The sequence below is a fragment of the Pantoea hericii genome (genome assembly GCF_014155795.1).
Lineage (GTDB): Bacteria > Pseudomonadota > Gammaproteobacteria > Enterobacterales > Enterobacteriaceae > Pantoea > Pantoea eucalypti.
Window position 1 is genome coordinate 172,648 of sequence record NZ_SCKV01000004.1, and the last position, 84,923, is coordinate 257,570.

Consider the following 84,923-nt stretch of genomic DNA (forward strand, 5'->3'; position numbering starts at 1 on the left):
CCAATCGCAAACAGGACTGACATGTGCTCAATGATGGCAGAACCTGATTTGATCAGTAAGGCAGCCAGCGCATTGCCTGCACCCCAGCTGTCTGGATCAATCCAGTAGCCAACCCCCATTAGTATTGCTGCTGCTGGCAGGGTAGCGACCGGCACCATCAGTGCACGCCCCACCTTTTGTAAGTAACCTAACATAACCCTTCCCCCTATGAGCCTGACTTGTCGCTTTGCGCTGCTTAATGTTGTTGTGTCAGCTACAAAGATCGTTAATACACTTCATTTCACGCAACGAAGTGTAATAATAAATTAATTCGCTTCGCAAATTAAAACCCTGCCAGATGTGATTTTTATCACTAAAAAACATCGTGTCATACGGCAACATCTGGCAATGACTGCAAACTTATTTTATGATCCGAAATATTGAATTGCGCTCCGCCCGTGGCGAGAATAGAAAATCTGCTCAGGCTGATGAGTAACGCAACGGTTTAGCGATCCCCTTTCCATTTTCTAATGAGGTGAAACATGAGACTGATTCCTTTAGCGACGCCAACCCAGGTAGGCAAATGGGCCGCCCGACATATTGTTAACCGCATCAATGCATTTAATCCGACGGCGGATAAACCTTTTGTTCTGGGTCTGCCGACCGGCGGTACACCCCTGGAGGCGTACAAGCACCTGATTGATATGCACAAAGCGGGCCAGGTCAGTTTTAAGCATGTCGTCACCTTCAATATGGACGAATATGTTGGCCTGCCGAAAGAGCATCCGGAAAGCTATCACAGTTTCATGTATCGCAATTTCTTTGATCACGTTGATATTCAACCGGAAAATATCAACCTGCTGAATGGTAATGCGCCGGATATTGACGCAGAATGTCGTCAGTACGAAGAGAAAATTCGCACGCTGGGTAAAATTCACCTGTTTATGGGCGGTGTCGGTAACGACGGTCATATCGCCTTTAACGAGCCGGCTTCTTCACTGGCCTCCCGTACCCGCATTAAAACCCTGACGCATGACACCCGCGTGGCAAACTCTCGCTTCTTTAACGGCGATGTTGATCAGGTGCCTAAATATGCCCTTACCGTGGGCGTCGGCACGCTGCTGGATGCAGAAGAAGTGATGATTCTGGTTACCGGCCACGTTAAAGCGCAGGCACTGCAGGCGGCAGTGGAAGGCAACGTGAATCATATGTGGACAATCAGCTGTCTGCAGCTGCATGCCAAATCGGTGGTGGTCTGTGATGAACCCGCCACCATGGAACTGAAAGTGAAAACCGTGAAATATTTCCGCGAAATGGAAGCGGAAAATATGAAAGGCGTGTAACAGAACATTGTCGTGCCCTGCTGTTACGCTGAGTGACAGCAGGCCAGGACGGGAGAAAAGAGATGTACGCATTAGTAAACGGTCGAATTTACAGTGGCCATGAGGTTCTGGACAATCATGCCGTCGTGGTGGCTGACGGGCTTATTGCGCGCGTCTGCCCGCGTGAATCGCTCCCGGCCAATATTGAGCAGCGGGATATGGCGGGCGCGATGATTGCGCCAGGTTTTATCGATCTTCAGCTCAACGGCTGCGGCGGTGTGCAGTTCAATGACAGCCTGGATGCACTGAGTATCGAAACCCTGGAAACGATGCAGCGCGCCAATGAGAAGTCTGGCTGCACCAGCTTTTTACCGACGCTGATTACCAGCAGCGATGCCCTGATGACGCGTGCGATTGAAACCATGCGCGCCTATCTGCAGAAACATCAGCATCAGGCCCTGGGTCTGCATCTGGAAGGGCCCTGGCTGAGTAAGGCGAAAAAAGGCACCCACGATCCGGCGCTGATTCGCCTGCCGGATGCTGCGATGGTGCAGTATCTTTGTGACAACGCAGACGTCATCACCAAAGTCACGCTGGCACCGGAAAACGCCGGCAGCGAGGTGATTCGTCAGCTGACAGACGCCGGAATCATCGTTTCAGCGGGTCACTCGAATGCGACTTATGAAGAGGCGAAAGCGGGTTTTTCTGCTGGCGTGCGTTTCGCAACGCACCTCTACAACGCCATGCCGACATTTGCCGGTCGTGAACCCGGGCTTATCGGTGCGCTGTTTGATTCACCTGATGTATACTGCGGCATTATTGCGGATGGTTTACATGTACATTACGCTAACGTACGGAATGCAAAGCGCATTAAAGGCGACAAACTGGTGCTGGTAACGGATGCCACTGCCCCCGCTGGTGCTGACATCAGCGAGTTTATTTTTGCAGGCAAAACAATCTATTATCGTGATGGGCTTTGTGTCGACGAAAACGGCACATTAAGTGGTTCTGCCCTGACGATGATCGAAGCGGTACAAAACAGCGTCGAGCATGTGGGTATCGCACTGGATGAAGCGTTGCGCATGGCATCACTTTATCCGGCACGGGCGATGGGCGTGGAAAGGCAGTTGGGCTCGATCGAAGCAGGAAAAATCGCGAACCTGACTGTGTTTACGCGCGACTTTAAAATCATTAAGACGTTTGTCAACGGAGACGACGTCCTGAGCGAGTAAGCACTGAATGACCACTGGCGGCCAGTCACAAATAGGAAATGTCGATCTTGTTAAGCAACTCAATAGCGCAGCGGTTTACCGGCTGATTGATCAACAGGGGCCGATATCGCGCATTCAGATTGCTGAACTCAGTCAGCTTGCCCCCGCCAGTGTCACCAAAATTACCCGCCAGTTGATTGAGCGCGGCCTGATCAAAGAGGTAGACCAGCAGGCCTCTACCGGTGGTCGCCGCGCCATTTCGATTATTACTGAAACTCGCCATTTCCATACCATCGGCGTCCGTCTCGGACGCAATGATGCCACCCTGACCCTGTTCGACCTCAGTGGTAAATCACTGGCACAGGAAGATTACGCCCTGCCGGAACGCACTCAGGAGACGCTGGAACATGCGCTGTTTAACGCCATCAGCAGCTTCATTGAGCAGCACCAGCGCAAAATACGCGAGCTGATCGCGATTTCCGTTATCCTGCCAGGGCTGGTCGATCCGATTAACGGCGTCATCCGCTATATGCCGCATATTTCCGTCAGCCACTGGCCGCTGGTCGCCAGTCTGAAAAAACGTTTCAACGTCACGAGCTTTGTCGGTCACGACATCCGCAGTCTGGCCCTGGCCGAGCACTACTTCGGTGCAAGCCGTGACTGTGCAGACTCAATTCTGGTGCGCTTACACCGTGGCACCGGTGCCGGCATTATTGCTAACGGCCATATCTTTCTTGGCAGCAACGGCAACGTCGGCGAGATCGGCCATATTCAGGTCGATCCCCTTGGTGAACGCTGCCACTGCGGCAACTTTGGCTGCCTTGAAACCATTGCCGCCAACGGCGCCATTGAAAATCGCGTACGACATCTGTTGAGTCAGGGCCATCCCAGCACACTGACGCTGGAGGCGAGCCAGATGTCCCATATCTGCAAAGCGGCCAATCAGGGGGATGCGCTGGCGTGTGAAGTGATCGAGCATGTTGGCCGTTATCTTGGCAAAGCTATCGCAATCGCAATCAACCTGTTTAATCCACAAAAAGTGGTGCTGGCGGGTGAGATCACAGAGGCCGAAAAAGTGCTGCTGCCCGCTATCGAAGGCTGCATCAATACCCAGGCCTTAGCCGCCTTTCGCAAAAATCTGCCGGTTGTGCGCTCCACCCTGGATCATCGTTCTGCCATTGGCGCGTTTGCGCTCGCCAAACGTGCCATGCTTAACGGCATTCTGCTGCAACATCTTCTGGAAGACTAAGCTAACCCGCTGCTGTGGCGGGCCACATCGGATCTGACTATGACCATTAAAAGCGTAATTTGTGATATCGATGGCGTGCTGATGCACGACAACACGGCCGTTCCCGGCGCGCAGGAATTTTTACAGCGCATTCTGGCCAAAGAGATGCCGCTGGTGGTGCTGACAAACTATCCCTCGCAAACCGAGCAGGATCTGGCTAACCGTTTTGCCTCGGCCGGTGTTGAGGTTCCTGAATCCGTTTTCTATACCTCGGCAATGGCCACAGCCGATTTCCTGCGCCGTCAGGAAGGCAAAAAGGCCTATGTCATTGGTGAGGGCGCGCTGATTCACGAACTCTACAAAGCGGGCTTTACGATTACTGATGTGAATCCCGACTTCGTGATTGTCGGTGAGACACGCTCGTTTAACTGGGACATGATGCATAAAGCGGCTTTTTTCGTGGCTAACGGCGCTCGCTTCATTGCCACTAACCCGGATACGCATGCGCGCGGTTTTATTCCTGCCTGTGGCGCGCTTTGTGCGGGTATCGAGAAAATCTCTGGTCGTCGCCCGTTTGTTGTTGGCAAACCCAGCCCCTACATCATGCGCGCCGCGCTGAACAAAATGCAGGCTCACTCTGAAGAGACGGTCATTGTTGGCGACAATCTGCGAACCGATATTCTGGCCGGTTTTCAGGCGGGTCTGGAGACGGTGCTGGTTCTCTCTGGCGTCTCCACGCTGACGGATATTGATGCTATGCCGTTCCGCCCGGACTGGATCTACCCTTCTGTTGCCGATATTGACCTGTTCTGATTCATTTCTCTTATGACGCATCCGGCTAATCTGTGATGCGTCCCCCTTTTTTTCCCTGTTCCCGCGGGTTTCACTGCCTGTTTTTTGTTCACAAAAGCCATTCCATTGCTGACCCATCAACAAAACAACGTTTAAATTATCGTTTATTCAAAATTATTGCCATGTGAACAATATTTTTATCAGTAAATCACGATTCCTCTTGCATTGAATGCACTAAATAGCGCATTTTCTTATGTATCACGCAGCGACAGGCTGCCGGACAAACGTAAAAGATAACATCGCCGTAAGGTGAGCTCAGGAGTCAGTTATGTGTTCAATTTTTGGTGTGCTGGATCTGAAAACCGATCCTGTTGAGCTGCGCAAAAAAGCGCTGGAATGTTCACGCTTAATGCGTCATCGCGGCCCGGACTGGTCAGGCGTCTTCGCCGATGATCATGCTATTTTGGCGCATGAACGCCTCTCAATTGTTGACGTTAACAATGGCGCACAGCCGCTGTACAACGCCGATCACACCCACGTACTGGCGGTTAACGGCGAAATTTACAACCATCAGGCACTGCGCGCTGAACTCAGCGATCGCTACGAATTTCAGACCGGCTCTGACTGTGAAGTCATTCTGGCGCTCTATCAGGAGAAAGGTGTCGATTTCCTCGACGAGCTGGAAGGCATGTTCGCCTTTATCCTCTATGACACCGTTAAAAAAACCTGGCTGATTGGTCGCGACCACATTGGCATCATCCCGCTCTATATGGGTAACGATGAGCACGGCAACCTGTTTGTTGCTTCAGAAATGAAAGCGCTGGTGCCAGCCTGCCGTTCCATCAAAGAATTCCCGCCGGGAAGCTATCTCTCCAGCACCGATGGTGAAATCCGTCGTTACTGGCAGCGTGACTGGATGGAATACAAAAACGTTGAGCACAACACCACCGACGCCGCTGGACTGAAGCATGCGCTGGAAGAGTCCGTGAAAAGCCACCTGATGTCAGATGTACCTTACGGTGTGCTGCTGTCAGGCGGTCTGGACTCCTCCATCATTTCAGCTGTGACCAAGCGTTTTGCAGCAAAGCGGGTTGAGGATCAGGACAAAAGTGATGCCTGGTGGCCGCAACTGCACTCCTTCGCAGTCGGACTGGAAGGTTCACCCGATTTAAAAGCGGCGAAAACCGTAGCGGAACATCTGGGCACCGTGCACCACGAAATTCATTTCACCGTTCAGGAAGGACTGGATGCGATTCGCGATGTGATTTATCACATTGAAACTTATGACGTCACCACTATTCGCGCCTCTACGCCGATGTACTTAATGTCGCGTAAAATCAAAGCGATGGGCATTAAGATGGTGCTGTCTGGCGAAGGCGCAGATGAAGTCTTCGGCGGCTATCTCTATTTCCATAAGGCGCCAAACGCCAAAGAGTTCCACGAAGAAAACGTGCGTAAACTGCAGGCGCTGCATATGTTCGACTGCGCCCGTGCTAACAAAGCGATGTCAGCCTGGGGCGTTGAGGCACGTGTACCCTTCCTGGATAAAAAATTCCTGGATGTGGCGATGCGGATTAACCCGGCCGACAAAATGTGTGGCAGCAACGGTAAAATGGAGAAGCACATTCTGCGTGAATGTTTCTCCTCTTACCTGCCAGAGAGCGTGGCGTGGCGTCAGAAAGAGCAGTTCTCGGATGGCGTGGGGTACAGCTGGATCGACTCACTGAAAGAAGTCGCGGCGAAGCAAATCAGCGATCAGCAGCTGGCAACCGCCCACTTCCGTTTCCCGTTCAACACGCCAGGTTCTAAAGAAGCGTATCTTTATCGTGAGATCTTCGAAAAGCTGTTCCCATTAGCGAGCGCGGCAGAATGTGTGCCTGGTGGTCCATCGGTCGCCTGCTCTTCTGCCAAAGCAATTGAGTGGGATGAAGCGTTTAAAAACATGGACGATCCATCCGGACGTGCCGTCGGTGTGCATCAGTCAGCTTACAAATAAGCAGGCAGAGAGCCGTCAGAATGGGCCCGCTGCGGCCCATTTTTTTTACGATTAGCGTTGTATTCACTGAAAAATTGCCGAATAAACCGCCAGGCTGGTTATAAGCCAGTCAAACAGCAATTATCTGGCAAAAAACGGTAAAAAACTTGTTGACGCTGTCTGGTCAACTCCGCATAATGCGCCCCGCAACGCCGATGAAGGTAACGCGAAAAAAAGATGGCTACGTAGCTCAGCTGGTTAGAGCACAGCACTCATAATGCTGGGGTCACAGGTTCGATTCCCGTCGTAGCCACCATCTTTTTTTGCGGGAGTGGCGAAATTGGTAGACGCACCAGATTTAGGTTCTGGCGCCGCAAGGTGTGCGAGTTCAAGTCTCGCCTCCCGCACCATTTCATTATTCGGCAGCGTGGATGGGATATCGCCAAGCGGTAAGGCACCGGTTTTTGATACCGGCATTCCCTGGTTCGAATCCAGGTATCCCAGCCAATTTCGATGATTCTTGTATGCTGAGAACGGACGAATGGGATATCGCCAAGCGGTAAGGCACCGGTTTTTGATACCGGCATTCCCTGGTTCGAATCCAGGTATCCCAGCCATCATTGAAAAATGCAGTACAATTAGGCTACGTAGCTCAGCTGGTTAGAGCACAGCACTCATAATGCTGGGGTCACAGGTTCGATTCCCGTCGTAGCCACCATATAATTGGGGTGTCGCCAAGCGGTAAGGCACTGGTTTCTGATACCAGCATTCCGGGGTTCGAATCCCTGCACCCCAGCCATACAAAGACAATTTGAAAAACACCATTATTGGGGTGTCGCCAAGCGGTAAGGCACTGGTTTCTGATACCAGCATTCCGGGGTTCGAATCCCTGCACCCCAGCCATACAAAGACAATTTGAAAAACACCATTATTGGGGTGTCGCCAAGCGGTAAGGCACTGGTTTCTGATACCAGCATTCCGGGGTTCGAATCCCTGCACCCCAGCCAAATTGCACAACCAGGCCCGCTTTTGCGGGCTTTGTTGTTTTTGTCCCTTCTGAAACGTTCCACGCTTCCTGATTGCCGGCCCGCCCTGCAGCGAGCCTCAATGCGCAATGGTCTATAAACCCAGTGCGTATCGTAATACCTGTCGCTTCAGGACACCGGAATGCTCGGCAGCAATCAGTCCGAGATTACGCGCGAAGCGCAGTGGTGCCAGCTGATTGCTGAAAGCAAAGTAAAAGAGATCCATTCCGCCCTGCATCAGCATATTGTCTTTACGACGCTGCCGGTGATAGCGCTGCAATATCCGCTCTGACGCCCAGTCTTCCGCCGCACCGCGTGCGCTGACCAGCACCTCAATCAACGCATCAATATCGCGATAGCCAAGATTCACGCCCTGCCCGGCCAGCGGGTTAATGGTATGCGCGGCATCGCCAACCAGCGCCAGTCCTGGCAGGACATAGCGTGAAGCATGGCGACGCACCAGCGGAAAACCCCCTGCCGCATGGGCTTTGAAACGTCCCAGCCGCGCCGGGAAGTGGCTGGCAATCTCTTTTTCCAGCCGGGCCATCGGCATCGCCTGCAGCTGACGCACTCTTGCAGGCGCGTCGTACCAGACCAGTGAGGCGCGATTGCCATACAGCGGCAGGAAGGCGCGCGGCCCCTGCGGCGTAAAGTGCTGCCAGGTCGCATCTCCTGCCGGATGTTCGCAGGTCACGCTGATCAGTAAACAGGACTGCGCATAGCTCCAGCCATGAATCCCGATGCCGGCCATCTGCCGCACCTGTGAGTTCGCACCATCTGCGCCAACCACCAGCCGGGTGTGTAAGGCCACGCCGTCGTTAAGATCAACGCGCCAGCCGCCATTTTCTGGCTGCAGATTTTCCAGCGTGGCCGGACAATAGCAGGTCACGCCCAGCGACTGCATCTCCTCCCACAACGCCCGCTGAAGCACGCTGTTCTCAACCATAAAACCCAGTTCAGGTAAGCCCAGCGAGGCAGCATCAAAACTTACCTGCGCCGCTTGCCACTCCCAGGTTTCCAGCCGGCGATAGGGCGCGCTGCGCATCGCGTCTACCCGCGGCCAGACGTTAAGTTGCTTCAGTAACGCCACCGAGGAGGATCCGATCGCTGAAATTCGCAAATCGGGATCGCTGTCGGCCTCAAATGGAGCGGGTTCGGCGCGCTCAATGACCGCCACGCGAAAATGTTGCTGTGTCAGTCCACAGGCCAGCGCAGCACCGACCATGCCACCGCCGACAATCACGACATCAAACTGATTATCCTGCATTGCTTATATCCCTCTCTTATTCCCGCCAGCCTGCGCAACACGGGTCTGAATAGAGCAAAGTGTACCGGAAAACCCGAAGGCTGGCAGAAAAGCCCTCAGGCTGGTCACAACAGCATCAAAGCATTACAATACGCGCCCCTCACTTCACTGCACTGAATCAATGGCTAGCGCGATGACAAAAAAACTGCATATCAAAACCTGGGGATGTCAGATGAATGAGTATGATTCATCCAAGATGTCTGATCTGCTGAACACGACGCACGGCTACACGCTGACCGAGGTCCCTGAAGAGGCGGATATCCTGCTGCTTAACACCTGTTCTATTCGTGAAAAAGCGCAGGAGAAAGTGTTCCACCTGCTGGGACGCTGGAGAAAACTCAAAGAGCGCAATCCGGATGTCATTATCGGCGTTGGCGGCTGCGTCGCGTCGCAGGAAGGGGACCATATTCGCCAGCGTGCTCCCTGCGTCGATATCGTTTTTGGTCCGCAGACACTCCATCGTCTGCCGGAAATGATTAACACCGTGCGCGGCACCAAAAGTCCGGTGGTCGACATCAGTTTCCCGGAAATTGAGAAATTCGATCGCCTGCCGGATCCGCGCGCAGAAGGTCCCACAGCCTTTGTTTCTATCATGGAAGGCTGCAACAAATATTGTACTTTCTGCGTGGTTCCTTACACACGCGGCGAGGAAGTGAGCCGTCCCAGCGATGACATTTTGCTGGAAATCGCGCAGCTGGCGGCGCAGGGTGTGCGTGAAGTTAACCTGCTTGGCCAGAACGTCAACGCGTATCGTGGCGCCACCTTTGACGGTGAGATCTGTACCTTCGCCGAGCTGCTGCGCCTGGTCGCTGCTATCGACGGTATCGACCGTATTCGTTTCACCACCAGCCACCCGATTGAGTTTACTGACGACATTATCGAGGTCTACCGCGATACCCCGGAGCTGGTGAGTTTCCTGCATCTGCCCGTTCAGAGTGGATCGGACCGTATTCTGACGCTGATGAAGCGTGCGCACACCGCGCTGGAATATAAGGCGATTATCCGCAAGCTGCGCGCAGCGCGGCCCGATATTGAGATCAGTTCTGACTTCATCATCGGCTTCCCGGGTGAAACGCAGCAGGATTTCGAGCAGACCATGAAGCTTATCGCCGAGATCAATTTCGATGTCAGCTTCAGCTTTGTCTACTCTGCCCGTCCTGGCACGCCAGCCGCTGACCTGCCGGATGATGTCAGCGAAGAGGAGAAAAAGCAGCGTCTGTGGATCCTCCAGGACCGCATTAACCAGCAGGCGCAGGCGATCAGTCGCCGCATGGTGGGCACCGTGCAGCGTATTCTGGTGGAAGGCATCTCCCGCAAGAACGTCATGGAAGTTTCCGGCCGCACCGAAAATAACCGTGTGGTTAATTTCGAAGGCTCACCTGAGATGATTGGCCGTTTTGTGGATGTTGAAATTGTCGATGTCTACACCAACTCGCTGCGCGGCAAACTGGTGCGTACCGAAGAAGAGATGGGCCTGCGTATGGCGGAAAGCCCGGCCTCTGTGATTGCCCGTACCCGCAAAGAAAACGAAATCGGCGTGAGCCTGTTCCAGCCGTGATCCCTGCACTACCGGGCGGCAGCGCGCAGCGCGTTGCCGCCAATTTCACGCCGCGACACTTGGTTTCTGAAAGTGTCGCCCAAATATCTCTCCTTAAGCTTGCGCCCAGGCGTTACGGCATAAATAATTTCGTTATGGTGCACACGGTTAAGCCCAACGGTGCGTCAGACACATCCCATAACTGGCCCTGAGTGACCCAAAGGATTCGTTTGAATATCGAAACTCGTGAAATCGCCCTTGAACCGGCTGATAACCGTCGACTGATGAGCCTGTGCGGGCCGTTCGACGATAATGTGAAACAGCTTGAGCGTCGTCTGGGCATTGAGATCAATCGTCGCGACAATGTCTTTAAGCTGGTGGGACGTCCACTGTGCGTCAATGCCGCCGCAGATATTCTGAAAACCCTGTATGTCGACACCGCGCCGATGCGTGGTGAGATCCCGGATATTGAGCCTGACCAGATTCACCTGGCCATCAAAGAGAGCCGGGTATTGGAACAAACCGCCGAAAGCGTGCCGGAGTACGGCAAAGCGGTCAATATCAAGACCAAGCGTGGTGTGATTAAGCCACGCACGCCAAACCAGGCGCAGTACATCGCTAACGTGCTCGACCACGACATCACCTTTGGCGTCGGCCCGGCGGGTACCGGTAAAACCTATCTGGCGGTGGCAGCCGCAGTGGATGCCCTGGAGCGTCAGGAGATTCGCCGCATCATGCTGACGCGCCCTGCCGTCGAAGCGGGTGAAAAACTCGGCTTCCTGCCTGGCGATCTGAGCCAGAAAGTCGACCCATATCTGCGTCCGCTCTACGATGCCCTATTTGAAATGCTCGGTTTTGAGCGGGTAGAAAAGCTGATGGAGCGCAACGTCATTGAGGTGGCTCCGCTGGCTTACATGCGTGGTCGTACCCTGAACGATGCGTTTATCATTCTTGATGAGAGCCAGAACACCACCATCGAGCAGATGAAGATGTTCCTGACGCGTATCGGCTTTAACTCCAAAGCAGTAATTACCGGCGACGTCACCCAGATTGACCTGCCACGTCACGTTAAGTCGGGCCTGCGGCATGCCATTGAAGTGCTGGCAGACGTTGAAGAGATTAGCTTTAACTTCTTCCACAGTGAAGATGTGGTGCGCCATCCGGTGGTTGCCCGCATTGTTACCGCCTATGAAGCCTGGGAAGCGGCCGATCAGACCCGTCGCGATCAGCAGGCTGAAGAGCGTAAACGTGAAGCACTGGCTGCACAGAGCGCCACGCAGGAGAGCAAATGAGTGAGGTCATTCTCGACCTGCAGGTCGCCTGTGAGAACACGGCGGACCTGCCGGATGAAAGCCTGTTTCATCGCTGGCTTTCCGCGGCTGTTACCCCTTTTCAGCCCGAAAGTGAAGTCACCGTCCGTCTGGTCGATGAAGCGGAGAGTCATGAGTTAAATCTGACTTATCGCGGCAAAGACAAGCCGACAAATGTGCTCTCCTTCCCGTTTGAAGCGCCACCGGGCATCGAGTTACCTCTGCTGGGCGATCTGATCATCTGCCGCCAGGTGGTTGAGCAGGAAGCCGCAGAACAGGGCAAAAGCGTTGAAGCCCACTGGGCGCATATGGTGGTACACGGCACGCTGCATCTGCTGGGTTACGACCATATTGAAGACGACGAAGCGGACGAGATGGAAGGACTGGAGACCGAGATAATGCTTGCTCTTGGGTATCCTGATCCGTACATTTCGGAGAAAGAAGACGCCTGAATCCCGAATTCTGGCTATCCGGCTGTCAGCACGGTTTGCTGACAGCACCTATTCCTCACCAGAGAGATCTATAAAAACCGCCATGAGCGACGACCATTCTCAAAACAGCGATGCACCCAGTAGTAAAAAGGGATTTTTCTCCCTGTTGATCAACCAACTTTTTCACGGTGAACCGAAAAGCCGTGATGAGCTACTGGAGCTGATCCGCGACTCGAATAACAAAGAGCTGATTGACCAGGACACCCGCGACATGCTCGAAGGGGTTCTGGATATTGCGGAGCAGCGCGTGCGTGACATCATGATCCCGCGCTCGCAAATGATCACCCTGAAACGTAATCAGAGCCTCGAAGAGTGTCTGGATGTCATTATCGAATCCGCCCATTCCCGCTTCCCGGTGATCAGCGAAGATAAAGATCATGTGGAAGGGATTCTGATGGCGAAAGATCTGCTGCCGTTTATGAGCAGCGAATCTGAGCCTTTCAGCATTGAGAAAGTTCTGCGTCCTGCGGTGGTTGTGCCTGAAAGTAAGCGCGTTGACCGGATGCTGAAAGAGTTCCGCTCCCAGCGCTACCACATGGCGATCGTTATCGATGAGTTTGGTGGTGTCTCTGGTCTGGTGACCATTGAAGATATTCTGGAGCTGATTGTCGGTGAGATTGAAGATGAGTATGACGATGAAGAAGATCGTGATATCCGTCAGCTCAACCGTCACACCTTTACGGTGCGCGCTCTGACCGCCATTGAAGATTTCAATGAGGTGTTTGGCACGCAGTTCAGTGACGATGAAGTCGATACCATTGGTGGTCTGGTGATGCAGGGCTTCGGCCATCTGCCCGCGCGCGGTGAAAGCATTGAGATTGAGGGTTACCAGTTCAAGGTAGCAATGGCTGACAGCCGCCGCATTATCCAGGTTCACGTGACCATTCCGGAAAACTCGCCACAACCTCAACTGGAAGACGAATAAGTCTATGGCTTTAGCCTCACTCTACCCGCGCCAGCGGGTTCGCCTGCTGCTGGCTTTAATTACGGGTGCGTTGGGCACCCTCGCCTTCTCTCCTTACGATTTCTGGCCCGCCGCACTGCTGTCGCTGTGCGGCTTGCAGCTCCTGACCCTGAACCGCTCAAGTCCGCAGGCTGCGGCAATCGGTTTTGTCTGGGGAGTTGGCTTATTCGGCAGCGGCATCAACTGGGTTTACGTCAGTGTCGCCACCTTTGGTGGCATGCCTGGCCCGGTGAATGTCTTTATCGTGGCATTGCTGGCGGCGTATCTGGCGATCTACCCGGCGCTGTTTGCCGGTGTACTGAATCGCATCTGGCCGCGCACAACGCTGTGGCGACTGGCGCTGGCCGCACCGGCTTTGTGGCAGATCACGGAATTCCTGCGCGGCTGGGTGCTGACCGGCTTTCCATGGCTGCAGTTTGGCTACAGCCAGATTGACGGCCCGTTAAAAGGTCTGGCCCCGCTGGCGGGGGTCGAGACCCTGACCTTCCTGCTGATGGTGGTGGCTGGCCTGCTGGCATATGCCCTGCAGCAGCGCAACGTCAGAAGTCTGGTCGCAGCATTGCTGCTGCTGGCCCTGCCGTGGCCGTTGCGCTATATCCAGTGGGTTCAGCCGATGCCCGAGCGTGCCGTCGAAGTGGCGCTGGTGCAGGGAAACATCCCGCAGTCGATGAAGTGGGATCCGCAGCAACTGCTCAACACCCTGCGCATTTATCACGGTCTGAGCCAGCCGCTCATGGGCAAAGCGCCGATTATTATCTGGCCTGAATCGGCGATTACCGATCTGGAAAGTAATCAGCAGCCGTTCCTGCATTCACTGGATGATGAACTGCGTGAACGCGGCAGTTCGCTGGTCACGGGTATCGTAGACTCCCGACTGGAGCAGAACCGCTATCACGATTACAACACCGTGATCGTGCTGGGTGGCAAGACGCCGTACAACTACTTCAGCGGCAATCGTTACCAGAAAAATCACCTGGTGCCATTTGGCGAATTTGTGCCGCTGGCCGATCTGCTGCGTCCGCTGGCTCCGTTCTTTGATCTGCCGATGTCGGCGTTCAGCCGTGGCAACTATCTCCAGCCGCAACTCCGCGTGGCGGGCTATAACCTGACCAGCGCCATTTGTTATGAGATCGTGCTGGGTGAACAGGTACGAGCCAACTTCCATCCCGACACCAGCTTCCTGCTGACCGTTTCGAACGATGCCTGGTTTGGCCACTCTATCGGCCCGTGGCAGCACTTCCAGATGGCGAGGATGCGGGCGCTGGAACTGGGTCGTCCGCTGTTGCGCAGTACCAACAATGGTGTAACTGCAGTGGTGAATGCCAGTGGTGATGTGGAAGCCATGCTGCCGCAATTTACGCGCGATGTCCTGACCAGCAAAGTTACGCCTACGCAGGGAGAAACCCCGTACGCGCGGGCTGGCATCTGGCCTGTCTGGTCACTGACGCTGCTGGCGGCGTTGATTGCCCTGCTGCGCCGACGCCGATAACAGCGCAGAGGCGTCATGGCGAAGCGAATGCTTCGCCTGAGGTTGTTGAAAACGCGCGGTGCTCAGGGAGTAAACGCCTTACGCAGAGACGCAAACACCGCCATCCCTGCCTTGCGCATCGCGGGCCATCTATGGCCCGCGATGCGCTGCTACAGGCGAAAGCTCCCCTCGCTTGACGTTTATCTGCCGTCGGTGCGAGGTGCAAGTTTCGCCTTTTCGCCTTGTTATTCTCTGATACTCCCACTCCCTGACCGCATACTCTGCTGCCTTTCTCACCCTGCACCGCTTTCTGGCACGATGATTGCAAAATGTTTCACTGTTTTTCGCTAACGGCCTGATTGCAGACGCTGCCGCGAGGCGGATTGCACCAAAACTGTCGCACCTCCTGCACCGCAAACGCGCAGTGTGAGAAATTTGCCTTTTTTTGGTGCGGATCACCTCGCAAAAAAGAAACTTTTTTGTTTCATTGCGTTAACAATCCGCTATGTTAGTGACTCTTCTGCGCCCATTTAATCCGCAGAATGAGCAGAAACGCAGCACAAAACAGACACAACATCATAATCAGCGCAGGTTATATCCTGTGCCTTTTTCATACGAAGGAGTTGGAACATGCAACTACGCAAAGTGGCATTATCTCTTCTGCTGATCGGTGCAGCGGCGGGAGCGGCCCAGGCGGAAGATCTCAGCGGCACCCTGAAGAAAATCAATGACAATGGCGTCATTGTGGTCGGGCATCGCGAATCATCAGTTCCCTTTTCTTATTATGACAACCAGCAAAAAGTCGTCGGCTATTCACAGGATTACTCAAACGCCATTGTGGAAGCCATCAAAGCGAAGCTGAACAAGCCTGACCTGCAGGTCAAAATGATTCCAATCACCTCACAAAACCGTATTCCACTGCTGCAAAACGGCACCTACGATTATGAGTGTGGCTCCACCACCAATAACCTTGAGCGCCAGAAACAGGCGGCTTTCTCTGACACCATTTTTGTTATTGGCACCCGTCTGCTGGTTAAGAAAGATGGCCCGATCAAAGATTTCGCCGACCTGAAAGGCAAAACCGTGGTGGTAACCTCAGGGACCACGTCTGAAGTGCTGCTGCACAAACTCAACGACGAACAAAAACTGGATATGCGCATCATCAGCGCAAAAGATCATGGCGACTCGTTCCGTACACTGGAAACCGGCCGTGCCGTGGCCTTTATGATGGATGATGCCCTGCTGGCTGGCGAACGCGCTAAAGCCAAAAAGCCGGACAACTGGGAAATTTTAGGCACGCCACAGTCTAAAGAGGCCTATGGCTGCATGCTGCGTAAAGATGATCCGCAGTTCAAAGCGCTGGTAGATGAAACCATCGCCAAAGCCCAGACGTCGGGTCAGGCAGAAAAATGGTTCGATACCTGGTTCAAAAAGCCTATTCCGCCTAAGAACCTGAACATGAACTTTGAGCTGTCTGATGACATGAAAGCGCTGTTCAAAACGCCAAACGACAAAGCACTCAATTAACAAAAAAATACCCAATGGATTTCAGGTCACATTGAGTCGGCAGGAGAGCATGCATCCCGGGGAACCTACTCAGGTAGATGATTCGGATGCGTGGACATACATAGCCAACAAAATGCAGCCTGAAAGACGGCGGGTATAACAAGGGCGGCCTGGCTGCCCTCTCGATTGCTGAAACCGCGGCATGGACAGACAGACTGACACGGGTCGTTCCCCTGCGTCAGGACATAAAACGCCGTTCATCAATCTTCAGGGTAGCTTAGCTACCCTTTTTTTCCGGAGCTCGTTATGGGTATCGATTGGAACTGGGGCATATTTCTCGAACAGGCCCCGTTCGGTAACACGACCTACCTCGGCTGGCTGTGGTCCGGTTTTCAGGTGACGATAGCCGTCTCCTGCTGCGCCTGGATTATCGCTTTCTGCGTGGGTTCATTTTTTGGCATTCTGCGCACCGTGCCGAATCGCCTGCTGTCGACCATTGGCACCTGCTATGTCGAACTGTTTCGTAACATCCCGCTGATCGTCCAGTTCTTCTTCTGGTATCTGGTGGCGCCCGAGCTGGTGGGCGAGAATCTCGGCATGTGGTTTAAGTCTGAGCTGGACCCCAACATTCAGTTCTTCCTCTCTTCCATGATCTGTCTCGGCCTGTTTACCGCCGCCCGCGTTTGCGAGCAGGTGCGCGCGGCGATTCAGTCACTGCCGAGTGGACAGAAGAATGCTGGCCTGGCGATGGGATTAACCCTGCCGCAGACTTACCGCTATGTATTGCTGCCGAATGCGTATCGCGTGATTGTTCCGCCGATGACCTCGGAAATGCTGAACCTGGTCAAGAACTCCGCTATCGCCTCCACCATTGGTCTGGTGGATATGGCAGCACAGGCGGGCAAACTGCTCGACTATTCTGCTCACGCCTATGAATCCTTTACCGCCATTACGCTGGCCTACGTCGCGATTAACCTGGTGATTATGTTGTTGATGAGTCTGGTCGAGCGCAAAGTCCGGCTGCCAGGCAATGCGGGAGGCAAGTAATGTACGACTTTGACTGGAGTTCGATTGCGCCCAGCCTGCCCTATCTGCTTAACGGCTTAGTGATTACCTTTAAGATCACGATTACCGCCGTGGTTTTCGGCATTCTTTGGGGCACCCTGCTGGCGGTAATGCGTCTGTCGACCTTTAAGCCCATCAGCTGGTTCGCCAAAATTTATGTCAACCTGTTCCGCTCAGTACCGCTGGTGATGGTGCTGCTGTGGTTCTATCTGGTGGTGCCGAGTTTCCTGCAACAGGTGCTGGGCCTGTCGCCTAAAACCGATATCCGCCTGATTTCAGCCATGGTCGCCTTTTCACTGTTCGAAGCGGCGTACTACTCAGAGATCATTCGTGCCGGCATCATCAGTATCTCACGCGGCCAGGGTAATGCCGCGCTGGCGCTGGGTATGACGCAGTGGCAGGCCATGAAACTGATTATTCTGCCGCAGGCATTCCGGGCCATGGTTCCGCTGTTACTGACGCAGGGTATCGTGCTGTTCCAGGATACCTCTCTGGTTTATGTGTTAAGCCTGGCGGACTTCTTCCGTACCGCGTCGACTATCGGTGAGCGCGACGGCACCCAGGTTGAAATGGTTCTGTTTGCAGGTCTGGTCTACTTCGTTATCAGCCTGAGCGCATCGCTGTTGGTCAGCTATCTAAAAAGAAAAAGGACGGTTTAAATGATTAGCCTGAAAAATGTTTCTAAGTGGTATGGTCACTTTCAGGTGCTGACCGACTGCTCAACCGAAGTCAAAACCGGTGAAGTGGTGGTAGTGTGCGGCCCGTCCGGCTCCGGTAAATCGACGCTCATCAAAACCGTGAACGGACTTGAGCCCGTTCAGCAGGGTGTGATTTCCGTCAACGGCACCGAAGTGAACAACAAAAAAACCAATCTGGCGCAGCTTCGCAGTCAGGTCGGAATGGTATTCCAGCACTTCGAGCTGTTCCCGCATTTGAGCATTATTAACAATCTGGTGCTGGCGCAGGTAAAAGTGCTGAAGCGAGACAAAGCGGCGGCCCGCGATAAAGGGCTGAAGCTGCTGAAGCGTGTGGGACTGTCAGCCCATGCGGAGAAGTTTCCTGGCCAGCTCTCCGGCGGTCAGCAGCAGCGCGTGGCAATTGCGCGTGCGCTCTGCATGGATCCTATTGCGATGCTGTTTGATGAACCGACCTCCGCGCTGGATCCGGAAATGATCAATGAAGTGCTGGATGTGATGGTTGAACTGGCGCAGGAAGGGATGACGATGATGGTGGTGACACACGAGATGGGCTTTGCCCGTAAAGTCGCCAATCGCGTGATCTTTATGGATGAAGGGAAAATTATCGAAGACACCAACAAAGATGACTTCTTTAATAATCCGCAGTCTGACCGCGCTAAAGATTTCCTCGCTAAAATTCTGCACTAAACAACGTATGCGGGTCACTCAATGTGGCCCGCATAATGTTTGTTATCAGGGTTCAAAAGGCTGACGCTGGAACTGATCGTGGCCGCACTCCGGACAACGGGATAAGGTCTCAGGCGTATAGATTGCCCGGGTAAACTGGCACTTTTCACACACCAGATTGCCAAGACCGACCACTTCACCGCTCTGATAGACACCATGGTGATGCAGATCCTGAAAGACCTCACGCCACTCCAGCTGACTTTTATCCGTAATATCCGCCAGCTCTTTCCAGACGCTCTCGCGGATAATGCGCATAAACAGTGAGTCCGCCAGCGGTTCTTCAGCATCGCTGTAACTTCGGGCAAACTCGCCTAAATCACGGCGCACCGAACGCAGCGCCTGGTCAATCTCACTTTCTGACATATCATCGCGCACCAGCAACTGACTTCGCCGCCCGGCAATCAGCTCATCAAGGTTACGATCGCCCTGACGAAGACGTTCAGTCAATACGGCTAACGACTCGCGATACTCCTGAGCCACTTTATTCATTTTGTTCTCCTTTATGCAGACCCTCGCTGACTTAAGTTTAGTCGTAATGTTGCTTTTGCCGTGTCGTCTGTACAGTGAATTACAAAAGGGTGAAGAGGCTGACGCTTTCGGCAGAAATCGTGCCAGCAAAAGTGGGAAGTGTTGTTGATACGCGGCCTTATGGGTATGCTATGCGGATCTTAGAGCCAGAAAAATGTTTTTCATAAAGGACCACAGGCAGCCATGCAAGAGCAATACCGCCCGGAAGAAATTGAATCCCGTGTGCAGCAGCACTGGGATGAAAACGAAACGTTTAAAGTGACTGAGCAGGAAGGTAAAGAGAAATACTATTGCCTCTCCATGTTGCCCTATCCTTCTGGCCGCCTGCACATGGGTCACGTTCGTAACTACACCATCGGCGACGTAATCGCGCGCTATCAGCGTATGCTCGGCAAAAACGTGCTACAGCCGATTGGCTGGGATGCTTTCGGCCTGCCTGCAGAAGGCGCTGCGGTTAAAAACAATACTGCACCTGCCCCGTGGACTTACGACAACATCGCCTACATGAAAAACCAGCTCAAACTGCTGGGCTTTGGCTATGACTGGAGTCGTGAACTGGCCACCTGCCAGCCTGAGTACTACCGCTGGGAACAGTGGTTCTTTACCAAACTGTATGAAAAAGGCCTGGTCTATAAAAAAACCTCCGCAGTGAACTGGTGCCCGAACGATCAGACGGTGCTGGCGAACGAGCAGGTGATCGATGGCTGTTGCTGGCGCTGCGACACCAAGGTTGAGCGTAAAGAGATCCCGCAGTGGTTTATCAAAATCACCGATTATGCGGAAGAGTTGCTGAACGATCTGGATACGCTGGAAGAGTGGCCTGAACAGGTCAAAACCATGCAGCGTAACTGGATTGGTCGTTCTGAAGGCGTCGAAATCACTTTCGACGTGGCAGAGAGCGAAGAGAAAGTTACAGTCTACACCACCCGCCCGGATACCTTTATCGGCGCAACCTATGTGGCTGTCGCAGCAGGTCATCCTTTGGCCACTCAGGCATCCGTCAATAATCCGGCACTGGCTGACTTTATTGCGGAATGCCGTAATACCAAAGTGGCCGAAGCCGATATGGCGACCATGGAGAAGAAAGGCATGGCGACCGGCCTGTCTGTTATTCATCCGCTGACCGGTGAGCTGCTTCCGGTCTGGGTCGCCAACTTCGTCCTGATGGAATACGGCACCGGTGCCGTGATGGCGGTTCCGGCACACGACCAGCGTGACTGGGAGTTTGCCACTAAATACGATCTGTCGATCAAGCCGGTCATCCTCAACCTGGATGGCTCCATTCCTGACGTCAGCGCTGCGGCGATGACGGATAAAGGCGCCCTGTTCAACTCGGGTGAGTTCAACGGCATGGATCACGCAACTGGCTTTAACGCTATCGCGGATTCACTGGCGGCAAAAGGCGTGGGCGTACGTAAAGTGAACTACCGTCTGCGCGACTGGGGTGTTTCCCGTCAGCGCTACTGGGGTGCACCTATCCCGATGGTGACGCTGGAAGATGGCACTGTGATGCCGACACCTGAAGACCAGCTGCCGGTTATCCTGCCGGAAGATGTGGTGATGGATGGCATTACCAGCCCGATCAAAGCGGATCCGGAGTGGGCGAAAACCACAGTAAACGGTCAGCCAGCGCTGCGTGAAACGGACACCTTTGACACCTTTATGGAGTCCTCCTGGTACTATGCGCGTTATACCTGCGCCAGCTACAAGGAAGGCATGCTGGACCCGGCCGCAGCAAACTACTGGCTGCCGGTCGATCAGTATGTGGGTGGTATCGAACACGCCATCATGCACCTGATGTATTTCCGCTTCTTCCACAAGCTGCTGCGTGACGCGGGCCTGGTGAACTCTAATGAGCCAGCAAAACGTCTGCTGTGCCAGGGCATGGTACTTGCTGATGCCTTCTACTACCTGGGCAACAACGGCGAACGTAACTGGGTTTCCCCGGTTGACGTTGAAGTTGAGCGTGACGAGAAAGGCCGCATTATTAAAGCGACCGACACGCAGGGCCGCGACGTGATCTACGCGGGCATGAGCAAAATGTCGAAGTCGAAAAACAACGGCATCGATCCACAGCTGATGGTTGAGCGTTACGGCGCCGATACCGTACGTCTGTTTATGATGTTTGCTTCGCCAGCAGATATGACGCTGGAGTGGCAGGAATCGGGCGTTGAAGGGGCTAACCGCTTCCTGAAACGTGTCTGGAAGCTGGTCTACGAGCACACCTCACAGGGTGCGACCGTGGCACTGGATGTGGACAGCCTGAATGACGAGCAGAAATCGCTGCGTCGTGACCTGCACAAAACCATCGCCAAAGTGGCGGATGATATTGGCCGTCGTCAGACCTTCAACACCGCTATTGCGGCCATCATGGAGCTGATGAACAAGCTGGCCCGCGCTCCGCAGGAGAGCGAGCAGGATCGCGCCCTGATGCAGGAAGCGCTGCTGGCCATCGTCCGTCTGCTCTATCCGTTTACCCCGCACGCCTGCTATGTTCTGTGGCAGACGCTGGGCGGCGAAGGCACCATTGATGAAGCGAGCTGGCCGGTTGCTGATGAAGCCGCTATGGTTGAAGATTCACTGCTGGTGGTGGTACAGGTTAACGGTAAAGTGCGCGGCAAAATCACCGTACCCGCCGATGCAACACAGGAACAGGTTCAGGCACGCGCTGCGCAGGAGCATCTGGTGGCGAAGTATCTGGACGGCGTGACTATCCGTAAAGTCATTTATGTACCGGGCAAACTGCTTAACCTGGTCGTAGGTTAAGTTCAGGAGGAACTGTGCGACATCCGATTATCAGGCTGTTTGTCATGCTGGCGGTGGTGATCACCGCTGGCTGTGGTTTTCATCCGCGCGGCACCACGCAGGTGCCCAGCGAACTGAAAACCCTGATTGTTTCAACCGGCGATCCTTATGGTCCGCTGGCGCGTACTGTACGTCAGCAACTGCGTATCAACGATGTCACCATTGTTGAAGACAGCAAGCAGACCCGTACCGATATTCCGACACTGCGTCTGGGTCCTGAAATGTCAGGTCGTAATACAGCCTCGGTCTTTATCAGCGGCACCACTGCCGAGTATCAGCTGGTGATGACCCTCACTGCGCAGGTGCTGTTGCCGGGCAAAGGTATCTATCCCATCAGCACCACGGTTTATCGTTCGTTCTTCGATAACCCGAATGCGGCGCTGGCAAAAGATGCCGAGCAGGACCTGATTACGCAGGAGATGCGTCAGCGTGCAGCTGAACAGCTGGTTCGTAAGCTGCTGTCGGTGCATGCCGCGCAGATGAACAGCAAAGATACTCTGCCAGCGTCAGTGATTTCGGTGCCGGGTCAGGGTTCACAGGAAGCGCCCTCTTCCTCTGCTACCAGCCTGCAATGATCAGGATTTATCCTGAGCAACTCAGCGCGCAGCTCCGTGAGGGGCTGCGCGCCTGTTATTTGTTAGCCGGTAACGAACCGCTGCTGTTGCAGGAAAGCGCGGATGCCATCCGTGCCGCCGCAACCACACAGGGATTCGACGAACATTTTAGTTTTACGCTGGATGCCCAGACCGACTGGGAGAGCCTGTTCGTCAGCTGCCAGTCACTGAGTCTGTTTGCCCAGCGTCAGACGATGACACTGCAATTCCCCGAGAATGGCCCCAACGCCGCCATGGCCGAGCAGCTGGTTAAGCTCTCTCAGCTGCTGCACGCCGATATTCTGCTGATCTGCCGGATGCCAAAGCTGACCAAAGCGCAGGAAAACAGCGCCTGGTTTAAGGCACTGGCTGCCTCTGCGGTTGTCGTGCCCTGCCAGACGCCAGAGCAGGCACAATTGCCACGCTGGGTGGTAAATCGCGCGAAAGCGCTGAAATTATCCGTGGATGACGCGGCAGTACAGCTGCTGTGTTACTGCTATGAGGGTAATCTGCTGGCGCTGGCGCAGGCGCTGGAGCGGCTCTCACTGCAGTGGCCGGACGGCAAGCTGACACTGCCACGGGTCGAAGAGGCGGTCAGTGATGCCGCGCACTTCACGCCCTTCCACTGGGTGGATGCCCTGCTGGCGGGTAAAAGTCGTCGCGCGCTGCATATCCTGCACCAACTGGAGAAAGAAGAGAGCGAAGTCGTGATTCTGCTGCGTACGCTGCAGCGCGATTTGCTGACGCTGTTGCATCTGCAACGCCATCAGGCCCAGCAACCACTGCGCACGCTGATGGATCAGCAGCGTATCTGGCAAAACCGCCGCGCGCTGTTCACCGACGCACTCCAGCGACTGGATGCCACCCGTCTGCAACGCGCCATCCATCTGCTGAGTCAGATTGAGATCACCCTGAAGCAGGATTATGGTCAGTCAGTGTGGCCGCAGTTGCAAACCCTGACGCTGCTGCTCAGCAGTCGCGCTTTTCCGACGAGCTTTGCCCATGTCTGAGTTACACGCACTGTTTGGTGGCACCTTCGATCCGATCCATTTTGGCCATCTGCGCCCGGTGGAAGCGCTGGCTCAGCAGACCGGCTTACAGCGTGTGACGCTGCTGCCCAATAATGTGCCCCCGCATCGTCCACAACCGGAAGCCAGCGCGTCTCAGCGGGTTGCTATGCTGCGCTGCGCTATCCGTGGCTTACCGCTGTTTGAAATTGATACCCGGGAGCTGGAACGTGACACACCCTCCTGGACCGTGACCACCCTGGAAGCCTGGCGCGCAGAACGCAGTGCAGAGCAGCCGCTGGCCTTTATCATTGGTCAGGATTCCCTGCTGAGCCTGTCCAAATGGCATCGCTGGCAGGATCTGCTGTCACTCTGCCATCTGCTGGTCTGCCAGCGTCCCGGCTATCCGACCCGGTTCGACTCGCCAGAGATGCAGGCGTGGCTTGAGCAACACGTCGCTCAGGATATCCGGCAGCTGCATCAGCAGCCCGCGGGGCATATCTGGCTGGCGGAAACCCCACTCTATGATATTTCGGCGACCGAAATTCGCCGCCGTCGCCATCAAAATCAGCCCTGCGATGACCTGTTACCCGCTGCGGTTATCGACTATATCGACCGCGAAGGCTTATATCGCGACTGATCCGGGCATGCTATACTGCGCCGCTTAATTTTTTGGCTGCACTCTCCGGGCTTACAGCCGGCTCGTTACTACCAGATTCCAAGGGGAACCTTTTGCAAGGTAAAGCACTCCAAGAGTTCGTTATTGATAAGATTGATGATCTTAAAGGCCAGGACATTATTACCATCGACGTTCAGGGCAAATCCAGCATCACCGATTACATGATCATCTGCACCGGTACCTCCACGCGTCATGTGACTTCGATCGCAGAACACGTTGAGCAGGAATCCCGTTTAGCTGGCCTGATGCCATTAGGCATTGAAGGTAAAAGCGCGGCAGACTGGGTCGTGGTTGATCTGGGCGATGTCATCGTGCATGTGATGCAGGAAGAGAGTCGCCAGCTGTATGAGCTGGAAAAACTCTGGAGCTAATCGGTGAAACTGCAACTCGTTGCCGTCGGCACCAAAATGCCTGACTGGGTGCAGACCGGTTTTATGGAATACCTGCGCCGCTTCCCGAAAGATATGCCGTTTGAGCTGATCGAAGTTACCGCAGGTAAGCGCGGTAAAAATGCTGATATCAAACGCATTCTTGAAAAAGAGGGTGAAGCGATGCTGGCGGCGGTCGGCAAAGGTAATCGCATCGTCACGCTGGATATTCCGGGCCAACCGTGGGAAACCCCGCAGCTGGCACAGCAGCTTGAACGCTGGAAGCTTGATGGTCGCGATGTCAGCCTGCTGATTGGCGGGCCCGAAGGCCTGGCCCCCGCCTGTAAAGCGGCGGCAGAACAGAGCTGGTCACTGTCAGCATTGACGTTGCCCCATCCGCTGGTGCGCGTGCTGGTAGCCGAAAGTCTGTATCGTGCCTGGAGTATAACGACAAATCATCCTTATCATCGTGAATGACCGATCAGCCCACATCAGACATGACAAGTAGCGGATGAAATTACAAAGCAACGCCTTTCGCGATTACAGCGCCGAACAGAAACTCTTTGTCCGTCGGGCGTTTATCGCCTTCGTCGGTATCTTACTGCTCTCGTCAATTCTGGTGGTTAACCTCTACCACCTGCAGATTCTTCGCTTTGATGATTACAGCACCCGCTCTAACCAGAACCGCATCAAACTGGTGCCTGTCGCGCCCAGTCGCGGCATAATTTACGATCGTACCGGCACCCCGCTGGCACTGAACCGCACCATCTATCAGGCTGAACTTGTCCCGGAAAAAGTCGATAACCTGCAACAGACGCTGGAAAACTTACGTCCGGTTCTTGAGCTGACGGATGAAGACCTCGAGAATTTCCAGAAAGAGCGTAAACGCTCACGTCGTTTCACCTCTATCCCGGTTAAAACCGGTCTGAATGAAGTGCAGGTGGCGCGCTTTGCGGTTAATCAGTACCGTTTCCCCGGCGTGGAAGTGAAAGGTTATCAGCGCCGCTACTATCCTTACGGTGCCACGCTGACGCATGTCGTCGGCTACGTGTCAAAAATCAACGACCGTGACGTTGCCCGCCTCGATAAAGAGGGCATATGGCCGAACTATGCCGCAACACACGATATCGGTAAGCTGGGGATTGAAGCGTATTACGAGAGTTTGCTGCACGGCAAAACCGGCTTTGAAGAGGTAGAGGTTAACAATCGTGGCCGCGTTATTCGCCAGTTGCATGAGGAGTCACCTCAGGCTGGACGTGATATCTATCTGACGATCGATCTCAAACTGCAGCAATATGTCGAGACTCTGCTGGCGGGAAGTCGCGCAGCAGTGGTGGTCAGCGACCCGCGCACCGGCGAAATTCTCGCCATGGTCTCTACGCCGAGCTACGATGCCAACTTATTTGTCGACGGTATTTCCAGTAAGGATTACCGTGGACTGCTGGAAGATGAAAACCGCCCGCTCTACAACCGCGCCATTCAGGCGGCTTACCCACCGGCTTCCACAGTCAAACCTTATGTCGCGGTTTCTGCCATGAGTGCGGGCGTGATCAACCGTAACACCAGTCTGTTTGATCCCGGCTGGTGGCAGCTTCCGGGTTCAGAAAAGCGTTTTCGTGACTGGAAAAAGTGGGGCCACGGCCGTCTGAACGTCACCAAAGCACTGGAAGAGTCTGCTGATACCTTCTTCTATCAGGTCGCCTACGACATGGGTATTGACCGCCTGTCGGAGTGGATGAACAAATTTGGTTATGGCAGCCGTACCGGCATCGATTTGCCGCAGGAGAGCGCCGGTAATATGCCTACCCGCGACTGGAAAATGAAACGGTTTAAAAAGCCGTGGTATCAGGGTGATACCATTCCGGTGGGGATCGGTCAGGGTTACTGGACGGCAACCCCGCTGCAGATGAACAAAGCGATGATGATTTTAATCAATGACGGTGTCGTCAAGGTGCCGCATATGCTGCGTGCTACCCGCGAAGGTCGTACCCTGGTGCCCTATCGTCAGCCGCCTGAGGCCCCGATTGGTGATATCCATTCCGGCTTCTGGGAAATCGCCAAAGATGGCATGTACGGCGTGGCGAATCGCCCTAATGGTACCGCGCACAAGAGTTTTGCTGATGCGCCCTATAAAATCGCCGCCAAGTCCGGTACAGCACAGGTCTTCGGCCTGAAAGAGAACGAAACGTATAACGCCCATAAAATTGCTGAACGATTACGCGACCATAAATTAATGACCGCGTTTGCCCCTTATGACAAACCTCGGGTCGCTGTGACCATTATCCTGGAAAACGGTGGCGCCGGTCCGGCTGTCGGCACCGTCATGCGCCAGATTCTGGATCACATTATGTTGGGTGATAACAATACAGTTCTGCCGGACGCCGCCCCTGTGCCGCCCGGTTATGAAGGTGAATAAACATGTCGATGCAAGATAGTCCGCAGAAACGATCGATCTGGATGCGCATCCACATCGATCCGATGTTTATGCTGATCATTCTCGCGCTGCTGACCTACAGCGCCGTGGTGATCTGGAGTGCCAGCGGACAGGATCCTGGCATGATGGAGCGTAAACTCGGGCAGATCGCGATGGGTCTGGTGATCATGATTGTGCTGGCGCAGGTGCCGCCGCGCGTTTATGAAGGCTGGGCGCCCTATCTCTATATTGTCTGCGTCATCCTGCTGGTGGCAGTGGATGCTTTTGGACAGATCAGTAAAGGGGCCCAGCGCTGGCTCGATCTCGGCTTTGTGCGTTTCCAGCCTTCGGAGATTGCCAAGATCGCGGTGCCGCTGATGGTGGCGCGCTTTATCAACCGCGATGTCTGTCCGCCGACGCTGAAAAATACCGGTATCGCGCTGATTCTGATCTTCCTGCCTACTCTGCTGGTGGCCGCACAGCCCGATCTCGGCACCTCGATTCTGATTGCCGCCTCAGGCCTGTTTGTGCTTTTCCTCTCAGGAATGAGCTGGAAACTGATTAGCGTGGCGGTACTGCTGGTCGCCGCCTTTATCCCGATTCTGTGGTTCTTCCTGATGCACGACTATCAGCGCGACCGCGTCATGATGCTGCTCGATCCGGAAACGGACCCGCTGGGCGCCGGTTATCACATCATCCAGTCGAAAATCGCGATTGGCTCGGGCGGACTGCGCGGCAAAGGCTGGCTGCAGGGCACCCAGTCTCAGCTGGAGTTTTTGCCGGAACGTCATACTGACTTTATCTTCGCGGTCCTGGCCGAAGAGTTAGGGCTGGTCGGCGTGCTGCTGCTGCTGGCCCTCTATCTGCTGCTGATCATGCGGGGACTGGTGGTAGCAGCCCGGGCGCAGACCACCTTTGGCCGTGTTATGGCGGGCGGTTTAATGCTGATTTTATTCGTTTATGTTTTCGTTAACATTGGCATGGTTAGTGGTATCTTACCGGTAGTTGGCGTGCCGCTGCCGCTGGTCAGTTATGGCGGCTCCGCGCTTATCGTGCTTATGGCGGGATTTGGCATTGTGATGTCGATCCACACTCACCGAAAAATGTTATCTAAAAGTGTCTAAGAGGCTGCAGATGCGTAAGGAATGGCTTGGCGTTGCACTGGCATCACTGGTTCTGGCGGCCTGTACCACGCCCGAACCCCAAAATACGGCGCCGCCGCAACCGGCTTACAATGGACCGGTGGTAGAGATTCCAGGCGTTGAGCCACGTTATGAGCCGATCAATCCGGGCACCAGTCAGGATTACAGCGTTAACGGTAAAAATTATCGCATCATCAAAGATCCGTCGAACTACAGCGAAGTCGGCCTGGCAACCTGGTACGGTGAAGAGGCGCAGGGAAACCGCACCGCCACCGGTGAAGCTTACGATCCCGATGCGCTGACTGCGGCTCACCCTACTCTGCCGCTGCCGAGCTATGTGCGCGTGACCAATATCGCGAATGGCCGTCAGATTGTGGTGCGCGTTAACGATCGCGGTCCCTACACGCCGGGACGCATTATCGACCTGTCGCGGGCTGCCGGTGACCGCCTGAATATCTCTAATAATTCGCGGGTACGCGTCGACTTTATTAAGGTCGCACCCGACGGCACGCTCTCAGGTCCCGGCACCATCGGAACCGTGGTAGCCAAACAGAGCTACTCTCTGCCTGCCCGCCCGGATCTGAGTGGCGGCGCGGTGATGAACGGCGGCAGTGCAGCCCCTTCTGAACCGCCTGCACAGAATGTTGAAGCCATCAGCAACAGCACGCTGCAGAGCAGTGACAACATGGGCGCGCCAGTACAGAGCAGCGGCTTTCTTGGCGCACCCCAGCCATTAGCGAACGGTGTACTGGAAGGTAACGAGCCGCCAGCCGCCGCACCTGCCAGTTCCGCACCCGCAGCCAGCAGTGCTGCTCCCGCAGCAGCCAGTGCCTCGCCTGCAGCCAGCAGTGGTTCCGCCGATGGCTATGTGGTGCAGGTTGGTGCGCTGAACGATCCGGCGCGTGCGCAGCAGATGATGAAAAGCCTGAGCCAGCGTTATGGTGTGCCCGGCAAGGTTGAAAACGCGGGCAACAATGTCTATCGCGTACAGCTTGGTGGTTATGCCTCCCGCGCCGAAGCGGCTGCGCTGCAACAGCGCCTGAGCAGTGAAGGCCAGGCCGCGTCATTTATTACGAACACACGTCGCTGAACCGTGGTTCAGAGCACTGCAGGTTACGTCTGCTAACAACCCAATCATCATGCCCGGTGCCAGAAAATCTGGCATTGGTTATGATGAGTGACATTTTTAACCTCAAACTCACGGATGTTGTAGTCCTACACATGAACACGCTGAAATCATCTCGTTTACTGAAACGCCTGACAGTGGGATCACTGATCGCTATCTCTCTCAGCCATGCTGCTATTGCTGATGACGTCAATCTCAAGACCATGATTCCGGGCGTGCCGGACATTGATGCCGAAGCGTATGTCCTCATCGACTACAACTCAGGCAAAGTGCTGGCAGAGAAAAACGCCGATGCACGCCGCGATCCTGCCAGTCTGACCAAGATGATGACCAGCTATGTCATTGGTCAGGCCGTGAAAGCGGGCAAAATTCATCAGGATGATCTGGTGACCGTCGGCCCGGATGCCTGGGCGACCGGCAACCCGGTGTTTAAAGGTTCTTCGCTGATGTTCCTGAAACCAGGCGATCGCGTGCCGGTTTCACAGCTGACCCGTGGCATTGTCCTGCAGTCCGGTAACGACGCCTGCGTTGCGATGGCTGACTATGTCGCTGGCAGTCAGGATGCCTTTGTTAACCTGATGAACAACTACGTCAAAGCGCTTGGCCTGCAGAATACCCACTTCGGGACCGTTCATGGCCTGGACGCGGAAGGTCAGTACAGCTCCGCGCGCGACATGGCGTTGATCGGCCAGGCGCTGATCCGCGACGTACCGGAAGAGTATGCTGTTTATAAAGAGAAAGAGTTCACCTTCAATAATATCCGTCAGATGAACCGTAATGGTCTGCTGTGGGATACCAACCTGAACGTGGATGGGATCAAAACCGGTCATACTAACTCAGCCGGTTACAACCTGGTGGCGTCAGCGACCGAAGGCCAGATGCGCCTGATCTCCGCTGTGATGGGCGGTCATACCTATAAAGGCCGTGAAACTGAGAGCAAGAAACTGCTTACCTGGGGCTTCCGTTTCTTTGAAACTGTTGCGCCACTGAAAGCAGGCAAAGAGTTCGCTTCTGAGCCAGTCTGGTTCGGTGATAATGACCGTGTACAACTGGGCGTGGAAAAAGATGCTTACCTGACCATTCCACGTGGCCGTATGAAAGATCTGAAAGCCAGCTATGTGCTGACCAATACAGAACTGCACGCGCCACTGAAGAAAAACCAGGTTGTCGGCAGCATCAACTTCCAGCTGGATGGCAAAACTATCGAACAGCGTCCGCTGGTGGTGCTGAACGAAGTCTCTGAGGGTGGTTTCTTCGGCCGTATCGTTGATTACATCAAACTGATGTTCCATCACTGGTTCGGTTAAGCGTAAGGGGTGATTGAAAAATCACCCTTCTGCCCCCATTACAGGATATTATGATGCTCCCGCTCAGGCGGGAGCCTGTTTTTTATGCACCGGAGTTAATATGAAAACCAAACTGAATGAGCTGCTCGAATTTCCTACCCCGTTTACCTACAAAGTAATGGGTCTGGCGCAACCGGAGCTGGTTGATCAAGTGGTTGAAGTGGTGCAACGTCATGCGCCCGGCGACTACAGCCCTGAAGTTAAGCCGAGCAGCAAAGGCAACTATCACTCCGTAAACATCACTATCACCGCCACCCACATCGAGCAGGTTGAACGCCTGTACGAAGAGCTGGGCAACATCGAAATCGTGCGGATGGTCCTGTAATTTACGGGTCGGCAAGGCGCCTCTGCCTGACGGTTTGCCGACGCTATTCTTAACGTTATTTCCTTTAGCGGGCTATCGTTTTGTCAGTTGAAACCCTCTTTGTCCGTCAGTCCGGTCTGTGCGACTGGCAATCTGTCTCCGACGCCATGCATCACTTCACCGACCAGCGCGATGACCAGAGTCGTGACGAAATCTGGCTGGTCGAGCATCCTCCGGTCTTTACGCAGGGTCAGGCGGGAAAAGCGGAGCATCTGCTGATGCCAGGCGATATTCCGGTGGTGCAGAGCGATCGTGGCGGTCAGGTGACCTATCACGGGCCGGGACAGCAGGTGATGTACGTCCTGATCGATGTGAAACGCCGTAAACTCGGCGTGCGCCAGCTGGTGACCATTCTGGAAGAGACGGTAATCGCGACGCTGGCAGAGTTCGGCGTCAGCGCCCGCGCCCGCGCGGATGCCCCTGGCGTTTATGTCGGGGAAGAGAAAATCTGTTCACTGGGATTACGCATCCGCAAAGGCTGTTCATTTCACGGCCTGGCGCTGAATGTGGCCATGGATTTATCTCCTTTCCTGCGCATCAATCCCTGTGGTTACGCCGGGATGAGAATGACCCAGTTGAAAAATTTTGAGCCAGAGGTGACAACGGAGCAGGTACGTTCTCCGCTGGTCAGCGCCTTTGCGCGGCTGTCAGGTTATGAAAATGTTGAATGGATATCAGGCGATCTCCCTGTTAAGCCTTAACGCAGAATGCGAATTTACAAATATGTAACGTATCCGTGCTGACTGTGGCTGCTTCGCAGGCGATGTGATGATATAATTTTTGCACTTTTTTCAAATAAAGTTGAAAGCCCCCTTCCCGGTTTGAGTGGGAACGCTTTCAAATCGCAATCCGACCGGAACCTGCTGATTTATGAGTAAACCAATTCAGATGGAACGCGGCGTCAAATATCGTGACGCAGACAAAATGGCGCTGATCCCGGTGAAAACCGTGGCTGTTGAACGGCAGGAGATGTTGCGTAAGCCGGAATGGATGAAAATCAAGCTGCCAGCTGACTCCAGTCGTATTCAGGGCATTAAAGCCGCGATGCGTAAAAACGGGCTGCACTCAGTCTGCGAAGAGGCCTCCTGCCCTAACCTTGCTGAATGCTTCAACCACGGTACTGCCACCTTTATGATTCTAGGTGCTATCTGTACCCGTCGTTGTCCGTTCTGCGATGTGGCACATGGCCGTCCTAATGCGCCTGATGCTAACGAACCGGCAAAACTGGCGCAGACGATTGCCGATATGGGCCTGCGCTACGTCGTGATCACCTCTGTTGACCGCGATGATTTACGTGATGGCGGTGCACAACATTTTGCAGACTGTATCCGCGCGATTCGCGAAAAAAATCCCACGATTAAAATTGAAACACTGGTTCCGGACTTCCGTGGCCGCATGGACCGTGCGCTGGAAATTCTCACCGCAACGCCACCGGATGTGTTTAACCACAATCTGGAAAACGTACCACGCGTCTACCGCCAGGTGCGGCCGGGCGCTAACTACGAATGGTCACTGAAATTGCTGGAGCGGTTCAAAGAAGCGCATCCGGATATCCCGACCAAATCGGGTCTGATGGTTGGGCTGGGTGAGACCAACGCCGAAATCGTGGAAGTGATGCGCGATCTGCGTCGCCACGGTGTCACCATGCTGACTCTGGGCCAGTATCTGCAGCCGAGCCGTCACCACCTGCCGGTTCAGCGCTACGTCAGCCCGGCTGAATTTGATGAGATGAAAGAAGAAGCGATGGCGATGGGCTTCACCCATGCCGCATGCGGTCCGTTTGTCCGCTCTTCCTATCATGCGGATATGCAGGCCAAAGGCGAAGAAGTGAAATAAGCCGGCCTCCGCTATCAGAAGCCTGAAAAACAAAAAACCAGACTGGAAACAGCCTGGTTTTTTTATGCGTGCCTGACGTTGCCTGAAATAAAAAGTAACAGTTATTTTCAGCAAATAACCGATTAATCTTTATGAACGACGCGTTCTGCCGGTACGTCTTCAGCGGTTGTTCGGGTTGCGCTGGTATCTTCGTCTTTCATGGCTTTTTTGAAGCCCTTAATCGCGGAGCCCAGATCGCCGCCCAGTGAGCGCAACTTGTTGGTACCAAAAAGCAGTACGATAAGCGCACCGATAATCAGCAGCTTGGCAATACTGATACCTTCCATATTTAACCTTTCAACTTATTCAAATCACGGTGACTGTTATTTACGCGCAGTTTGCCTGCGGCGACAACTGGAATCTGTAACAGAGTGAGATCTCTGAGAGGCCGATTAAGTATGCACAAGTGCCAGCACTCAGCGTTTTGCTCGCTTTGTCGTCATGGATTTTTATCCTTAGATCACTTGAGTTCAGGACGCGCAAAGCGCCGGTTCTCCAGTACCGGCAGCATCCGTCGGGCATAGACGACGCGTTCCGGGTCGAGTTTAGCAAACAGTAGTGTCGGGGACTCCGCGGCATTCGCCACCGCTACCCCCAGCGGGTCGACCACCAGACTGTTGCCAATATTGCGTGGGCCACACTCGCCCACCGCCACCATATAGCAGGTGTTCTCCAGCGCGTGGGCACGGGTCAGTAAATCCCAGTGCATCTCTTTCAGCGGGCCTTTCACCCATGCGGCAGGCAACACAAGCACTTCTGCACCGTCCAGCGCCAGTCGTCGTGCCAGTTCCGGGAAACGCACATCATAGCAGGTCATTAATCCGACTTTCATACCCGCAACCTCAATCAGCGGTGGAATGACATGGCCTGGATTGACCCGTTGCGATTCCTGCACGGCAAATGCATCGTACAGATGCAGCTTTTCATAGGTGGCAATAATTTCGCCGTTGCGGATAGCCACCAGTACATTGAGCGCTTTATGCTGGTCACTGGGGACATGGACGCTCATTATAGTGGTCAGCGCATTATGCTCACTGGCAGCCAGCAACTGTGTGATAAAAGGGCCATCCAGCGGCTGTGCGGCTTTCACCACTAAATCGGGATCGGTATTATCGCGCGCCAGAACAGCTTCTGGCAGGACCAGCAGATGCGCTTCTCCTTCTGCTGCCCGCTTCATCAGAGCCAGACAGCTATCAGCGTTCTCCTGCCATTCACGGCTGACCGCAAATTGTCCCAGTGCAACTTTCATCATCTCTTTCCTCCCCCAGCGACCAGAAGTGTCACTTCCCGCGTCACTCATCAGTGATTAAGCCCTTGCAGAGAATGCTCGCATCCAGAGCCGGCGATCGTTGTCTGTTCTCTTTAAAACGAACCTGATCGCCGCTTATTCCTGCGCTATGCTTCGGCATTGTACAGCCAGTGCAGTGTCATCCTGTTTTCTTTTATACCGCCATAGCCTCTAAGCGCTATCGCTCGCCGCCCTTAATACCGCTAACAGCTTCAGTGCGTGTTCTGCGTGGACGCCGTCCCGATGGGTATGCAGAGAGTGTCTGCATCACGTGAGGTAACGGCGCTAATCAGCAGTCGGACAACTGTTTATGCTGTCCTGAAACCAGATAGGAAGCAGAAAGTGCTGGCAAAGAACAAATGCTGTGGTAGCAGGTTAGCAATAATCCCTGTCGCCAGCCTCAGGGATGAACAGCGGGAGATGATTGCCGAGGCACTGGTCATCGCCTCAGGACGGGAATTTAACCCGCTTGCAGATTTTTAATGAGATAACAGGGTGATTCAGCATAACCCTCGCGCGCGTAAAACTGATTCGCCTTGAGCCGTGACTGATGGCAATGGACTTCCATACGATCGCAGCCACGGCGGGCTGCCAGCGTTTCGGCATATTGGAGCAGTTGCTGGCCGACGCCTTTGCTGCGCTCACCTTCCGCAATACAGAAGTAACTGATGCGGGCGAAATCACCGGCCAGGGCCAGCTGAGGAATAAAATGAAGTGAAAGGAAACCCAGAACCTGACTGCCCAGTTCAGCCACTAACAGCGCTTCACTGGGATCGCTGCATAACTGCGCCAGACGCTGCTCAATGAAACTTTCAGTGCCGCCGTAGCCTAACTCACTCAGCAAGGCACTCAACGCAAAACTGTCTCTCAACTCCGCATGCCGTATGTTCATCCTGTCTCCTCACTCATCGGGTTCTGTAGCACTGTTATATAGCGTCGCAGGCTAAAAAGCTGCACAGCTGGTTGTTATAAATATGTTACGAGGATTTATTGTGAACCGCCGCGCAGTTTGTGCGCCCCTGGGGACAATTCAGAAGGTTACGATGTGAGGGATGAAGCGCAGATTACAGCCATAAAAAAACCCGCCATAAGGCGGGTTTTTAGAATTCTGACTGTTAACTTACAGACTGATAACGTTAGCAGCAGATGGGCCTTTAGCGCCGTCGGTGATTTCAAACTCTACGCGCTGACCTTCAGCCAGAGTTTTGAAGCCGTTGCTCTGGATTGCAGAGAAATGTACGAATACATCTTTGCTGCCATCTTCAGGAGTAATGAAACCGAATCCTTTAGATTCATTAAACCACTTAACGTTACCTTTGATCTTAGACATCTATATTACCTTTACATGAAAAATGGACACTAAACTGTGTCGGGGTCTAGTACAGCAATTGCTGAGGGATTTGTCCAGCATGATTTGATGAAAAAGTGATAAATATCGACTTTCCGTACATGCATCACACTTTCCTGCTTTTCGACTTGCGAAACACTCATCAGCAGGGATCAGACGTATGGCCTGTGTCTTCCACTAACCTGCTGGAAAGGAAAACCTTTTTGATCTTTAGCACCGTGACGTTTTGAGGTTAAAAAGGAAAATCTTATTAAGACGTATTCCTGTTATTACTGATAACGATCGTCTCAAAAGCGTTATTTTTTATCGTCCTGCGGGTAGTAAACCTCAGCATAAAAATCCGATTTCCCTGCTTCCGGAGGCCGCCGTAACGCGTCTGGTTATTTAATGTGCAGTTGATCGCAAATTCCTATCCGCCGAAACGACTTTTTCTCAGACAATATTGAGACTGCTGTGCCATTGCCCCCAGTGAGAGCAGGCCATCTGCTGATATTTTCACCAAAAGCAGGCAAACCTTGATAAAGATCAATGAAGTGCTTTTTAGTGTCCGGATTCGCATCTGGCAACAAACAATTAACGTTATGAGCAACTACTTTTCTTATGGCGAGCCGGAATAATATTACCCGGCAATAGATTACGTCCGCTTAACCGGTGAGGGGATAGCTTCCTTCCGGGCAAATGAAAAGGAGAGTGAGGCACAGGATGGTGATGAAGATACGCTGCAGTCAGTGCGGAAGCACCCGATTCGTTTTTACGGAATATCACGAGGAAGAGCACAACGTTCATGGTGCCCGCTGTGCGAACTGTAAAAAATGCTTGGATTCCCAGGATCTGCTGCCCACGACGCCGATGGATCCCATTACACAGTGTCTGCTGGCCAGCCAGAAAACAGTTCGGGCACCTGATTAGGTGCCCGTTGTCGCTGAAGCTTTTACAAAAATCAGAAAATCAGTTTGAACACCCCTGTCAGGGTCAGCAGGCCGACGATAAAGATAATCGCGATAATCCACAGAATAATTTTCATTTCCTTTTCCCTCACTGATTAGACATGTTTCCTGTAGGCAGTATAGACAGGAATATTTATCGCGCCGCTTCACTCAGGCTTCAATTGGTCAAAAGTTCACCAATCCTGCTCTTTATTTGCTTTATGGGATAGCGATCGCAACACCAGTTTTTACCGGCACTCTTTTTTCGTTTTAAAGAATACTCCTGGCTAAAATTTATGCGGCAAGGCAGGCCTCAATAGTGATGAGACTGAAATGAGTCGCGAGGAGATCTTATGAGCACGATTAATACCAGCATGGGCCGCTACAGCCTTAAGGCCAAAAACAGCGGTAACCACATCAGAGGTTCTTTCGCCATCAACGATGAAGGCGGCACGCAGCTCTCTATGCAGGAGTTTGACGAGCACTATCTTGATGATGTGGTGAATAACGTGATCTACCCGGTCACTGGCGGCAACCGTGAAATTGCACGTGCGCTGCGGGAAGAGATGGTGAAAGCCGGTTTTGAACCGCCTCACTAAGGCGTCAGAATTAAGTGACAGCCTGGGCCGCACTTGCGGCCCTTTTTAGTTTTAACGTCGTGCACCCGGTCAGAACAGAGCGCCGCTGACAGATGTGCCAGCGACGACAGGTTAAATCACCCAGGAGAGCAACAGGCAACCCACCAGGCCACAAACCGAAATAATGGTTTCCAGCGCAGACCAGGAGCGAATGGTTTCGCCAATCGTCAGGTTGAAATACTCTTTGAACAGCCAGAATCCAGGGTCGTTAACGTGAGAGAAGATCACGCTGCCGGACCCCACGGCGATCACCATCAGTTCCGGGCTGGCGCCACTGGTAACAATCAGCGGTGCAACAATACCGCCGGCAGTAATCGCTGCTACCGTGGCAGAGCCCAGCGCAATACGCAGCACTGCGGCAATCGACCACGCCATAAAGATGGGTGACAGCTGCGTTGAGTGCATCATGCTGGCGATATATTTATCTACGCCACTGTCCACCAGCACCTGTTTAAAGGCACCGCCACCACCGATGATCAACAACATCATGGCAATGATTTTGATCGAGTCGGTCAGGGTATCCATCACCTGTTCCATCGTGCGGCCACGATTCAGTCCAAAGGTGAAGATGGCAATCAGCACCGCAATCAGGGTCGCCATGACCGGGTCGCCAAAGAACTCCGCATAGGGCAGCAGCACGTGGCCTTTTGGCAGCAGCATCTCCGCCACGGCACGCAGCGCCATCAGCACCACTGGTACCAGTGCCGTCCAGACACTCACGCCAAAGCTGGGCATTTCCGCTTCGGTAAACGTTTTCGGGTTATAGAGCCCCTGTGGAATCGGTTTATCGATATTTTTCAGGAAACGTGCGTAGACCGGACCTGCCAGAATCACCGTAGGGATACCCAGCAGCGTGCCAAACAGCAGCGTTTTACCCATGTCTGCGTTAAACAGCGTGGCAATGGCGGTTGGACCCGGATGGGGCGGAAGGAAACCGTGCGTCACGGACAGAGCAGCGGCCATCGGCACCCCGACATAGAGCAGCGGCACACGCGCCGACGCCGCCACGCTGAATACCAGCGGCAGCATCAGTACAAAGCCGACTTCATAGAACAGCGCAAATCCGACAATAAAACCGGTCAGCACCAGCGCCCACTGAATGTGCTTTGTGCCGAATTTCTCAATCAGGGTGGTCGCGATACGTTGCGCCCCGCCGCAATCGGCCAGCAGTTTACCGAGCATGGCACCAAAGCCCATGATCAACGCCAGGCTGCCCAGCGTGCCACCTACACCCGCTTTGATTGAGGTAATAACTTTATTCACCGGCATGCCCTGCATCACGCCGACGGCCAGCGCCACCAGGATCAGCGCGATAAATCCATTGAGCTTAAAGCGAATCATCAGCAGCAACAGTAGCGCGACGCCGATCGCCACATAGAGTAATGGCATAGCTTTTCTCCACCTTGTGCACCGAACGGAATACGGTGTCGATTTATTATCATGATCCCCGTAGGGCGACAAAACAGTGCCTTTGTAAGATGTTTACACATCCCGACAAACGCTGTTACCGATAACATGTTAAGGGTAACATCCGCAGGAAAGCATCACCCCGCCGACGGTGAATTTCTGTTTTGCGAAGGTGATCAACTTTTTGCCGATGCGTTATCAGAAAGTTTGCCAGTGTCGACGCCGCGCTTTTCGTTACACTCAGATTTTAGTGAAATGTAAAAAGGATGCACTGGTGAGTGAGAACCTGAGTGAGCTGTACAGTAATCAACGAACCCTCTTTGGCCGCGGCAGTCTGGATAAGCTGGTGCCGCTGCTGGCCGCCCGTTCACAGCCTACCCTGCTGTTTTGCGGACAATCTTTCCTGCAGGGCCCGGCCTACGCCCGGCTGAAAGCTGGCCTCAACGATCACATTATTGGCTACGAAATTGTCAGCCATGAAGCCTCGCCCGCTGAAATTGATGGCTGGGTTGCGCGCTGGCGCGGGCATGTTGATCGGGTAGTCGCGATTGGCGGAGGGAGTGTGCTGGATGCGGCGAAAGCGTTCAGTGCGATGGTACAGCATCCGTTACCTGTCGCCCGTTATCTGGAAAAAGTAGGTGACACCGCCGTTCAGCCCATCACGTTGCCGCTGATTGCTGTTCCGACTACTGCCGGGACCGGCAGTGAAGTGACGCAAAATGCGGTGGTAACCGATCAGCAGGACATTCAAATCAAAGCGTCATTGCGTCACCCGGTCTTTGTGCCAGAGGTGGCGATTCTTGACCCGGATCTGCTGAAAGGTGCACCTGACTCTGTGCTGGCGACCTGCGGAATTGATGCCTTTACCCACCTGTTTGAAGCGTATCTCTCCAGCAAAGGCAATCTCTTCACCCGACAGCTGGCGCTGACCGGTCTGCGTCAGTTTATTCAGGCCTGGCCTGCACTCAATCGCGAGGATGCGGTTGGTGATGAGGCACGAGAAGCGATGATGATGGCGTCGTGGCTGGGAGGTGTCAGTCTCAGCAGTGCGGGTCTCGGCGTGATCCATGGTATTGCGGGAGAACTGGGGGCGATAAAACCGTTCCATCACGGAGAAGTATGCGGACGGCTTCTGTTTCCGTTCCTGGATCTGTTGTCTGATAGCGAGCAGCCGCTGCAGCGAAAGCTGATGGCCGAGCTACACCCACAACTTTTCAGCGAAACCACGGATTCACCGGCACAGTTTCTGAAGCAGTGGCTGCAGGCGCAGTCGATCACCCCGTTCTGGCAGGATGGCCCCACACTGAGCCGCACCGAGGTCGAGTGGATTCTGGCGCGTGCCAACAGCAAAAACTCGCTGGTAAATTACAGCCACGAACAGATGCAGACGATGATTACGCAGGCCTGGCAAATCACGGCGTGATCAACGCGAATCTCGCTTCCCGGTTCCGGCAATTCTGACCTGCCAGCCCTGGCAGGTCAGGCATCCGCTCAGCGCAATTCTGTTGCATCCGCGCTCTGAGACGCGAGGCTAAGCCTCTCTGGCGCTAAAAGGCCCCTCACCTGCCAGCATCTGCTCAATCACCTGCAGCACGCCCTGCTCGTTGTTAGAGGGCGCTTCAAAGCGCGCCGCCTGCTTCACCCGCTCAGGCGCGTTACCCATGGCAAAACTAAAGCCGGACTGTTTAAGCATCTCCAGATCGTTACCGCCATCGCCGAAGGCCAGCACCTGGTCGTGCGTAATCCCCCAGCGTTGAGCCAGCAGATCCAGACCGTGCGCTTTATGATTTCCCGGCACGATCAAATCTACCGAACCGTGACCGCTGGAGGTCGCCGCCACGCGGCCCTGATGCAAACGCTCAATATCCGCCATCAGTGCTTCGATGTGATCGTCAGACAGATTCAGTGCGAACTTAAACAGCCTGTCATCCTGCACCTCATTCAGATGATGAATCGGCTTCAGCCGGTGACAGTAGTGGCGCATCTTCTTAAGCCAGGTCTCTTCCATGCCCTCGAAGTAATACGCGCTGTCACGTCCACACAGCAGGTAACGCAGGCCGGGATAGTTGCCGTTTTGCAGAGTGTCGATGACCGCTTCCACATCACGTCGTTCAAAGGCACCGCAAAACAGCTCCTCATCACGATCAATAATCCATGCGCCGTTCTCTGCCACAAAAGCGATATCGCTGGCGATCTCCGGGAAGAAGGATTTGAGCTGGTAATACTGATTGCCGCTGGCTACCACAAATTTGATGTCACGGGCGGTGAGTTGCTGATAGCCGTCGAGAAAACGGGATCGATTATACTGCTTGTTATCGTCCAGAAACGTGCCATCCATATCTACCGCAACCATCTTAACCGTCGTCATCATGACTCCTTACACAGGAAATTTCAGAGTGGAGTCTCAGGATAGCCGCTGGCGCAGCAAAACGGAAAGAAAGAGGGATGGCCTGAGCCATCCCCCGGGAATCAGTTCAGGGCGCTATTCAGCACCAGCGCGGTAATCACCCCGGTCGCGGCAGCAATCAGCACATAGTTGCCATCAATGTTTGCCCAGTGGTAACCACGTGGCGGTTCACGCAGACCGCGTTCATGCCAGTCGGCTACACGATAATGGTCACCGCGATATTCTGGCGGAACAGGATGGCCGCGACGGAAGTCGTGTCCCTGCCAGGCGAAATGGTCCCGGTCATTGCGGCCTTCTCTGCCATGGCGTTTGTTATCCTGATCCGGGCGATGATTGCCCATATCATGATCGCGATTGTCGCGACCGCGATTCTGGTCAGGACCGCGATTGTCAGGACGATGATCATCATTCTGATGTGGCACCGGCATACGCGGTGCGTCTCCGTGATCGTCTGCCCGTGAGGCCTGAGAAAAGAGTGTGCTGCATGTCAAAAGTGAAGCGATAAGCGTAAATGTTGTTTTTTTCATGATACTGCCTCCGAAAATAACGGCTGTTCAGGCACCGTTGATTGGCATGATGGCAATAATTGTGGCGGGAGACATCTTCAAAAGTCTTAAAATCCGGTAACTTACACACTATTACGCTTGCTTAGCGCTTTCTTAACACACGTCATATCCGGACAGCTTTCCTGACGTAATCCAGATATCAAAGAGTCAGCCTGATAATCACGCATCAGGCTGACTGTTTAAGCGTTGAGATGCGTCAGGATGCTGAATCGCTCTCTGACGCGTTATCCGGTTATGGCGTACTGAGGATCACTGGCGCGTCCGGTAACCCGGTAAAGTGCGTCACAATGTGGTGATAATCAGCCGTCGGATCCAGATCCCTGAACAACTCCGGATAGAGATCTTTTGCCAGAATTTCCATCCCGATAATGTTGTAAGGGTGATTATAGAAATGGTGATAAACGCCATACACCCGCTTCTGTTTTACCGGTTCGATCTGCTCCAGACCGGTACGGCTCTGCAGGCGGTTAAAGGTGGCGGTCACGTCAGCCTGGCTGGCACCGTAGCCAAACGGCAGCACATTGCTGTTCGGGCGTTTAGAGCCGGTCATGATGTAGACGTCCGGCTTCATGGCGATAATCTTCTCCAGCGACACAAACCCTGAACTGCCGGGCAGTAACGCTGAGCCAATGTTTTTTCCACCGACCGCTTCTACCAGCGCGCCCCAGCCGTTATGACCGTGGGTAAAGCAGCAGTTATCGCTGTTGCCGGCAATTGGCTCAATAAACACTGTCGGCTTGTGCTGCACCTGGGCAATCTTCTGCTGAAGCATCTCCCAGCGCTGCTGGTAAAAATCGGCATAGGCTTTTGCTTCGGCTTCGCGGTTCAGAACGGCGCCCAGCACTTTCACACTCTTCAGGGTATTCTCTTTTGGATGGAGTTCATCATCCAGGAACAGCACCGGGATATGCAGATTTTTCAGGGTCGCCAGCACGCCTGACTGCACCAGGGCCGGTTTGGCACGCAGCTGGGCAATCATCATATCGGGCTGCTTAGCCAGCACGCTCTCCAGATTGACCTGTCCCTGATCGTTAAAGCCCATGTCCACAATGGATGCGGCCTGCGGCCAGCGCTGCTTCAGCAGGTCCCAGGTCTGAGTGTCCTGCTTTTTCGGCAGGTTGTTCCAGGCGACAACCCGCTGAAACGGATTCTGTCGATCCAGTAGTGCCAGCGACATCACGTCGCGCCCATCCTGCAAAATTACATGTTGCGGCTCTTTTTGCAGCGTAATTTTCTGGCCATCCATGTCGGTCACGGTGACCGGATAGGTGGTAGCCGCACAGGCCGTTGACAGTAAAAGTGTGGTAGCTGCAGCAATCCCGATTTTCATTTTTCTCCTGTCCCATAAAGGAATAATAATTATTCGCGTTTACTTTACCATGCGAATACGTAACAAATGTAAAAATTGCTGACCGGATGCTACTGGCAGAGAAGATCAGGAACGCGACTGCTGGCTGAAATCACGAAGCGATGGCGCAGAATTGCGGAGGAGGAGAGTAAGAACGGCGAGTAGCGGGCAGGAAAGCAGGCGCGTCTCAGCGTGACTGAGATGCGCCTGTTGCGTGTTACTTCACCAGCGAATAGAAGATTGCAGAGATAGCAATTAGTCCGATCAACACAACAAACAGGTTGCTGATGTGACCACTGTGTTTACGCATCGCGGGCACCTTCTGGATGGCATACATCGGCATCAGGAACAGGATCATGGCAATAATCGGTCCGCCCAGTGTCTCAATCATGCCGAGAATATTCGGGTCCAGCGTCGCCACCAGCCATGTGGTCAGCAGCATAAAGAGTGCCGTCAGGCGATTCAGTCTGGCTGGCGCGATGGTCTTACCGCGACTGCGCAACGCCTTATTGACCATACCGTTAAATCCTTCGCGCGCACCCAGATAGTGACCCAGGAATGATTTGGTGATCGCCACAATGGCAATCAGCGGCCCCATCCACGCAATCATCGGCACCTGAAAATGGTTAGCCAGATAAGAAAGGATGGTGATGTTCTGCGCCTTGGCAGCGTGTAAATCTTCGGGCGACAGGCTCAGCACGCAGCTGAACACAAAGAACATCACCGTCACTACCATCATCAGGTGCGAACAGGCCAGAATGCGCGAACACTTTTTCTCAGCGGCATCGCCATACTCTTCGCGCTTCGCCAGCGCAAAGGAAGAGATGATAGGTGAATGGTTAAACGAGAAGACCATCACCGGAATCGCCAGCCACAGCGTCATCCACAGGCTGCTGCCCGCAGGCTGAACGTTAAGGGTCGACAGCGCCGCGCCGTGCCAGTGTGGAATCAGGTAGCAGGCCATCAGCATCAGTACCGCCACAAACGGGTAAACCAGCACGCTCATCGCTTTCACGATCATCTTCTCGCCGAAACGCACAATGGTCATCAGTCCGACAATCAGCAGCAGCGACAGCAGCACACGCGGCGGTGGCACCAGGCCAAGCTGATTCACCATCAGGCTCTCTACCGTATTGGTAATCGCCACGCTGTACATCAGCAGTATCGGGTAGATAGCGAAGAAATAGAGCAGCGTAATCAGCTTGCCCGCGCCGACGCCAAAATGCTCCTCGACCACTTCAGTGATATCACCGGCCGGATTTTTACCGGAGAGCACAAAGCGCGTCAGAGCGCGGTGCGCAAAGAAGGTCAGCGGAAAAGCCAGCACCGCCATAATGATCAGCGGGATCAGACCGCCGACACCCGCATTAATTGGCAGGAACAGTACACCCGCGCCAATTGCCGTGCCGTATAAACCCAGCATCCACATGGTGTCGGTTTTACGCCATCCCGTATCGACGTCACTCTCAAGCGCACCCAGCGTGCCCGTTTGCGTGGTTTTCATCAGATTTTCCGTGTTAAAAAGCCGCCATTAATTTGAGCCAACAGGCAGGAAAAGGTCTCTCCCGCTCTCCGCCTCTGCTGCAAGCGGATCAGTGAAGGGTGCCGCTGATCCGCCCGCGCATAGGTAATCGATTGCGTGCGCCACTTTTTACACTACATGACGATAAAACTTCAAGTAACGAAGATAAACTCGCATGTGTTGCGCAAAAATCCGTCATATCGTGCAAGGCGACTGCACGGCGATCATGCCATTTATGTGGCGGTTTTACCCCCTTAAAAAGGTGATCCCTGCAACGATTCAGCATAACGGACTACGCTTTACCTCACGCTGTCGCGATCACGCCGACAGATGCAAAGGAGATGAAAATGAAGATTGCCTGCCTGGGATGGGGATCGTTAATCTGGAAAACCGGCGACCTGCCAGTGGCCAGTCCGTGGCATCATGATGGTCCTGCGGTACCGATTGAATTTGTGCGCATCGCTGACGGCGGTGAACTCTCGACCGCAATCTGTCTGAACGCAAAACCGGTGCAGGTACTCTGGGCCAGGTTAAACACGGCGTCACTGGAGAGCGCCTGCCGTGCATTGCGCCTTCGTGAGGCGATTCCGGACAGCCGCGTCGATGGCATCGGCATGATTACGGTGACAGAGAACGCAACCGGACCGCTGGCGGAGTGGGCACAGACGAAAGGCATTGAAGGATTAATCTGGACCGGTCTGCCCGCCCGCATGGCGGGAACGGAAGGCCAGATCCCCACGCTGGATGACGCACGGCACTATTTGCAGAATCTCACCGGTGAAACACGCGAGCATGCGTTTCACTACATCGAACAGGTTCCGGCGCAGATCGATACGGTTTATCGTCGTGCCTTTGCCGATCTGGCCCGCTGGCAGCCCGATTCGGCCTCCGCCCCGGTCGCTACGATCCAGCTGCATCCGCCCTGTCAGCCCGGCTGATACAGGTCAGTCATATGCACCGCTCTGCTTACTCCTCAAAGGGTTACTACACTTCAGGCAGGTTGCGATTTCAGGTTCCCTGAGTCTTTCCCGCGGGTAGTCACGCCTTCTGGCCTGACCACCATTCCCTTGTCAGCAGGAGATGAAGAGATGAAAGCATTAACTTATCATGGTCCCCATAAAGTCAGTGTGGATAACGTGCCCGATCCGGGACTGGAAGCCGCCGATGATATTATCCTGCGTGTGACCGCTACCGCTATTTGCGGTTCAGACCTGCATCTCTATCGCGGCAAAATCCCGGGGACCGGGCATGGCGATATCTTCGGTCATGAGTTTATGGGTGAAGTGGTTGAGACCGGAAGCGCCGTGACCGCCGTGGCCAAAGGTGATCGGGTTGTCATCCCTTTTGTTATCGCCTGTGGCGACTGCTTTTTCTGCCTCATGAGTCAGTATGCCGCCTGTGAAAATACCAATAGCGGACGAGGCGCCATCCTGAACCGCAAAAACATCACGCCACCTGCGGCGCTGTTTGGGTTCAGCAAGCTTTATGGCGGTGTGCCTGGCGGCCAGGCGGAATATGTCCGTGTGCCCAAAGCCAATACAGGCCCGTTCAAAGTGCCGTCGGTGCTGTCGGATGAAAAAGTGCTGTTCCTGTCGGATATTCTGCCCACTGCCTGGCAGGCGGTGAAAAACGCTGAGGTCAAGCCGGGCTCCAGCCTGGCAATTTTCGGTGCCGGACCGGTTGGCCTGCTCAGTGCTGCCTGCGCCCGCCAGCAGGGTGCCGAACAGATCTACATGATTGACCATAATAATTACCGCTTAAACTTTGCCCGCGAACGTTACGGCGTAATCCCGATTAATTTCGATGAAATTGATGATCCGGCTGGCTGGATTATCGAACACAGTACCGGCAATCGCGGTGTAGATGCCGTAATTGATGCCGTCGGGTTTGAGGCAAAAGGCAGCATGACTGAGACCGTGCTCACCAATCTCAAGCTGGAAGGCAGTAGCGGCAAAGCATTGCGTCAGTGTATTGCTGCAGTGCGACGTGGCGGTATCGTCAGCGTGCCAGGCGTCTACGCAGGATTTATTCACGGCTTTCTGTTTGGCGATGCCTTCGACAAAGGGCTGACCTTTAAGATGGGACAGACGCATGTCCATGCTTATCTGCCTGACCTGCTGAAGCTGATTGAGCAGGGCCATCTGACGCCGGAAGAGATTATAACTCACCATCTCCCGCTGGAAGATGCCGCACGCGGCTACGATATTTTCGCAAAACGCGAAGAGGAGTGTCGCAAGGTGATTCTGGTGCCTGGCATGGCAGCCTCCCAGGCCACCATTTAGTCACATGAACCAGCAGGGCCACATTCCCTGCTCCCCGGCAGAGAACTCTGCCGGGGAATTCATTTCAAAACGGCTTACGCTCCAGACTGCTTCGCCACTCCCGCCGCTCCAGCAGATGTTCATCCGGCGAATCCGCCGTGTCCACCTGACTCCCCTGCTCGAGCAGTCGCGCACTGCGTGAATGGGGATGACTTTCACTGATCACCTGTTGTGAAAACGCGCCAAACGATAACAGCAAAAACAGTAATGCACTGGCCAGCCTCACTTTCATACGCACACCTCAATGAATTCGGTGTCGCTATGCTGCCTGAAGGGTTTTCATTTTCTGTCAGTAACAGGCAAAGTTATGTTGGTAGCGGGAACAAGCTGCGACGGGTTTACTCGCGGTTCAGGATAGCCCGTCAGTACAGCTCGAAAGTTTTCCCGCTTCCCGTCCCTATTCCCTTCAGGAGGATGCCAGTGAACATCAATCAGTTTGATCAGCCGGTCGGTGAAGCGTTGCCCCACTGGCAGCCGGTCGCCAGACCGCACAGCGTTCCTCTCCAGGGACAGCACTGCCTTCTTTTACCGCTTAGCGTGGATCATGCAGAGTTGCTGTTACAGGCCTTTATGCTGGCACCGGATGATCGCGACTGGACCTGGCTGAGCGCGGAGCGGCCCGCTTCGCTGGTGCAGATGCAGCGCTGGATTGCGGATAAAGTTGCCGATAAAGCCCTGGTACCCTTCACTGTCTGCACGCCGAATCAGCAGCCCTGCGGTGTGGTCTGCTTCGCCAGCATTGAACCCGAACATGGCACCCTTGAAATCGGTCACGTCACCTGGTCGCCGCTGATGCAGCGTAGTGTGATCGGCAGCGAGGCGATTTTTCTGCTGCTGCAACAGGCTTTCTCGCTGGGGTATCGGCGAGTCGCGTGGCGCTGTGATTCAACCAATGTGGCGTCACGACGCGCAGCAGAACGGCTGGGGTTTCGATTTGAGGGCCGTTTTCGTCAGGTCATGACGCGAAAACAGCGTAATCGGGATACCGACTGGCTGTCGATGATTGATCGGGAATGGCCAGACGTTCAGCGCGCCCTGAACGCCTGGCTGAGCGCGGATAATTTCACCGCCGAAGGAGAGCAAAAGCGCTCACTCAGCGCCTGTTTCGCCGGTGCTCATCGGGGCGATACTGACGCGACAAGCCGGAAAGGTTAAGCAGGCACGGGCCATTAATGCAGCCGACGCACGCTCAGTGCCGCAGACCAGCGCTGCCGCTGACAGCGCGGACAGACGGCCGGCTGCCCGGCTTCTATCCTCTGTGTTTGCCCGCAATGCGTGCAGGCGTAAAGGGCGCTGATCGGCACCGTACTGTAATCCTGCCGATGATCCGGCGGCAGTATGCTTAGCCCGGCGCGAATCTCATTATCATCATAGAAATAGAGGCTAAGCTGACCGTCGACCTCCACCAGCGCCAGCCGGACCTGTCCCAGATGCTCCACGCCGCTCTGCCGCAACTCCATAAAGAACTCATCTTCGGAAATATTCAGCCGATCCAGACTTTCCAGCACATACAACCCATCTTTAATCAGCGTAATGACGTCGCCCTGAATAAATCGTGAAAAGCGCGGGCTGTGTGCCGTCAGCCAGGTCGTCAGGCGGTAGAGGGCCAGAAGCACCACAAACACCATAATGACCGGCAACACCGGTACATCATCGTAAAATGTGACGTCACCCGATGCCGAGCCCAGTGTCAGGATGACCACCAGTTCGAACAGGGACAGCTGGCGCACGCCGCGTCGTCCAGACACTTTCAAAAAGGTGAATACCACCAGATATGCGATCAGGACCCGCGCCACCACCTCAAATAAAAAGGTGGCCGGTTGATCGTTGAGTAAGAAACGGTGCCAGTCGAATGAGAACATAGTCTGCTAAACATCCTGTTTTAAAGGAACACGCATTATCGCAGCCCTCCGTTGATGACCCGCAGATTCAGGCCAGTGATAAGTAAATCTTGTCGCCAGCCCGCCAAAAGGCAAGCGAAGCTGTAACGTAAAAGCGGGTGAGTCTGACCTCTCTGCATGTGAAGGAAAAGGTTAATAAAGCTGAAAATAGCGCTGACTTCGTTCACGTTGCGCTTATCAAACAGATTATGAAACCTAACCAAAAAATATCCTGTTTCTGACTGGAATTCTTTTACCGCTGCGCTTTTTTCTTTTTACTTCAATAAGTTGATTACCACACTCTCGCATCTATACTTTCCAGTAAGGCTTCCATAAACCCGATAACATTCAGAGAAGTCAGCCTTTTTCCTGCCGATAGCGCCGCACGTAGACACCTGCTATCTCTCGTCAAGACCGCCACAGGACCTGATGCCTGTCCTTCAGTGGTTGTGCCTTATGGCAAGGATCGCCCATCTGTTCAGACTGGTCATAACGACCAGTCTGCAATGCATACCTGTAACGCCCTGACCCGTTTCACGACGGCTCGTCAGAGAGAAACGTGTTGCTTTTTTCGGGAGATGCCATGACGCCTTTTACCAGTTTCTGGCAGGCCGGCTATGAAGGTGCCGACCATATCAATCCTGCCGGGATTGCGCTGTCGATGAACGATCTTAACCAGCATCAGACACGTGTAGCAGAGGATTATGCCGCGCTGTCCCCCTTTTCTATTCGCACGGTACGCGAAAGCGTCGGCTGGCGCTTATGTGAACGCGATGGGCATTATGACTTTTCGACGGTCGCTGCGCGGATGCGGGCCGCAGAGCAGCAGGGCATCCAGCTGAGCTGGACAATCTGCCATTACGGCTGGCCCGCTGGCGTCAGCCTGTTTGATCACGATTTTATCAGTCGCTTTGCTGCGTTCTGCGGTGCGCTGGCCCGCTTTCTGGCGCCCTGGTATCAGCAGCCGCCGGTCTACTCCCCAATGAATGAAATCTCCTTTGTCAGTTGGGGCATCTCGGTCGGGCTGTTCGCCTGTGAGGCGATTCCGGCGCCGGATCGGGCGGATGCTGCCAAGCAGCAACTGGTTCGCGCCACTCTGGCCGCCTGTGATGCGATCTGGCTGGCCGATCCGCGCGCCCGTCTGCTGCACTGCGATCCGCTGATCCATATCGTGCCCGATCCTGCCGATCCCACCAGTGACGTGCTGGCACGTGAGATGTGCGATACCCAGTATCAGGCGTGGGACATGCTTAGCGGCAGGCGTAACCCGGAGCTGGGTGGCACACCGCGCTATCTCGATCTGATTGGCGTGAATTACTACCACGATAACCAGTGGGAACAGGGCTCAAACCTCCGCCTTTACTGGCATCTGGGCGACAACCGCCGCCAGCCACTGCATCAGATGCTGCAGCAAGTCTGGCAGCGTTACCAGCGGCCCATTCTGCTGGCGGAAACGAGTCATGTTGGCAGCGGACGTGGAGCCTGGATCAGCGAAATCACCGCCCAGGTAGCGCAGGCACAGCTGGCAGGCGTTGATCTGATCGGCGTCTGCCTCTATCCGATCCTCGATCGTCCCTTGTGGGAAGAGACAACCTTCTGGACCCGCAGCGGTTTATGGGATCTCGATCTGCTGGGGCCGGATCCTTACGCCCGCCAGTTACAGCAGCCTTATGCCGACGCTTTACGGCAGGCGCAGCGCTTTTTGCAGCACATTCAGTCCCCACTACAACGTCAGGAGCACACCATGAAACCACCTGTTCTCATTGTTTTCAGCCATTTACGCTGGGGATTTGTTTTCCAGCGTCCGCAGCAGCTTCTGACACGCCTGGCGCAGCACTATCGCGTGCTGTTTGTCGAGGAGCCGGTCCGGCAGTCGGGGCCACCGGGTCTGCATCAGAGTTCACCTGCCGCTAACATCACGGTCATCCAGCCACATACCGACAGCGACGCGCCCGGTTTTCATGACAGCCAGATCGCGCCACTGTTGCTGCTGCTGGCGCCACTTCTTGAGGAAGATGAACAGCCGCTGATCTGGTTCTATACGCCGATGGCGCTGCCGCTGCTGACGCCGTTTGATCCCTCGCTGGTAATTTACGACTGTATGGATGAGCTTTCCGCCTTCCAGAATGCGCCGCGCCAGTTGCAACAGCGCGAATCGGCACTGATGACCCGCGCCGATCTGGTCTTTACCGGCGGCACCAGTCTTTACGAAGCGAAGCGTGACAAACATTCTCAGGTCTATTGCTTTCCCAGCAGTGTCGATGCTGTTCATTTTGAGCAGGCACGCGATCGCACTAATCGTCATCCGTTGCAGGATACGATTCCACCGCAGCGTCTGGGATACTACGGCGTGCTTGATGAGCGCATCGACCTGTCGCTGATTGCGACGCTGGCAGACACCCACCCCGAATGGCAGATCATTATGGTTGGGCCGGTAGTAAAAATTGATCCCGCCAGCCTGCCACAGCGCGACAATATTCACTGGCTCGGCCAGCAGCCCTACCAGGCACTGCCGCAATTTCTGGCAGGCTGGGATGTTTGTCTGATGCCGTTCGCCATTAATGCCTCCACCCGCTTCATCTCGCCTACCAAGGTGCTGGAATATATGGCGGCGCAGCTGCCGATTGTCAGTACCGCGATTGTCGATGTGGCGCGCCACTACGCAGAGGAGGTGGCAGTAGCAGAAACTCACCCGGCGTTTATTGCCGCCTGTGAACAGGCAATGGCGATGGGTGCCGCTGAGCGGCTGGCGCTGATGGGACGGATGCAGACAAAAGTGGATGCCACCTCATGGGATCGCACCGCTGAGCAGATACATGGACTGATCCAGCAGGCGCTCGCGCAACGTCAGCCTGCCCTGAAGTCAGCCAGTCAGGCCAGCGCACAGACTAACGTGACACCTTTAACGCCGGCCATGCTGGAGAGCGATGCGGTGCCCTGCCTGATTATCGGAGCCGGACCCACCGGGCTGAGCGCCGGTTATCACTATGGCGAAGGTGCCGTACTGCTGGAGAAAAATAGCACCCCAGGCGGCTGGTGCCGCTCGATTGACGATCAGGGGTTCACCTTCGATTATGCTGGTCACATTATGTTCTCGCAGGACCCATATGTGTTGCAGCTCTATGAAATGCTGCTGGGCGACAATCTGCACTGGCAGGCACGTGAAGCCTGGGTCTACAGTGACGGCGTGTATACCCGCTATCCGTTCCAGTCTGCGCTGCACGGCTTGCCGGTCGAGGTGGTAAAAGAGTGCGTGCTGGGGGCTATCGAGGCGCGTTATGGCGCAACGGCGACAGCTGCCGTGCCGCTGGATCGCGCGCGGGCGCGGCGGGATTGCTGTGCGGATGGCGCGATTCCTGATGAGGGCAGCAGCAGCGGCATGGTGGAAGGCGAAGAGGATTTCCAGCACTTCATTATGCGAACCTGGGGTAAAGGCATCGCACGTCACTTTGCCCTGCCCTACAACCAGAAGCTGTGGAAGGTGCCGTTGAGCGACATGGAAACCTCGTGGCTGGGCGGACGCGTCCCACTGCCCGATCTGTCGCAGATCATCGATGGCGCACTACAACCACTGGCGAAACCGGTCGGCCCTAACGCCCGATTTGGCTATCCGCTGCGGGGCGGTTTCCAGGCACTGATGTCCGGCTTCCTGCCGCATCTGAAATGTACGCTGGAAACGGATACGACGCTGACCCGCATCTATTCGCAGGCGCATGTTGCGCTGCTGGCGGATGGTCGCCACTACCGTTATGAGCAGTTGATTAGCACCATGCCGCTACCGGAGCTGATTAAACTGATGGGCGATGAGGTGCCAGAGAGTGTGCAACAGGCGGCGCAGCAGCTGCAGTTTGTTTCGGTGCGCTGTGTGAATCTGGGCATTGGTCGCGCTGATCTGACCGAAAAGCACTGGATTTACTATCCTGGCGATACGCTGTTCCACCGCATCTTTGTGCAGGGTAATGCCAGCCCACACTGCAATCCGCCGGGCGGGTTCGGCTTAACCTGCGAAATCACCTACAATGCGGCCAACCCACTGCCGCTGGAGGGCGATGCGCTGATTGAGCGCTGCCGTCAGGATTGCATCAGGGTCGGCATGATCACTGCGGACGATCCGCTGCTTTGTGCTTCAGAGGTTGATATGCCCTATGCCTACGTGGTCTATGACCATGCACGAAGCGATAACGTGGCGCTGATCCGTCAGTGGCTGCTGACTCAGGATATTCATCTGTCGGGTCGCTACAGCGAGTGGGAATATTACAATTCGGATCACGCGTTTCTGGCAGGTAAACGTGCAGCCGAAACTGTCCGGCTGCAGCATGTCCGCGCAGGAACCGTTGGCTGATTTTAAGCCACCCGCTACGACAGTCGCTGGCTGCACTTCGCGGCTTTCAGCGACTGTAACTGATTCAGTCGCCGTTCTGCCTTCTGGCTGGCATTGTATTTCGCAATGCCATTACCCAGCCCGAAATCGCCGACAAACCCCAGTACGGTCAGTGCATCAAACTGGCCGGTTTGCTCAATGTCACTCTGCACGCTGTGCGCTTTCACGAGTTCCTGATCCAGTGCACTGCAGTTAAGTGTCGCCGTCTCTTCCGGCGTTACGGCCGCCGCCTGAGGATACTGTTTGGTGGCACAGCCGGTTAATGCCAGCGCCAGCAGCACCGTTAAAACGCTCGGTTTACCCATTTCTTATTGCCTGTTTTTTGCTCAGTCAACGCTATTATCGGCAGCATACACAGAGAACATGAGTCTCTGACCTACCAATAATGGTCGAAACCGCTACGCTAATGTAGGATTCAGCGCGCTGCAGTCATAAGCAGCCTGCTACCGACCGGAAGTCACGCAGCGAACGAACATTATCCGTTCATCACTTCTGCCAGACCTTTCAGATAGTTAGCCAGTATGATGCTGCCACCAGCAGCGTGTTAAGAACAAAGCCAGACCGTTAATGCGTCCCAGGCCCTCGCATAGGCGAAGACAGGCACAGAAAATTTGCGCGTCGGGTTTATCAGCGTTTGTTCCAGATGAGGTTTTTCCATGCGTTTTAAAGGATTGAACATCGGGTTTTTCATTTTGATTCTGGCTATCGCCACCGTCGCTTTTTTTGACGTCCTTTCGCCCTATTTCTCGTCGATTTTATGGGCAGCGATTCTGGCGGTCATTTTCCATCCGCTGAAAACCTGGCTTCGTAATCGACTGGGTGATCGTAATGGCGTAGCGGCGTTAATTACCCTGCTCTGTATTTGCCTGATTGTGTTTACGCCGCTGGCGATCATTGCCTCCTCACTGGTGGTTGAAACCAACGCCGTCTATCACAAGCTGCAGACCAACTCGTCGCAGTTCCCGGTGGTCTTCGCCGATCTGTTGCAGCATCTGCCGCGCTGGGCGAAGCATTTTCTGGCTGAAAACAATCTGGATAACGCCGGGCAGATTCAGCAGAAGCTCTCCTCGTTTGCCCTTAAGGGCGGTCAGTATGTCGCGGGCAGCGCCTTTATCATCGGTAAAGGGACGTTCAGCTTCACCGTCGGCTTTGGCATCATGCTTTATCTGCTGTTCTTCCTGCTGAAAGATGGCTCCTATCTGGTACATCTGATTCTGGAAGCGCTGCCGCTTTCAACCTACGTGAAGCATCACCTGATGGTGAAGTTTGCCGCCGTGGCGCGCGCGACGGTGAAAGGCACGGTGGTAGTCGGTATCGTTCAGGGTATTCTCGGCGGGTTGGCCTTCTGGTTTACCGGCATCGACGGCAGCCTGCTGTGGGGTGCGCTGATGGCCTTCCTCTCCCTGATTCCGGCCGTCGGTTCCGCCATTATCTGGGTGCCTGCGGCGATCTTCTTCTTCGCCACTGGCGCACTGTGGAAAGGGCTGTTCCTGGTGGGTTTCTTCGTGGTGATTGTCGGTCTGGTGGATAATATCCTGCGTCCGCTGCTGGTCGGCAAAGACACCAAAATGCCTGACTACATGATCCTGATCGCCACGCTGGGCGGTATGGAAATCTACGGCATTAACGGTTTTGTTATCGGTCCGGTGATTGCTGCTCTGTTTATCGCCTGCTGGAATCTCCTCTCCGGACGCGACAACCGCGAGAATATCGAAGCCATCGACGAAGAGTTTATCGAAGAAGGCAAGAAACAGTCCGATGACGCCGCCGAGGCAGCAGCAGAAGCCGCGGCAGAAGCGGCTGCGGCATCAGCGGAAGCGGCTGCAGAAACGGAAAGCAAAGTCTCAGCATTAGTCGCCTCGCAGAGAGAGAAAGCAGCCTTGAATAAGCCCTGACAGCGTCAGGCCATAAAAAAACCCACCTTTCGGTGGGTTTTTTTTAACTCTGAAACAGCAGCGAATTAGTTGGTCGCTTTGTTTTTCAGATCTTCAGCACCCTGCTTGGTTTTATCCCAGCCTTTCTCAGTGCCTTCTTTGGTTTTGTGCCAGCCCTTCTGTGTACCTTCGGTGATTTTGCTACCGGTGGTGTGGCTCTTGCCTTCAGCGGCGTGCTCAGACTTCAGCTTCAGCTCTTCGCCTTCGTTCTGGGTCTGATGCAGTTTTTCTTTCGCGGTATCAGCGCCTTTATGCGCTTCTGCAACGGTGTTGTCTGTAGTAGTAGCAGCAAATACTGGCGAGGCCAGCAAAATAGCAGACAGTGCAATAATTGATTTCTTCATAATTCCCTCTGTATTCATCGTTGCCGTGTAGGTTTTAATCCTGGCATAGCCTTCCCAGGAAAGATTTAAGAATAAACCAGGAATGAAAAAGGGCCAGTTTTCACCAGAAAAAGTGATTGATTGTGGATTTTTCGCCCACTACCAAAGCGCGAGCTGCGGATCGTCGTCTTTTTCAGGCTGATTTCGGGTCACGCGAGCAGGCGGCGCAGGCTGTTCCAGCTGTCGCGTAATCCACGCCAGTAACACCGTTACCACATACACCTGCTGCTCAGCACTCAGCGGCTGATGCTGTCCGATATTGTGCCATTTACTCAGACAGCCACGACAGCATGTCGCGGTGGCGTGCTGGGCGATAAACACCGGATGGCCGCGCATGGGTGTCTGTTTGCCATCATTCTCAGGCTGGGCAGGCGCAAGGCGCTGTTCCACAAACTCTGCGGCGTGCTGTCTCACCACCGACTCGCCTTTGCTGTTGGCGTAATCATATTCAGCGCGTCCAAGGCGAAAACGCTGGCGGAACGGTGAGCGCGCCAGCCGGATAAAGAGATCGTCTGAAACCTTCATGCTAATACTCGTTACTCATATTTACGTCCCGCCAGATAACTGACGCCCTGCAGACCAAACGCCTCGCGATGCAGCTCATTCGGCTGCAGGTGAAATGTCTCACCGGGATGATACGTCGTGTCGCCCTGTTCAGTACTGATAGTGATGTCACCACTGAGAATCAGTGCCAGCGCCTCAAAGGGATGGACGTGATTATCAAGCTGGGCTGACGCTGCACGTTCAACCAGCAGCGGCTCATCAAAGCCCTGTTCGGCTAACAATTTTCTGAATTCATGTTCGGTCATGGCAACACCTCGATGTGGAACAGACCCTAAGCAGTGTAGACGATCTTTATGGTTACTTATGTCACTCAACGGGTTACGTACCGTCGCGCAGGCAACGTTGTTGACCGGTCAGTCGGATGGTGTTCCTGCTCTCTTATTGTCGCTGGTTTGACATCAGGATGACAAAAAAGTGTGTTCACCATGAAAGAACAGGGCTATTGCTGATTAATCACCAATAGTCCAAAAGAGGCGTGGAGGCCCGTCGGGCACAGACGCTGCTGACTCAAACAGGACTCATTATGCTGCAATCAGACGAAAACGAACCCCGCAGCGACAGCCAGTGAATCGCAGCGTAGGCCAGTCGCATAGTGTGGCGTGGATAGCGTTATTGTCGGCGGTGGTGCCAGTAGGTTAAATGCGGCGGCAGCGTAACGGTGTGCGCACCCGACGATGGATTACTGAATGCCAACCGCCAGGCGTCTTCCCGGATGGAAACTAGTGCTGGTTGCCCATTTTTTCGGCGTAGTCGATATGTTCGGAAAGACTGGCAACCAGTTTTTTGGCCATTTCAATGGTCAGCCCCAGGAACAGCGTCTCCTGCGGGCCCTGTTCACGCGGGGCGTCGGGATCGATATAACCGAATTTGAGGACGAGTGCCTGATGCGAGCTCAGAGGACCGATATGCCAGCCGGTGATCGGATAGAAGGTAAAACGTGTAAATTCATTCACATTAATCCTGACTGTAAAAGCATAACGCTGATTGATAGTCAGGCCAGCTCTGATGATAAAACATGAGTGGAGTAGTGAGTCTGAACTAAATCGACAGGATTACAAGGGCAGCGGCAGAATAAGCGCAGCGTCAAAGGGTTCGCTTTGTGGCGGTGTCTGTTGCCTGTTCTGCCGGACCAATCCCGCGCATCTTCATGTGGACCCGCGGCAAAAACGGGCAGCTGCGTCAGTTACAGCGAAATAACACGGGTCAGGAACCGGATGACCGCCTGTGCAGCCTCTCCTGACCCGTCACGATCACAACCAGCCAGAGCGGCGCAGCCTGGCCCACAGCCCGCCGCAGGCCACCAGTGTCAGCCCGACAGCCAGCGGATAACCATACAGCGACTTCAGCTCCGGCATGTGCTCGAAGTTCATGCCATACATGCTGAATACAACTGTCGGAATCACCAGAATCGCGCCCCAGCCGGCCAGCTTTTTCACCACTTCATTCTGCTGCACCGTGACCAGCGCCAGATTGACCTGCATGGCGCTGGTCAGCATCTCGCGCATATCTTCCGCGTCAGTTACCACATGGCGGGCATGGTCCTGTACGTCACGGATATAGGCACGCAGCGGACGGGGTATCAAATCTTCATGCAGGTGAATAAGCTGATTGCAGATCTCTTCAACCGGTAGCGCCGCATTGCGCAGCGACAGCAGATGACGACGCATGGTGTAAACCGATTGCACCGACTTGCGGTCGAATTCGCTGGTAAAGAGATCGTTCTCCATCTGCCCGACCCGCTCATTCAGTGAGGTGGAGAGTTGAGCATACCGATCCACGACAAAATCGAGCAGGCAGTAAAGCGGATAGGCCGGACCAAATTTTAGCAGCGCCGGGTTTTCAGACGCCCGCTGTCGCACCGGGGTGTAGCTTTCCGATGCGCCGTGACGGATGCTGATCAGGAATTTTTTCCCAACAAAGAAATGGGACTCACCCAGCTCGCAGGTATCATCCTTAGCGCACACCGTCTTCACGACAATAAACAGTGAGTCGCCATAATGTTCGATTTTAGGTCGCTGATGGGCATTAAGCGCATCCTCAACCGCCAGTTCGTGGAGTCCAAACTCCTCTTTAATCTTCGCCATAAACTCAGCGTCTGGCTGCCACAGCCCAAGCCAGATAAACGCCTCCGGCTCTTTAATCACTTCACTGATATCATCGACCTGGACCTCTTCGCCCGCGCATCCCGGACGATACACCATGCTACTTACGATCATCTTCTGCATTCCTGTTGTGACAGTACATGGAGCTTAGCTAATGCCGGGCCTGTAACCGGATAAAAACCGTAAGGATTTGCTGCGGCGTTGCGCAATCTGCGGATTACCACTTTAGCCCAAGCCCGGTGGAGAAGATGCCTTCATTCAGGGTATCCGGTATGCCGCTGACCAGGTTGCGATGATAGCCAATATGCAGGGTTGACCAGGAAGTCAGGCTATAGCGCATTCCGACTTCCGCATCCAGCATAAATACCCCGTCATCGTCCAGCGAATGGCCGATGTCGCCATTGCTGTAAAGCGTGACCGACTTGCCCAGCAAATAGCGCTGATAGTTCCAGCGTACTGAGCCGCCAAAATGTCGCTCTTCCCTGTCATCGCTGTAGCCATACTCAAAGGCACCGCCCAGCAATGAGAGTGAGAACGCGCTGAGTTCAGTGTCCCACAGCTGATAGCCTGGCCCGGTCCCGATCAGCGCCTGCCGGGAGAGATTCTCAACCCAGTCGCGCTTGTAGGTCGCGCGGGTCTGCCAGAAATACTGCTCCCTGACCAGGTAATCAAAGGCATAGCGCAGGCTGTAGTTACTGGTGTTGATGCTGTCGTTTTCCTGCTCGCGATTGAAGGTCGCGCCGATGTCATGCCGCCATTTTCCCTGGTTGAGTTTGGTGTTAAGCGCAAAACTGTAGTCATCCGTTTTGGTCGAGGCTTTTTTGACTTTGACGCCCGCATCGATGTTGCCGGTCCAGGCGAGCTGATCGGTGCGTACTTTGGCTTTCATAAACTCGTCAATACGCCTGAGGGAGACCTGCTGCTCCTGCTCGTTGCGCTCAACCCAGACATAGCCGGGATCGGACGAGCTGAGCCGCACCTGATAATGCTCACCGGTCTGTTTGTTTTCGACATTGACCGGATTCTCGCTGGCGAGCGTGCTGACCGCATTCCAGTCCAGCGTGACGGTCCCGGCATACTGTGTCTCTATACCCAGCTTGCCGTCACTGAGATAACGAATCGTGCCCGTCAGCCGGTCGCCATTATTCAGCCAGACGGTATCGGCTGCGGCCTGCTCTGCCCATCCGGCACAGCAGAAGATGACCAGCAGTCTGGTCAACAAGTTGGAACAACGCATGGCTTTCCCTGTAAAAGCGTTGTCCTGCATGGACGACGCGTCACCGCAAATTCTGACCCGACAATTAAGCCGATTCTGCGATGATAAGCAATCTGCCCAGGGTTATGACAGGTCGTGCAGTGCTTTACCGAGCGGCGGAGTCAGCGCGAAATCCATAAAGCTAACCGCCAGCCCTTCGCGTTCGGGCGAGCAGCCCATCACGCCGACAAAACGCCGCCCCTGACCCGGCCACGGGCAGAGTCGCAACAGCGGCCATATCTCTCCATCAGTGGAGTACTGGATCCTCAGCGCGGCATTTTCCAGCGTGGCTCGCATCCAGAACTGACGCGCATCGCCTGGAAAAACGCCGGTAGACCAGTCAGAAAACTCACGCGTGACCACGCTGCCAATGGCGGGCTGGTCATCGTTGAACTCAATACCCGCTTTAACCCAATGCGTTTCACTGTCCTGAATGAACAGACCAGCCTGATCATAGAGCTGACTGAATTCTGCCCTCACCTGCACCTGAACGGTGAAGTCGTTTTCTACCCAGAAGCCAAAGGCGTGGCCGCTGTGCCGTTCGAAGCCGTACCAGGTGCGCTGCCAGAAATCACTGTTTAATGCGGTTTCGAACTGCAACGTATTGCCATCCAGACTGTGTACCGGCGGCTGATTAATCCAGACGCCGCCTTCGGTGGTCAATGAACTGACTGCTGTCATAGGGACTCCTTTCTGTACGTTAAACCGCCCGCGATCAGGTTGCTCTACCGCAAGGCGATGGGTCTGATTATCATAGCCTTGTTGTTAAACGCGCGGCAGACTCACGCAGCTAATCTGATTAAAGTGATGTGGCAGATGAACAGGTCAGAATGCCTGATGCAACAGACAAATCCGCCTTATCTGCGGTTTCGCTTATTTTTCTTTCACACACTTATGAGGGGAAATAATATCGACCAGGACCAGTGCACTTAACTATTTCATTTTGTTAATCGCCTGGCTAAAAACGTATTTAACTACCAGGCTTGTTTTGTCTGAGGGCAACTTAACTCATCAAATATAAGGATTAAGCCACCATGGTAGATAAATCAGAGATTCTGGATCACGCACAGGTTGTTGATGTAAACGGCGAACATGTCGGTATTGTCGACCATTTTGAAGGCGACGACAAAATTAAACTGGCGAAAAGCGACCCTGAAGCAGGCGGCAAGCACCACATTATCCCATTCAGCTGGGTTAAAGAAGTGGATGACAATAAAGTCATTCTCTCTAAAGCCAAAGCGGATGTTGAAAGCGAGTGGCAGTCTGCATAAATCGTTAGCCGTGGCGCCTGCCACGGCTTATTTTTATTACTCCAGAAAACCGCTGTAAATGAAAACGTCATTCCGCCCTGCCCGAACTCCTTTATTTAATCACTCTGCTTATATTAAACAGCGCGATACGCATCTCCCTGCACTCATTATACCCCGTCTGTTTATAACGCTTCAGATGTTGATATTTTCAGCATGAGACGAGGAATAACAGTGAAACACACCGTCAATCAGAGGATAGTTCTCTGAACCGGGCAATTCAAAATGCCACCATTCGGTTGCAATACCGCTAAAGCCACCGCCCAGCATGATGGCATTAAGCATCAGTCGGTTGCGCTGTGCCGGAACAGGCACTGCAGGATGATAAGGATGAGAGTGCTCACTCATCTCATCAAAGCCGGTGCCCATATCCACGATCTCACCGCGCTCATCGATCAGCGTCACGTCTACCGCCGTTCCGCGACTGTGGTTTGATCCACGCGAAAGCGGCACAACATAGTCAGGATTCGGACAGGCCTGCCATAAAATAGCCTGCGCAGCAGGTGGCCGATATGCATCGAGGATCAGCATCTTATAGCCCGCCACACCGGCGATATTGATACATTTTGCCAGCGCTTTCGCCGCATCAACGTGCAGCAGACAACGCGCGTCGCGATAGATCGGCTTACCGGTGAGGTTGTCAGCGGTGGCATATTTGAGATCGATGGCTGACTGAGGAAAGGCCTCAGCGATATCAACAAGACTCTGACTTTCCATGATGGGGTGCTCCTTGTTCATAAAATTTTAGGGTTCAGGTATCTTTGCTAACGCATTCTTCCAGACCGTAATGAACGATCTATTTCCTTACCAATTCTGAGGTATTTGCAGGCATTTGCCAGATTCTGTAGTGAATGAATCTTTCTGGCACTCCTGGACATCCTGCTTTTCAAAAAAAACAGTAGTCTAAAAAATTACATGTCTATCATTAACAAAAAATTACTTCAAAAAATCTCATTAAACTTACTTTTAGGCAAGAGTAATTTTACTGCCGGAATAAAATTAATATCAATGAGTTCTGCTTTTGGCATATAATGACCACTGTTATTCGACCAGCTTTTCAATACACCATTAATAAAATCCACTTCACCCGCAAAAAACACATCTTTATCAAGACATATTGAAGTATGGCCCTGTATTGGTTTGATAATATCAGAAGCAAACGTCCGGTAACCATCAGGTACGCCACAGAAGACCTTTCCTGGCGAGAAAGAGGGAATAACAAATAAAAATCGCCCATGAGGTTTCGGGATATTAACTTTCCTTTCAGGCATCACAGGGACAAAAAAATAATCATTGTCAGACAACCTCCTTAGCTCAAGGATTTGCTCTGGGCCCGCAGGTTCTTGTAAGGATAAAAATGAATTGATTGTCTTCATTTTAGCACGATGATTAAATATATTTTTTAACTTATCACGTTGAGTGCTTGTTAACATAAACATTACCTTTTATATTATAGAAAAATAAAAGCATCCACCAGAAAAAAATAAGAGAAACCTCACCCTGAAAACACCGCCATATTCTTCTTAAAAGCTAAAAAACCAAAAGAAGATATTTATGGAGTGTATGTTTTAACCCCAGCATTTTCAGGTGTGATATCAAACATGTTATTAAAATTATGCCTTAACGTTGCAATTTATGAACATCTGTTAAAAAGGGTATTTCCTTATCGGTATCTGGCGCAGAAACCTCTTTTAATTTATAGATAAACGCGCCGTATGTAGCACCCAGATAACGTATTTTTTCATAAGTATTTACTTGACAGACCTGAAAATAAACTTCTGGCGGATATAACACTTCACCTTCATCAATCCATGCTGATATTTCTGCACCAGAGTATCCCTCCACGATAAAGACAACTTTTTTATCTCCTTCAGAAACAGATCGGGAATCATATTTTCCTGCGGAAAACTCTCTGGCAACAAGCTGATATGTGGTAGTGGAAAGAAATTGATCTGTGGTTACAACGGTAGAATGCTGACTGTAATAATCGAGCAAAGTCACAAACTGTGATGACGCCAGAACGCCACGAAACGTTGTCCCTTTTCTTTTTCTTTCCAATAGCAGATTTTTAAGCAGTAATGTTGAAAAGCCCGCAGACAACCTGCCCTGTAATCTCATGCTTCTTACAGTAAAATCAAGGCTAAACCCATAACCTCTGGCAGCTTCTTCGCTTTCACGCCTGAACTTTTCAATGACATCCTCCATACTCATGGTAAGTGGTTCAGACACAAGCCGCTGAACTGGATTGAGACGTCGTCTTAAGGGCGTATTATAGTAATTACCTGAAGTAACATAGGTTGCTACCAATGCCCTGTGAAGGGTTTTTATGGGGCTGATTGCTTTTTCTTTTTTTACAACCATCCGGTTTCGCACTATAAAATCCTTTTTACAATACCCTTTTGATATAGCCATACTTCTTATTTTTGACTGAATAACATTATCACTACCCCCGAAATCCCAGTTGTATTCTTCAAACTCAACTTCGCAGTTAGTATATTTTGGGAAATAACACATAATCAATGCCTGTAGTTCCAATGCCTTGTTTACCTGCAATGGATTGCCGGCCACACACTTTTTTTTATCCATACGTATCTCCTTACTAATTAACGGATAAGAGGGGTGGCAGGAACATTCTCCCGGCACCTTACGAATAATCAGTAAAATGTTAAAAATTTAGCTTTCAACTAAGCACAAAAGAGCTACCATCAACTGTTATAAACCCTGCTTTTTCAATGTGATATGAAAACTTAAGCCTTCTTAACCCAGGATGTCTTCCCATCGGAAATAGAAGTCTGTTACTAGCATTAACCCTGAGAATTTTTTTTATAAACTCCATGTCCTCTTCAAATTTTGACAGTGTTTCTTCGTCATATTCCCCTTTGATCAAAAGCTTTATAAGATAATTTGGTCTGAATGAAACCCCTCTTAGCTTTATCATTTCAGTACATGGGAAGTCCATATACATCCGTACGCCTGTCTTCCCCACAAGAAGTATTTCGTTATAATTACCCGCACTGGAAACAATTTTTCTCAAGAATTCATTTGGATGACGTAAAATATTATAAGGACCAGACATTTTGAAACCATGATCATTAGGTCTTTCTATCCCTTTAAAAATACTTTCGGTCAATGCCGCTTTATCCAGAACACGTCCATGCGGAACATTACCTTCAAGCCCTGAAAAATTATTGAATCTCACATCACTATGATGCGTACCCAAAATATTTTGTACCGGAACACGAAGATTGAGTTGAATATCCAGAGGCACCCGACCTTCCATAATACCGTTAGAATTCGACACTACACCTGTACAACAGGCAGATATAACATCCCATGATGATAGAACCGCTTCTACAGTCTTTGTTAAAAAAGGTGAGTTTGTGTTCTTTTTTCCAATGGCAGAAACGCTTCCGCGGGAAGAGATACAGTGTGCGATCATTAAATCTGGTCTTGCTTTTTTATTTAATTCATAATCCCACGCCCGTAATATATCGCTATTAATCTTTTCTCTTTCGTTTCTAACCTGAGTTCTCTCACTGAATTTTTTTAAACCTTTCTTTGAAATACTTCTATCAAAGTTTATCATTTTAAATCTCATGTTTAGTATAATTTTACACGGGTGATGCTAGCTTAGTGTTGCCAGCCACCTCAAAATAACAAAATCAAATCAGCTTTATTTTTTCAGAAAAAACATTACGTTCATTAAAGAGCATAATCCTTTTGGGACTTAATGATTTTCTTGTGCTGGCTTATCATTTTGGTTCACTGACAATACATACAAAGCATTTAAAGCAGACAAGGTTTTTGCAACAGACTCCAGAATTTCTTTACGGCTGCCTTCTTTATCCTCTGCTGAATATCTAAGCAGTTCTTCTGGTGGTACGCCTGAACTTTCCAGTTTTCTGCGTATTTTCCAGGAAAAGCTTTTCAGTTCAGAAATCGTTAAATATCCTCCTTTTTTCTGTTCTGCATTGGCCAGTTTTAAATCAAATTCGTCCAGATCGGCAGTAACCTCTTTGTAGTTCCACGTTGAGGGTAAAATGTTAGCCTTAGCCTGCAGTTTATACTTCCATTTCTGACTGACTGAATTATCAGGCCATGCATTTTCAAGACGCTGAGCAAGAATATCGCCCTTGCGAAGTAATTCATCGTTTGGACGATCCGCAATCCATGTCAATAATGACGCCGACTTATGCAATATTTCATCACGATGACTTTCCAGTTCTTCCTTATCTATCCCCTGCCATGCTAATGCTGTCAGTGCATCGTCACCCGGAAAATCCTGAAGTACCCCAGCAAGCTTTTCGGTAACTCCTGGTTTTTCCATGTATCTGATGCCGGACATTAACAGCATGGTCGCCAACATACCGCCAATAATACCTGCACATCCAGCCTGAATAAGATGCTTTCTTTTTATGCTGCTCCCCTGGACAGAGGAATTGGTTTTAATATTGATCGGAGATAATTCTGGCCGTATATCTTTATCAATTTTTAAATGTGCAAGGCTTAAAATCAAAGAAGAAGATGCTTTACTGCGAACCTGAAGAAAATAATGCATATTTTTTAAAGAGTTTCTGCAACGCGCATCCGTTTTCACCGCTTCGTCATAAAGCAGTGCAATACTTTCAGCAATACTACTGGCCACGGCCGTAAAATTATCATCACAGTCAAGCTGGTAAATACTGGTCACTACGTGTGTATTCAGCCATTCAAGCAGATATCGTCGTCGATCCGAATCGACGACCGGAGGCCAGCAATATTCGGATGCCTTGCCGCGCCATACTCTAACCAGGATATTGAGTCCCTGCGCCAGACCTCTCCAGCCGTCCAGCTTTAAGCTCATCAGACAGAACCAACACCCACTCTGCAAATCATACCCATACTTACGCCAGTATGCCCGGCACTGGCTATCCAGCGTTTTCCATTCACTTTCACTCATCCTGCGAATATCTGCATTCTGCATGGACCAGTTGATTTCAAGAAACTCCGGGCTCTGTCTCGGATCTTTTTTATTAACTTTTAGCGCCTGAAAACCAGTGCCTGAGTTCATTTTCTTTTACTCTGTCGATCTGTAACGATGGCAAGATCTTTTCCCGTAACCTGCACCCGGATATGCAGGTTTCCGCTGCCGTCAGCTTCGAGCAAATAATCGGTCACCAAAGGCAACAGGCTTTGATTGATTACAGTATCAACATCACGCGCGCCACTTTGCCTGACATGACAGCGGTCAGCGATATACCTCACTACTGCAGGACTGTAACTGAGAGATCTCTTCTCACCGTCTCTGCCAGAAAAGCGCAGGCTGATTTTTCTGAGCTTAGCGTTGATAATATTATTAAGCGCCTGGGCACTGAGCGGTAAGTAAGGGAGCAGGGTCAGACGCCCCATAAACGCCGCTGGAAATACGCGGCTGAATTCAGGTCGTATCTGGCGGACTAATGCATTGATATCAGGAGATTCCTTTTCTCCTGCCGCCATAATTACATCATCAGCCAGATTACTGGTCAGAATGATGAAGGTGTTGCGAAAGTCGATAGTTTGCCCTTCACTGTCCTCCATGACCCCTTTGTCAAATACCTGATAGAAAAGTTCGATCACATCTCTGTGTGCTTTTTCAACTTCATCAATCAGAACAACGCTATAGGGTTGTCGACGCACAGCCTCAGTCAGTACGCCACCCTGTCCATAGCCGACATAGCCAGGGGGAGAGCCTTTCAGGCCGGCGACAGAGTGTGCCTCCTGGTACTCAGACATATTCAGCGTTATCAGCCCTCTACTTCCGCCGTACAACATTTCTGCCAGGGCCAGTGCTGTTTCTGTTTTACCTGTCCCGGAAGGTCCGGCCAGCATAAAGACGCCCATTGGCTTTAACGGATCGGCAAGACCCGCCCGACTGGTTCGAATCTGCCGGACAATTGCCTCAAGCGCATGTGATTGTCCGGTAACCCGTTCGCACAAACGTTCATACAGAGTATTCAGCGGCCCCTGTTTTTGCTCCAGGATTTGTTCCACCGGAATCCCCGTCCACCCGGCAATAATTTCTGCAACGCATGCCGCATCAACACGCTCGAAGACCATAGGTTGCTGTTTGTGCATTACAGACAGTTTCTGCCGCAGGCTTGCTTGCTGCTCAGAATTTTGGCATTGAGCAATCCGGGCAACCAGGCTCTGCTGTTCTTTCCATACCGGAGTCAGAATGGTCAGGTCTTGTTTGATTTCAGCTTTACGTTGATCCAGCCAGGCAATACGTGTTGCACATCCACTGTCCAGAGAGAGGCTACGGCGCTCAAGTGAGATATTCCTCAGCATGACATTCAGATCTTCAATCTCTCGTGGCTCGTCGCTCTGGGATAAAGCCACCCTGGCACATGCCGTATCCAGCAGCGTGACTGACTTATCAGGCAACTGCCGGCCCGGAAGATAACGGGCAGAGAATTCAACAGCAGCCACGATTGCCGAATCAGGGACTGGAATACCATGATGACTGCTGATGGCGGGTACAATCGACCGCAGCATATTAATTGCCGTGTCCCGGTCGGGTTCCGTCACCCTGACTATCTGAAAGCGGCGGGCAAGCGCAGCATCCTTTTCAAAATATTTTTTGTACTCGGACCACGTTGTAGCACCGATCATGCGTAACTCTCCCCTTGCCAGGGCGGGTTTTAGCAGGTTGGCCGCATCGTTCTGGCCCGCAGTCCCTCCTGCTCCAACCAGCATATGTGCCTCATCAATAAAAAGAATGATCGGCACGGGGTGTGACTGAATGTCACAGAGCAGGCTTTGCAGCCGATTTTCAAATTCACCTTTTACGCTGGCTCCAGCCTGTAACAGGCTGAGATCAAGTGACATGATATCCATTTTTTTCAGTGAGTCTGGTACGGTACCGCTGACGATGCGCTGCGCTAATCCCTCAACCAGTGCTGTTTTACCGACGCCAGGTTCACCCGTCAGGATTGGATTGTTCTGACGCCGACGAAGTAATACATCTATCATCTGGCGGATTTCATTCTCACGCCCTGTAGCGGGATCCAGCTCTCCCCGGCGCGCTTTCTGAGTCAGATTATGGGTGTATTTCAGCAATGCAGGCCCACCAGATGGCACACCTTCTTCCGTGTTAACTTTTTTCTTACCTGTACCTGAGTATTCAGCCATGAGTGCGTCAGCCTTCAGCACGTCACAATGCAGTGCCTGACGAACCTCTCTCGGAAGAGGCAACGTAACATTGTCCAGGTCAGCAAGCAGACAACCAATAAACGCCGTGGCAGGAAGATGCCGCTGATGCCAGCAAATGCTGGCATGCAGCCATGCTTTCTCAAGATGCCGGACAAGGGACTCAGACAGTACGGGTCCACAGGTATTGCCGCTGCGCTGCTGGTTCAGACTATGTGTCAGCGCGTCTGCCAACTGGTCCCCTCTGAGCCCCGCCCCCAGACACAGCTGTTCAAGCAATACCGTCTGAGTAGTGATTAGCGCCAGCAGTAAATGCTCAACACTCACCTCATGGTGAGTCCGGCTAACGGCCTGACTCACTGCCGCATTCAGGCAGTACCGCGCATCGGCAGAAAAGACTTCCGTAATTTTTTTCAAATACTGACTCATCTTTTTTTCCTGATTTTTATACTAAATGAACAGTTCATCCGACAGCTGGTCAGGGGCAACTTGCAATTTTTGCAGGAAGGCGGGAAAGCAGGTGTTTCTGCGGTTCAGAAAAGCGTCCATCGCCGGATTGAATGAGAGACGCTTGCTGCGCGCTATTATTCTCATCAAGTGCGTGTTCAAGCGCCTGCCATTGCCGCCAGGTCTCCTGAACATCAGCCTGGCTGGCTGGCTGATAGCGAACCATAATTTGTTTAATACCCTGCGCACGCAATAATGCAGCCTGGTCGGAAAAATCCTCCGCCTGATAAGTGTGCTGCCCTTCTGCTATATCGTTGAGGAAATCTGGCCAGGCACTCTCTCCTGTGTAGTTATATTCAAGGCTGAAGCCGGGAAACTGAATAAGCTGTGCCACCCGGCCGCAATGACCCGGCCGCCATCTGAAAAGCGCCTGTTCATCGAAGTTCATACTCTTCAGTACCCAGCGTTGATCGTCACAAAAAAGAGTAAGTTTTGTGCCGACAGGCATTAGCCCGGCACCACCAGGTACTGTGGCTGGCAGGCTATGCAGGCTCAGTTCTCTGGGCGTGCTCTCCAGCTGTTTCTGCTTATCTTCGAGACTTTTCTGCTGGGCTCTGAGCAGGGCTAATTTGTCATCCTTACGGGTTTTATCCCGCTCAGGCATGGGCAGCAAATCATCGGGATTGAGTTCCGCGTTTATCAGGGAGATAAACGATTGGCTCAGCTTTATATGCTGGCCTTCAAATTTGCCTGCTTCAGCACCGTTCTTACCGATAGCGAGAACATGTTTTGCTGAATCACGCATAAAGGAGGAAATATATTGGTGTGCGAGAGCCTGTTGTGCCGGATAGTCTATTCGCCTGGCGTTCTGCTCCAGTGGCCATAGCACCGTGCTTTGCCATTGATGCTGTAACCAGCATCCACTCTGTTGCATGGCATGAGCGATTATCAATTTTTTATCCTGCCCATACAGTGTCCAGACCGCGTCAACACCGGCATCTGGCGTCACAGAGATCAGGTTTTTACGCAATGCAGTGAAACGCTTACTCAGTGCAGGAAGTGGATTGTTTTCGTTTCCCTGAACAGGGGCAAACAGACCTGACGTCAGCAAGGGAGTATCTGATGGCGAATTAAGTGCATCTGATACGGCAGAATGTAAACTGCTCTGCCAATCCGTCCACGACTGTGCCTGTAAGCCCGCGTCAGTAATAACCTGAGCGCCCTTGCCCTTTTTAAGCCACTCCCCGAAGACAAAATCCAGCTCCTGCTTGCGCTGACTGAACTGTCGAACCAGCGTTCCTGAAACACTGTTCGTCTGCAATTCAACCAGCTTTCGCAGCTGTAACAGCCAGGGCGAAGCGTCAGCATGACTGATGTCTGCAAGCTGCTGATTTACCATACGCGCAAGGCCTGTTGCAGGACTGTTTCCCTGGGCAATATTGAGCAAGATATCAGACCACTGTTGCTCACTCAGATCCGAAACAGGCAGTCTGTTCAGCTGTATAATAAACTTAATCCAGGCCGACTGACGTAGTGCAGGCAGGCGTTGTTCAAACCGTGCCAAGGCGGGTAAGTCTATTTTTTTACCTGCTGCGTAGTGAATCTCTTTCAGCCAGCGGTAAATTTGTTGCGTCCCCTCCGCTGTCCAGATGCCATCAATGCTAACTTTGTCACCACTTCCTGGAAAAAAGCTTCCCGAACGTACAGGCGAAATCTGCTGAGTTGATGCCAGCAGCCATCGCCACTGTGGATCGTCACTGACAAGTTCACCCAGTAAACGTCTTAAACGGGATATCTGTTGTTCTCCTCCATTACGCAACAAAAGTGCACGCTGGAGCAGCAAACTCTGGCGTGGAGTCAGGGAAATATCGCTAGTCATCATTGTCAGGGCAGGAGATATCGGTGACTTTCCTGATGACGAAGCCAGTGCGTTGCCGTTCAGAAGGCTTTCTTTTGCCACAACAGCACGAGCAAGTTCCAGGATGAGTTCACGTTGTTTTTCCGGAACGACCAGTTTGAAATCCTGGTGGTAACGGCTGATAACCTCGCGATCATCCTGATAATGAATCACCGAATAGGATAATATCCTATCCTCAATCTCGGCCTGGCGGGAATAAAGCACACTTATGAAAGGTAAATAGCGGACCGGATGCTGAAGAGCAGCATCAATCGATTCCAGCTGAGAAAGAGAGCTAATTACATCACTGCTTTTATCGGTATCAACAACATGAAAGGTCATTGTCGCGCTAATCAACAGCAGAAATGTAACTATGCTCGCGATAAAAAGCGTTCCCCAGCGGCTCAAAAAGCCGCGGACAGGGCATGTGTATAATATTTTGCTGTTGCTACTGATAAATGGCAGCGTTCTGGAAAACAACTCTCCTGTAAAATAACTCTTTCTCTCATTTGATGTGTTGCTAACAGGTTCTGTTGCCGTAAACCAGATCCCGCCTAATGCCGGGACCGTAGAGTCTGAACTGACATCATCCCCACAGATGGACGCAATATATTGATGCAATACAGGCTGAAGCGACTGCATCTGCTCAGGCATGTCCAGCAGAAAAAGTGTATCAGCATCAGGCTTTGCTCCGGAAAACATGCTGATACGCACGTTATTTAGCCCCTCTCTCATGGCATCGAAAAGGGGACTGAGGAATGAGGGATCACGGCTATCAATCGCGGGAGGCGTGAGCCAGAAATATCCCAGAGGCTGGTGCTGTTGTTCTGGTGATAGCGCACTTATCCAGCGGCTAAATCCCGGGATATTTTCACACTCTGTCACCAGGACATAAACCGGCAAACGTCTTCTGGTTTTATTCAGCAACGGCTCCAGGCAAGCACGTATACGCCTCCCCCTGATGACAGGCGGCTCATCGCGAAGATTCAGCAATTCGGTAACAGAAATGCAGACGACAACGCCGGCCGGCGGCGGAGCCGCATGAAACCAGCTCGCAGTTCGTTTCCAGACTTTTTTCACACATCCGGACTCAGAAAATAGTCCGGGCAGTTCCAGAAATGACAGTGGCTGGAAAAACCACCACCGCAGGGTTCGGGCTGGCGTGATCTCCCGATTTTCCCGACATCCCGAAGCTGGCATCATCTCTGACCCCGACAGCAGGGTTGAATGACTGTTGCCTGCTGCGGTAATAAAAAACCAGGGATAGACCTTATTTATTCTTTTGGCTTTTTTTAATCTACGTACGCCCGATCTCCAGTGTGTATACAGGATCCGTTCTGTACGGGAAAATACATGGCGGGAAAAAAGCTTCTGAAAATAATCCTGCTTTTGCAAGGCGGATAACGATTTCCGAAGCAGACTAACCAGACAAACAGAAAAAATAAAAAAAAACCATAAAACAATGGCGTAAACAAGAGATATTTCCATCCATACTGACAGGAAAAGGCAAAAGATGAAAAGAATGCACAGCAAAACCGCCCAGATTATAACGGGAATTATCTTTTTTAACATATTAGTTCCGGATTAACAGATGCAGTCCTGAAAGAGTTGTCAGATAAAAAATAGCACCAAATAAAAACAATGATGTTTTGTTATGAAAAAAACGCAACCTCTGAAAAGACTGGCGCGAATTTAATTCGACGTCCGTTGCTATAATTCTCGCAACACCGGGCCAGGACTGCCATTCATCTGGAAGACATTTCCTTTCATCACTGATACGCAACTGTAATTCATCGCTCCTCTTATGAGCATACTTCCCCTGGAAACCCATGAGCAAACAAAAAAGGTAAACCTGCCTCAGGTCCTTATTCACTAAATCAATTCTATCAAGACGGGTGTAAAATTCCTCGCCCCCGATCGCCGTCCGGAACCTTTGACTTTGCAGCATGCTGGTGCGCCATTCATTTACCCAGTCCGGTGACGTTTTTAATACCATTTCATCAAGCCATACAATCACCGCAAAATGTGAATCCTCACAGTCCTGCAGGCTGTATAATAATTCTGAGTTCAGCATAGCCTTATCCAGCAATGTAATGCACTCATTTCTGAAATGATTACAGTCAGGATAATCCTCGGGCGTCAGACTGAACTTTATTCCTATACTGAACACAGGTAGATAATGATTTAACAGAGAATTCATTCTGCCCCCGTAAAAACCAGCTGCACTTCCAGGTCATCCGGCATTTCAGGAAAATAAAACGCAACCTCCCCATTTTCAGCTACAGAACGCCACTGGTCAGAATTGTGGTGTATGTGAAAATAATAATAATCGTTGCGAACAGGCACTCCCCGAGGTGGATTTTCGCAGGCGGTGAGCGCTACCCCTGGCAAAGCATGTCGAATCAATCCGTCAATCGTATTACCCGAGGCAAGCTTAAAGCCTGCCGCACTGAACTGACCACTTTGGCTCAGGATTTTTTCAGAAGTACGTAATAACAATAAAACATCGCCTTTCTTCAGTTCCTGATTTTTCGTTATCTCTCCACAAAATATGCCATTCTCATTTTTCAGCTTTATATACGTGCTGTCTTCAAGCACCAGGCTGTTCATAAGCATAGTTAACGTCGTTCTCACACGATAAAATGAGTCAAATAGTTTTTCATGATCATAATACAGGGCGATATTTTCCTCCCCTTTCCATTCTCCCAGACAATTACAACAATCACTGAATGAGGAAAGTTCGCCGACAAGCTGACTCAGTAAATTATAAATACTCCAGGGATGTACCTGAGCAGCCGCCATGTAATTTTTCAGCACGGGTAATGCGCGATTAAGAGAGCGCATAGTCATCAGTTGAATTAGCTGATCGCTCCGTTCCTGACGGCTGACCAGCTGTTCCGGACGCTTATATTCTTCGAGTTTCCGGGTTCTGGCTCCGATTTCGAACACAAGGCTCTCAATGAGCTTATGCAGTGAGGGGCTGCCACAGAGCGTAACGGCAGGAGGTGAAAACATTGAATCAAAGACCACTTGCTCACCCTCATGACACAACCTTACCAATGGGATGCATTCACAGTTGGTTGCGGCCTCTTTTTCCTCGCTCGTCAGCAACAAAACATTATATAAGATACGGTTTACTTCAGTTTCAGGACCGCTACCATGCACGTCTTTCATCAGAGGAGCGTTTGCCATACTCAGCCAGCGAGTTACCACATGGCTGTTTTCCTTTTCTGGCAACGTCACATTACAGTGGGCAGCGTCAAACCGCGGTAATGCCAGCCATAACGTTAAAGGATGATCGCGAAGTTTCCAGGCATCACGAAAGTTTCTTTTTTGAATACGACAGTTTCCGGGGTACGTCAGATAATCTCCACCCGGAAGAAAGAAACTAATGCTATCAACACTCATGACATAATCGTTCAGAGCAGCCCTGTTCACAGACATCTCACTAATCCCGTAGTTATAAGGTTGCGCCTGCTGCCGATGACGGGCATGCAACCATGCATAATGGAGATCGAGCGACTGTAAATGTTGAGGTTGCAGATAAAGTCCAGAATGCCAATAGATCTGTTGTTCTTCAGCGTTCATTGTTTATCTGCTCCGCTATTTTTTGTCTCAGTCAGATCAATGTCAGGCAGGCTGACATCCGGAGCCTGGCTTTTCTGAACGTTTTTCTGTGTGCTGATAATTCCCTCACTTCCCAGCGTGATTGCCAGAGATAATGGTGAAAGTTCGCGATGCCAGACGGGATTCAGCCATCCTGTCTTGTATTTCCTTACAGGAATATCTTCCTGGATCTGGTGCTGTTTACCCGGGAATGGGTAGTACCCTGCAATCAGCGCCATGTATCGCGTGTGCATTGCCCTGTCGACATGCAACGTGGTTGTCTGTCCCGGCATCATGGTGTAACGATCAATCTGTAAAACTGCGTGGCCGTTTGCCGCATCCGTCCCGACTCCTGCCCCCGCAAACAGGCTCTTTACTTTCACAGGATTGATGAGTATCTGTTCAAGCGTTTCGGCTTTTGCAGCCTGAAGCACTAAAATAGTGCAACTGTTGGCCATGCCGTTGACCAGATTCAGGTCAGGCCTGGCATTTAGCGTTACGCTAATGGCTCCAGCTGAAAACGGCGCTGACAGATCTGGTTTCGCTGAATTTTGCAAACTGCTCTGATGTCCCGCACAACCTGACAACATCCATATCAGGCTGAAACAGCACAGATTTTTCCCTTTTATAATCATTCCTTCCCTGGCCCCGTTAGCACGTTATTAATATCCTGAAGAGTGTTGTTATCACTCAGCATCTCTTCCAGCCATTCCGTCAGCGTCATGTCAGCCCAGCGGGCAGCTCGCTCCATTAAAAATGGAACCGGACTCGAGGGCTCAGACTGACGAAAAAAATGAGCAATCGTTAACATCTGGGTGATCGCCAGATCGCGAGACATTTGCTGATTGCCTGATCCTGAAGCCAGCTCATTGGTTTTTAACACAGGCTGTTCGTCATTCCGTGCGAGAACATTAAGCGACATGACATCTTCGCTGGTTGGTGTCACTAACCCGGCCAGTCGTTGTGAAAATGCCTGCAGGTCATTAATTCCCTGAGCTGTCTGCCCTAGTGCTGGTCCTTCTTTTTGCGGATTCAGCGTCTGATATGTGGCTTCAAAATCTGCAAGACATACTGACAGCAGTAACAATTCATCAGACAGTCGTGCTAACTTTTCCGCTGACTGCCGGGAGGCCCAAAGGTGAAACGTTTCGGCTGAAAAATCCTCGCTGCCGCGTTCACCCGGAGCCATTGACGCCTGATGTTCATAAGCCAGTACCTTCCGCCAGTATTCGAGCGTGCTTTCAGTCTGACTGAGCAAAGGAAGCTGAATAATCAGATCAGACAGTTGCCGATCAAGCCGGCTGACGATGGCATGACTAATCAACAGGCCATCGTCATCGTCTTTCCTGGGCCAGCCACTGTCCCAGTAACGGGCAACAAAACGATGCAGAAAAGCAAGGCCTTCCCTGATACCGACAATCCCGTATTGCTGGCTGGTCCCTTCAACCAGCCAACAGGCGACCTGCAAGTCTTTACTGGTTTCACGCAGTATTGATGCGCTAAGACGTATTACTTTTGGCCAGTCGGCTTTACGCAGGGGTGTCCGCCATTCGTCCTGTGGCAGAAAGTCCGGATCGCTCTCACGCGCCTGACGGATCTCTTCATATACAGATTCATATTCCATGCATCTGCCCGCTGGCTGCCCTCCGGGCAGGGGCAAGAGAAGCTCGTCTAAATCAATTTTCATCCCTATGCCCTTTCATGAAATCAGCACTGTGACGCAACCTGCGACAACCGTTCCACCATGGGCACAGATGTCCCCCATTCGCGCCGCTGGCTTACCACCAATGAATACGCAGGTACTTCCCGCCACTAAACTGTCTGGTGGCCCCACACAGATGGCAAGCGATCCCACTGTCGCTGCAGGCACGCCGCCTATTAGCACCGTGGGTGTACCGGGCGTTGATACCGCCCCTCCCACATGAGGAATTGGCGGCACTCCCGGAGTGACCATCGGGCAGATATGCATATCGCCGACTCGTGCTGCTGGCTGTCCCATCATTCGTTCTCCTGCACCGGAAGCCAAAGAGAATAGAGTTGCCGTGCGCCAAAATCCGGCGTATCGGGTCCGGCAAGCCTGATGCTCAGGAGTCGCAACACGGTACAGAGCATCAGGGGCGTAAGATGTTCGTCAGCATATACAGCTTCATATTCCGGCTGCGTCAGGCTTCCCGTCCAGAAAATCGCCAGGCCAAGAGCACCTGCAGGTGTGGAAAAACCCAGCGATTCAGCCTGATGAAAAATACGCCAGCGGTAGTTATCCTCGTAGGTTTTAAGCCAGTTACTGATATCGGCTTCAAATGCATGGGTGGATTCACCCGGCGGCAGCGTGCTGACTGAATGCGGTAGCAGCCAGGCAATCAATTTCTCAGCCGTACACGCGTTTACCCAGTACCCAAGCGCGTCTTCCCAGTGCAAAGCGGTCAGCAGGCTATGCATGTTTTCATGCCAGGACGCCGAATCCCGAATCTTCGCAACCCCTTCCGGGGATAAAATCTTAGACACAGTCATTTTTGTCATCCTCAGCCAATCATGACCACGCCACCTTTGACCTGGGTCATGCCGCTTCCTTTGATCGTGACCATTGCACCACCCAGTTCTGCCGTGGCTGTCCCTTCAATTTTGATGGTGGTGCCGCTCAGCGTTATTCCGGCCGGGGTAATGGAGATTTTGCTGCTGCCCACTTTCAGCTCAACCGCCTGGGTTGACTCGATAACACAGCGCTTATCTGCCTTTATTGTGCTGCCTCCCCCGGATATGCTGAGTGAATGGCTTCCGTCTTTCAGATTTTGCTGCAGGTGACCATTAATTTTCAGGCTGTAATTCCCCTGCTGCAGACCCAGCGCCATGTTTCCCTGTTGAAGGAGGGTGTTAAAATCTCCCTGTTCCAGGGTCAGGTTACAATTTCCCTGATGCAGAATGAGCGCATCGTTTCCTTTGGTGATTTCCGTGGAGCGATCAGAGCCGATGGTCTCTTTAACCGCAGAAGTAACGGCCGTCGTCAGATTATTTTTGACCACCACATCCATATCTTTTTGGGCGACGAGAGTTAGCTTTTCTTCTCCTTTTTTGTCGTCAAAACGGAGCTGATGCCCCTCTTCCACTGAACCATTGAGAGAACTTCTTGATACAAATCCCGCCTGTTCTTTCTCACCGGGCAGGTTAAGCAAAGGAAGGTTCCTGCCGTTGGAGACGGTGCCGGTAACAAGCGGATTGTCAGGATTGCCGAGCAGGAAACTAACCACCACCTCACTGCCGATGCGGGGGATGAACATGGCACCGAAGCGCGCGCCGCTCCAGGGCTGAGATACCCTGACCCAGCAGGAACTGCTGTCATCATTCTTATTTTCGCTGTCCCAGGGGAACTGTATTTTTATGCGGCCGTACTCATCCGTATGCACATCTTCAGAGGCAGGACCGACCACAGTCGCCGTAAGTACTCCGGGTATGTCAGGTACGGGTGTGACACACTCAGGCCGCCACACTCTGGCGGTATCAAAAACTGACGCGTTACACTTAAAATCGGGTAAACCATCATCCAGGTTGCTGACAGCCTGAAATGTCAGGGAATGCATAATATATTCGCCTGCCTGATCAGGCAGCGACGTGAGACAGAACGTCTCGCCGCAACTTAGCCACCATGCCTGAATGCGGGCATGCGCATAGCGGGTCTGCGCTTCAAGCTGCTCCATTTTCAGCCGTGCAGCGCTTTGCAGCGTCTCCCGGTCACTCAGGTCATACGCATCAACGAAACTGATCCCCTGAGCACTGTATTCCAGGTTATTACACAGACATTCGCCCTCTGCGGTAGCCGCCTGTTCGAAACTGAACGCTTTATAATGAACAGAAGACACTGCCAGACTTACACGGGATGACCAGCTCGAAATGCCGCCATCCTCACCCTTTCCCGCTTCAGGCTGATAGGCCAGCTCAGGTGTTATTGCACGGTAGTGACCGGATGGATGATCGGCCAGGACAAGCGTATGTCGATCTTTGGTCTGGCAGAAGAAATAGTAAATTCCTTCCTGCTCAAGAAGTCGGCTGATAAAATCAAAGTCCGATTCACGGTATTGAATACAGTATTCATGCGGTGCATAACTGCCATGTAACCGCAGGTCAATATCGGTGATGTTATTCCCGCGTAACAAACGACACACCAGGTCGGGTACCGTTATATTCTGATATACGGACAGATTACGGCCCATTTTCAGCAGAGCCAGGCGAGGCTGTAACCGTGCGTGCCAAGTACAGATCCCCCTGTCATCGCTTTCTTCTTCCATTTCTGTTACGACCCCCTGCACATAACGCGAGCGCTGTCCTGAACCAACATGGCAGGCAAGTTCCTCACCCAGCAAACTCGCCGTTTCTGACGATGTCAGTGTTGAACGAAAGCGGATTGTGAAGTCGTACGGCGCAGACAACTGTTCTTTACCTTCCAGGGACAACAGAACCAGAGACGATGCAGACTGTCCGACAAAACGGATAAAGCGATTTTCCTGACCTGATAACATTTATTTATTCCTGTTCACGGCACACGGGTAAATAAACACGATGAAAACCTGGTCCGGGCTGCCCGAGACAAAGATCCACACCGAGACATCCCCCCGGGACGCCGTGGCGATCATGTTTTGTAATTATTTCGACCGAGAATGCCAGTCCGGGACCAACATATTCGCGAATGCGTTTTAACAGGTCGGCATAGAATTTTCCGCCAGGCAGATACTGTGGCGCATGACTTAATGGCAACGGGCCCAATTCCACTGTAAAGCCGGAAGCCCTGTCTCTGCGCATCTGACCCAGCATAGGGGCCTGTCCCAGAGTCAGCCTGACATGACCAAGATGACAACACTGCTCAGAAGGAACCTTCAGCCATCCTCCGGTGAAAGAACGCACTCGGGCGGGAACGGAAAAAAGGTTTTCCAGCCATGTTTCAAGGTTCAGGGCTGACCGCACAGGGTGCATAAAAAGACCTGCGAAGGCTTCATTCTGAAGCGCAGGAGCAGACTGCATGACGCCAGCCAGCCCCAGCAACGCCTCGCTGAGAGGGCGTTGACTGTTCAACTCATACGAGGCGTAATAGTGATATTTAAGCTAGGCCAGATAACGCAGGGCATGCAATCTGTTATTAAAGATATCAATAAATGCTTTCGCCGTTTTATCACCGTATCGGTAATAGCGCTCCAGCATCCATTCTGTATACGTCGTGGGTAGTGCTCCCAGAGCACCCGTCATTCCATACATCAGAACCTCAACCTGCCATACTCCCTCTTCCGTTCTGATAATTTGACCCACTTCGCCTGCTGGAGCGTCAAGTGAAAGAGGCGATACAAAACTGATATCACTGGTCAGCGATTTTGTTCCGTTACTCTCAGGTCGTTCCTTCAGGCGCCGCAACATCAGGCGAACCTGCTGGAAAAAGTTATATCGGCTGAAAATCGTACTTAAATCCACGACAGCCTCCCGCTCCGCACAGGCCACACTCGCCGGCTTTCCTGATGAAATTCGATGCAGGTTACGACCTGTGAAAAGCTGTTTACTGGTGCATAAAGCGAAAGAAAGTGCTCAATAAAACGACAGAATAGAAAATACTCAGGTTCTTCTGCGGCGGAACTTTGGAAAGTCACACAGATCTCAACCCCACGCGCCATTGACAGGGGATCGTTGCTCACCAGACGAGCGGTCACAGGTGTTACAACGACATGTTTGATTAATCCGATCAGCTGCTGAATAGCGGGATTATCATTAATGTTATATAGCGCAAATGTTTCTTTAAGGACCTGAACCCCGTTATCGCCGCTGATGAGCATATGATTGAGGGATAAATGCGAGATGAGCCGCCAGCGTGAAGCCTGTTTTACCTGCTGAGAGACGGTTCGCGTGGGCCGCGTGAGTGCCGTAATGGTCACTCCCGCTACTGCCAGATCCGACTCGAAATCCCCTTCAGGATTACCATTGCGTATGCTGGAGGGTATATCCCGGTCATAGCAGGTCAGTTCTATATTAATCAAGTCATTCTTCGGCGTCAGAGGCTTTTCACCGCGGTCGGAAAAAGCAATAAACAGGCGGTTTGCAGGGCCACTTTCATCAACGGTTTCACGCTGCATACACTGCCAGTATGTCCCCTGCTCTCCCCCTGTAACGGAATGCGACAGACCAAACAGCGGCGCGATATCCCTTGTGCTGATTTCATTACCCGTTTTGTGCGTGGCACAAACGCGGTTCACTGACCATATTCCTATAGCATCACCATGACGGATATCGGGTCTCACAGGATATTCCGCAGTATCATCGTGCGGAACCAGAGGTTCAGCACGCATTGGAAAAAGGTTTACTGCCGGCGTACAGTGCAGCCGGAAAAAATGTCGGTCAACCGAGCAAGCAATTTTATCCAGCATTGCAACCATCGCGCACTGGCGAAAACGCAGCCTGAACAACATGACCTCATTCGATGTCACAGTGAGTCCTGCGGGCAGGCTGAAATCAATAAAATGGAACTTCTGAGGGAAATAAAAATAATCCTGAAGCAGAGCATAGACCGGTGATATACGGGGATCGCATTCGAGAATACTCTCTGCACGGTTAAATCCCACGACCTGAATATCAGATTCAGAAAGTAAATAATGCTTTTCTCCGCAAACCAGTGAAAAGGCTTCAATCTCATCATTTATCAGTGTGTAAAGTATATTCACTGCCAGACTGCTGCCATTAAGATAAAAGCGCAGTGAGGGTGAATTCAGGATTGCTCCCGGCCAGACCTGAAGCCGTAATTCCAGTTGCCAGCGCAGAGTGCTGTTATCAAACCTGAGACTTGTTTCCTCAAGCGTCATGGGCTCCATAATGACCGGGTAAAGCGTCCTGAAATGGCAGACATGCTCCTCTGATTGTCGGGTATAGAGCATTGTCCCGGCCTCAACCTCACAGCCAGTGGTCAGTCCGCTGATTCTTTTGTCAGGCTGCATCTGTACAATACATACCGACGGGTACGGCCGGAGAAACTGAGGAGCCAGAACGGTCAGCAGAGCTTCGGTTACTTCAGGCATATCCTCATCCAGACGCTGCTGAATTTGCGCAGTAACAAGTGCAAAAGACTCGATGATCCGCTCAACGTGCGGATCCTCGGACAGTCCATCTGACATGCCAAGACGTCGGGCAACCTTCGGAAAATGACGGGAAAACCGTTTTCCGTATTTTCTGAGATAGCTCAACTCATTCTGATAATAAGAAAGCAACTTCTTTGACAGCATGTCAGAAACCACTGTTAACGTAATGAGAAATGGCTGAGGACGTCATCCCATTCCAGATAAAAACGGATGGGAGCATTATTTTTTTCAGCCTCAATAATAAAGGAACTGCATCCATAACTTTCGTTTCCGGCGGACACCATGACGTCTTTTAAACGCGGTTCGAAAAGCTGAAGCGCACGTAAAATGCGGGATTCAAGAATAATATTTCTATCACTTCTGGATATCCCTCCCGGAAACACATCGCTGATACCGTAGTTAATGACCGACTGACATATTTCAGGCATGTCTGAAACGTGGTAGTGCCGAGGCCTGGATGAGAGCAGCATCAATAGCTCCGCTGCGAGCACCCCGTCATCCGAAATAATTTCCGGGATTTCATCCTGGGCGACAGGATTATCATCAGACAGCAGCTGTAAAAGCATAATGTTCCCATAAGCAGCACGCTATAAAGCGCGCTGCCGCTTAACTTAAAGTTTGGTATTAGTGACTTGATTCCAGCCAACAGGACCCTGTTTACTGGTTGAACCTTCAGACGTAATCATACTGGTCTGGAACTTAACCGAGCCAAATACCATGGCAAGCTGCTCATCAGGTATACCGTTTGAATTATGCAGGCTGATGTTATGGCTGGTAAAAATGCAATTCTCAAATTCCCAGCGGCAAATTTCATTATCTTTATTGTCAGTTTTGACGTTCAGCGCAATAATCACTTTTTTAACGTTGGTTCCCTGCGCAACCATATCAACCAGTTGGGTTGATGTGGCATCCAGCGCCTTCGCAATAGAAATATCTTCAAAATGCACGCCGCTGCTATTCAGTTGCCCACTGCCATTATCAATACTGGCCTGGCTATGCACGCCCATTGATGCATGACCGATAGCAATCCACTGTTTATACTGTTTATCAGTTACAATTCCTTTTACACCGTCGATTTGCATAAATAGATTACTTGCACTGGACATATCTTCTCCTGGTTATAATACGTTTTTTATCAGCCTGCCGATGCAGGTAATTCAGCTACAAGCCGAAGCGACATCGTCAGTCCCTCAAGCTGGAAGTGAGGCCTCAGATAGGCCACGGCACGATAGCTTCCGGGACATCCCGGGACATCCACTACCTCAATCCGGGCTTCGCGCAGCGGATGGCTGGCCTTAATATGCAGGCCGACATTGTCAGAGCCCACCACATATTGATTAATCCAGTTTTGCAGGAAGTTCTGACATTCTGTTCTGGACATAAAACTGCCGACTTTATCCCGCACAATCGATTTAAGGTAATGAGCAAACCTTGATGTGGTCATAATGTACTGCAGCTGGTTTGATAACCGCGCATTCGCGTTTGCAAGGTTGGAGTCATATTTCCGCGGTTTATTTGCCGACTGCACAGCGAAAAAGGCGGCATAATCCGTTCCTTTGCAGTACACCAGAGGAATGAACCCGAGGTCTGCTAACTCTTTTTCACGGCGGTTGGAGATAGCCACTTCCGTTGGACACTGCAATACCTTCTCGCCGGTATGCGAAATGTAGTTATACACCGGCATCGACTTCACCAGACCACCACCTTCAACACCGCGAATAGCCGCACACCATCCATGATCTTCAAAAGCAGAAATCATTCGGCCGGCCAGTTCATAGGCGGCATTGATCCACAGATAGCTGGCTCCCTCACGGCTCTCGTCGATTTTCTCTTCGAAATTGAACATCTCTACTGGTGTTGTTTTGGCACCATAAGGCAGGCGACCTATAACCCGGGGAAGTGTGAGTCCAACGTAGCGGGCGTCGTCGCTCTGTCGGAAAGAACGCCAGCGGATATAGTCTGACGTGTCAAAAAGCTTGCCGAGATCCCGGGGACGCGGCATCTCCTGAAAGTTATTCATACCAAACATGCCGGCATCCGCTGCCGTGAGGAAAGGGGCGTGAGCCGCCGCCGCAACATGAGAAATCTGCTCCAGCAGATATAAATCTTCCGGCATGGCGTCGAATTCAAAATCGCCCACAAATGCGGAGTACGGCTCTCCACCAAAAGTGCCGTATTCGCTCTCATAGACGCTTTTGAACAGGACTGACTGGTCAAAATCAGAGGCAGATTTAAAATCGCGGATCAGCTCTTTTTTGGTACAATTCAACACCCGGACTTTCGTGTTTTCCGTAACGCTGCTCTGAACCAGCTTCTGCAGACCCCGCCACGAAGATTCCATTTTCTGAAACGCTGGCGCCTGCATGATTTTGCTGATCTGCGCCGAAAGAAGGGCATCAATGACTGTGATGCGCTCCTCAATGCTACCCACCAGGTCATTACTTACAACAACAGCGCCTGTTGCCACCTCACTGAGGAAACTGTCAAGCTGAGACCTCAGCTTGCTGCGATCAGACTCACGCCTGATAGCCTGGGTATTGTCAATTATCTGATCAAGGTAATCGGCACTGACCGCCTCTGTGACTGCAGCCTGCATTTCCTCAGCACTCATTCTGCCTCTTCTCCCACATTATCAACTTTCGTTTCTGAAGGCTGATTGGCCAGCAGTTCCGCCAGTTGTTCTTTCAGGCGATCATTACTGGCTGTACGGTTGCGTAAATCACTCAGTTGCTCCCGCAGCTCAAGTAGTTTTTTCAGAGGCTCCACCTGTAGAGCTATATTTTCAGGAGCGAAATCCTCAATAGAATTGAAACGCAGTGCGACCGACAGCTTTCCATCGTCATTATTCAGTTCATTATCAACCAGCATTTCGATTTCAGGCTTCATGCCCTGCATCACTTCATTAAAATTGTCTTTATCAATCTGAACAAAGCGTCGCTCACGAAGGGGCTTTTTTTCATCCGAAAATTCGCCCATCACACCAATAACCAGTGGCAACTCTTTCTGGGTTTCCGCGCCACCAACTTCAACGTCATAGGTAATATGCACGCGTGGCGGCCGGGCCTTGCCCAGTTTACTTTGGGTTTCTGACATGAATTAAACTCACAGACATTAAGATCTCAAGAGAAAATTAGATTTTTAATATTTAAAAAATCCGCTCAGTTCACCAGCAAAATCGGTAGCAAGCTAAAAACAGCCCCATAGAAAAGACAATGGAATTTGGTGACATCTCAAATAAGTTGAATTCGGCGTATTAACCTCGCTTTTGAATTTTACCCACGCTCAGTGTTGACGTTCATAATCCTCGCTGTCACTTTGCTCTGGTTTATTAACATGATCAGATTCCTGAAGAGGACATTTGGTTCCACTGCAGTGGGTGTCCCAGCATGTATTAGTTCTCTGACATTTATCATGCCCGCAAGCCAGAGGATAAAATTAAACAGATAACTTTAATAGCTCACTTCGCCCTGAAAAAGCATGTTAACGTCAAAACCTTCACCTATCGTATTAAGCGAAGCAATTTCACACTGCGAGCAAGAATAAAAGGAATAATTAAAAAAATCACCTGCTTATTACCTTCCTTTAAACGCCCTAATAAAAAACCAGCCATCCACCCAAAAAATCATTATTACCAGCCGGATCCATATTATGTAATTTCATTCATCATCTCGTTAATGCGAAACTAATGTAACTAAATTTTTTTCCTGACACCACCTTTAAGTTCAGGAACCTTAAACAAAGACACAATCAAAAATGAACCAACTTTAAATTAATGTTAAATAAAGGTTGGCGCATCACTCACTGAAGAACAGCTTTCGAGCATGTATAATCAGATTACACAGAAAAAATGACCAGCAACAAAGAATTGAAAATCATACAACATGAAAAGAATATGTTATTTTTACAGCCAGCTCCTGAATAAAAATGAACAAAATCACCTTAAAAAATATTCGTATATTTTAAAAAATAGTTTTAACCCCTGATTATAATAGCTTCTGCCTTATAAATTTATGCAGGCTACATATTGATGGTGTGTTGACCGAAATCCTGAGTACGGTTAGCAGCTGATGAGACTTCCGGTATACAGCCTGTGGCAGAGCTCCCGGGCCAAAACACCGGCTTCTGTCTCGCGGAGAATACTGAAGATTGGTGTGCAGGAAAAATACTTCTCCAAAGGATCTTCTCCAGTGACTTATGAATACATCACTATTCATGGTCAGCAGGTCAGCAGGTCAGCAGGTCAGCAGGTCAGCAGGTCAGCAGGTCAGCAGGTCAGC

At 52.3% G+C, this 84,923-nt stretch carries 78 protein-coding genes, 8 tRNA genes and 1 pseudogene (1 of these 87 running past the window's edge); 44 read left to right on the forward strand and 43 right to left on the reverse strand.

All coding sequences use genetic code 11. The annotated features are described in order from the left end of the window. A protein-coding gene (gene nagE, locus H7K52_RS10370; RefSeq protein ID WP_182630014.1) for an N-acetylglucosamine-specific PTS transporter subunit IIBC crosses the window boundary here: on the reverse strand, window positions 1-194 show its start. 1,834 nt of this gene lie to the left of the window's left edge; the window shows 194 of its 2,028 coding nt (coding positions 1-194); its start codon is at window positions 192-194; the stop codon falls past the left edge of the window. A gap of 327 nt (window positions 195-521) precedes the next feature. Here nagE and nagB point away from each other — a divergent pair, with 327 nt between their 5' ends. The 13 genes from nagB (at window position 522) to H7K52_RS10435 (ending at window position 7,514) form a co-directional block, all read left to right on the forward strand. After that, the gene (gene nagB, locus H7K52_RS10375) at window positions 522-1,322 is read left to right on the forward strand and encodes a glucosamine-6-phosphate deaminase (protein WP_003852796.1); all 801 of its coding nucleotides are present in this window, start codon (window positions 522-524) and stop codon (window positions 1,320-1,322) included. A 62-nt stretch (window positions 1,323-1,384) separates the two neighbouring features. Further along, window positions 1,385-2,533, forward strand: a complete 1,149-nt coding sequence (gene nagA / locus H7K52_RS10380) for an N-acetylglucosamine-6-phosphate deacetylase (protein ID WP_182630015.1) — start codon at window positions 1,385-1,387, stop codon at window positions 2,531-2,533. A gap of 7 nt (window positions 2,534-2,540) precedes the next feature. Further along, the gene (gene nagC, locus H7K52_RS10385) at window positions 2,541-3,761 is read left to right on the forward strand and encodes a DNA-binding transcriptional regulator NagC (protein ID WP_003852792.1); all 1,221 of its coding nucleotides are present in this window, start codon (window positions 2,541-2,543) and stop codon (window positions 3,759-3,761) included. Window positions 3,762-3,800: 39 nt separating this feature from the next. Continuing rightward, the gene (locus H7K52_RS10390) at window positions 3,801-4,553 is read left to right on the forward strand and encodes an HAD-IIA family hydrolase (protein ID WP_003852790.1); all 753 of its coding nucleotides are present in this window, start codon (window positions 3,801-3,803) and stop codon (window positions 4,551-4,553) included. A 307-nt stretch (window positions 4,554-4,860) separates the two neighbouring features. Next, window positions 4,861-6,528: an asparagine synthase B gene (gene asnB, locus H7K52_RS10395; RefSeq protein WP_182630016.1), complete on the forward strand. Its 1,668-nt coding sequence runs from the start codon at window positions 4,861-4,863 to the stop codon at window positions 6,526-6,528. A gap of 218 nt (window positions 6,529-6,746) precedes the next feature. Beyond that, window positions 6,747-6,823: transfer RNA gene (locus tag H7K52_RS10400), tRNA-Met, on the forward strand. Between the two features lie 9 nt (window positions 6,824-6,832). Further along, a tRNA-Leu gene (locus H7K52_RS10405) sits at window positions 6,833-6,917 on the forward strand. Window positions 6,918-6,939: 22 nt separating this feature from the next. After that, window positions 6,940-7,014 (forward strand) — tRNA-Gln (locus H7K52_RS10410). Between the two features lie 35 nt (window positions 7,015-7,049). Beyond that, window positions 7,050-7,124: transfer RNA gene (locus H7K52_RS10415), tRNA-Gln, on the forward strand. A 24-nt stretch (window positions 7,125-7,148) separates the two neighbouring features. Further along, a tRNA-Met gene (locus H7K52_RS10420) sits at window positions 7,149-7,225 on the forward strand. A gap of 6 nt (window positions 7,226-7,231) precedes the next feature. Further along, window positions 7,232-7,306, forward strand: a tRNA-Gln gene (locus H7K52_RS10425). Between the two features lie 29 nt (window positions 7,307-7,335). Next, window positions 7,336-7,410: transfer RNA gene (locus H7K52_RS10430), tRNA-Gln, on the forward strand. Window positions 7,411-7,439: 29 nt separating this feature from the next. Then, window positions 7,440-7,514, forward strand: a tRNA-Gln gene (locus tag H7K52_RS10435). A gap of 112 nt (window positions 7,515-7,626) precedes the next feature. Here the strand turns inward: H7K52_RS10435 and ubiF are convergent. Continuing rightward, window positions 7,627-8,799, reverse strand: a complete 1,173-nt coding sequence (gene ubiF / locus H7K52_RS10440) for a 3-demethoxyubiquinol 3-hydroxylase (protein ID WP_182630017.1) — start codon at window positions 8,797-8,799, stop codon at window positions 7,627-7,629. A gap of 172 nt (window positions 8,800-8,971) precedes the next feature. Between ubiF and miaB the strand changes: the two genes are divergently transcribed. The 9 genes from miaB (at window position 8,972) to H7K52_RS10485 (ending at window position 18,564) form a co-directional block, all read left to right on the forward strand. Beyond that, complete coding sequence (gene miaB, locus H7K52_RS10445) at window positions 8,972-10,396, forward strand: tRNA (N6-isopentenyl adenosine(37)-C2)-methylthiotransferase MiaB (protein ID WP_003853992.1); 1,425 nt, start codon at window positions 8,972-8,974, stop codon at window positions 10,394-10,396. A gap of 209 nt (window positions 10,397-10,605) precedes the next feature. Next, window positions 10,606-11,667, forward strand: a complete 1,062-nt coding sequence (locus H7K52_RS10450; protein WP_013357113.1) for a PhoH family protein — start codon at window positions 10,606-10,608, stop codon at window positions 11,665-11,667. Further along, a complete protein-coding gene (gene ybeY, locus H7K52_RS10455) occupies window positions 11,664-12,137 on the forward strand; it encodes an rRNA maturation RNase YbeY (protein ID WP_039659164.1) in 474 nt (157 codons plus the stop codon). Before H7K52_RS10450 ends, ybeY begins: the two co-directional genes overlap by 4 nt. A gap of 82 nt (window positions 12,138-12,219) precedes the next feature. Then, window positions 12,220-13,101, forward strand: a complete 882-nt coding sequence (gene corC, locus H7K52_RS10460; RefSeq protein ID WP_008925004.1) for a CNNM family magnesium/cobalt transport protein CorC — start codon at window positions 12,220-12,222, stop codon at window positions 13,099-13,101. A 4-nt stretch (window positions 13,102-13,105) separates the two neighbouring features. Next, on the forward strand, window positions 13,106-14,629 hold the full coding sequence (gene lnt, locus H7K52_RS10465; RefSeq protein ID WP_182630018.1) for an apolipoprotein N-acyltransferase: 1,524 nt from the start codon (window positions 13,106-13,108) through the stop codon (window positions 14,627-14,629). 609 nt (window positions 14,630-15,238) lie between these two features. Further along, window positions 15,239-16,135 (forward strand): amino acid ABC transporter substrate-binding protein, encoded by an 897-nt coding sequence (locus tag H7K52_RS10470; protein WP_003854004.1) that lies wholly within the window; start codon window positions 15,239-15,241, stop codon window positions 16,133-16,135. Between the two features lie 285 nt (window positions 16,136-16,420). Then, window positions 16,421-17,161, forward strand: a complete 741-nt coding sequence (locus tag H7K52_RS10475; protein ID WP_003854005.1) for an amino acid ABC transporter permease — start codon at window positions 16,421-16,423, stop codon at window positions 17,159-17,161. Then, entirely contained in the window at window positions 17,161-17,838 is a 678-nt protein-coding gene (gene gltK / locus H7K52_RS10480) for a glutamate/aspartate ABC transporter permease GltK (protein ID WP_003854008.1), read from the forward strand. Before H7K52_RS10475 ends, gltK begins: the two co-directional genes overlap by 1 nt. Continuing rightward, complete coding sequence (locus H7K52_RS10485) at window positions 17,839-18,564, forward strand: amino acid ABC transporter ATP-binding protein (protein WP_003854011.1); 726 nt, start codon at window positions 17,839-17,841, stop codon at window positions 18,562-18,564. A 45-nt stretch (window positions 18,565-18,609) separates the two neighbouring features. Here H7K52_RS10485 and H7K52_RS10490 read toward each other — a convergent pair whose 3' ends face one another. Beyond that, on the reverse strand, window positions 18,610-19,092 hold the full coding sequence (locus H7K52_RS10490; protein WP_003854013.1) for a zinc ribbon-containing protein: 483 nt from the start codon (window positions 19,090-19,092) through the stop codon (window positions 18,610-18,612). Between the two features lie 222 nt (window positions 19,093-19,314). On the opposite strand from H7K52_RS10490, the gene leuS reads away from it, so the two are divergent. The 13 genes from leuS to lipA all read left to right on the forward strand — a co-directional run bounded on the left by leuS (window position 19,315) and on the right by lipA (window position 32,810). Then, on the forward strand, window positions 19,315-21,897 hold the full coding sequence (leuS, locus tag H7K52_RS10495) for a leucine--tRNA ligase (RefSeq protein ID WP_003854015.1): 2,583 nt from the start codon (window positions 19,315-19,317) through the stop codon (window positions 21,895-21,897). A gap of 14 nt (window positions 21,898-21,911) precedes the next feature. Next, window positions 21,912-22,511, forward strand: a complete 600-nt coding sequence (gene lptE, locus H7K52_RS10500) for an LPS assembly lipoprotein LptE (RefSeq protein WP_003854016.1) — start codon at window positions 21,912-21,914, stop codon at window positions 22,509-22,511. Continuing rightward, the gene (holA, locus tag H7K52_RS10505) at window positions 22,508-23,539 is read left to right on the forward strand and encodes a DNA polymerase III subunit delta (protein WP_039659159.1); all 1,032 of its coding nucleotides are present in this window, start codon (window positions 22,508-22,510) and stop codon (window positions 23,537-23,539) included. Before lptE ends, holA begins: the two co-directional genes overlap by 4 nt. Next, entirely contained in the window at window positions 23,532-24,176 is a 645-nt protein-coding gene (gene nadD / locus H7K52_RS10510; RefSeq protein WP_003854019.1) for a nicotinate-nucleotide adenylyltransferase, read from the forward strand. Before holA ends, nadD begins: the two co-directional genes overlap by 8 nt. A gap of 92 nt (window positions 24,177-24,268) precedes the next feature. After that, on the forward strand, window positions 24,269-24,586 hold the full coding sequence (gene rsfS, locus H7K52_RS10515; RefSeq protein ID WP_182630019.1) for a ribosome silencing factor: 318 nt from the start codon (window positions 24,269-24,271) through the stop codon (window positions 24,584-24,586). Window positions 24,587-24,589: 3 nt separating this feature from the next. After that, window positions 24,590-25,060 carry a 23S rRNA (pseudouridine(1915)-N(3))-methyltransferase RlmH gene (gene rlmH, locus H7K52_RS10520; protein WP_008103678.1) on the forward strand — a complete coding sequence of 157 codons (471 nt, stop codon included), beginning with the start codon at window positions 24,590-24,592 and terminating at the stop codon, window positions 25,058-25,060. A gap of 34 nt (window positions 25,061-25,094) precedes the next feature. Further along, window positions 25,095-26,999, forward strand: coding sequence for a peptidoglycan DD-transpeptidase MrdA (mrdA, locus tag H7K52_RS10525; RefSeq protein ID WP_003854026.1), 1,905 nt, complete (start codon window positions 25,095-25,097; stop codon window positions 26,997-26,999). Window positions 27,000-27,007: 8 nt separating this feature from the next. Continuing rightward, the gene (gene mrdB, locus H7K52_RS10530) at window positions 27,008-28,120 is read left to right on the forward strand and encodes a peptidoglycan glycosyltransferase MrdB (RefSeq protein ID WP_033743010.1); all 1,113 of its coding nucleotides are present in this window, start codon (window positions 27,008-27,010) and stop codon (window positions 28,118-28,120) included. A 10-nt stretch (window positions 28,121-28,130) separates the two neighbouring features. Next, a complete protein-coding gene (gene rlpA / locus H7K52_RS10535) occupies window positions 28,131-29,228 on the forward strand; it encodes an endolytic peptidoglycan transglycosylase RlpA (RefSeq protein ID WP_182630020.1) in 1,098 nt (365 codons plus the stop codon). Between the two features lie 131 nt (window positions 29,229-29,359). Next, the gene (gene dacA, locus H7K52_RS10540; RefSeq protein WP_003854029.1) at window positions 29,360-30,571 is read left to right on the forward strand and encodes a D-alanyl-D-alanine carboxypeptidase DacA; all 1,212 of its coding nucleotides are present in this window, start codon (window positions 29,360-29,362) and stop codon (window positions 30,569-30,571) included. A gap of 100 nt (window positions 30,572-30,671) precedes the next feature. Next, window positions 30,672-30,935 (forward strand): DUF493 family protein YbeD, encoded by a 264-nt coding sequence (gene ybeD / locus H7K52_RS10545; protein ID WP_003854030.1) that lies wholly within the window; start codon window positions 30,672-30,674, stop codon window positions 30,933-30,935. Window positions 30,936-31,015: 80 nt separating this feature from the next. After that, the gene (gene lipB / locus H7K52_RS10550) at window positions 31,016-31,675 is read left to right on the forward strand and encodes a lipoyl(octanoyl) transferase LipB (RefSeq protein ID WP_182630021.1); all 660 of its coding nucleotides are present in this window, start codon (window positions 31,016-31,018) and stop codon (window positions 31,673-31,675) included. A gap of 169 nt (window positions 31,676-31,844) precedes the next feature. Further along, complete coding sequence (gene lipA / locus H7K52_RS10555) at window positions 31,845-32,810, forward strand: lipoyl synthase (RefSeq protein WP_003854032.1); 966 nt, start codon at window positions 31,845-31,847, stop codon at window positions 32,808-32,810. A gap of 122 nt (window positions 32,811-32,932) precedes the next feature. On the opposite strand, the gene tatE is transcribed toward lipA, so the two are convergent. The 5 genes from tatE to H7K52_RS19085 form a co-directional block, all read right to left on the reverse strand. After that, the gene (gene tatE, locus H7K52_RS10560) at window positions 32,933-33,136 is read right to left on the reverse strand and encodes a twin-arginine translocase subunit TatE (RefSeq protein WP_003854033.1); all 204 of its coding nucleotides are present in this window, start codon (window positions 33,134-33,136) and stop codon (window positions 32,933-32,935) included. A gap of 173 nt (window positions 33,137-33,309) precedes the next feature. After that, window positions 33,310-34,098 (reverse strand): deaminated glutathione amidase, encoded by a 789-nt coding sequence (locus H7K52_RS10565; RefSeq protein ID WP_182630074.1) that lies wholly within the window; start codon window positions 34,096-34,098, stop codon window positions 33,310-33,312. Window positions 34,099-34,597: 499 nt separating this feature from the next. Further along, entirely contained in the window at window positions 34,598-35,029 is a 432-nt protein-coding gene (locus tag H7K52_RS10570) for a GNAT family N-acetyltransferase (protein WP_003854037.1), read from the reverse strand. 228 nt (window positions 35,030-35,257) lie between these two features. Further along, a complete protein-coding gene (cspE, locus tag H7K52_RS10575; RefSeq protein WP_006118399.1) occupies window positions 35,258-35,467 on the reverse strand; it encodes a transcription antiterminator/RNA stability regulator CspE in 210 nt (69 codons plus the stop codon). 958 nt (window positions 35,468-36,425) lie between these two features. After that, window positions 36,426-36,509 carry a small membrane protein YohP gene (locus H7K52_RS19085; RefSeq protein ID WP_019105993.1) on the reverse strand — a complete coding sequence of 28 codons (84 nt, stop codon included), beginning with the start codon at window positions 36,507-36,509 and terminating at the stop codon, window positions 36,426-36,428. 255 nt (window positions 36,510-36,764) lie between these two features. On the opposite strand from H7K52_RS19085, the gene H7K52_RS10580 reads away from it, so the two are divergent. Continuing rightward, a complete protein-coding gene (locus H7K52_RS10580; protein WP_003854040.1) occupies window positions 36,765-37,010 on the forward strand; it encodes a hypothetical protein in 246 nt (81 codons plus the stop codon). A gap of 111 nt (window positions 37,011-37,121) precedes the next feature. Here the strand turns inward: H7K52_RS10580 and gntT are convergent, their stop codons facing one another. Continuing rightward, the gene (gntT, locus tag H7K52_RS10585; RefSeq protein WP_003854041.1) at window positions 37,122-38,438 is read right to left on the reverse strand and encodes a gluconate transporter; all 1,317 of its coding nucleotides are present in this window, start codon (window positions 38,436-38,438) and stop codon (window positions 37,122-37,124) included. A 292-nt stretch (window positions 38,439-38,730) separates the two neighbouring features. Here gntT and H7K52_RS10590 point away from each other — a divergent pair, with 292 nt between their 5' ends. Next, a complete protein-coding gene (locus tag H7K52_RS10590) occupies window positions 38,731-39,879 on the forward strand; it encodes an iron-containing alcohol dehydrogenase (RefSeq protein ID WP_033763076.1) in 1,149 nt (382 codons plus the stop codon). A 108-nt stretch (window positions 39,880-39,987) separates the two neighbouring features. Here the strand turns inward: H7K52_RS10590 and H7K52_RS10595 are convergent, their stop codons facing one another. The 4 genes from H7K52_RS10595 to H7K52_RS10610 all read right to left on the reverse strand — a co-directional run bounded on the left by H7K52_RS10595 (window position 39,988) and on the right by H7K52_RS10610 (window position 44,281). Then, complete coding sequence (locus tag H7K52_RS10595; protein ID WP_008924994.1) at window positions 39,988-40,824, reverse strand: Cof-type HAD-IIB family hydrolase; 837 nt, start codon at window positions 40,822-40,824, stop codon at window positions 39,988-39,990. Window positions 40,825-40,925: 101 nt separating this feature from the next. Further along, window positions 40,926-41,390 carry an RcnB family protein gene (locus tag H7K52_RS10600; RefSeq protein ID WP_182630022.1) on the reverse strand — a complete coding sequence of 155 codons (465 nt, stop codon included), beginning with the start codon at window positions 41,388-41,390 and terminating at the stop codon, window positions 40,926-40,928. Window positions 41,391-41,661: 271 nt separating this feature from the next. Beyond that, window positions 41,662-42,759: an ABC transporter substrate-binding protein gene (locus tag H7K52_RS10605; protein ID WP_182630023.1), complete on the reverse strand. Its 1,098-nt coding sequence runs from the start codon at window positions 42,757-42,759 to the stop codon at window positions 41,662-41,664. 235 nt (window positions 42,760-42,994) lie between these two features. Then, the gene (locus tag H7K52_RS10610; RefSeq protein WP_182630024.1) at window positions 42,995-44,281 is read right to left on the reverse strand and encodes an HAAAP family serine/threonine permease; all 1,287 of its coding nucleotides are present in this window, start codon (window positions 44,279-44,281) and stop codon (window positions 42,995-42,997) included. 365 nt (window positions 44,282-44,646) lie between these two features. Here H7K52_RS10610 and H7K52_RS10615 point away from each other — a divergent pair, with 365 nt between their 5' ends. Then, window positions 44,647-45,237 carry a hypothetical protein gene (locus H7K52_RS10615; RefSeq protein ID WP_182630025.1) on the forward strand — a complete coding sequence of 197 codons (591 nt, stop codon included), beginning with the start codon at window positions 44,647-44,649 and terminating at the stop codon, window positions 45,235-45,237. A gap of 150 nt (window positions 45,238-45,387) precedes the next feature. Continuing rightward, the gene (locus H7K52_RS10620) at window positions 45,388-46,581 is read left to right on the forward strand and encodes a zinc-dependent alcohol dehydrogenase (RefSeq protein WP_003854051.1); all 1,194 of its coding nucleotides are present in this window, start codon (window positions 45,388-45,390) and stop codon (window positions 46,579-46,581) included. A 64-nt stretch (window positions 46,582-46,645) separates the two neighbouring features. On the opposite strand, the gene H7K52_RS10625 is transcribed toward H7K52_RS10620, so the two are convergent. Then, entirely contained in the window at window positions 46,646-46,852 is a 207-nt protein-coding gene (locus H7K52_RS10625) for a hypothetical protein (protein ID WP_039659145.1), read from the reverse strand. 188 nt (window positions 46,853-47,040) lie between these two features. Here H7K52_RS10625 and H7K52_RS10630 point away from each other — a divergent pair, with 188 nt between their 5' ends. Next, complete coding sequence (locus H7K52_RS10630) at window positions 47,041-47,775, forward strand: GNAT family N-acetyltransferase (RefSeq protein ID WP_182630026.1); 735 nt, start codon at window positions 47,041-47,043, stop codon at window positions 47,773-47,775. Window positions 47,776-47,789: 14 nt separating this feature from the next. Here the strand turns inward: H7K52_RS10630 and H7K52_RS10635 are convergent, their stop codons facing one another. After that, window positions 47,790-48,482 carry a YetF domain-containing protein gene (locus H7K52_RS10635; protein ID WP_182630027.1) on the reverse strand — a complete coding sequence of 231 codons (693 nt, stop codon included), beginning with the start codon at window positions 48,480-48,482 and terminating at the stop codon, window positions 47,790-47,792. A gap of 601 nt (window positions 48,483-49,083) precedes the next feature. Here H7K52_RS10635 and H7K52_RS10640 point away from each other — a divergent pair. Next, window positions 49,084-52,842 (forward strand): NAD(P)-binding protein, encoded by a 3,759-nt coding sequence (locus H7K52_RS10640; RefSeq protein ID WP_182630028.1) that lies wholly within the window; start codon window positions 49,084-49,086, stop codon window positions 52,840-52,842. A gap of 14 nt (window positions 52,843-52,856) precedes the next feature. Here the strand turns inward: H7K52_RS10640 and H7K52_RS10645 are convergent, their stop codons facing one another. Beyond that, window positions 52,857-53,186, reverse strand: coding sequence for a hypothetical protein (locus tag H7K52_RS10645; RefSeq protein WP_003854059.1), 330 nt, complete (start codon window positions 53,184-53,186; stop codon window positions 52,857-52,859). A gap of 351 nt (window positions 53,187-53,537) precedes the next feature. Here H7K52_RS10645 and H7K52_RS10650 point away from each other — a divergent pair, with 351 nt between their 5' ends. After that, the gene (locus H7K52_RS10650) at window positions 53,538-54,776 is read left to right on the forward strand and encodes an AI-2E family transporter (protein WP_003854064.1); all 1,239 of its coding nucleotides are present in this window, start codon (window positions 53,538-53,540) and stop codon (window positions 54,774-54,776) included. 65 nt (window positions 54,777-54,841) lie between these two features. Here H7K52_RS10650 and H7K52_RS10655 read toward each other — a convergent pair whose 3' ends face one another. The 7 genes from H7K52_RS10655 to H7K52_RS10685 form a co-directional block, all read right to left on the reverse strand. Further along, window positions 54,842-55,159: a hypothetical protein gene (locus H7K52_RS10655; RefSeq protein WP_003854066.1), complete on the reverse strand. Its 318-nt coding sequence runs from the start codon at window positions 55,157-55,159 to the stop codon at window positions 54,842-54,844. A 138-nt stretch (window positions 55,160-55,297) separates the two neighbouring features. Next, entirely contained in the window at window positions 55,298-55,723 is a 426-nt protein-coding gene (locus H7K52_RS10660) for a DUF4186 domain-containing protein (RefSeq protein WP_078804181.1), read from the reverse strand. 11 nt (window positions 55,724-55,734) lie between these two features. Beyond that, a complete protein-coding gene (locus H7K52_RS10665; protein ID WP_003854069.1) occupies window positions 55,735-56,007 on the reverse strand; it encodes a cupin domain-containing protein in 273 nt (90 codons plus the stop codon). A gap of 474 nt (window positions 56,008-56,481) precedes the next feature. Then, on the reverse strand, window positions 56,482-56,715 hold the full coding sequence (locus H7K52_RS10670; RefSeq protein WP_003854071.1) for a hypothetical protein: 234 nt from the start codon (window positions 56,713-56,715) through the stop codon (window positions 56,482-56,484). 297 nt (window positions 56,716-57,012) lie between these two features. Next, window positions 57,013-57,978, reverse strand: a complete 966-nt coding sequence (corA, locus tag H7K52_RS10675; protein ID WP_003854075.1) for a magnesium/cobalt transporter CorA — start codon at window positions 57,976-57,978, stop codon at window positions 57,013-57,015. A gap of 103 nt (window positions 57,979-58,081) precedes the next feature. Beyond that, window positions 58,082-59,101: a DUF481 domain-containing protein gene (locus H7K52_RS10680; RefSeq protein WP_008924985.1), complete on the reverse strand. Its 1,020-nt coding sequence runs from the start codon at window positions 59,099-59,101 to the stop codon at window positions 58,082-58,084. Between the two features lie 102 nt (window positions 59,102-59,203). Further along, the gene (locus H7K52_RS10685; RefSeq protein ID WP_078804180.1) at window positions 59,204-59,800 is read right to left on the reverse strand and encodes a DUF1349 domain-containing protein; all 597 of its coding nucleotides are present in this window, start codon (window positions 59,798-59,800) and stop codon (window positions 59,204-59,206) included. A 353-nt stretch (window positions 59,801-60,153) separates the two neighbouring features. Between H7K52_RS10685 and H7K52_RS10690 the strand changes: the two genes are divergently transcribed. Next, window positions 60,154-60,390 carry a DUF2171 domain-containing protein gene (locus H7K52_RS10690; protein WP_003854080.1) on the forward strand — a complete coding sequence of 79 codons (237 nt, stop codon included), beginning with the start codon at window positions 60,154-60,156 and terminating at the stop codon, window positions 60,388-60,390. Between the two features lie 171 nt (window positions 60,391-60,561). Here H7K52_RS10690 and ddpX read toward each other — a convergent pair whose 3' ends face one another. The 20 genes and pseudogenes from ddpX to tssB all read right to left on the reverse strand — a co-directional run bounded on the left by ddpX (window position 60,562) and on the right by tssB (window position 83,739). Further along, on the reverse strand, window positions 60,562-61,143 hold the full coding sequence (gene ddpX, locus H7K52_RS10695; protein ID WP_078804179.1) for a D-alanyl-D-alanine dipeptidase: 582 nt from the start codon (window positions 61,141-61,143) through the stop codon (window positions 60,562-60,564). A gap of 224 nt (window positions 61,144-61,367) precedes the next feature. Then, on the reverse strand, window positions 61,368-61,859 hold the full coding sequence (locus tag H7K52_RS10700; RefSeq protein WP_008924982.1) for a hypothetical protein: 492 nt from the start codon (window positions 61,857-61,859) through the stop codon (window positions 61,368-61,370). A 187-nt stretch (window positions 61,860-62,046) separates the two neighbouring features. Next, on the reverse strand, window positions 62,047-63,012 hold the full coding sequence (locus H7K52_RS10705; RefSeq protein WP_182630029.1) for a hypothetical protein: 966 nt from the start codon (window positions 63,010-63,012) through the stop codon (window positions 62,047-62,049). 94 nt (window positions 63,013-63,106) lie between these two features. Further along, window positions 63,107-64,012 (reverse strand): hypothetical protein, encoded by a 906-nt coding sequence (locus H7K52_RS10710; protein WP_182630030.1) that lies wholly within the window; start codon window positions 64,010-64,012, stop codon window positions 63,107-63,109. A 141-nt stretch (window positions 64,013-64,153) separates the two neighbouring features. Further along, a complete protein-coding gene (locus H7K52_RS10715) occupies window positions 64,154-65,476 on the reverse strand; it encodes a VasL domain-containing protein (protein WP_105099424.1) in 1,323 nt (440 codons plus the stop codon). Further along, a complete protein-coding gene (tssH, locus tag H7K52_RS10720) occupies window positions 65,473-68,025 on the reverse strand; it encodes a type VI secretion system ATPase TssH (RefSeq protein ID WP_182630031.1) in 2,553 nt (850 codons plus the stop codon). The genes H7K52_RS10715 and tssH overlap by 4 nt, the downstream gene beginning before the upstream one ends. A 49-nt stretch (window positions 68,026-68,074) precedes the next feature. Beyond that, a complete protein-coding gene (locus H7K52_RS10725) occupies window positions 68,075-71,512 on the reverse strand; it encodes a type VI secretion system protein (RefSeq protein WP_182630032.1) in 3,438 nt (1,145 codons plus the stop codon). A gap of 1 nt (window position 71,513) precedes the next feature. Further along, complete coding sequence (locus H7K52_RS10730) at window positions 71,514-72,140, reverse strand: DotU family type IV/VI secretion system protein (protein WP_182630033.1); 627 nt, start codon at window positions 72,138-72,140, stop codon at window positions 71,514-71,516. Next, complete coding sequence (gene tssK / locus H7K52_RS10735; RefSeq protein ID WP_105099428.1) at window positions 72,137-73,528, reverse strand: type VI secretion system baseplate subunit TssK; 1,392 nt, start codon at window positions 73,526-73,528, stop codon at window positions 72,137-72,139. Before tssK ends, H7K52_RS10730 begins: the two co-directional genes overlap by 4 nt. Beyond that, window positions 73,525-74,181 carry a type VI secretion lipoprotein TssJ gene (locus H7K52_RS10740; protein WP_039659126.1) on the reverse strand — a complete coding sequence of 219 codons (657 nt, stop codon included), beginning with the start codon at window positions 74,179-74,181 and terminating at the stop codon, window positions 73,525-73,527. Before H7K52_RS10740 ends, tssK begins: the two co-directional genes overlap by 4 nt. Continuing rightward, complete coding sequence (gene tssA, locus H7K52_RS10745) at window positions 74,178-75,233, reverse strand: type VI secretion system protein TssA (RefSeq protein ID WP_182630034.1); 1,056 nt, start codon at window positions 75,231-75,233, stop codon at window positions 74,178-74,180. Before tssA ends, H7K52_RS10740 begins: the two co-directional genes overlap by 4 nt. A gap of 12 nt (window positions 75,234-75,245) precedes the next feature. Continuing rightward, window positions 75,246-75,545 (reverse strand): PAAR domain-containing protein, encoded by a 300-nt coding sequence (locus H7K52_RS10750; protein WP_181162220.1) that lies wholly within the window; start codon window positions 75,543-75,545, stop codon window positions 75,246-75,248. Then, window positions 75,545-76,057 (reverse strand): DUF6931 family protein, encoded by a 513-nt coding sequence (locus H7K52_RS10755; protein ID WP_008924971.1) that lies wholly within the window; start codon window positions 76,055-76,057, stop codon window positions 75,545-75,547. The genes H7K52_RS10750 and H7K52_RS10755 overlap by 1 nt, the downstream gene beginning before the upstream one ends. 11 nt (window positions 76,058-76,068) lie before the next feature. Continuing rightward, entirely contained in the window at window positions 76,069-78,057 is a 1,989-nt protein-coding gene (locus H7K52_RS10760; protein ID WP_008924970.1) for a type VI secretion system Vgr family protein, read from the reverse strand. 4 nt (window positions 78,058-78,061) lie between these two features. After that, window positions 78,062-79,024, reverse strand: a pseudogene (gene tssG, locus H7K52_RS10765) (type VI secretion system baseplate subunit TssG). Then, window positions 78,988-80,790: a type VI secretion system baseplate subunit TssF gene (gene tssF / locus H7K52_RS10770; RefSeq protein ID WP_039659122.1), complete on the reverse strand. Its 1,803-nt coding sequence runs from the start codon at window positions 80,788-80,790 to the stop codon at window positions 78,988-78,990. The pseudogene tssG and the gene tssF overlap by 37 nt, the downstream one beginning before the upstream one ends. A gap of 14 nt (window positions 80,791-80,804) precedes the next feature. After that, entirely contained in the window at window positions 80,805-81,212 is a 408-nt protein-coding gene (locus H7K52_RS10775; RefSeq protein WP_003854098.1) for a GPW/gp25 family protein, read from the reverse strand. 45 nt (window positions 81,213-81,257) lie between these two features. Next, window positions 81,258-81,752, reverse strand: a complete 495-nt coding sequence (locus H7K52_RS10780; RefSeq protein WP_008924967.1) for an Hcp family type VI secretion system effector — start codon at window positions 81,750-81,752, stop codon at window positions 81,258-81,260. Between the two features lie 29 nt (window positions 81,753-81,781). Beyond that, on the reverse strand, window positions 81,782-83,257 hold the full coding sequence (gene tssC, locus H7K52_RS10785) for a type VI secretion system contractile sheath large subunit (protein ID WP_182630035.1): 1,476 nt from the start codon (window positions 83,255-83,257) through the stop codon (window positions 81,782-81,784). Continuing rightward, a complete protein-coding gene (tssB, locus tag H7K52_RS10790; RefSeq protein WP_003854105.1) occupies window positions 83,254-83,739 on the reverse strand; it encodes a type VI secretion system contractile sheath small subunit in 486 nt (161 codons plus the stop codon). Before tssB ends, tssC begins: the two co-directional genes overlap by 4 nt. 374 nt (window positions 83,740-84,113) lie before the next feature. Between tssB and H7K52_RS19055 the strand changes: the two genes are divergently transcribed. Then, entirely contained in the window at window positions 84,114-84,332 is a 219-nt protein-coding gene (locus tag H7K52_RS19055; RefSeq protein WP_220486796.1) for an IS1 family transposase, read from the forward strand. Window positions 84,333-84,923: the final 591 nt, after the last annotated feature.

What these genes read in the sequence shown, in the direction of transcription:
- nagB (WP_003852796.1), top strand. Translation starts at nt 522, where the DNA reads ATGAGACTGATTCCTTTAGCGACGCCAACCCAGGTAGGCAAATGGGCC.
- nagA (WP_182630015.1), top strand. Translation starts at nt 1,385, where the DNA reads ATGTACGCATTAGTAAACGGTCGAATTTACAGTGGCCATGAGGTTCTG.
- nagC (WP_003852792.1), top strand. Translation starts at nt 2,541, where the DNA reads ATGACCACTGGCGGCCAGTCACAAATAGGAAATGTCGATCTTGTTAAG.
- H7K52_RS10390 (WP_003852790.1), top strand. Translation starts at nt 3,801, where the DNA reads ATGACCATTAAAAGCGTAATTTGTGATATCGATGGCGTGCTGATGCAC.
- asnB (WP_182630016.1), top strand. Translation starts at nt 4,861, where the DNA reads ATGTGTTCAATTTTTGGTGTGCTGGATCTGAAAACCGATCCTGTTGAG.
- ubiF (WP_182630017.1), bottom strand. Translation starts at nt 8,799, where the DNA reads ATGCAGGATAATCAGTTTGATGTCGTGATTGTCGGCGGTGGCATGGTC.
- miaB (WP_003853992.1), top strand. Translation starts at nt 8,972, where the DNA reads ATGACAAAAAAACTGCATATCAAAACCTGGGGATGTCAGATGAATGAG.
- ybeY (WP_039659164.1), top strand. Translation starts at nt 11,664, where the DNA reads ATGAGTGAGGTCATTCTCGACCTGCAGGTCGCCTGTGAGAACACGGCG.
- corC (WP_008925004.1), top strand. Translation starts at nt 12,220, where the DNA reads ATGAGCGACGACCATTCTCAAAACAGCGATGCACCCAGTAGTAAAAAG.
- lnt (WP_182630018.1), top strand. Translation starts at nt 13,106, where the DNA reads ATGGCTTTAGCCTCACTCTACCCGCGCCAGCGGGTTCGCCTGCTGCTG.
- H7K52_RS10470 (WP_003854004.1), top strand. Translation starts at nt 15,239, where the DNA reads ATGCAACTACGCAAAGTGGCATTATCTCTTCTGCTGATCGGTGCAGCG.
- H7K52_RS10475 (WP_003854005.1), top strand. Translation starts at nt 16,421, where the DNA reads ATGGGTATCGATTGGAACTGGGGCATATTTCTCGAACAGGCCCCGTTC.
- gltK (WP_003854008.1), top strand. Translation starts at nt 17,161, where the DNA reads ATGTACGACTTTGACTGGAGTTCGATTGCGCCCAGCCTGCCCTATCTG.
- H7K52_RS10485 (WP_003854011.1), top strand. Translation starts at nt 17,839, where the DNA reads ATGATTAGCCTGAAAAATGTTTCTAAGTGGTATGGTCACTTTCAGGTG.
- H7K52_RS10490 (WP_003854013.1), bottom strand. Translation starts at nt 19,092, where the DNA reads ATGAATAAAGTGGCTCAGGAGTATCGCGAGTCGTTAGCCGTATTGACT.
- leuS (WP_003854015.1), top strand. Translation starts at nt 19,315, where the DNA reads ATGCAAGAGCAATACCGCCCGGAAGAAATTGAATCCCGTGTGCAGCAG.
- holA (WP_039659159.1), top strand. Translation starts at nt 22,508, where the DNA reads ATGATCAGGATTTATCCTGAGCAACTCAGCGCGCAGCTCCGTGAGGGG.
- nadD (WP_003854019.1), top strand. Translation starts at nt 23,532, where the DNA reads ATGTCTGAGTTACACGCACTGTTTGGTGGCACCTTCGATCCGATCCAT.
- mrdA (WP_003854026.1), top strand. Translation starts at nt 25,095, where the DNA reads ATGAAATTACAAAGCAACGCCTTTCGCGATTACAGCGCCGAACAGAAA.
- mrdB (WP_033743010.1), top strand. Translation starts at nt 27,008, where the DNA reads ATGCAAGATAGTCCGCAGAAACGATCGATCTGGATGCGCATCCACATC.
- rlpA (WP_182630020.1), top strand. Translation starts at nt 28,131, where the DNA reads ATGCGTAAGGAATGGCTTGGCGTTGCACTGGCATCACTGGTTCTGGCG.
- dacA (WP_003854029.1), top strand. Translation starts at nt 29,360, where the DNA reads ATGAACACGCTGAAATCATCTCGTTTACTGAAACGCCTGACAGTGGGA.
- ybeD (WP_003854030.1), top strand. Translation starts at nt 30,672, where the DNA reads ATGAAAACCAAACTGAATGAGCTGCTCGAATTTCCTACCCCGTTTACC.
- lipA (WP_003854032.1), top strand. Translation starts at nt 31,845, where the DNA reads ATGAGTAAACCAATTCAGATGGAACGCGGCGTCAAATATCGTGACGCA.
- tatE (WP_003854033.1), bottom strand. Translation starts at nt 33,136, where the DNA reads ATGGAAGGTATCAGTATTGCCAAGCTGCTGATTATCGGTGCGCTTATC.
- H7K52_RS10565 (WP_182630074.1), bottom strand. Translation starts at nt 34,098, where the DNA reads ATGAAAGTTGCACTGGGACAATTTGCGGTCAGCCGTGAATGGCAGGAG.
- H7K52_RS10570 (WP_003854037.1), bottom strand. Translation starts at nt 35,029, where the DNA reads ATGAACATACGGCATGCGGAGTTGAGAGACAGTTTTGCGTTGAGTGCC.
- cspE (WP_006118399.1), bottom strand. Translation starts at nt 35,467, where the DNA reads ATGTCTAAGATCAAAGGTAACGTTAAGTGGTTTAATGAATCTAAAGGA.
- H7K52_RS19085 (WP_019105993.1), bottom strand. Translation starts at nt 36,509, where the DNA reads ATGAAAATTATTCTGTGGATTATCGCGATTATCTTTATCGTCGGCCTG.
- H7K52_RS10580 (WP_003854040.1), top strand. Translation starts at nt 36,765, where the DNA reads ATGAGCACGATTAATACCAGCATGGGCCGCTACAGCCTTAAGGCCAAA.
- gntT (WP_003854041.1), bottom strand. Translation starts at nt 38,438, where the DNA reads ATGCCATTACTCTATGTGGCGATCGGCGTCGCGCTACTGTTGCTGCTG.
- H7K52_RS10595 (WP_008924994.1), bottom strand. Translation starts at nt 40,824, where the DNA reads ATGACGACGGTTAAGATGGTTGCGGTAGATATGGATGGCACGTTTCTG.
- H7K52_RS10600 (WP_182630022.1), bottom strand. Translation starts at nt 41,390, where the DNA reads ATGAAAAAAACAACATTTACGCTTATCGCTTCACTTTTGACATGCAGC.
- H7K52_RS10605 (WP_182630023.1), bottom strand. Translation starts at nt 42,759, where the DNA reads ATGAAAATCGGGATTGCTGCAGCTACCACACTTTTACTGTCAACGGCC.
- H7K52_RS10610 (WP_182630024.1), bottom strand. Translation starts at nt 44,281, where the DNA reads ATGAAAACCACGCAAACGGGCACGCTGGGTGCGCTTGAGAGTGACGTC.
- H7K52_RS10615 (WP_182630025.1), top strand. Translation starts at nt 44,647, where the DNA reads ATGAAGATTGCCTGCCTGGGATGGGGATCGTTAATCTGGAAAACCGGC.
- H7K52_RS10620 (WP_003854051.1), top strand. Translation starts at nt 45,388, where the DNA reads ATGAAAGCATTAACTTATCATGGTCCCCATAAAGTCAGTGTGGATAAC.
- H7K52_RS10625 (WP_039659145.1), bottom strand. Translation starts at nt 46,852, where the DNA reads ATGAAAGTGAGGCTGGCCAGTGCATTACTGTTTTTGCTGTTATCGTTT.
- H7K52_RS10635 (WP_182630027.1), bottom strand. Translation starts at nt 48,482, where the DNA reads ATGTTCTCATTCGACTGGCACCGTTTCTTACTCAACGATCAACCGGCC.
- H7K52_RS10640 (WP_182630028.1), top strand. Translation starts at nt 49,084, where the DNA reads ATGACGCCTTTTACCAGTTTCTGGCAGGCCGGCTATGAAGGTGCCGAC.
- H7K52_RS10645 (WP_003854059.1), bottom strand. Translation starts at nt 53,186, where the DNA reads ATGGGTAAACCGAGCGTTTTAACGGTGCTGCTGGCGCTGGCATTAACC.
- H7K52_RS10650 (WP_003854064.1), top strand. Translation starts at nt 53,538, where the DNA reads ATGCGTTTTAAAGGATTGAACATCGGGTTTTTCATTTTGATTCTGGCT.
- H7K52_RS10655 (WP_003854066.1), bottom strand. Translation starts at nt 55,159, where the DNA reads ATGAAGAAATCAATTATTGCACTGTCTGCTATTTTGCTGGCCTCGCCA.
- H7K52_RS10660 (WP_078804181.1), bottom strand. Translation starts at nt 55,723, where the DNA reads ATGAAGGTTTCAGACGATCTCTTTATCCGGCTGGCGCGCTCACCGTTC.
- H7K52_RS10665 (WP_003854069.1), bottom strand. Translation starts at nt 56,007, where the DNA reads ATGACCGAACATGAATTCAGAAAATTGTTAGCCGAACAGGGCTTTGAT.
- corA (WP_003854075.1), bottom strand. Translation starts at nt 57,978, where the DNA reads ATGATCGTAAGTAGCATGGTGTATCGTCCGGGATGCGCGGGCGAAGAG.
- H7K52_RS10680 (WP_008924985.1), bottom strand. Translation starts at nt 59,101, where the DNA reads ATGCGTTGTTCCAACTTGTTGACCAGACTGCTGGTCATCTTCTGCTGT.
- H7K52_RS10685 (WP_078804180.1), bottom strand. Translation starts at nt 59,800, where the DNA reads ATGACAGCAGTCAGTTCATTGACCACCGAAGGCGGCGTCTGGATTAAT.
- H7K52_RS10690 (WP_003854080.1), top strand. Translation starts at nt 60,154, where the DNA reads ATGGTAGATAAATCAGAGATTCTGGATCACGCACAGGTTGTTGATGTA.
- ddpX (WP_078804179.1), bottom strand. Translation starts at nt 61,143, where the DNA reads ATGGAAAGTCAGAGTCTTGTTGATATCGCTGAGGCCTTTCCTCAGTCA.
- H7K52_RS10700 (WP_008924982.1), bottom strand. Translation starts at nt 61,859, where the DNA reads ATGTTAACAAGCACTCAACGTGATAAGTTAAAAAATATATTTAATCAT.
- H7K52_RS10705 (WP_182630029.1), bottom strand. Translation starts at nt 63,012, where the DNA reads ATGGATAAAAAAAAGTGTGTGGCCGGCAATCCATTGCAGGTAAACAAG.
- H7K52_RS10710 (WP_182630030.1), bottom strand. Translation starts at nt 64,012, where the DNA reads ATGATAAACTTTGATAGAAGTATTTCAAAGAAAGGTTTAAAAAAATTC.
- H7K52_RS10715 (WP_105099424.1), bottom strand. Translation starts at nt 65,476, where the DNA reads ATGAACTCAGGCACTGGTTTTCAGGCGCTAAAAGTTAATAAAAAAGAT.
- tssH (WP_182630031.1), bottom strand. Translation starts at nt 68,025, where the DNA reads ATGAGTCAGTATTTGAAAAAAATTACGGAAGTCTTTTCTGCCGATGCG.
- H7K52_RS10725 (WP_182630032.1), bottom strand. Translation starts at nt 71,512, where the DNA reads ATGTTAAAAAAGATAATTCCCGTTATAATCTGGGCGGTTTTGCTGTGC.
- H7K52_RS10730 (WP_182630033.1), bottom strand. Translation starts at nt 72,140, where the DNA reads ATGAATTCTCTGTTAAATCATTATCTACCTGTGTTCAGTATAGGAATA.
- tssK (WP_105099428.1), bottom strand. Translation starts at nt 73,528, where the DNA reads ATGAACGCTGAAGAACAACAGATCTATTGGCATTCTGGACTTTATCTG.
- H7K52_RS10740 (WP_039659126.1), bottom strand. Translation starts at nt 74,181, where the DNA reads ATGATTATAAAAGGGAAAAATCTGTGCTGTTTCAGCCTGATATGGATG.
- tssA (WP_182630034.1), bottom strand. Translation starts at nt 75,233, where the DNA reads ATGAAAATTGATTTAGACGAGCTTCTCTTGCCCCTGCCCGGAGGGCAG.
- H7K52_RS10750 (WP_181162220.1), bottom strand. Translation starts at nt 75,545, where the DNA reads ATGGGACAGCCAGCAGCACGAGTCGGCGATATGCATATCTGCCCGATG.
- H7K52_RS10755 (WP_008924971.1), bottom strand. Translation starts at nt 76,057, where the DNA reads ATGACTGTGTCTAAGATTTTATCCCCGGAAGGGGTTGCGAAGATTCGG.
- H7K52_RS10760 (WP_008924970.1), bottom strand. Translation starts at nt 78,057, where the DNA reads ATGTTATCAGGTCAGGAAAATCGCTTTATCCGTTTTGTCGGACAGTCT.
- tssF (WP_039659122.1), bottom strand. Translation starts at nt 80,790, where the DNA reads ATGCTGTCAAAGAAGTTGCTTTCTTATTATCAGAATGAGTTGAGCTAT.
- H7K52_RS10775 (WP_003854098.1), bottom strand. Translation starts at nt 81,212, where the DNA reads ATGCTTTTACAGCTGCTGTCTGATGATAATCCTGTCGCCCAGGATGAA.
- H7K52_RS10780 (WP_008924967.1), bottom strand. Translation starts at nt 81,752, where the DNA reads ATGTCCAGTGCAAGTAATCTATTTATGCAAATCGACGGTGTAAAAGGA.
- tssC (WP_182630035.1), bottom strand. Translation starts at nt 83,257, where the DNA reads ATGAGTGCTGAGGAAATGCAGGCTGCAGTCACAGAGGCGGTCAGTGCC.
- tssB (WP_003854105.1), bottom strand. Translation starts at nt 83,739, where the DNA reads ATGTCAGAAACCCAAAGTAAACTGGGCAAGGCCCGGCCGCCACGCGTG.